This is a genomic window from Stappia sp. P2PMeth1 (genome assembly GCF_900185735.1).
Classification (GTDB): domain Bacteria; phylum Pseudomonadota; class Alphaproteobacteria; order Rhizobiales; family Stappiaceae; genus Stappia.
This window is the reverse complement of sequence record NZ_FYAW01000015.1, coordinates 115,344-229,098: the sequence shown is the minus strand read 5'-3', so window position 1 is coordinate 229,098 and position 113,755 is coordinate 115,344. Positions and strand designations below refer to the sequence as shown.

Genomic DNA, 113,755 nt, shown 5'->3' with positions numbered 1-113,755 from the left:
ATCAACGGCTTGTCCAGAACGGAAAGAAGCCAATCGTCGCCATCGCCGCTCTCATGAGAAAGATCGTCGTCATCCTCAATGCAAGGCTCAGAGATCAGATCCAACAACAGAGTTGATGACGGCCGAGGGGATGTGAGGTCATGCCTTCCTCTCAGGACGTCATCCCGGCCGCAGGCGAAGCCGGAGAGCCGGGAACCATTGGCACCCTCAGCGGAGGTTGGTTGCACAGACCTTTCCCCGCGTCTTCCCGGACGAGGCTGAAGGCCGAAGATCCGGGACCGGAGAGCCACCGCGGTCGTGGGGGCGTTCGGGAGTGCCTTCGTGAGGCCCTCGGCTCTCCGGTCCCGGGTCGCGGCTTCGCCTTGCCCGGGATGACGAAAGGAGGGGCGGAACGGGGAGGAAAGGCGGCGCGCCCTCAGGCGGCGAGGCGGACCCAGACGGGGACGTGGTCGGAGGGCTTTTCCCAGGCGCGGACATGGGCATCGATGCCGGCGCCCTCGAAACTGTCGGTCGCCTCCGGCGACATCAGCACATGGTCGATGCGGATGCCGTTGTTCTTCTGCCAGGCGCCGGCCTGATAATCCCAGAAAGTGTAGACATCCGCGTCGGTGTTGACCGCGCGCACCGCCTCGGTGAAGCCGAGCGCGACAAGCGCGCGGAAGGCCGAGCGGCTTTCCGGCTGGAACAGCGCATCGTCCACCCAGTTCTGCGGATTGCGCGCGTCGATCGGCTGCGGGATGACGTTGTAGTCGCCGAGCAGCAGGAAACGCTCCTCGTCGGCGAGGCGCGCGCGGGCATGGGCGATCAGCCGCTGCATCCAGGCGAGCTTGTAGGGAAACTTTTCCGTGCCGAGCGGATTGCCGTTCGGCAGGTAGAGACAGCCGACGCGCAAGGGGCGGGCGGTGCTGCCCTCCGTCCCGATCCGCGCCTCGATGTAGCGGGCCTGCTCGTCGCCGTCGTCGCCGGGAAGGCCGCGCAGGACCTCGCTCACCGGCGTTCGCGAGAGAATGGCGACGCCGTTGAAGCCCTTCTGGCCGTGGGTCTCGACATGATAGCCGAGCGCCTCGAAGGCCTCGCGCGGGAAGCCCTCGTCGACCGACTTGATCTCCTGCAGGCAGGCGACATCGGGCGCCGCCTCGCGCAGCCAGGCAAGCGCCGCGTCGAGGCGCGCCTTGACGCCGTTGATGTTCCAGGTGGCGATTTTCAACGGCGTTGTCCCGTAATGCGCGGCGAAAAGGATCGCCGTCAGATGGCGAAGCTGGTGCCGCAGCCGCAGCCGGCGGTGGCGAGCGGATTGCGGATCTGGAAGGACTGGCCCATCAGGTCGTCGACGAAATCGATGACCGCGCCTTCCATGTATTGCAGCGAGACGGGATCGATGAGGACGCTGGCCCCGTCGCGGGCAAGGACGATGTCGCCCTCTTCCTGCCCGGTGACCAGGTCATACCTGTACTGGAAGCCGGAGCAGCCGCCGCCCTCGACCGAGATGCGCAGGCTGGTGCCCGCCGGCTCGGAAGCGAGGATGCGGGCGATGCGGCGCACGGCGGCGTCGCTCAGCTCCACGCCCTGGGCTGTAGGGGCCTGTGTCGTCGCGTCCTGATGCGCTGAAGCAATGTGATCGGCCATGGTCGTCACTCTCTTTCTGCCGCCGCGACGGATCGCTTGCTGCGCCGTCGCCGCGGTGCCGCCGGGCGGCGGCTGGCGGGCCTGAGGCGAAATTTCCGCCGCTCGCTCGCATGCCGCCCTGTGCAAGGGGTTACCGAATAGGTATGAACAGCGCGAGCATGCGTCAACAGTCTCGCATGGATGGCGCGGCAGCGCGAGCCCGCGCCGGACACCGGCCAGACCGCGGGCGGCACGCGCGAGCGCAACGACCAGGGAGCCCCCATGACCGCACCGCTTGGCTATGGAGCCCAGCCGCGCGCGCCCTACGCCACGGACCCGGAGCACAGCGTCGGCCGGCTCGTGCCCGAGCCGGAAAGCCCGACGCGCACGCCGTTCCAGCGCGACCGCGACCGGATCATCCATTCGACCGCGTTCCGGCGGCTGAAGCACAAGACGCAGGTCTTCGTCTATCACGAGGGCGACCACTTCCGCACCCGGCTGACGCATACGATCGAGGTGTCGCAGATCGCCCGCTCGCTGGCGCGCGCGCTCAGGCTCGACGAGGATCTCGCCGAATGCCTGGCGCTGGCGCATGACCTCGGCCACACGCCCTTCGGCCATGAGGGCGAGGACGTGATGGACGCCTGCATGGCGCCCTATGGCGGCTTCGACCACAATGCCCAGTCCCTGCGGATCGTGACGCTGCTGGAGCGGCGCTACGCGGAGTTCGACGGGCTGAACCTGTCGTGGGAGACGCTGGAAGGCCTCGTCAAGCACAACGGCCCGCTGACGGGCGCCGACGGCACGCCGCTCGGCAAGTTCGCCAAGACCGGGCTGCCCTTCGCGATCGCTCAGCACGCGCTGAAGCAGGATCTGCGGCTCGACACCTGGCCGAGCGCGGAGGCGCAGGCCGCGGCGATCGCCGACGACATCGCCTATGACGCGCATGATCTCGACGACGGATTGCGCGCCGGGCTGCTGTCGCTGGACCAACTCGGCGAGGTGCCGTTCTTCGCCGACATCCTGGCCGAGGTCGACGCGCGCTATCCGGGACTGGAGGAGGCGCGGCGCATCCACGAGATCGTCCGCCGCTCGATCACCCGGATGGTGGAGGATGTGATCGGCGAGGCGGTGCGGCGGCTGGAGCGGCTCGCCCCGCACAGCGTCGAGGACATCCGCGCGGCGGGCGCACCGGTGGTGACCTTCTCGGACGCGATGGCGGCGCGGGAGAGCGAGGTGAAGGCGTTCCTCTTCGCGAATCTCTACCGGCACGAATCCGTGCTGGCCGTGCGCCGGGAGGTGGCGGCGGTGGTGCGCGAGCTCTTCGCCGGCTATATGGCGGACCCTCAGCGGATGCCGGAGGAGTGGCGCCGCGGCCTCGATGCGGCCGACGAGGCGCGGCGGGCGCGCAGGGTCTGCGACTTCATCGCCGGCATGACCGACCGTTTCGCCATCGAGGAACATCTGCGGCTGTTTGACCGCACACCCGATTTGCGATAGGTCGCCGCCGTCCGTTCCGCGCCACTTGCCAGACGTTCAACCGAAAGACCGACATGAACATCTTCAGCCATTATGCCGACCTGGTCCGGGCGGCGATCCGCGAGCTGCATCCGGGAGACGAGGTGAGCGCCGAACTGCTGCAGCGCTGCGTCGTCGAGCCGCCGCGCGACAGCGCCCACGGGGATCTTGCCACCAACGCCGCGATGGTGCTGGCCAAGCCGCTGAAGGTCAATCCGCGCGCGCTCGCCGAGCAACTGGCCGCGCGGCTGGCGGAGAACGACGACATCGCCAGCGCCGAGGTGGCGGGGCCGGGCTTCATCAACCTGCGGCTCACCGAGGGCGTGTGGGCGAAGGTGGTGGCGGCGATCCTGGCGGCGGGCACCGACTACGGCCGCTCGCAGATGGGCGGCGGGCTGAAGGTCAATGTCGAATACGTCTCGGCCAACCCGACCGGGCCGATGCATGTGGGCCATTGCCGCGGCGCGGTGGTGGGCGATGCGCTGGCCTCGCTGCTCGATTTCGCCGGTTATGACGTCACCCGCGAATATTACATCAACGATGCCGGCTCGCAGGTCGACACGCTGGCGAATTCCGCCTTCCTGCGCTACCGCGAGGCGCTCGGCGAGGACATCGGCGCGATCCCCGAAGGGCTCTATCCGGGCGACTATCTGGTGCCGGTCGGGCGCAGGCTCGCCGAACAGTATGGCGACGCCCTGCTGGCGATGGCGGAGGACGCGCGGCTGGCGCTGGTCAAGGAAGCCACCATCGCCGCGATGATGGAGCTGATCCGCGAGGATCTGGCGCTGCTCAACGTGCATCACGAGGAGTTCTTCTCCGAGCGCTCGCTGCATGCGCGCGAGGGCGGCAATGGCTCGCAGATCGACCGGATGCTGGACGAATTGCGCGCGCGCGACCTCGTCTACGAGGGCACGCTGCCGCCGCCGAAGGGGCAATTGCCGGAGGACTGGGAGGACCGCGAGCAGACGCTGTTCCGCGCCACCGCCTATGGCGACGACATCGACCGGCCGCTGAAGAAGTCGGACGGGTCCTACACGTATTTCGCGGCGGACGTGGCGTATTTCCTGTCGAAATACCAGCGCGGCTTCAAGGAGATGATCTTCATCCTGGGTGCCGACCACGGCGGCTATGTCAAGCGGCTGGAGGCGGTCGGCCGGGCGATCTCGCAGGGCGAGGCGAAGGTGATCGTGCGGCTGTGCCAGCTCGTGAAGCTCTATCGCGGCGGCGAGCAGGTGACCATGTCGAAGCGCTCCGGCGAGTTCGTGACGCTGCGCGACGTGGTGGAAGAGGTGGGCCGCGACCCGGTGCGCTTCATGATGCTCTACCGCAAGAACGACGCGCCGCTCGACTTCGACTTCCAGAAGGTGACCGAACAGTCGAAGGACAATCCCGTCTTCTACGTGCAGTATGGGCACGCCCGCTGCCGCTCGGTGCTGCGCCAGGCCGGCGAGGAGTTCGGCGCAGACGCGGTTTCGCCGCAAGCCCTTGGAAAGGCGGACTTCTCGCGGCTGACCGATTCGGGCGAGCGGGACATCGCCGCCAAGCTGGCCGCCTGGCCGCGGCTGGTGGAAAGCGCAGCGGAAGCACACGAGCCGCACAGGGTGTCGTTCTACCTGCACGAACTGGCGAGCGCCCTGCATTCGCAATGGAATAAAGGCAAGGATTCGCCGCAATTACGTTTTATTAACGCTGAAGATCGACAAACAACACTGGCCCGCCTGGGTCTCGTACATGCGATCTCCCTCGTTCTTGCCTCCGGCCTTGGCATTCTCGGCGTGGCGGCTCCGGAGGAGATGCGATAGGGCGGGATGGATCGCCGGTGCGCGAGGCGCGCCGCAGTCAGCGGAGAAGTCCCTAGCACCATGTCCAGTCGCTCGAACTATCCGGTCCAGGGCCAGCGCGGCGATCGCTACACGTCCGATCAAGGCCAGTCCGGGCAGGGCGCCGGGTTCGAGGAGGATCCGCTCGTCGAACTCGCCCGCATCGTCAGCGAGGGCAATGCCCGCTATCGCCCGGTCGCCCTCGGCACCGAAGGGGACGCGCCGCAGGGCAACTATGACGCCTCCCGCGACCTGGTCGACCACGAGGCGTGGGCGCGCGAGCTCGAGGCCGGGCTGTCCAGCGATTTCGGCACCTACGCACCCGAGCCCCAGGCTTTCGAGACCCCTGTTTCCGAAAGCCATGCTCTGGAGAGCCATGCGCGGGGCGGCGCGGCGGACCATGCCGACGACAGCTATCCGCAGGACCAGCGCGATCTCGACGCGCTGGAGCCGCAGCCCTTGGTGGACGAGGTCTATGCGGACCGGGCCCTGGAGGACGAGGGCCTCGCCTATGGGCACCGGCCGGCCGATCATGGCGATGCTGCCTATGCGGACGACGCCTATGCCGAAGACGCCTATGCCGAGGAGGCCTACGCGGAAGAGGCCTATGCCGAGGCGGCCGTCGAGGCGGCCGACCCTTACGCGCCGCGCCAGGCCGGCGGCTACGACGCACAGGACTCTTATGACGACGAGGACGTGCTGGCGGACGAGGCGGCCTATGATGCAGCCTATTATGCCGAGCCGGCCGTGCCCGCCCGCGCCTCTGGCTCCCTCACCGACGATCTGACCGCCTCGCTGGAAGACGAATTGCTCGGCGCCTTGGGCGCGCCGCGCGCCGCCGAGCCCGGCTGGGACGGGGAAGTGGTCGAGGACGAGGCACAGCAGGACGCCTACGATCTGGGTGAGGACGACCTGCTCGCCGAGGAGTTCATTGCCGAGGACGAGGATCTGGCGGCGGACGGCCGTTACGACGACGCCGGCGGCTATGGCGCGTCGGCTCGCTACCGCGATGCCTTCGATGAGGCTGTCGACGATATTTTCGCGGCCGAGGCGGAAGCCCCGCCGCCGCCGGGCGGCTACGATCTCGACGAGGTCGCGCAGGCGATGCGCGAGGGCAACCCTCATCTTGGCGGCCATGGCGTGCTGCCGCCGCATTCGCAGCTCGAGATGGAGGCGGCCGAGCCGGCGCCGAAGTCGAAGCGCGGGCTCTATGTCGCGGCCGCCGTGCTCGGCGTCGTGGTGCTGGGCGGCGGCGTCTTCGCGCTGACCAATATCGGCGGCGGCGAGAGTTCCGGTCCGCCGCCGGTGATCACCGCCGAGGGCGAGGACCTGAAGGTTTATCCCGACAATCAGGCGCCGGCCGCCAACGGCCAGAGCAAGCTGATCTACGACCGCGTCGGCTCGGACGGCGAGGAACGGCTGGTCCTGCAGGAGGAGGAGGCTCCGGTCGCCACCCTGCCGCCGGCGCCGCTTCCCGAGGCGAACGAGAGCGAACGCGCCGCCGGCACGCCGGCCGGGCCGCGCCGGGTCCGCACCGTGGTGGTGCGCCCTGACGGGACGATCATTTCCACCGACGAGCCGGCCGGCGCGCCGGCCCAGCAGGCCCCCGCCGCGACCGCCGATGCCGACGGCGTGCGCCAGGTGGCGACGACGCCGATCACCGGCGGCGGCGTCGGGGATCTGGATGCGGCGGATGCCAGCCAGTTGGCGCCGCCTTCCGATCCGGCCGGGCAGCCGGCGACGGAGACGGCCACCGGACCCGCCGAGGCACAGCCGCTGGGCACGCCGGCTGCAGCCGGCACCGATCCGGCCGGCCCCAACGTGCCGCGCACCAAGCCGGGCGATATCGACACGCTGGCCGCCAATGCGGCGCCCGCACGCCAGGCCGAGCCCGCCCGCAGCCCGCAGGCGCCGCTGGACCTGACGGCGCAGGCCCCGCGCGTGCCGACCACGCCGGCGCCCGCCCAGCCGCAGCCGGCGGCAACGCAGGCCCCCGCGACGCAGGCCCCCGCGACACAGGCCTCCGCGCCGGCGGCGAGCGGCGGCACGATCCCGGCCGGCACCTATATCGTCCAGGTCTCGTCGCAGCGGACCCGGGAACAGGCGCAGACCGCCTTCAACGACCTGCAGCGGCGCTACGGCTCCGTGCTCGGCGGCGTCTCGCCGGTGATCGAGCAGGCCGATCTCGGCGACCGCGGCACCTTCTACCGGGTGCGCATCCCGACCTCGTCGCGCGACGACGCCATCTCGCTGTGCGAGCGGCTGAAATCGGCCGGCGGCGACTGTTTCGTGCGCCGCAACTGACGGAACGCGCCCCGTAGCGAGGCCAGACATGCAAGCGGGCGGACCGGGGAACGGCCCGCCCGTTTTCGCGAGCCCAAGCCTTCCACCCCATGACCGGCGCCTTGAGGCGGCCGGACGACAACGGGATTTCCAGCCGATGACCAAGGCCTTCATCACCGGATGCGCCGGCCAGGGCTTAAGCGAGGAGGAGCGGGCGTTCCTGGCCCGCGAGCAGCCCTGGGGCCTGATCCTGTTCGGCCGCAACTGTCACTCGGCCGAGCAGATCGCCGCGCTGTGCGCGGATTTCCGCAAGTGCGTCGGGCGGGCCGACGCGCCGGTGCTGATCGACCAGGAAGGCGGGCGTGTGCGCCGGCTGCGCCCGCCGCTGGTCGGTGACTATCCGGCCGGCGCGGTCTATGGGCAACTGCTCGCCCGCGACCGCGAGGCGGGCCTCAGGGCCGCGTTCCTGGGCGGCCGGCTGATCGGCGACGACCTGATCGGCATGGGCATCACCGTCGACTGCGCGCCGATCCTCGACGTGCCGGTTGCGGAAACCAGCCAGGCGATCGGCGACCGCGCCTATGCCGCCCACCCGGACGACGTCGCGGCGCTCGGCCGCGCCTTTGCCGACGGGCTGCTCGCCGCCGGCGTGCTGCCGGTGATCAAGCACATGCCCGGTCACGGCCGGGCGAGCGTCGACAGCCATTACGAATTGCCGGTGGTGGAGGCGGGGCTGGCTGAACTGGAGGCCGCGGACTTCGCGCCGTTCCGGGCGCTGGCCGACCTGCCGCTCGGCATGACCGCGCATGTGATCTTCACCGCCGTCGATCCCGAGCGCCCGGCGACCCAGTCGGCGCCGGTGATCGAGCGGATCATTCGCGGGACCATCGGCTTCGACGGGCTCCTGATGAGCGACGATCTGTCGATGAAGGCGCTCGGCGGCGAGGTGGGCGAGCGGGTGCGGCGGCTGTTCGCCGCCGGCTGCGACATGGCGCTCCACTGCAATGGCGAGATGGCCGAGATGACGGCGGTGGCCGATGCCAGCCCGGAATTGACCGGCGAGCCCCTGCGGCGGGCGCAGGCGGCGCTGCGGGCAAGGCCGCAGCCGGCGCCGCTCGACCGGCGGGCAGCGCGCGCCGAATTCGACGCCTTGCTGGCGGAGGCGCGCGCTGTGTCCTAAAAGGTTGGAAACCGATTGGGGGCAGGGGTGCAGGACACCTTTTTCGAGGATCCGGATCCGGCAAGCGTCGCGGCAGACCGCGCGTTGAGCGATCCGGCGCTGGTGGTGGATGTCGACGGCTTCGAAGGGCCGCTCGACCTGCTGCTGACGCTCGCCCGCAAGCAGAAGGTCGATCTCGCCCGCATCTCGATCCTGGCCTTGGTCGAGCAATATCTGGACTTCGTCGCCGAGGCGCGGCGGCTGCGGCTGGAACTGGCGGCCGACTATCTGGTGATGGCGGCCTGGCTCGCCTATCTCAAGTCGCGCCTGCTGATCCCCGAGCAGAAGCACGAGGACCAGCTTTCGGGCGAGGAGATGGCGGCCGCGCTCGCCTTCCGCCTGCGCCGGCTGGAGGCGATGCGCCAGGCGGCGGCAAAGCTGATGAACCGCAACCGGCTGGGGCGGGACATCTTCGCCCGCGGCCTGCCCGAGGCGGTGTCGATTTCCCGGCGCGGCGCCTGGTCGGCGACGCTCTACGACCTGCTGACCGCCTATGCGGCGCAGCGCCAGCGCACCTCGGTCACCTCCGTTCAGGTGCTCCGCCGCACCGTCTGGTCGCTGCAGGAGGCCCGCGACCTGCTGACACGGATTGTCGGATTGCATATGGACTGGGTGCCGCTGGACGCCTATCTGTCAAGATACATGGGTGACGGCAGCCAGGCGAGCACGGTGCTGGCCAGCACCTTTTCGGCAAGTCTCGAACTCGTGCGCGAGGGCGAGCTGGAATTGCGCCAGGCAGAGCCCTTCGCCCCGCTCTACCTGCGGCGCCGGCCCGATCCGGGCGACCGCGAGCCAGGCTACCGGGAACCGGGAGACGGCGGGGCGGCGGCCGGCGAGGGCGGAGAGAACGAGGCGTGACGTGACGAGCGGCCGGGAGCAGGCAGCACAGGGCGAGAGCGCATTGCTGGCGGGGGAGGGCGGCGCGCTGCCGCTCGGCGACCTGCAGGCGATGCCGGATCCCTCGCCCGACAGCGGACTGCGCATGGTGGAGGCCCTGCTCTTCGCCTCGCGCGACCTGCTCAGCGTCGAGGAGATCGCGGCAAGGTTGCCGCTAGGTGCCAATGTTCCCGCGCTGATAGAGGTGCTGCGCCGCGCCTATGCCACGCGCGGCGTGAATGTTGTGGAAATCGGCGGCAAGTTCGGCTTTCGCACGGCGGAGGATCTCGCCTATCTGCTGTCGCGCGAGCAGGTGGAAGAGCGCAAGCTCTCCCGCGCGGCGCTGGAGACGCTCGCCATCATCGCCTATCACCAGCCGGTGACGCGGGCGGAGATCGAGGAGATCCGGGGCGTTTCGACCTCCAAGGGCACGCTCGACGTGCTGCTGGAAACCGGCTGGATCCGCATGCGCGGGCGGCGCCGGACGCCGGGACGGCCCGTGACCTATGGCACCACGGAGGCCTTCCTGGAGCATTTCATGCTGACATCGGTCGGCGATCTGCCGGGGCTGGAGGAGCTGAAGGGATCCGGCCTGCTCGACAGCGCCGTGCCGGCCAGTTTCCTCGTGCCGGTGCCCGACGATTCCTCCGACCTGCGCGAGGAGGAAGACCCGATCGACGAGAACGAACTGTTCGACCTGATCCGACAGGAGGATGACCCGACAGATGACCGCAACGGCTAAAGCCCTTCCCGCCGAGACCCCGGCACCGCGCTGGGGCACCCGTGGCACCGCCGGCGCGACGATCGCCGCGCGGCTCGCCTTCGAGGCGGTGAGCCACGCCTATGGCCATCTGGCCGCGGTGCGCTCGGTGTCGCTGACGGTGGAGCCGGGCGAGGTGCTGTGCCTGCTCGGCCATTCCGGCTGCGGCAAGACCACCTTGCTGCGGATCGCCGCCGGAGTGGAGCGGCAGTCGGCAGGGCGGGTGCTGATCAACGAGCGGGAAGTGGCGGGGCCGCAGGCGTTCCTGCCGCCGGAGCGGCGCGGCGTCGGCCTGATGTTCCAGGACTATGCGCTGTTTCCGCATCTGACGATCGCCGAGAACGTCGCCTTCGGCCTGACCCATCTGGCACGGGCGGAGGCGCGGCAAACCGCGCTGACGGCGCTGACCAGGGTCGGCCTTGCCGCGCATGCCAACGATTATCCGCATGCGCTGTCGGGCGGCGAGCAGCAGCGCGTGGCGCTGGCGCGGGCGATTGCCCCGCGGCCCGGCGTGCTGCTGATGGACGAGCCGTTCTCCGGCCTCGACCGGCGCCTGCGCGACACGGTGCGCGACGAGACGCTGGCGGTGCTGCGCGAGACGCGGGCGACCTGCGTGATGGTCACCCACGATCCGGAGGAGGCGATGCGCATGGGCGACCGGATCGCCCTGATGCGCAAGGGCCGCCTGGTGCAGGTCGGCAGCGCCGACGACATCTACAACCGGCCGGTCGACATGTTCGCCGCGCGCTTCTTCTCCGAGCTGAACGAGCTGGAGGCAGTCGCCGGCGACAACGAGGTGGAGACCGCCTTCGGCCGCTTCGCCGCGCCCGGCCTTGCCAAGGGCATGGCGGCCGATGTCTGCGTGCGTCCGCAAGGCATTCTGCTGGGCGAGCCGGGCGAGGGCCTGCGCGGGCGCATCACGCGCCGGCGCTTCATCGGCGAGGTGGACCTGGTGGAAGTGGCGGTGGAAGGGCTCGACCTGCCGCTCCACGCCAGGATCCGCGACGGCGGACGCTTCGCCGTCGGCATGGATGTCGGGGTGCGCCTCGATGCGCGCGACGTGATCGCCTTCCCGCGCGAGCGCGCGGAATAGGGCCGAGGGTTCGGTTGCGGTGGCGACCGCTTTGTTGCAATAGTGCCGCGCCGGGGCGCGTGCACCGGAAGACCAGGGAGTTGGGCGTATGGGTATCAGCATTTGGCAGATCCTGATCATCGCGGTGATCGTTGTTCTGCTGTTCGGCCGCGGCAAGATCTCCGAGCTCATGGGCGACGTCGCCAAGGGCATCAAGAGCTTCAAGAAGGGGCTCAACGAGGACGACGAGGCGGAGACCGCCAGCCGCAAGACGATCGATCACAAGGCCGACGAGACCGTGGTCACCAGCAAGTCCGAGGACAAGTCCCAGGCCGGCTGAGCACCAGCGGCACCCGGGGACCGGCCCGCAGTCCGCCCGCAACGGGCGGCGCGCGGACGCGGACACTGACCTTTCGAGCGCGGAAAACGGACCGAGATGTTCGACATCGGCTGGACGGAACTGATTGTTGTCGCGGTCGTCATGATCCTTGTCGTGGGGCCGAAGGACCTGCCGCGCATGCTGCGCACGTTCGGCCAGACGATCGGCAAGGTGCGGCGGATGGCCGGCGAGTTCCAGTCGACCTTCAACGAGGCCTTGCGCGAGGCCGAGCAGCAGGCCGACATCGCCGACATGAAGAAGCAGGTCGAGAAGGCGGCGAATTTCGACCCGCTCGGCGACATCAAGAAGTCCATCGAGGCGGACTTCAAGACGCCGAAACCGGCGCCGAAGAAGCCGGCGGAGACCGCCGCGCCAGCGGTGCCGGCTGCGGAAACCGCCAAGCCGGGAAACGCGGCTTCGGGCGAGGCAGCCTCGGAGAGCGCGCCGGACGCCGCGATGCCGTCCGACAGCGACACGGCCAACACGACGACAGCCAATACGGCGGCGGCCAACACGGCGAGTGACAGGACGGCATGAGCCAGGAAGACATCGACGCCTCCAAGGCGCCGCTCATCGAGCACTTGATCGAACTGCGCAGCCGGCTGCTGAAGTCGGTGGTGGCGACGCTGATCGCGTTCCTCGTGTGCTTCTATTTCGCCAAGGACATCTACAACATCCTCATCATCCCGTATGAGAATGCCGCCGGCCATCCGGTGGAGATGATCTATACCGCGCCGCAGGAGCTGTTCTTCACCCAGTTGAAGCTCGCCTTCTTCGGCGCGCTGTTCGTCGCCTTCCCGGTGATCGCCGGCCAGCTCTACATGTTCGTCGCCCCCGGCCTCTACAAGCACGAGCGCGGCGCCTTCCTGCCCTTCCTGGTGGCGACGCCGATCCTGTTCGCCATCGGCGCCTCGCTGGTGTTCTTCCTGGTGATGCCGCTCGCCATGGGCTTCTTCCTGTCGATGGAGCAGGACGGCTCGGGCGGCACCGCCAAGATCCAGCTCATGGCGCGGGTGAGCGAGTATCTCGGCCTGATCATGACGCTGATCTTCGCCTTCGGCCTGGTGTTCCAGTTGCCGGTGCTGCTGACCCTGCTCGGCCGTGTCGGCCTGGTCAGCGCCGACGGGCTGCGGACCAAGCGCAAGTATGCCATCGTCGTCGCCTTCGTCGCGGCGGCGGTGCTGACCCCGCCGGACCCGATCAGCCAGATCGGCCTTGCACTTCCCACCCTGCTTCTCTACGAAGTGTCCATCATCTGCGTCAGGCTGGTCGAGAAGAAGCGGGCCGAGCGGGAGGCCGCCGCCGAGGCGGAGGCCTGACCCGGGGCCGCGACGGACGATCCGCCATCACGGCGCGCCGGCAGCTATCCCGGGGTTTCTCATGTTCGACATCAAGTGGATCCGCGACAATGCGGCGGCTTTCGACCGCGCCATGGACCGGCGCGGGCTGGAGCCGCAGGCGGCGCGGCTGATCGCCATCGACGACCGGCGGCGGGCGCTCGTCGCCGAGCTGCAGCAGGCGCAGGAGCGGCGCAACGCCGCCTCGCGCGAGATCGGCAAGGCGAAGGCCTCCGGCGACGAGGCCGCCGCCCAGGCGGTGATCGACGAGGTGGCGAGCCTCAAGGCGAAGATCCAGCAGGGCGAGGAGCAGGAGCGGCAGATCGATGCCGAACTGCAGGATGCCCTGTCGGTGCTGCCCAACATGCCGCATGACGACGTGCCGGACGGCAAGGACGAGAGCGACAACGTGGAAGTGCGCCGCGTCGGCACGCCGCGGGCCTTCGACTTCCAGCCGAAAGAGCATTTCGAGATCGCCGGCGCGCTGCCGGGCCTTGCCTTCGAGCGGGCCGCGCGCATCGCCGGCGCGCGCTTCGTGCTGCTGCAGGGCCGGCTTGCCCGGCTGGAGCGGGCGCTCGGCCAGTTCATGATGGACCTGCAGACCGGCGAGCACGGCTATATGGAAGTGTCGCCGCCGCTGCTGGTGCGCGACGAGGCGCTCTACGGCACCTCGCAGCTTCCGAAATTCGCCGAGGACCTGTTCAAGACCACCGACGGGCGCTGGCTGATCCCGACCGCCGAGGTGCCGCTGACCAACATGGTGGCCGGCGAGACGCTGGACGAGGCGGAACTGCCCTTGCGCGTCACCGCGCTGACCCCGTGCTTCCGCTCGGAAGCCGGCTCGGCCGGGCGCGACGTGCGCGGCATGCTGCGCCAGCACCAGTTCTGGAAATGCGAGCTGGTGTCGGTGACCCGCGCGGAAGACTCGCTCGATGAACTGGAGCGGATGACCGGCTGCGCCGAAGAGGTGCTGAAGCGGCTCGGGCTGCCCTACCGGGTGATGGCGCTGTCGGCCGGCGACATGGGCTTCGGCGCGCGCAAGACCTATGACATCGAGGTCTGGCTGCCGGGGCAGGACGCCTATCGCGAGATTTCGAGCTGCTCGGTCTGCGGCGACTTCCAGGCCCGGCGGATGAACGCGCGCTACCGCCCGCAGGGCGAGAAGGGCCTCAAGTTCGTCCACACGCTGAACGGCTCGGGCCTTGCCGTCGGCCGCGCGCTGATCGCCGTGCTCGAAAACTACCAGAACGCCGACGGCAGCATCACGGTGCCCGAGGCGCTACGGCCGTATATGGGCGGCATCGACATGATCGAGGGGCTGTGATGCGTATCCTGCTGACCAATGACGACGGTATCCACGCGGCCGGCTTCGCCGCGCTGGAACAGATCGCCCGGGAGCTGACCGACGACGTGTGGGTGGTGGCGCCGGAGACCGACCAGTCGGGCGTCGCCCATTCGCTGACCCTGCATGATCCGCTGCGCCTGCGGGAAATGGGCGATCGCCGCTACTCCGTGCGCGGCACGCCGACCGACTGCGTCATCATGGGCGTGCGCGAGATCCTGACCGACAAGCGGCCGGACCTGATCCTGTCCGGCGTCAACCGCGGGCAGAACGCGGCCGACGACGTGACCTATTCCGGCACCATTGCCGGCGCCATGGAAGGCACGCTGATGGGCGTGCGCTCCATCGCCCTGTCGCAGGGCGTCGCCTGGGCGAAGGGCGCGCCGGCCGACTATTCCTGCGCTCTTGCTCACGGGCCGGCGCTGATCGACCGGCTGCTGGGCTTCAGCTTCCCGCCAGACACGCTGCTCAACGTCAACTTCCCGGCCTGTCGCGCGGAGGAGGTCGAGGGCATCGAGGTGACCCGCCAGGGCAAGCGCAAGGTCAGCGAACTCGGGGTCGATGCGCGCACCGACGCGCGCGGCGTGCCCTATTACTGGCTCGGCTTCCGCAGCGCCCAGGAGGATCCGCCGCGCGACACCGACCTTTCGGCGATGGCGCACAACCGGATTTCGGTGACGCCGCTGAAGCTGGACTTGACGGCGCACGACCTGCTCGGCGAACTGAAGGACCTGCTCGGCTGACGGCGCATCTCGCGCCCCCCGGCCGGCGATGGCCGAGGGAGGAGAGGCTGGTGAGCGATACGGGAGACGGCCGGGAGAACGGCTGGTCCGCCGATGGCGAGGACCCGCGCAGCGCCGCCGAGCGGCAGGCGGAGGCCGACCGCGAGGCGACCGCCGCGCTGATCCTGCGCCTGCGCTCGCAGGGCATCCGCAACACGCGGCTGCTCTCGGCGATGGAGCGGGTGCCGCGCCGGCTGTTCCTGTCGGCCGAGCTGCAGCGCCACGCGGGCGAGGACACCGCGCTTCCCATCGAATGCGGCCAGACCATCTCGCAGCCGAGCCTCGTCGCGCGGATGACCGATGCGCTGGACGTCCAGCCCGGCCACAAGGTGCTGGAGATCGGCACCGGCTCCGGCTTCCAGGCGGCGATCCTCGGCCTGATGGCGGGCGAGGTGCACAGTATCGAACGCTACCGCACCCTGGTGGACCTCGCGCGCGAGCGGCTGGCCTCGCTGCGCATCGACACGGTGCGGGTGCATCACGGCGACGGCATGGAGGGCCTTGCGGAGCAGGCGCCGTTCGACCGCATCATCGTCACCGCCGCCGGCCCCGAAATCCCCGCCGCGCTGGTCGAGCAACTGGCCGAGGGCGGCAAGCTGATCATGCCGCGCGGACCGAGCGGCAGCATCCAGCGGCTGGTGCTGGCGGAGAAGCAGGGCGGCCGGCTGTCGGAAAAGGTGCTGGCGGACGTGCGCTTCGTGCCGCTGGTCGAAGGGGTCGCCAGCCGGCTGTAATCGCGCTTGGGCGCTGCGAGGGGCGGCAGGGCGCGTGCGAGAGTTCCGGCACAAAACGCAAATTGGTTTACGGCGAAGCTGCGACTTTAAGTCTTTATCAACGTTACCGGCATTTAATCGACATCATGAACTCAGGTGTCTTCAGTCCGAGTAGCGCCATGACAATGCAGGTTCTTCGCCCCAGATCCCGACTGCTTGCGCAGACTGCCGTGGTGCTCGTGCTTGCCGCGCTCGCGGGAGCCTGCAGCGGCGGCGTCGAGCGGTTCGCGGAGCCGATCTTCACCGGCAATACCGACAATCAGCGCGCGATGCTGGGCAGCAAATCCCAGCCGAGCTACGACAGCGTGGTGGCCGGTCCCAGCCAGAGCGCCAGCGCGGTGCAGCGGTCGACGCTGCCGCCGCCGCCAGGCGCCAACCAGCAGGTCTCGACCGGCTCGATCACTCCGATGCGCAGCACGGCCCCGGCGCCCGCGCAGGCCTCGTTGCCGGCCAGCGCCACGGCGGCGCCGGACGGCGCGCCGGTGCGCACGGTGCGCGGCTGGACGACGGCGGGCGCCACCCAGGTGACGGCCCGCCAGGGCGATACGGTCTCCGGCCTGTCGCGGCGCTACGGCATTCCCCAGAACGTGCTGGCCGACATCAACGGCGTCGGGCCGAACGACGGTTTCGCCGCCGGCCAGCGGGTGACCATCCCGACCTATGTGCACGGCGCCCCGAATGTCGCGGCCGCCGCCCCGGCGCAGCCGACGCGCCTGCCGGCGGCCGGCGGCTCGCCGGGCGTCACCGGATCGATTTCCGGCAACGGCACGCTTGCCAGTGCGCCGCGGCCGCAGGCAAAGCCCGGCGCACGGGTCGCCGCCGCGACCTCGGTGCAGCCTGGCAAGGCCAGTGGCAGCCAGCCCAAGAGCAAGCCCTCCGCCCTGTCCAGCCGGCCGACCCAGCCGGTCGCCGCCGCGCCGACGACGCCGGTCACCCCGGCGGTCGCCCGCAGCGAACCGGCTCCGGTGGCGCCGGTCGCGGTCACCCAGGACAGCGAGCCGGCGCCGGCCGCCAATGGCGAGCGGCGGTTCCGCTGGCCGGCGCGGGGGCGGATCATCTCCGAGTTCGGCCCGAAGCCGGGCGGGGCGCATAATGACGGCATCAACCTGGCCCTGCCGGAGGGCACCGAGATCAAATCGGTGGAAAACGGCACGGTGATCTACTCGGGCAACGAGCTGAAAGGCTTCGGCAACCTGGTGCTGATCCGTCACGACGACGGCTGGGTCTCCGCCTATGCCCATAACAGCGCGCTGCTGGTGAAGCGGGGCGACAGCGTCCAGCGCGGCCAGACCATCGCCCGGGCCGGGTCCACCGGATCGGTCAGCCAGCCGCAGCTCCACTTCGAGCTGCGCCGGGGCAACAAGCCGGTCGACCCGATGAAGTATCTCGCGAGCCTGTAACGGTTTTCGCCCGCCGGTCACGCGCGGAGCGCGACGGAACGCTGCAACGGACGCGCCTTGCCGGGCGCGTCCGTTTCGTTTTCCACAAGCGGGGAGGGCGCGGGCCAAGCCACTTCGCACAATCGTCACATGCGGGGCCGCTTGCGCTTGACTTGGCGCGCGGGGCGCCGTACATCACCGCCACTCCCGGCGGCCAAGCGTCGCCAAGAGGTGAGCGGGTGTAGCTCAGTTGGTTAGAGTGCCGGCCTGTCACGCCGGAGGTCGCGGGTTCGAGCCCCGTCACTCGCGCCACTCACCTTTTACGGGAGCCTTTCGCAGCACTGCGAAGCGGGCGAGCGGGTGTAGCTCAGTTGGTTAGAGTGCCGGCCTGTCACGCCGGAGGTCGCGGGTTCGAGCCCCGTCACTCGCGCCACTCGCCCCTTTTTCTTCCAGACCCTGTTGTGTGCGGCATGCCGGCGCATCCCTGCGCGGCGCTGGCGGCTGCCGCCGCCGGGCGGCCGGCCCGCCGATCCGCCGCCGGGATGTCGGCCGGGCACCGCCCGTCGACGCAGGAGCCTTTCGCGCCCGAAAAAAACCGCTTTCGATTACACCGTCGTCGGACTTGCGTTGCGATTGAGCGTGGGCTAAGCGTGCCCCATGGGCACAGGCGGGAGCGTGCCTCCACGCGCATCCGCCGCAATCGCCGGGAGAGGGACCGGCTGCGCGTCGCGCGGCCGGGAATGTCGCAGGCAGCGCAGGCTGTCGCGGCGCAAAAGGCCCGGCGGAAGGACATTAGGACATGGAAGAGCTCCTGAGAGATTACGTTCCGATCCTCGTCTTCATCGGGGTTGCGCTCGTCATCGGCCTCGCGCTTTTGATTTCGCCGTTCCTGCTCGCCTACAAGAATCCCGATTCGGAAAAGCTGTCGGCCTACGAGTGCGGCTTCAACGCCTTCGACGACGCGCGCATGAAGTTCGACATCCGCTTCTATCTGGTCGCGCTGCTGTTCATCATCTTCGATCTCGAAGTGGCGTTCCTGTTCCCCTGGGCGGTCGCGTTCGGCGATCTCGGCTGGTACGGCTTCTGGTCGATGATGGCCTTCCTCGGCGTGCTGACCGTCGGCTTCATCTACGAATGGAAGAAGGGGGCCCTGGAATGGGACTGACCTCGCAGCAGCCGCTCATCGCCCAGGCCCCGAAGGGCGTCCTGGACCCGGCCACCGGCAAGCCTGTCGGGGCGAGCGATCCGTTCTTCATGGAGATCAACGACGAACTGGCCGACAAGGGCTTCGTCGTCACCGCCACCGACAATCTGATCCAGTGGGCGCGCACCGGCTCGCTGATGTGGATGACCTTCGGTCTCGCCTGCTGCGCGGTCGAGATGATGCAGATGTCGATGCCGCGCTATGACGCCGAGCGCTTCGGCTTCGCGCCGCGCGCCTCGCCGCGCCAGTCGGACGTGATGATCGTCGCCGGCACGCTGACCAACAAGATGGCTCCGGCCCTGCGCAAGGTCTATGACCAGATGCCGGAGCCGCGCTATGTCATTTCCATGGGCTCCTGCGCCAATGGCGGCGGCTATTACCACTACTCCTATTCGGTGGTGCGCGGCTGCGACCGGGTGGTGCCGGTCGACATCTATGTTCCCGGCTGTCCCCCGACCGCCGAGGCGCTGCTCTACGGCGTTCTTCTGCTGCAGAAGAAGATCCGCCGCACCGGAACGATCGAACGCTGAACGCCGCCAGCGGAGCGCCGGCCCGGCCGGCGCGCCTCCCGCAAGCGACTAGACGGGTCAGGATCATGGACGAGACGCTCGCCGAGCTTGGCGAACACATTCAGGCGCATCTGGGCGATGCCCTCGACGGCTACAAGGTCGCGTATGGGGAGCTGACGCTCGTCGCGCGGGCTTCCGAGATCGTCCAGGTGGTGCGGTTCCTGCGCGACGATTCCAGTTGCCAGTTCGTCAACCTGACGGACCTGTGCGGCGTCGATTGGCCGAAGCGGGACAACCGCTTCGACGTGGTCTACCACTTCCTGTCGCCGAAGCAGAACCTGCGCATCCGCGTCAAGGTGATGGCCGACGAGGAGACGCCGGTGCCCTCCATCGTCGACGTGTTCCCCGGCGCGGAATGGTTCGAGCGCGAGGCCTATGACATGTATGGCGTGCTGTTCTCCGGCCATCCGGACCTGCGCCGCATCCTGACCGACTACGGCTTCGACGGCCATCCGCTGCGCAAGGATTTCCCGCTGACGGGCTATGTCGAGGTTCGCTACGACGACGAGAAGAAGCGGGTGGTGTACGAGCCGGTGCGGCTCACCCAGGAATTCCGCGACTTCGACTTCATGTCGCCTTGGGAGGGTGCGGACTACATCCTGCCCGGCGACGAAAAAGCCAAGACCAATTGAGGCAGCCGATGGCAGAGGCTCAGGTCCGCAACTTCAACATCAATTTCGGTCCGCAGCATCCGGCGGCGCACGGCGTGCTGCGCCTGGTGCTGGAGCTGGACGGCGAGGTGGTGACGCGCGTCGATCCGCATATCGGTCTGCTGCATCGCGGCACCGAGAAGCTGATCGAGCACAAGACCTACCTGCAGGCGGTGCCCTATTTCGACCGGCTCGACTATGTCGCGCCGATGAACCAGGAGCATGCCTTCGCGCTGGCGGTCGAGAAGATGCTCGGCATCACCGTGCCCAAGCGCGGCCAGCTCATCCGCGTGCTCTATTCGGAGATCGGCCGGATCCTGTCGCACCTGCTGAACGTGACGACGCAGGCGCTCGACGTCGGCGCGCTGACCCCGCCGCTGTGGGGCTTCGAGCCGCGCGAGGAGCTGATGGTGTTCTACGAGCGGGCCTGCGGCGCGCGCATGCATGCCGCCTATGTGCGGCCGGGCGGCGTGCACCAGGACCTGCCGAAGGAGCTGCTCGACGACATCTGGGACTTCTGCGATCCGTTCCTGCAGTCGCTGGACGATATCGAGGGCCTGTTGACCGACAACCGCATCTTCAAGCAGCGCAACGTCGATATCGGCGTGGTGTCGCTGGAGGACGCCTGGGCGCGGGGCTTCTCCGGCGTCATGGTGCGCGGCTCGGGCGCGGCCTGGGACCTGCGCAAGGCGCAGCCCTATGAGTGCTATGCCGAACTCGATTTCGACATCCCGATCGGCAAGAACGGCGACTGCTACGACCGCTATCTGATCCGCATGGAAGAGATGCGCCAGTCGGTGCGGCTGATGAAGCAGTGCCTGGAGAAGCTGACGGTGGAAAAGGGGCCGGTGTCGTCGGTCGACGGCAAGGTGGTTCCGCCCAAGCGCGGCGAGATGAAGCGCTCGATGGAAGCGCTGATCCACCACTTCAAGCTCTACACGGAAGGTTACCGCGTGCCGGAAGGCGAAGTCTATGCGGCCGTCGAGGCGCCGAAGGGCGAGTTCGGCGTCTATCTCGTCGCCGACGGCAGCAACAAGCCCTATCGCTGCAAGATCAAGGCCCCCGGCTTTGCCCATCTGCAGGCGATGGATTTCATGTGCCGTGGACACCAGTTGGCCGACGTGTCGGCGGTGCTCGGCTCCCTCGACATCGTGTTCGGAGAGGTTGACCGGTAATGGCCGTTCGTCGCCTTCACCCTGAGCAGCCCGCGAGCTTCGCCTTCACGGCGGCCAATCTGGAATGGGCCAGGAAGATCATCGCGCGCTATCCCGACGGCCGGCAGGCCTCGGCGGTGATCCCGCTGCTGTGGCGGGCGCAGGAACAGCATGACGGCTGGCTGCCCGAGCCGGCGATCCGCTATGTCGCCGAAATGCTCGGCATGCCGGACATCCGCGTGCTGGAGGTCGCGACCTTCTACACGATGTTCCAGCTCGCCCCGGTCGGCAAGAAGGCGCATATCCAGGTCTGCGGCACGACGCCGTGCCAGTTGCGCGGCGCCGAAGACCTGATCCGCGTGTGCAAGTCGAAGATCGCCGCCCATGCGCATGAACTGTCGGCGGATGGCGATTTCTCCTGGGAAGAGGTCGAGTGCCTTGGCGCCTGCGTCAACGCGCCGATGGTGCAGATCTTCAAGGACACCTACGAGGACCTGACGCCGGAGAGCCTGGAACAGCTCATCGACGACATTTCCGCCGGGCGCGAGGTGACGCCGGGCCCGCAGAACGGCCGCCGCTTCGGCGCGCCGGAGGGCGGCGCGACGACGCTGACCGGCCTTGCCGACACGACCCGCGGCGGCGATCCGCTGCCGCATGTGGTCAAGGGCGCCGAGGTGGCCTCGCATGCCTTTGCCGGCGCCTCGATCAATGCCGGCGGCAGCGACTATAACGGCGTTCCGGGCGCGGCCGAGGCGACCAGCCCCAGCACCAAGGCGCCGGCGCCCCGGCCCGGCAAGCCCGCCGATCTCGCCAAGCCCGAGGCCAAGCCCGAGACCAAGACCAAGCTGCCGGACGTGCCGGCCGATGATCCGGGACCCAAGCCGATGGAGGCGGGACGGCCCGTCTCCGCCGTCAAGGACCACGAGAGCCCGCAGACCAGCCTCGACCTTGCCGGCGGCACCGCCGGCGAGACGCGGCCTGAGCTGCTGGAAGGCGCGCGCGGCGGCGCGGCCGACAATCTGAAGCGGATCAAGGGCGTCGGCCCGAAGATCGAGGGCATCCTCAACGAGCTCGGCGTCTATCATTTCGACCAGATCGCCGCCTGGACCGAGGAGAACAAGGCCTGGGTCGACACACGGCTGAGGTTCAAGGGGCGTATCGACCGCGAGGACTGGATCGCCCAGGCCCAGATCCTGGCGGCCGGCGGCGAAACCGAGTTCTCCAGGCGCGCCGGCAGCGGCGATGCGCCGACCAACGAGTCGTAAGGGAAGGGGATCGCGATGCTGAAGGATCAGGACCGGATCTTCACCAATATCTACGGCCTGCACGACTGGGGCCTCGACGGCGCGCGCCAGCGCGGCCACTGGGACGGCACCAAGGGCCTCATCGACAAGGGCCGCGACTGGATCATCAACGAGATGAAGACGTCGGGCCTGCGCGGGCGCGGCGGCGCCGGCTTCCCGACCGGGCTCAAGTGGTCGTTCATGCCGAAGGAGTCGGACGGGCGTCCGGCCTATCTCGTCGTCAATGCGGACGAGTCGGAGCCGGGCACCTGCAAGGACCGCGAGATCCTGCGCCATGACCCGCACACCCTGGTCGAGGGCTGTCTGATCGCCGGCTACGCGATGGGCGCCATCGCCGCCTATATCTATGTGCGCGGCGAGTTCATCCGCGAGCGCGAGCGGCTGCAGGCGGCGATCGACCAGGCCTATGACGCCGGGCTGATCGGCAAGAACAACAAGAACGGCTACGACTTCGACATCTATGTCCATCACGGCGCCGGCGCCTATATCTGCGGCGAGGAAACCGCGCTGCTGGAGAGCCTGGAGGGCAAGAAGGGCCAGCCGCGGCTGAAGCCGCCGTTCCCGGCCAATGTCGGCCTCTACGGTTGCCCGACGACGGTGAACAATGTCGAGTCGATCGCCGTTGCCCCGACGATCCTGCGCCGGGGTGCCGCCTGGTTCGCCGGCCTCGGCAAGCCGAACAATGCCGGCACCAAGCTGTTCTGCGTCTCCGGCCACGTCAACCGTCCCTGCACGGTCGAGGAGGAGATGGGCATTCCCTTCCGCGAGCTGATCGAGCGCCATTGCGGCGGCATTCGCGGCGGCTGGGACAATCTGCTCGCGGTGATCCCCGGCGGCTCGTCGGTGCCTTGCGTGACGGCCGAGAACATCATCGACTGTCCGATGGACTTCGACAGCCTGCGCGGGCTGGGATCGGGCCTCGGCACGGCGGCCGTGATCGTGATGGACCGCTCCACCGACATCATCAAGGCGATTGCCCGGCTCTCGTATTTCTACAAGCACGAGAGCTGCGGCCAGTGCACCCCGTGCCGCGAGGGCACGGGCTGGATGTGGCGGGTGATGGAGCGGATGGTGGCGGGCAACGCCTCCAAGGAAGAGATCGACATGCTCTTCGACGTCACCAAGCAGGTGGAAGGCCATACGATCTGCGCCCTCGGCGATGCGGCCGCCTGGCCGATCCAGGGACTGATCAAGAACTTCCGCCCGGTGATCGAAGAGCGCATCGACCAGTATGTGGCCAAGAGCCGCAAGCCGGCGCAGTCGCTGGCGGCGGCACAGTAAGGCGGCCGTAGAGATGGCCGCGGAAAACAGAACGACACGTTCGCGCGCATCAAGGGCGCTGCGGGCAAGCCGCGAGGGCAGCAAGGCATGAACAAGACGATCTTTGTCGACGGCAAGGAGATCGAGGTTCCGCAGGACTACACGCTGCTGCAGGCTTGCGAGGCGGCGGGTGCCGAGGTGCCGCGCTTCTGTTTCCACGACCGGCTGTCGATCGCCGGCAACTGTCGCATGTGCCTGGTCGAGGTGAAGGGCGGGCCGCCGAAGCCGGTCGCCTCCTGCGCCATGAACGTGCGCGACCTGCGCCCGGGCCCGAACGGCGAGCCGCCGGAGGTCTTCACCAAGACCCCGATGGTCAAGAAGGCCCGCGAGGGCGTGATGGAGTTCCTGCTGATCAACCATCCGCTCGACTGCCCGATCTGCGACCAGGGCGGCGAGTGCGACCTGCAGGACCAGGCGATGGCCTATGGCGTCGATTCCTCGCGCTATGCGGAGAACAAGCGCGCCGTCGAGGACAAGTATATCGGCCCGCTGGTGAAGACGATCATGACGCGCTGCATCCATTGCACGCGTTGCGTCCGTTTCACCACGGAGGTCTGCGGCGTCGCCGATCTCGGCCTGATCGGCCGGGGCGAGGACGCGGAGATCACCTCCTATCTGGAACAGGCGCTGTCCTCGGAGATGCAGGGCAACGTCGTTGACCTGTGCCCGGTCGGCGCGCTGACCCACAAGCCCTATGCGTTCCAGGCCCGGCCCTGGGAGCTGAAGAAGACCGAGAGCATCGACGTGATGGATGCGGTCGGCTCGGCGATCCGCGTCGACACCCGCGGCCGCGAGGTCATGCGCGTGCTGCCGCGTCTCAACGAGGCGGTCAACGAGGAGTGGATCTCCGACAAGACCCGCTACATCTGGGACGGGCTGAAGACCCAGCGCCTCGACCGCCCCTATGTGCGCGTCGACGGCCGGCTGCGGCCGGCAAGCTGGGGCGAGGCCTTCGCGGCCATCTCCGCCAAGGTCAAGGCGTCGAGCCCGGAGAAGCTTGCGGCGATCGCCGGGGATCTCGCCAGCGTCGAGGAAATGTTCGCGCTGAAGAGCCTGATGAGCGCGCTCGGCTCGGCCAATCTCGACTGCCGCCAGGACGGCGCGGCGCTGGATCCGGCGCTCGGCCGCTCCTCCTACCTGTTCAACGCGACGATCGAGGGCATCGAGGACGCGGACGCGGTGCTGATCATCGGCTCCAACCCGCGGCTCGAGGCGCCGGTGCTGAATTCGCGCATCCGCAAGCGCATGCGCATGGGCCCGCTCCCCGTCGGCGTCATCGGCCAGCCGGCCGACCTGACCTATCCGGCGACCTATCTGGGCGCCGGCGCCGAGACGCTGGTGGATCTGGCGGCCGGCAAGCACGGCTTTGCCAAGGTGCTCAAGGACGCCGAGCGTCCGCTGATCATCGTCGGCCAGGGCGCGCTGTCGCGCAGCGATGGCGCTGCCGTGCTGTCGGCGGCGGCCGCGCTGGCGCAGTCGGTCGGCGCGGTCGGGCCCGACTGGAACGGCTTCTCGGTTCTGCACACGGCGGCGGCGCGCGTCGGCGGCCTCGACATCGGCTTCGTGCCGGGCGAGGGCGGCAAGGGCACGGCGGCGATCCAGCAGGCGGCCGGCGAGGGCGCGATGGACGTCGTAGTCCTGCTCGGCGCCGACGAGATGGACATGGGCGCCTTTGGCGGGGCCTTCGTCGTCTATATCGGCACCCATGGCGACCGCGGCGCGCATCGCGCCGACGTGATCCTGCCGGGGGCGGCCTATACCGAGAAGTCGGGCACCTTCGTCAACACGGAAGGGCGCGTGCAGCTCGGCGAGCGTGCCGCCTTCCCGCCGGGCGAGGCGCGCGAGGACTGGGCGATCCTGCGGGCGCTGTCGGCCCAGCTCGGCGCGGCGCTGCCGTTCGATTCGCTCGAGGAACTGCGCAAGGCGCTCTATGCGGCGCATCCGCTGATGGCCGGCATCGACGCCATCGACAGCGATGGCGGCGAGGGCACCGCGAAGGCGGCCGCGCTCGGCGGCAAGATGACCGGCGAGGCGTTCCAGCCGGCGGTCACCGACTTCTACCTTACCAATCCGATCGCGCGGGCCTCCGCGACGATGGCCGAGTGTTCGGCCCTCGCCAAGGCACGCGCGGCAGAGGCCGCGGAGTAAACGGGGGCAATGATGGCGGACTTCTGGGCGGATTACCTCTTCCCGCTGATCATCATGGTGGCACAGAGCCTGCTGCTGTTGGTCGCGCTGCTGCTGATCGTGGCCTATATCCTGTATGCCGACCGCAAGATCTGGGCGGCGGTGCAGATCCGGCGCGGCCCGAACGTGGTCGGCCCCTGGGGCCTGCTGCAGTCCTTCGCCGACCTTTTGAAATTCGTGCTGAAGGAGCCGGTGATCCCGGCCGGCGCCAACAAGGGCCTGTTCCTGCTGGCGCCGCTGGTCACGGTGACGCTGGCGCTGACCGCCTGGGCGGTGGTGCCGGTCGCTGAAGGCTGGGTGATCGCCGACATCAATGTCGGCATCCTGTTCATCCTCGCGATTTCCTCGCTCGGCGTCTACGGCATCATCATCGGCGGCTGGGCCTCGAACTCGAAATATCCGTTCCTGTCGGCGCTGCGCTCGGCGGCGCAGATGGTCTCCTACGAGGTGTCGATCGGCTTCGTCATCGTGACGGTGCTCCTGTGCGTCGGCTCGCTGAACCTTTCGGACATCGTCCGGGCGCAGGAAACCGGCCTTGCCAGCGCGCTCGGCGTGCCGTGGCTGGCCTTCCTGAACTGGTACTGGCTGCCGCTGTTCCCGATGTTCGTGATCTTCTTCATCTCGGCGCTGGCGGAAACCAACCGGCCGCCGTTCGACCTTGCCGAGGCCGAGTCCGAGCTGGTCGCCGGCTTCATGGTCGAGTACGGCTCCACGCCCTACATGATGTTCATGCTCGGCGAGTATGTGTCGATCGCGCTGATGTGCGCGCTGACGACCATCCTGTTCATGGGCGGCTGGCTGCCGCCGCTGGACTTCGCGCCGTTCACCTGGGTGCCGGGCTTCGTCTGGTTCCTGCTGAAGTCGCTGCTGGTGTTCTTCATGTTCGCGATGGTCAAGGCGATGGTCCCGCGCTACCGCTACGACCAGTTGATGCGCCTCGGCTGGAAGGTGTTCCTGCCGCTGTCGCTGGCCATGGTGTTCATCGTCGCGGCGGTGCTGATGGCGATGGGCTGGGCGCCGACCGGCGCGTAACGGCCGGCCACGGCCTAGGTAGGGGGAGGGCGGCATGTCGGTCTCGATTGCCGGACTGATCGGTGCCGCCATCGGCCTCTATGTGGGCTGGATCGACTACAAGATCGTCGTCGGCGTGTTGCGGGCGGCGGCGGAGCGACAGAAGCGGCAGCAGGGCGGGCGCGACAGCCTGCTCGGCCGCTACATGGGCCAGATCCAGATCCTGGTGATGGCCTTCTCGCTGGTCGGGTTTCCGGTGGTCGGATACCTCGCCGGCAGCGCGCTCGCCGGATAGGCGGACGAAAGTTTCGAGCCGGCGGCCGGGGACGGCATGCCGGCACAGTTCAAGGATTTGGCCGCTCGCGGTCCGCGCCTTTGCGAAAGGCTCGCGGGACCGATGCGGGGCCAGAGGAAAACGTAACCACGGGGCTCGACGCCATGGCACTGCAACAGGCGGCAAAATCGCTTCTGCTGAAGGAGTTCGTCTCGGCCTTCTTCCTGGCGATGCGCTACTTCTTCAAGCCGAAGCCGACGATCAACTACCCGTTCGAGAAGGGGCCGGTGAGCCCGCGCTTCCGCGGCGAGCACGCGCTGCGCCGCTATCCGAACGGCGAGGAGCGCTGCATCGCCTGCAAGCTGTGCGAGGCGATCTGCCCGGCCCAGGCGATCACCATCGAGGCCGGCCCGCGCCGCAACGACGGCACGCGGCGCACGACCCGTTACGATATCGACATGGTCAAGTGCATCTATTGCGGCTTCTGTCAGGAGGCCTGTCCGGTGGATGCCATCGTCGAGGGACCGAACTTCGAGTTCGCCACCGAGACGCGCGAGGAACTCTACTACGACAAGGACAAGCTGCTGGCGAACGGCGACCGTTGGGAGCGGGAGATCGCCAGCAACATCGCGATGGACGCGCCTTATCGCTGAGGCGCGGGGAGTGGACGGCGCGCGGCCCGTGGTCTAAGACGAGGCCGACCCGCGCCGGACACGCCATTCAACTGGAGCCGCGAAGCGGCTGCGACTTAAACGGGGACGACGGGGGCACACCGCGACATGGTCCTGCAAGCCATCTTCTTCTATCTCTTCGCCACGGTTGCCGTGGCGTCGGCCTTCATGGTCATCGCCTCGCGCAATCCGGTCCACTCCGTCCTGTTCCTGATTCTCGCCTTCTTCAACGCCGCCGGCCTGTTCATCCTGCTCGGCGCCGAGTTCCTGGCGATGCTGCTGATCGTCGTCTATGTCGGCGCGGTGATGGTGCTGTTCCTGTTCGTGGTGATGATGCTCGACGTCGATTTCGTCGAGATGCGCCAGGGCTTCCTGCAATACATGCCGGTGGGCGGGCTGATCGGGCTGATCCTGCTGGCCGAGCTGCTGTTCGTGCTCGGCGCCTGGGTGATCTCGCCGGAGATCGCCGGCACCGCGGCAGCGCCCGCGCCGCTGCCCGCCGACATGTCGAACATCCGCGCCCTCGGCGAGCTGATCTACACCCGCTACATCCTGTTCTTCCAGACGGCCGGCCTGATCCTGCTGGTGGCGATGATCGGCGCCATCGTGCTGACGCTGCACCACAGGAAGGGCGTCAAGCGGCAGGACATCTCGGCGCAGGTCGGCCGCACGCGCGAGGCGTCGGTCGAGGTGCGCAAGGTCGAAACCGGCAAGGGGATCTGAGGATCCCGCCACTCGCATTCACGGTGCGCGCCCGCCCGGGCCGCGCGCCGAAGGTCTCACTCGGGGGAGCATCACGAGGCGCCCATGGAAATCGGTCTGTCACACTATCTGGCGGTCGCCGCGATTCTGTTCACCATCGGAATCTTCGGCATCTTCCTGAACCGCAAGAACGTGATCGTCATCCTGATGTCGGTGGAGCTCCTGCTGCTCTCCGTCAACATCAACCTGGTCGCCTTCTCGGCGTTCCTCGGCGATCTGGTCGGGCAGGTCTTCGCGCTGCTGGTGCTGACCGTCGCCGCCGCCGAGGCGGCCATCGGCCTTGCGATCCTGGTGGTGTTCTACCGCAACCGCGGCTCGATCGCGGTTGAAGACGTCAACATGATGAAGGGGTAAGGGCAGGATGTACCAGCTTATCGTCTTTCTGCCCCTGATCGGCTTCCTGATCGCCGGCCTGTTCGGCCGGATGATCGGCGCCAAGGCGAGCGAATACATCACCTCCGGCCTGCTGATCGTCGCGGCGATCCTGTCGTGGATCGGCTTCATTTCCATCGGCTACGGCGACACCGCAGTGGTCAAGGAACCGGTGATGCGCTGGATGACCTCCGGCGCGCTGGACGTGGAGTGGACGATCCGCGTCGACACCCTGACCGCCGTCATGCTGGTGGTGGTCAACACGGTGTCGGCGCTCGTGCATGTCTACTCCATCGGTTACATGCACCACGATCCGCACCGGCCGCGCTTCTTCGCCTATCTGTCGCTGTTCACCTTCGCGATGCTGACGCTGGTGACCTCCGACAACCTGCTGCAGATGTTCTTCGGCTGGGAGGGCGTCGGCCTTGCCTCCTATCTGCTGATCGGCTTCTGGTACCAGAAGCCCTCGGCGAACGCGGCGGCGATGAAGGCCTTCATCGTCAACCGCGTCGGCGACTTCGGCTTCATCCTCGGCATCTTCGGCATCTTCGTCCTGTTCAATTCCACCGATTACGACGCGATCTTCGCCAATGCCCAGGGCTTCGCCGCCGGCGAGCCGCAGGTGGTGCTGAGCTTCCTCGGCTATCAGCTCACCCAGGACACGGCGCTGACCGTCACCTGCCTGCTGCTGTTCATGGGCGCCATGGGCAAGTCGGCGCAGTTCCTGCTGCACACCTGGCTGCCGGACGCGATGGAGGGCCCGACGCCGGTCTCCGCGCTGATCCACGCCGCCACCATGGTGACGGCGGGCGTGTTCATGGTGGCGCGCCTGTCGCCGGTGTTCGAACTGTCGCACACCGCGCTGACCGTCGTGACCTTCTTCGGCGCGACGACGGCGTTCTTCGCGGCGACCGTCGGCCTCGTCCAGAACGACATCAAGCGGGTGATCGCCTATTCGACCTGCTCGCAGCTCGGCTACATGTTCGTCGCGCTCGGCGTCGGGGCCTATTCTATCGCGATCTTCCACCTGTTCACGCATGCCTTCTTCAAGGCGCTGCTGTTCCTCGGCGCCGGCTCGGTGATCCATGCCGTGTCGAACGAGCAGGACATGCGCAAGATGGGCGGCCTCGCCAAGCACATCCCGCTGACCTACTGGATGATGGTGATCGGCACGCTGGCGCTGACCGGCTTCCCGCTGACCGCCGGCTTCTTCTCCAAGGACGGCGTCATCGAGGCGGCCTATGTCGGCCACAATGCCTTCGCCCAGTACGGCTTCTGGCTGACGGTCGCGGCGGCGGGCCTGACCTCGTTCTACTCCTGGCGCCTGGCCTTCATGACCTTCCACGGCAAGCCGCGCGCCTCCGTCGACGTGATGAAGCATGTGCACGAGAGCCCGCTGGTGATGACCGTGCCCCTGATGATCCTCGCGGTCGGTGCGGTGTTCGCGGGCCTTGTCTTCGCCGGCGTGTTCATGGGCCAAGGCTACGAGAGCTTCTGGAAGGGGGCGCTGTTCACCTCCGAGGAGAACCACATCCTGCACGACATCCACGAGGTGCCGCTGTGGGTGAAGGCCTCGCCCTTCGTGATGATGGTCGGCGGGTTCGCCGTCGCCTGGCTGTTCTACATCCGCTCGCCGGAGATTCCGCGGCGGCTCGCCGAGCGTCACGACGGCCTGTACCGCTTCCTCTTGAACAAGTGGTACTTCGACGAGCTCTATGACGTGATCTTCGTCCGGCCCGCCATGTGGCTCGGCCGCCAGCTCTGGAAGAAGGGCGACGAGGCGACGATCGACCGGCTCGGGCCGGACGGCATCGCCGCCCGGGTCCAGGATGTCAGTTCCTGGGCCGTGCGCCTGCAGACCGGGTATCTCTATCACTACGCATTCGCCATGCTGATCGGCGTCGCCGCGCTGATCACCTGGTCCATGTTCTCCGTCGGGGGCGCTCACTGATGAGCAACTGGCCGCTTCTTTCGATCACGACCTTCCTTCCGCTGGTCGGCGTCTTCTTCATCCTGCTGGTCCGCGGCGAGGACGAGGGGGCGAAGGAGAACATGCGCCGCGTGGCGCTGATCACCACCGTGTTCACCTTCATCGTGTCGCTGTTCATCTGGGGCGGCTTCGACAAGGGCAATCCGGGCTTCCAGTTCCAGGAGAGCGGCGAGTGGCTCGGCGGCAGCATCGGCTACCGCATGGGCGTCGACGGCATTTCCATGCTGTTCGTCATCCTCACCACCTTCCTGATGCCCTTCTGCATCCTGGCGAGCTGGCAGAGCGTGCAGTTGCGCGTGAAGGAATACATGGTCGCCTTCCTGGTGCTGGAAACGCTGATGATCGGCGTGTTCTGCGCGCTGGACCTGGTGATGTTCTATGTGTTCTTCGAGGCCAGCCTGATCCCGATGTTCCTGATCATCGGCGTGTGGGGCGGCAAGCGGCGCGTCTATGCCAGCTACAAGTTCTTCCTCTACACGCTGCTCGGCTCGGTGCTGATGCTGATCGCGCTGATGGCGATGTACTGGGATGCGGGCACCTCCGATATCCCGACGCTGATGGCGCATGGCTTCCCCGGAAGCATGCAGACCTGGCTGTGGCTGGCCTTCTTCGCCTCCTTCGCGGTGAAGATGCCGATGTGGCCGGTGCACACCTGGCTGCCGGATGCGCACGTGGAGGCGCCGACGGCCGGCTCGGTGATCCTGGCGGCGATCCTGCTGAAGATGGGCGGCTACGGCTTCCTGCGGTTTTCGCTGCCGATGTTCCCGCTGGCGAGCGAGATGTTCGCGCCGCTGGTGTTCACGCTGTCCGTCGTGGCGATCGTCTACACCTCGCTGGTGGCGCTCGCCCAGGAGGACATCAAGAAGCTGATCGCCTATTCCTCGGTGGCGCACATGGGCTATGTCACCATGGGCATCTTCACCATGACCGAGCAGGGCGTGCAGGGCGCGCTGTTCCAGATGCTGTCGCACGGCATCGTCTCCGGCGCGCTGTTCCTGTGCGTCGGCGTCATCTACGACCGCATGCACACCCGCGACATCTCCGCCTATGGCGGCCTGGTCAACCGGATGCCGTTCTACGCGGTGGCCTTCCTGATCTTCACCATGGCCAATGTCGGCCTGCCGGGCACCAGCGGCTTCGTCGGCGAGTTCCTGACGCTGATGGGCGCGTTCCAGGTCAACACCTGGGTGGCGCTGCTGGCGACGTCGGGCGTCATCCTGTCGGCCGCCTATGCGCTCTACCTCTACCGGCGCGTGGTGTTCGGCGCGCTCGACAAGGAGAGCCTGAAGTCGATCACCGACCTGACGTTGCGCGAAAAGGTGATCCTGGTTCCGATGATCATCCTGACCATCCTGTTCGGCTTCTATCCCTCGCCGATCCTGGATGCCACGGCCGCCTCGGTGGGGGCGCTCGTGACGAAATACCACGCCGCGATCGAGGCGGCCCACTCGACCGCCATGCTGGTGCAGTAAGGTCCCGAGGACGAAAGACGCCATGACCGCCTATTCCCAACTCCCGGATCTGTCGCCCGCGCTGCCGGAGCTGTTCCTCGCCGCAGGTGCGCTGGCGCTCTTGATGATCGGCGTGTTCGGTGGCCGCAGGATCACGCCTTACGTGACCGCGCTGTCGGTGGCGCTGCTGGCGGTGGCGGCGCTGCCGCTGCTGCTGCCCGCGCAGTTCGGCATCACCGCGACGACGACCTTCCACGGCGCCTTCGTGCTGGACGGCTTCGCCCGCTATCTCAAGCTGCTGACGCTGGTCGGCTCGGGCTTCGCCATCGCCATGTCGGTGGCCTTCGCCCGCAACGAGAATTTCGAGCGCTTCGAGTATCCGGTGCTGATCGTGCTGTCGACGCTCGGCATGCTCTTGATGCTGTCGGCCAACGACCTGATCACGCTCTATCTCGGCCTCGAACTGTCGTCGCTGGCGCTCTATGTGATCGCCGCCTTCAACCGCGACAGCGTCCGCTCCACCGAGGCGGGCCTGAAATATTTCGTCCTCGGCTCGGTCTCCTCCGGCATGCTGCTCTACGGCATGTCGCTGGTCTACGGCTTCACCGGCCAGACCGGCTTTGCCGCCATCGCCGCCGCCATCGCGGCGCAGGGCGGCTCCTCGCTCGGCCTGATCTTCGGCCTCGTCTTCATCCTGGCCGGCCTTGCCTTCAAGATCTCGGCGGTGCCGTTCCACATGTGGACGCCGGACGTCTACGAGGGCGCGCCGACGCCGGTCACCGCCTTCTTCGCGGCGGCGCCGAAGATCGCCGCCATGGGCCTCCTGACCCGCGTCGTCATCGAGGCGTTCGAGCCGGTGACCCGCGACTGGCAGCAGATCGTCGTCTTCATCTCCATCGCCTCGATGGCGCTCGGCGCCTTCGCCGCGATCGGCCAGAAGAATATCAAGCGGCTGATGGCCTATTCCTCGATCAGCCATATGGGCTTCGCGCTGGTCGGCCTTGCCGCCGGATCGCGGGCCGGCGTCGAGGGTGTCATGATCTACATGACCGCCTATCTGGTGATGACGCTCGGCGCCTTCGCCTGCATCCTGTCGATGCGGCGCAAGGAGGGCATGGTCGAGGAGATTTCCGACCTTGCCGGCCTGTCGCGCACCAACCTGCCGATGGCGGTGCTGCTCGGCATCCTGATGTTCTCGCTGGCCGGCATTCCGCCGTTCATCGGCTTCTTCGCCAAGTTCTACGTGTTCCTGGCGGCGGTCGAGGCGGGGCTCTATCCGCTGGCGGTGATCGGCGTTCTCGCCTCGGTGGTGGGTGCCTATTACTACCTGCGCATCTTCAAGGTGATGTTCTTCGACGAGCCGGCGCGCCAGTTCCTGCCGATGCCGGTGGAGCTGAAGTTCACCCTCGGCCTGTCGACCGCCTTCGTGGTGCTGTTCATCGTCTTTGCCGGGCCGGTGGTGGAGATGGTCGGCGCGGCGGCGGGGACGCTGTTCTGAGCATGCTCGCCTTCGACGGCCGGGTTCGCGAGGTTGCCGGCGTCGCGGGATACCGCGTTGCCGCCCATGCGGAGCTTGGGTCGACCAACAGCGCGGCCCTGGCCGCGGCAGGCGAGGGCGATCCGGGAAACCTGTGGGTCCTTGCCGGCCGCCAGACCTCGGGCCGGGGCCGGCGGGCGCGGCCCTGGGTGTCCGAGCCGGGCAATCTCTATGCCTCGCTGCTGACCATCGATCCGATGCCGGCGGAGCGCATCGGCCAGTTTCCGCTGGTCGCGGCGCTGGCGCTTGCCGACGCGGTCGACGCGATGACCGGCTCCTATGGGCTGGTCCGGCTGAAGTGGCCGAACGACCTTTTGGTGGACGGCGCCAAGATCTCCGGCATCCTGCTTGAGGCGACACTGCTTGCGGACGGGCGGCGTGCGGTGGTATGCGGCTTCGGGCTCAACCTTGCGCATCATCCGGAGCTGCCGGACTACAAGGCGGCGAACCTTGCCGGGCTCGGCTTTCCGGTCCGCCTCGAGCGGGCCTTCGCCGCGCTCGCGGCGAGCGTCGAGCGCTACATGATGCGCTGGCGCGAGGAGCCGTTCTCGCTGTGCCTCGACGACTGGCGCCGCCGGGCTGTCGGCATCGGCGCACCGATCCGGGTGCGGCTGGAGGACCGGGAGCTCAACGGGATTTTTGCCGGGCTCGACCCGGACGGGCGGCTGGTGCTGGAAGCCGGCGACACGAGGCAGACGATCGCCGCCGGCGACGTCTTCTTCGATGGCGCGGCTCTTCGCACCTCCGCCGCCGGCAGAACGGCCGGCTGACGACGAGATTGCAGGCGGGCCTGTCGCGGAAGCCCTGCCGGTGAACTGTCCCGCGAGACCAGGCTGTCCGCATCCGGCGGATGGTCCATATCGGTATTTTGGAAGACCGGCGGCAGGGCGCGGATCCGCAAGGACGGCCGCTGTCCGATCCGGACAGGAGTATGGAATGGCCACCAGAAAGAAGGCGGGCGGCAAGGGCTCGGGCGAGAGCGAACTCGTTTTTGTCGCGCTCGGCGGTCTCGGCGAGATCGGCATGAACATGGCGCTTTACGGCTTCGGGCCGGCCCATGATCGCCGCTGGCTGATGGTCGACTGCGGCGTCACCTTTGCCGGGCCGGACCTTCCCGGCGTCGACATCGTCGTGCCGGACATCCGCTTCATCGAGGAAGAGCTCGACCGGCTCGACGGCATCGTCATCACCCACGCGCATGAGGACCATTACGGCGCCATCGTGCATCTGTGGCCGCGGCTGAAGGCGCCGCTCTACATGACCGCCTTCACGGCGGCTCTGCTGGAGGCGAAGGCGGCAAGCGAGCCGGGCGCCGGCAAGATCCCGGTGACGGTGGTGGAGCAGGGCGCGCGGGTGGAGATCGGCCCGTTCGAGGTCGAGTTCGTCGCCATGTCGCACTCGATTCCCGAGCCCTGCGCGCTGGCGATCCGCAGCCCGGCCGGCACGGTGCTGCATTCGGGCGACTGGAAGATCGACCCGACGCCGGGCATCGGCAAGCCGATCGATACCGAGCGGCTCGCCGAGATCGGCCGCGAGGGCGTCGTCGCACTGATCTGCGACAGCACCAATGCGCCGCGCGAGGGATCGAGCCCGAGCGAGGCGGATGTCGCCAAGGACCTCGCCAGGGTGATCCGCAAGGCCAAGCGCCGCGTCGCGGTGACCACCTTCGCCTCGAACGTCGCGCGCATCCGCTCGGTGGCGCTGGCGGCGAAGGCGGCCGAGCGGGACGTCGTCGTGATGGGCCGCTCGATGCATAGAACCATCGAGGTCTCGCGCGAACTCGGCTATCTCGACGACCTGCCAGCCTTTCTCTCGGAAGATGCCTATGGCTACCTGCCGCCGGAGCGGGTGGTGCTGCTGCTGACCGGCAGCCAGGGCGAGGAGCGGGCAGCGCTCGCCCGTATCGCCGCCGGCGACCATCGCAACGTGGCGCTGTCGAAGGGCGACACGGTGATCTTCTCCTCGCGCACGATCCCCGGCAACGAGAAGGCGGTCGGGGCGATCGCCAACCGGCTGGCCGAGGCGGAGGTGGAGATCGTCACCGACCGCGACGCGCTCGTCCATGTGTCCGGCCATCCGCGCCAGGACGAGCTGGTCCAGCTCTACGACCTGGTCAAGCCGAAGGCGCTCATTCCCGCCCATGGCGAGGCGGTGCACCTGAAGGCGCACCGGGACCTGGCGTTGCGCCACGGCATCAAGAACACGCTGATCGCCCGCAACGGCGACATTGTCCGGCTGGCGCCGGGCAAGCTGACGGTGGTGGACGAGGTGCCGACCGGCATCACGGTCAAGGACGGGCTGCTCTATGGCGACCCGGAGGAGATGGGCGTCAACGAGCGGCGCAAGCTGTCCTTCGCCGGCGCCGTCACCGTCTGCGTCGTGATCGATGCCAAGGGCACGCTGATCGGCGAGCCGATGGTGTCGCTGTTCGGCCTGCCGGAGACCGACCGCGACGGCGACGACCTTGAGGACATCGTCATCGACGAGGTGATGTCGGCGCTGGACAGCATTCCGAAGAACCGGCGCAAGGACGACGATCTCGTCGCCGAGGCGGCGCGGCGGGCGGCGCGCGCGGCGGTGCGCGACTGCTGGGGCAAGAAGCCGCTGACCGAGGCGCTGGTTCAGCGCGTGTGACCAATTGACGGGTGGCGGGCGCGCCCGCCATGCGTCATGAGTGACGCAGCCGGCCGGTTAGCCGGCGCTCGTCTGTCGTGGAGGGAAGCTGATGATCGGACGCCTGAACCATGTGGCCATCGCCGTGCCGGACCTTGCGGCGGCGACCGCCACCTATCGCGACACGCTGGGCGCTCGGGTGTCGCAGCCGCAGGCCGAGCCGGACCATGGCGTGACGGTGGTGTTCATCGAACTGCCCAACACCAAGATCGAGCTGCTGGAAGCGCTCGGCGACAACTCGCCGATCAATGCCTTCCTGGAGCGCAACCCCTCCGGCGGCATCCACCATGTCTGCTACGAGGTGGAGGACATTCTCGCCGCCCGCGACCGGCTGGTGGAAAAGGGGGCACGGGTGCTGGGCACGGGCGAGCCGAAGATCGGCGCCCATGGCAAGCCGGTGCTGTTCCTGCATCCGAAGGATTTCAATGGTACGCTGGTGGAGCTGGAGCAGGTCTGACGACCGGCCGGCGCCGCGACGGCAACAGATCTTCGAAAAGGCAAGACGGTGTCTCTGGTATCCTCGCTCGCGATCTATTTCGTCATCTGGTGGATCATCCTCTTCGCGATCCTGCCGATCGGCGTGGTGACGCAGGAGGAGGGCGGAGAGGTGTCGCCGGGCACCGTGTCCAGCGCTCCGATGCGGCCGCAGCTTCTCCGCAAGGCCTTGATCACCACCGCCGTGGCGGCGGTGGTCTTCGCCGCCTTCTACTGGCTGAAGGTCTATTCCGGCATGACGCTGGACGATCTTCCGTTCAAGCCGCCAAGCAGCCGGTGACGGCGGCGCGGGCGCTGGCGCGGCAGGCGGCCATCCCGGCCATAGGGCCGGCGGCTCTTCAGCGCGATGGCGACGACGAGCTCGCGTTCGCAGTCCGGAATCAGCAGGGCCTTCTGCTCGCGGGTCAGGCGGGAAAGGTCGCGGTTGCCGAATCTGCGCGCGGCCAGCCCCTTGGCGAGCCGGATCTGGTCGTGGCGCCCCAGCTTCAGCAGCAACTGGTCGAAACGCCAGTCGATCGACCAGCCCGACTGCGCGGGCGTCTTGTCGTGCGGATCCCCAAACAGCATTGACGCGCTCCCTCGGGGCGGCGACTCCAGGGGTAAGGCGAAACCGGTCCGCGAACCGGCTGCCTTTCCGCGCCCTGACTGCCTGCGCCCTGACTGTCGGCGCCCTGACTGTCGGGGCTCTCAGTTCGAGCCCTGTTCTTGCCCTCGAATATCGATGTTCGACGGCCGATACCGCGGGGGTGTTGCGGAGATCGGTGCGCCGGCTTGTCTGTTTTCTATCTTCGGTTGCAGGGCGTGATCGCATCGTTATGACGCGGGGGACGAGGAAGGCGGACTGCGGCGCGCGTGCGGCTTGTCAGGCGCGCCGGACCCCGGTAAGGAACCGCATGAGGAGTTCCGGGCTCGGCGATACGGGCGTTGAGGCCGCTGGCGTGCCGCAAGCGGGCCGGCCCGACAATGCGAAGAGGCGTGCAATGGGCGATTACGAGCAGGTCCGCACCCATATGGTGGACAACCAGCTACGGACCAACGACGTCACCGACCTGCGGGTTCTTGACGCCATGGAGAGCGTGCCGCGCGAACGCTTCGTGCCGGCCTCCCGGCGCTGCATCGCCTATAGCGACCAGGACGTCCTCGTTGCCGGCGAGGGGAGCGCAAGCCGCTACCTGATGAAGCCGCATGTCTTCGGCAAGCTGGTGCAGCTCGCCGCCGTCCAGCCTGGCGAAGTCGTGTTGTGCGTCGGCTGCGGCACCGGCTACAGCGTCGCGGTCTTCGCGCAACTGGCGGGCTCCGTGGTCGGCCTCGAATCGGACAGCGCGGTCGCGGCGGCCGCGTCCGAACTGCTGGTCGAACTCGGGATCGAGAACGCCGCGGTGATCGAGGGCGACCTCGTCAAGGGCGGCGCTTCCGAGGGGCCCTATGACGTGATCTTCGTCGACGGCGCCATCGAGGTGCTGCCGGAGGCGCTGACGGCGCAGCTCAAGGATGGCGGCCGGCTGGTGGCGGTGCGCGGCCTTGGCGGCGCGGGCCAGGCCGAGCTCCATGTCCGCTCCGGCGATGCGGTTTCGGGGCGCTTCGCCTTCAATGCCTCGGCCCGGCTGCTGCCCGGCTTCGCGCGGGAGAAGACTTTCGTGTTCTGACGGGGTTCTACCGACCTTCGCGAGCAGTCTGAGGCCGCGCCGGACGGATGTCCGCGCGGCCTTTTCGTTTGCCGCTTTCCCTTGCCCCCCCTTTTCCCTTGCCCCTGCGTGATTTTCCGGCACATGTGTTGCCAAGAGGTCGCATTCGGCCGCGAATGCGCCTTTCGTTACTTTTCGGCGGTTGTGTCGCGCCGGACTGGAGATAACAGTACACATCCGACTGACGACTGGCGCGAAAGGTCAGATGATCGGTCTGCCTTGGCTCGCCTGCTGCGGGAGGGGCTGACGGGTGCAGGACCGGAAGCGACGGCGGCACGACGGCCGACGACAGAAACGGCAATAAAAACAAGAACAACAACAGTAGATGACTGAGGCCGGAACACCAGCGGCCGCAACGAACGGGGATCGATAAGCGACGCAGGCCCATGGGGCCGGAACGTCGCGGATCCCGACAGGCAGAGGCATATGGGCCGCGAGCAGGGATCGCGGAACCGGCGTCAAACAGAAGTCGGCCGTCGGCACTGGTGCCGGTGCGGCCGCTCCGGAGTTGTACAGGGGTGTTCAAGGTGAAGCGGACGGGTTCATGGCTCTTCGCGGCCGCGCTTGCGGCGGCAGTCGCTGGCGTTCCCGCGACGGCGCAGGCGCAGTCGATCGACCAGGCGCTGGCGCAGGCTTATTCCGACAATCCGACACTGAACGCGGCGCGGGCGGCGCTGCGTTCGGTCAATGAGTCGGTGCCGCAGGCACTGTCCGGTTGGCGGCCGCAGATCTTCGGCCGGATCGACGTCGGCTCGCAATATTCCCACACCGATCCGGGCGGCTCGCGCTACAGGAACACCGCATCGGCCGGCATATCGCTGTCGCAGGCGCTGTTTCGCGGCTTCCGCACGGTGAATTCGGTTCGCCAGGCCGAGGCCGTGGTGCGGGCCGAGCGCGAGAGCCTGCGGGCGACCGAGCAGGCGGTGCTGCTGGATGCGGCCACCGCCTATATGGATGTGATCAGCACCACCGCCATCGTGTCGCTGCGGCGCAGCAGCCTTGCCTTCCTGTCCGAACAGGTGCGCGCGGCGCAGGATCGCTTCGAAGTGGGCGAGGGCACCCGCACCGACGTGTCGCAGGCCCGCGCCCGCTATTCGGAGGCGCAGTCCGACCTCAACCTGGCGCTGGCCAATGTCAACAGCGCCCGCGCCATCTATCGCCAGGTGGTCGGCTCCGACCCCAAGTCGCTGTCCGCCCGCACCTCGATCTATGGCCGCCTGCCGCGCACGCTCGACGAGGGGCTGAAACTCAGCGACAGCAATCACCCTTCGATTCTCGCGGCGCAGCATCTGGTCGATGCCGGCACCTTCGGCGTCAAGACCATCGAGGGCGAGTTGCTGCCGACGGTGACGGTCGAGGCCGACCTGCAGCGGCAGTGGCGTCCGCCGTCCTCGCCGACGACCGATACGGTCGACAGCGCCAGCATCTTCGGCCGGGTGTCGATCCCGCTCTATCAGGGCGGCGCCGTCTCCTCCCGCGTGCGGCAGGCGAAGGAGGATCTCGGCCAGACCCAGATCCAGCTCGATGTCGCCCGCGACCGGATCCGCGCCAATGTGGTCTCGGCCTGGGGCCAGTATCAGGCGGCCCAGGCCTCGATCCAGGCGGGCGAGGACGCGGTGGCGGCCAACCAGCTCGCGCTGGAAGGCGTGATCGAGGAACAGCGCGTCGGCCAGCGTACGACGCTCGACGTGCTGAACGCGCAGTTCGATCTGGTCAACAGCCGGGTCAGCCTGATCAGCGCGCAGCGCAACCGCACGGTCGCCGCCTATGCGCTGATCTCGGCGATCGGCCGGCTGACCTCCGACCAGATCGGCCTTGGCGTTGCCCGCTATGACGAGACTGCGCATTACAAGAAAGTGCGCAATAGCTGGTACGGGCTGACGACCCCGGACGGCCGCTGACCGGCGTCGGCCGGTCGACCGGATGAGGCGAAACGGGACGCCGCCCTCGCATCGCGGGGGCGGTTTTTCGTGCAAAGCCGGCCGAATCGGGGAATTGTTGGCCCGCACAGGTTCGCAGCGGGGGCCGCGCGGCAAGCTCGTCCGTTTCCCCTCGCGGTTTAACAGGTTATAGTTTTTCGTGATCGACTCGGCAGTTCCGTCAAGGGCTGCGAGCCGATCAGGAGTTGCTTGGTCCCGGGGGCCGGGCTCAGCGTTGTCGAGTGCGGGGATCGATATGGCCAACGCCAGTCAAGCTCAAGAACCTTCAATGGAGGAAATCCTGGCGTCCATTCGCCGGATCATTTCCGATGAAGACACACCCGCAGGGGGGAAGGCGGGGGCCGAACCGGAGAACGATATGCCCGCTGCCGGCGAGGAGATGTCCCAGGACGACCTCGACAAACTGTTTGATTCCGCCGGCGACGACGAGGTCGAGGTGGAGATCGAGGCACCTGCCGCCGCCGAGGCCGAGGACGAGGACGAGGATACGGCCGACGATGTCCTGCAACTGACCGAGGACCAGGCGGTCGAGGAGACGGACGCCGACGGCTTCGATCTGGTCGAGGGGCTGGCCACCGGCGACGATATCGCCGGCGATGTTGCCTTTGTCGATCAGGCGCCCGAGCCCGAGCCGGCCCCGAGGCCCGCGCCGCGCGCTTCGGCCGAGCCCTCCGGCGAGGATCTTCTGTCGCCGTCCGCCAACCAGGCGGTTCAGGCGGCGTTCCACAATCTCGCCGGCACGATCCTGTCCAACAATGCCCGCACGCTGGAGGATCTGGTCAAGGAGATGCTCCGCCCGATGCTGAAGGGCTGGCTGGACGAGAACCTGCCGCCGCTGGTCGAGCGGCTCGTACGCCAGGAAATCGAGCGGGTCTCGCGCGGGCGCTGACGCCTCGCGCTTCTTCCGCTCGATGCGCCGCCCACCGGGCGGCGTTTTCGTTTGCGCCGCCGGCCCGCCGCCGCGCGAGTGTTGACTTGGCGGCGCGCCAGCGAGTAACCACGCGATCAGTTCACAAATCCCCGGGAAAACCGATGCTCGACAAGACCTATGACGCTGCCACAGTCGAACCCAGGATCGCCAGGACCTGGGACGAGGCGGAGGCCTTCAAGGCGGGGGCCGGCGCCGAGCCGGGCGCGGCGTCCTATTCGATCGTCATCCCGCCGCCCAACGTCACCGGCTCCCTGCATATGGGCCACGCGCTCAACAACACGCTGCAGGACATTCTCATCCGCTTCGAGCGCATGCGCGGGCGCGACGTGCTGTGGCAGCCGGGCATGGACCATGCCGGCATCGCCACGCAGATGGTGGTCGAGCGGCAACTGGCCGAGCGGCAGCAGCCGGGCCGCCGCGACATGGGCCGCGAGGCCTTCGTCGAGCGGGTGTGGGAGTGGAAGGCCGAATCCGGCGGCATGATCATCAACCAGCTCAAGCGGCTGGGCGCCTCCTGCGACTGGTCGCGCGAGCGCTTCACCATGGACGAGGGCCTGTCCCGCGCCGTGCTGGAGGTCTTTGTCGGCCTCTACCGGGAAGGGCTGATCTACAAGGACAAGCGGCTGGTCAACTGGGACCCGAAGCTGCTCACCGCGATCTCCGACCTTGAGGTCGAGCAGATCGAGATCAAGGGCAATCTCTGGCACTTCCGCTATTCCCTGGACGGCGGCGAGACGTTCCAGGCGCCAGTCGCATGGGACGAGGACGGCAACGCGACCGAGTTCGAGACGCGCGACTACATCACCGTCGCCACCACCCGGCCCGAGACGATGCTCGGCGACACGGCGGTCGCGGTGAACCCGGAGGATCCGCGCTACAAGGGCCTGATCGGCAAGCATGTGGTGCTGCCGCTGGTCGGCCGGCGCATTCCCATCGTCGCCGACGACTATGCCGATCCGGATGCAGGCTCGGGCGCGGTCAAGGTCACCCCGGCGCATGATTTCAACGACTTCGAGGTCGGCCGCCGGCACGACCTGCCGATGATCTCCGTGCTCGACCGCGAGGCGAAGGTGCGTCTCGCCGAGAATCCGGAGTTCCTGGCGGGCGTTGCCGAGAGCGCGGAGCTCTCCGAGACGATCTCGGCCTATGAGGGCTGCGACCGCTTCGACGTGCGCAAGCGTCTCGTCGCGCGGATGGAGGAGCTCGGCCTGCTCGACCGGATCGAGCCGCACACCCATATGGTGCCGCATGGCGACCGCGGCGGCGTGCCGATCGAGCCGCTCCTGACCGACCAGTGGTATGTCGATGCCAAGACGCTGGCCCAGCCGGCGATCGCCAGCGTGCGCGAGGGGCGGACCAATTTCGTCCCGCGCAACTGGGACAAGACCTATTACGAGTGGATGGAGAACATCCAGCCCTGGTGCATCTCGCGCCAGCTCTGGTGGGGCCACCGCATCCCGGCCTGGTACGGGCCGGACGGCAGGATCTTCGTCGAGCGCAGCGAGGACGAGGCGCTGGCGGCCGCGCGTGCCCATTATGCCCGCGACGTCGAGATCCTCGAGATGGAGGCCGCGCTCGCCCGCTGGGAGGCCGGCGGGGAGGGCACCGTCGCGCTCTACCGCGACGAGGACGTGCTCGACACCTGGTTCTCCTCGGCGCTGTGGCCGTTCTCGACGCTCGGCTGGCCGGACAAGACGCCGGAGCTCGCCAACTATTATCCGACGAGCGTCCTGATCACCGGCTTCGACATCATCTTTTTCTGGGTCGCCCGGATGATGATGCTCGGCGACCACTACATGAAGACCGAGCCCTTCCACACGGTCTATATCCACGCCCTGGTCCGCGACGAGAAGGGCCAGAAGATGTCGAAGTCGAAGGGCAACGTCATCGACCCGCTGGCGCTGATCGACGAGTACGGCGCCGATGCGCTGCGCTTCACGCTGGCGGCGATGGCGGCGCAGGGGCGCGACATCAAGCTCGCCACCGGGCGCGTCGCCGGCTATCGCAACTTCGTCACCAAGCTGTGGAACGCCGCCCGCTTCGTCGAGATGAACGGCGGCACGCGGCCCGCCGGCTTCGATCCGGCCGGGGTGCGCGAGACCGTCAACCGCTGGATCGTCACCGAGACCGGGCGCTGCATCACCGAGGTCACCGAGGCGCTGGAGGGCTTCCGCTTCAACGAGGCGGCGGGCGCGGCCTATCGCTTCGTCTGGAACACCTATTGCGACTGGTATCTGGAGCTGGCCAAGCCGATCTTCGGCGAGGGCAGCGCGGAGGCGCGGGACGAGGCGCGGGCGACCGCCGCCTGGGTTCTCGACGAGATCCTCAAGGTGCTGCATCCGTTCATGCCGTTCATGACCGAGGAGCTGTGGGCGCGCGCCGTCGAAGGCGAGGGCGAGGGCGAGGCCGGGGCCGCGCGGGCGCGGCTGCTGGTCCACACCCGCTGGCCGGTGTCGCCCGGCGGCGACCAGACCTCGGCTTCCGAGATCAACTGGCTGGTGGATCTCATCACCTCGATCCGCTCGGTGCGGGCGGAGATGAACGTGCCGGCCGGCGCCCGCGTGCCGCTGGTCGTCACCGGCGCCAGCGAGGTGACGCGGCAGCGGCTTGCCACCCACGAGGCGGCGATCCTGCGGCTCGCGCGGGCCGAGAGCGTCACGCTCGCCGATGCGCCGCCGCGCGGCTCCGTGCAGATTGTCAGTGGAGAGGCGGTGTTCTGCCTTCCTCTCGCCGATTTCATCGATCTTGGTGCCGAGGCGGCCCGGCTTGCCAAGGAGGAAGCCAGGCTGGACGGCGAGGTCGCCCGGATCGACAAGAAGCTCGGCAATCCGGCTTTCGTCGCCAAGGCGCCGGAAGAGATCGTCGTCGCGGAACAGGAAAAGCGGGCGGAACTCGTGGAGTTGCGCGACAAGGTGGTCGAGGCGCGCAAGCGGCTGGCCGACCTGTCGCACGCGTGATCGGGCAAGCTGAGCGGGGAACGTGCGGATGAAGCTGGCTGCGGAGTTGCGGAGCCTTCTGCCCGGTATGGCGGGCGCGGCGATGGTGCTGGTGGCGGGCCTGTCGCCGGCTGCTGCCGACAAGATCGAGAATCCGGTGGCGGTGTTCTCCGGCCTCGACAAGATCACCGGCCGCATCATCAGCTTCGACGTCTATATCGGCGAGACGGTGCAGTTCGGCGCGCTGCAGGTGACGCCGCGCCAGTGCAACACCCGGCCCGAGACCGAGGCGCCGCAGACCACCGCCTTCGTCGAGGTCGACGAGATCACGCTCAACAACGAGGTGCGGCGGATCTTTACGGGGTGGATGTTCGCGGCGAGCCCCGGCCTGCATGCGGTCGAGCACGCGGTCTATGACGTGTGGCTGACCGACTGCAAGCAGTCCTCCACCGTTGCCCCGCCGGCCAATTACAGCGGCCCGCCGATCTCGGCGGAAGCGGCGGCCGGCGAGGATCCGCTGGCCGGCACCAAGCCGGAGCTCGGCCCCGGCGAGGTGCTTCCCCGGCTCAAGCCGCCGATGTGAGGGCGGGCCGGATCTCCGTCAGGCGAGGCTGCGGCCCAGCCGGCCGGCGAGGTCCTGGATGAACTGGAAGGCGACGCGGCCCGAGCGGCTGCCGCGGGTCGTCGACCATTCCAGCGCCTCGGCGCGCAAGCTCGCGGGGTCGTAGTCGAGGCCATAGTGCCGGACATAGCCCTCGATCATCGCCAGGAACTCGTCCTGGCTGCATTTGTGGAAGCCGAGCCACAGGCCGAAGCGATCCGACAGCGACACTTTCTCCTCCACCGCCTCGCTCGGATTGATTGCGGTCGAGCGCTCGTTCTCGATCATGTCGCGCGGCAGCAGGTGGCGTCGGTTGGAGGTGGCGTAGAACAGCACCGTCTCGGGCCGGCCCTCGATGCCGCCGTCGAGCGCGGCCTTCAGCGACTTGTAGGAGGCATCGCCGCTGTCGAAGCTGAGATCGTCGCAAAAGACGATGGTGCGGTGGCCGCCGGCCTTCACCAGCTTCATCAGGGCCGGCAGGCTCTCGATGTCCTCGCGGTGGATCTCGATCAGCTTCAGCCGTTGGGCCGCGCCCCGGCCGGCGAGGGCGGCGTTGACATGGGCGTGGCTCGCCTTGACCAGCGACGACTTGCCCATGCCGCGCGCGCCCCACAGCAGCACGTTGTTGGCGGCAAAGCCGCTGGCGAAGCGCATCGTGTTGTCGACGAGCTGGTCGCGGGCCCGGTCGACACCCTGCAGCAGGTCGATATCGACCCGGTTGACCTTCTCCACCGGCTCCAGGGAGCTCGTGTCGGCCTGCCAGACGAAGGCGTCGGCGGCGGCGAAGTCGGGAGCGGGGCGGGCCGGCGGCACCGCGCGCGAGATCAGCTCGATGAGCGTGTCGAGGCGGCTGGCGAGTTCGTCGACCTGGGTCTTGTACTGCTGAGCGGGATCCATATCTGTGCCATTGGTGTTTGTGATGGGGCCTGCCGGGTCGAGACGGCCGGCAGCGCAGGTGCGGGGGAGTTTCCTAGCACGGGGCAGGGCCGCGCCAAAGCCGGGAAACACCGGCGGAAGCAGGCCGCGAACCGCGCGGTTCGTCTTGCAAAGACCGGCGCGACTTGTATAGTCCGCGCGACTTTCGTTCAGTCGCCAGCCTAGGGGATTGTCCGCGAATGCGCGCGGCCTCCGGGGCGGCAAGGGAGATGTACATGCTGATTTCACCCGCCTATGCCCAGGGAGCCGGCGGCTCCGGCACGCCCGATCTGCTGATGTCGCTGCTGCCCTTCGTGCTGATCTTCGTGATCATGTACTTCCTGATCATCCGGCCGCAGCGCCAGCGGATGAAGCAGCACCAGGAGCTGGTCGCGAACCTGCGCCGCGGCGACACGGTCGTCACCGCCGGCGGGCTGATCGGCAAGGTCTCCAAGGTGGTGGACGAGGGCGAGGTGCAGCTCGAACTCGCCGAGGGGCTGAAGGTGCGCGCGGTGCGCAGCATGATCACGGAAGTCCGCTCGAAGTCCGAGCCCGTCAAGGACAACGGCTGACCCGAGGGTCGAACTCTTTCCCAGTCCGGCGGGGCGCCAGCAGGCGGCCTGCCGGAACACCAGAAGCGGCACCGTCATGCTCTATTTCGCACGCTGGAAGATCGCGCTGATCGTCCTCGTCATTCTCGCCGGGGCGATCACCACCCTGCCGAACTTCCTGTCGCCTGCGGCCTTGCGCGCGTTGCCGGACTGGTTGCCCTCCCGCCAGATCGTGCTGGGTCTCGACCTGCAGGGCGGCGCCTATCTGCTCTATGAGGTCGACCGCACCGACTATGTGCAGAAGCGGCTGAAGACGCTGGAAGGCGACATCCGCCAGAAGCTGCGGGAAGAGCCGCGCATCGGCTATACCGGCCTTGGCGTGCAGGGCGAGGGCGTGCAGGTGCGCATCCGCGATCTGGAGCGGCTTCAGGACGCGCGCACGCGGCTGAACGAGCTGACCAACCCGCTGGTCACCAATCTCTTCGGCGGCCAGACCGTCAACGAATTCTCGATGACCGTCGCCGATGACGGGCTGGTCCGCTTCGCCTATACCGAGCAGGGCCTGGCGCAGCGCATCGGCACCATCGTCCAGCAGTCGATCGAGGTGATTCGACTGCGCCTCGACGAATTCGGCACGACCGAGCCCAGCATCCAGCGCCAGGGCGAGGACCGCATCCTGGTGGAGGCGCCGGGCGAGGGCGATCCGCAGCGCCTGAAGGAGCTGATCGGCCAGACGGCGCAGCTCACCTTCCACATGGTCGACCAGTCGATGGCGCCGGAGCAGGCACTGCAGAGCCGGCCGCCGGCCGGGACGATCGTGCTCTATTCGATGGACGATCCGCCCTATCCCTATCTGCTGGAGGAGGCGCCGCTGCTGTCGGGCGAGGATCTCGTCGACGCGCAGGTCTCCTTCGATTCGCGCAGCAACGAGCCGGTGGTCAACTTCCGCTTCAACACCTCGGGCGCGCGCACTTTCTCGGTCGTCACCCAGCGCAATGTCGGGCGGCCCTTCGCCATCGTCCTCGACAACGAGGTGATCTCGGCGCCGGTCATCCGCGAGCCGATCACCGGCGGCTCGGGCCAGATCTCCGGCAGCTTCACGGTGGAAAGCGCCAACGACCTCGCGGTGCTGCTGCGCGCCGGCGCGCTGCCGGCCAAGCTCTCCGTCGTCGAGGAGCGCTCCATCGGTCCGGGCCTCGGCCAGGATTCGGTCGATGCCGGCCGTATCGCCGCGGTGATCGCCGCAGCGCTGGTGGTGATCTTCATGGTGCTGGCCTATGGCCGCTTCGGCGTCATCGCCGATCTGGCGCTGGCGACCAATATCCTGCTGATCTTCGGGGCGCTGACGACGCTGCAGGCGACGCTGACCTTGCCCGGCATCGCCGGCATCGTGCTCACCGTCGGCATGGCGGTCGATGCCAACGTGCTGATCTTCGAGCGCATCCGCGAGGAATTGCGGGCCGGGCGCTCGGCGATCAGTGCCATCGACGCAGGCTATTCGCGGGCGCTCGGGACCATCCTCGACGCCAACATCACGACGCTCATCGCGGCGCTCATCCTGTTCCAGCTCGGCTCCGGCCCGATCCGCGGCTTCGCGGTGACGCTGGCCATCGGCATCTTCACGACGGTGTTCTCGGCCTTCACGGTGTCGCGCCTGCTCGTGTCGCTGTGGGTGCGCTGGAAGCGCCCGAGCAAACTGACGCTCTGAGCGCCGGGAGATAAGACCATGCTCTTGAAACTGATCCCGGAAGGCACCCGCATCCAGTTCATGCGGTACAGGACCATTTCCTATCCGCTGTCGGCGGTGATGTTCCTTGCCTCTATCGCGCTGTTCTTCTCGGTCGGGCTGAATTTCGGCATCGACTTCCGTGGCGGCACCGTGTTCGAGATGAAGACGATGGAATCGCCGGCGGACGTCGCCTCGATCCGCGCCCAACTCGGCACGCTCAACCTCGGCGACGTCCAGGTGCAGCAGTTCGGCGGCCCGGACGAGGTGCTGGTGCGCGTGCAGCAGCCGGAAGGCGGCGAGCTTGCCCAGCAGGCGGTGGTGTCGCTGGTGCGCGAGAGCTTCGCCGAAAGCGTCGAGTTCCGCCGCGTCGAGGTGGTGGGGCCGCGCGTCTCGGGCGAGCTTGCCCAGGCCGGCCTGATCGCCGTCGTCGCCTCGCTGGTCGTCATCCTGTTCTACATCTGGTTCCGCTTCGAGTGGCATTTCGCCGTCGGCGCGATCCTGACGACGATCAACGACATCGTCGTCACCATAGGCCTTTTCGTGGTGCTGCAGCTCGACTTCTCGCTGTCGAGCATCGCCGCGATCCTGACCATCATCGGCTATTCGCTGAACGACACGGTCGTCGTCTATGACCGGGTGCGCGAGAACCTGCGCAAATACAAGAAGCAGCCGCTGCCGGACCTGCTCGACCGCTCGATCAACGAGATGCTGTCGCGCACGGTGATGACCTCGCTGACGACGCTGCTGGCGCTCGGCGCGCTCTACTTCTTCGGCGGCGAGGTGATCCGGTCCTTCACCCTGGCGATGATCTTCGGCGTGGTGATCGGCACCTATTCGTCGATCTTCCTGGCCGCGCCCTTCCTGATCCTGCTCAACCTGCGTCCGTCCAACATCGTCGGCGAGGACGGGGATACGCCGGACGGGGGCGAGGGCAAGGCGTCCGCCGGCGGTTCCGCCGCCGCCGCCTGAGCGGTTCGGGGCGCGCAGCAATGGCCGGCCGTGGTCAGGGGATCGTGATCCGCAACGCGCATTTTCCCGGCCGCGCGCCGATCGAGGCCTATGGCGAGGGGGGCTTCCGCTTTGCCGGCATGTCGCATCGCGGCTCGATCCTGTGCGTGCCGAGCGGCATCTACGGCTTTGCCGATCTGACGCCGAAGCAGCTCGACCGCCAGGCATTGGAGCGGGTGTTCGAGGAGGCGGCGGAGATCGAGGTGCTGCTGGTCGGCACCGGAGCGGAGCTCGTGCCGCTGACCGCCGACCTGCGGGCGGCGGCGCGCGAGGCCGGCATCATGGCCGACCCGATGTCCACCGGCGCGGCAGTCAGGACCTACAATGTGCTTCTTTCGGAGGGCCGCGCCATTGCGGCCGTCCTGCTCGCGGTCGGCTGAGATGCCGGTTTCTGCCCGCATCGGCGGGCGCCCGGCCTCCCCATTTGCGCGTGCCGCGCTAGGTGTCTCGGGATGATGACCAGGGACGGCACGGGAGCGGATCACTGCCTCTCGCTCGTGCGCAAGCTCGACTTCGACCGCTACCTGTCGCTGCTCTACACCGGTGGAGCGGCGCGAGACGGGCTTGCCGCGCTCTATGCCTTCAACATGGAGATCGCGCGGGCGCGCGAGATCGTCTCCGACCCGATGCCCGGCGAGATCCGCTTCCAGTGGTGGCGCGACACGCTGGAGGCGCCGGCGGGCGCCGATGTCGACCAGCACCCGGTTGCCGGCGCGATCCGGCGGACCATTGCCGCCAATGCCCTGCCGCTCGCGCCCTTCGTCAACCTGATCGATGCCCGCGTCTTCGACCTTTACGACGACCCGATGCCGACGCTCGGCGATCTGGAAGGCTATGCCGGCGAGACCTCCTCGGTGCTGATCCAGCTTGCCGCGATGGTCCTGTGCCGGGGGCGCGATCCGGGCACGGCGGAGGCGGCCGGCCATGCGGGCGTCGCCTATGCCATCACCGGGCTGCTGCGCGCGCTGCCCTGGCATGCGCGCCGGCGCCAGCTCTATCTGCCGGGCGATCTGCTGGACGCCCATGGCGTCGACCGGGAGGCGCTGTTCGCGGGGCAGGCGGGCCCGGAACTCAACGGCGCCATCGCCGATCTCGTCGCCATCGCCCGCCGCCATCTCGACGCCTTGCGCCGGCGCATCGGCGACGTGCCGCGCGAGGCGATCCCGGCCTTCCTGCCGGTCTGCCTGAGCGGGCCGCTGCTGGCGCGCATCGAGCGGCGGAGCGAGGATCCGCTCAACTCCGTCGTCGACCTGTCGCCGCTCGCCAAGCACTGGATCACCTGGCGCTCCTGGCGGCGCGCCTGCAAGGGCTGCCGCAACAGTCTCGGCTGAGCCGGTGCGCGCCGCACCCGCCTATTCGGCGGCGTCGCGGATGGGCACGGCGGCGGCGATCCAGCGAGCGAAATCCTCGCGCGCCCGGCCGGTCATGGCGAGCTTCTTCGCGCGCGTCTTGTCCTTGCCCTTGAGGCGACGACCATCCGCGTCGGTCTTCGGCGCCTCGATCGGCGGGAACAGGCCGAAATTCACGTTCATCGGCTGGAACGAGCGCGGGCCCGGCTCGTCGCGCAGGATATGGCCGCCGGTGATGTGGCCGAGCAGCGCGCCCATCGCCGTCGTTTCCGGCGGTGGCGGGCAGGCTTCGCCCCGCCGCTCGGCCGCCGCGAACAGGCCCGCCATGCAGCCGACGCTCGCCGATTCGACATAGCCCTCGCAGCCGGTGACCTGGCCGGCGAAGCGCAGCTCGGGGCGCGCCTTCAGCCGCAGCGTGCCGTCGAGCAGCTTCGGCGAGTTGAGGAACGTGTTGCGGTGGAGGCCGCCGAGCCGGGCGAAGACGGCCTCTTCCAGCCCCGGAATCATCCGGAACACCTCGAGCTGCGCCCCGTGCTTCAGCTTGGTCTGGAAGCCGACCATGTTGTAGAGCGTGCCGAGTGCATTGTCCTGGCGCAGTTGCACCACCGCATAGGGCTTCTCGTCCGGCTTGTGCGCGTTGGTCAGGCCCATCGGCTTCATCGGCCCGTGGCGCAGGGTCTCGCGGCCGCGCTCGGCCATCACCTCGATCGGCAGGCAGCCGTCGAAATAGGGCGTCGTCTCCTCCCACTCCTTGAACTCCGCCTTGGGGGCGGCGATCAGGGCGTCGATGAAGGCCTCGTATTGCGCCTTGTCCATCGGGCAGTTGATGTAATCCTTGCCCGAGCCGCCGGGGCCGGGCTTGTCGTAGCGCGACTGGAACCAGCAGGTGTCGAGGTCGACGCTGTCGAAATGCAGGATCGGCGCGATGGCGTCGAAGAAGGCGAGGGCGTCCTCGCCTGTCGCCTCGAGAATCGCCTGCGACAGGGCGGGCGAGGTCAGCGGCCCGGTGGCGATGATGACGCTGTCCCAGTCCGCCGGCGGCAGGCCGGCGATCTCCTCGCGCAGGATCGTCACCAGCGGATGCGCCTCCAGCGCCGCGGTGACGGCGGCGGCAAAGCCGTCTCGGTCGACGGCGAGCGCCCCGCCGGCCGGCACCTGATGCGCATCGGCGCTGGCCATGATCAGCGAGCCGGCGTCGCGCAGTTCCGCATGCAGCAGGCCGACAGCGTTCTGTTCGGCATCGTCCGAGCGGAAGGAGTTGGAGCAGACCAGTTCGGCAAGGTCCTGCGTCTTGTGCGCGTCGGTGCCGCGCACCGGGCGCATCTCGTGCAGCACCACTGGCACGCCGCGCCGGGCAAGCTGCCAGGCGGCCTCCGAGCCGGCAAGGCCGCCGCCGATCACATGTACTGGCTGCATCTCGCTTCACTCTCCGCGCTTGTGGTTCCCGGCGGCAGATGCCGTCCGGGCGTATCCGTTTCAAGGCGCTGACTTAGCGCGTCCCCTTCCATCAGGCAAACGCGGGGAGGATAACAGAGGGGACAACGGCCGGGAGAACGCATGATTCGCGATGCAAGGGCGGGAGAGCGGCGCAGGACGCCGCGCGGCAAGGTCTGGCTGGCCCTCGGCGGCCTGCTGCTGGCCGGCTGCGCCGGACAGGCCGCCGGCCCGGCGGCAAGCTGGTATGCCGAGCACAACGGCGTCGCGCCGTCTGGCACCCGCATCTATGTCTGCCATGCCTTCGGCTGCGCGCTGAAGACGCCGTTCGATTTCACGCCCGCCCAGATGCGCCGGCTCAAGGCGATCCTGGCGAAGGGGCGCGCCTCGCCGGAGGCCGAACGCGCGGCGATCGCCGAGGCCATCGCCTGGTCGGAGCGGACCATCGGCCCGGTGGTCGGCTCGGACAAGGATGTCGGCGGCCTCGACCTGCACAATGCCGGCGTGCCGGGGCAGATGGACTGCATCGACGAGGCGACCAACACCACCAGCGTGCTGAGCGTCGCGGCCCGCGCCGGCTATCTCGCCCATCACAAGGTCGCAAGCCCCGTGGCGCGCGGCTTCTTCCTCGACGGGCGCTATCCGCATGCCACCGCCGTGGTGCGCGAGACCAAGAGCGGTGCGGCCTTCGCGGTCGATTCCTGGCCGCATGCGAACGGGGTGAAGCCGGAGATCATGCCGCTGGAGGCCTGGTTCGCCGCGCGCGGGTGAGGCGGGGGGACTCCCATCCTTTAGCAAGCGGCTTTTGAGAGGTGGTTGGCATCGAAGGCGGTCCTCGTCGCCGCTCTGGCAGCCAATGGGCACCGGGTCTCGCTTACGCTTGCCCGGTGTGACGGCTGAGGGGATGCGAGGTCGGGCCTTCTCCTCGGAGGTCGTCCCGGCCGCAGGCGAAGCCGGAGAGCCGGGAACCATTGGCATCCTCGGCGGGCGTGAGGCGTGAGGCGTCGCGGGCCGTGCCGGAGGCCTGTTCGGAGGGGCCTCGCCGCCGCTCTGGCAACGAATAGCCCCCGGCTCTCCGGCTTCGCCTGCGGCCGGGGTGACCTCGGAGTGTGGGACGGCGGCAGCGGGGCGACGCGGCAGCCGGGGGGGCGGGCTGTCGCCGGCAAAGCACCGTCAAAGCAGCCGGCATGTCCGGCTTTCGATTTTTCGAAAGCGAAACCGGATATTGTTCGGCCAAGCCTGCGTTGTCGGCAAGCTTCCGCGAGCAAACGTGGCCGCAGAAAAGAAAAAAGCAAGGCACAAGGCCTTGCTTACTAGGTTTCGCGTATCACACCTTCGTTCGCCAAAGGCAAAAAAGATCTGTTTCGGCGGGCAGCAGTCAGTTACGACGCGCCAGAAGGCTCTTCCTCCCAAGACTCAGACCGCGATGTCTGTTTTTTGACAAAGTAAGCCTTGCAGCTTCTTGCCTTGTTATGAGAACGGACCATAGCGCATCGTTATCCCCTTGTCACCATTTTGTGCAAGCGCAGCCCAAAATTTTTGCGGGCAGGGGGTTGAAGTCGGACGCTCACCGACATCCGGCGCGAAATTCGCGGTTTCGCGCCATCCCGCTCGCCGGCGGGACTTGTGTTTTTCCGGCGCATGCGCTTTCACTGCGCAAACTTCAGGCGTCGCAATCCGCGCGCCGTTCCCGCCAGCCATGCAAGTCCGAGAAGCCAGCCGATGCGTCTGTCCCGCACCTTTCTCCCCATTCTCAAGGAAACGCCGAAGGAGGCGGAAATCGTCTCGCACCGGCTGATGCTGCGTGCGGGGCTGATCCGTCAGGAGGCGGCCGGCATCTATGCCTGGCTGCCGATGGGCCTGCGGGTGCTGCGCAAGATCGAGCAGATCGTGCGCGAGGAGCAGAACCGGGCCGGCGCCCAGGAACTCCTGATGCCGACGATCCAGCCGGCCGACCTGTGGCGCGAAAGCGGGCGCTACGATGCCTATGGCAAGGAGATGCTGCGCATCGCCGACCGGCACGAGCGCGAGATGCTGTACGGGCCGACCAACGAGGAGATGATCACCGACATCTTCCGTGCCTCGGTGCGGTCCTACAAGGACCTGCCGCTCAACCTCTACCACATCCAGTGGAAGTTCCGCGACGAGGTGCGCCCGCGCTTCGGCATCATGCGCGGCCGCGAGTTCCTGATGAAGGACGCCTATTCCTTCGATCTGGACAAGGAAGGCGCGCGCCATGCCTACAACCGCATGTTCGTCGCCTATCTGCGCACCTTCGCCCGCATGGGCCTGCAGGCGATCCCGATGCGTGCCGACACCGGCCCGATCGGCGGCGACATGAGCCACGAATTCATCATCCTCGCTTCCACCGGCGAGAGCGAGGTGTTCTGCGACAAGGCGATTCTCGACCTGCCGATCCCGGGCGAGGACACCGATTTCGACGCCGACCTGACCCCGGTCATCGACGCCTGGACGACGCCTTACGCGGCGACCGACGAGATGCATGACGCCAGCGCCTACGAGGCGGTCGCGGAGGAGGCGCGCATGTCGGCGCGCGGCATCGAGGTCGGCCACATCTTCTATTTCGGCACCAAGTATTCCGAGCCGATGGGGGCGAAGGTCGCCGGCCCGGATGGTGTCGAGGTGCCGGTGCATATGGGCTCCTACGGCGTCGGCGTGTCGCGTCTTTTGGGCGCGATCATCGAGGCGCATCACGACGAGGCGGGAATCAAGTGGCCGGCCTCGGTCGCCCCCTATCATGTCGGCCTTATCAACCTGAAGCCGGGCGATGCGGACGCGGATGCGGCCTGCGCCGACCTGGAGCGCCAGCTCGCGGCCGCCGGGGTCGAGGTGCTTGTGGATGACGTCGACACGCGGGCGGGCGCCAAGTTCGCGACAATGGACCTGATCGGCCTGCCGTGGCAGCTTATCGTCGGTCCGCGCGGTCTCAAGGAGGGGGTCGTGGAGCTCAAGCACCGGGCGAGCGGCGAGCGCAGCACGGTTTCGCCACAAGAGGCTGTCACGCGTCTGATCGGCGAACTGGCATCCTGAGGCGGTCCGGCTGACCGGGAACGGAGCGGCGGAGGGACGAGTGGCGCAGGGGCGAGTGGCGCAGGGAAACGGTCGGCACGGGGTATTGGAATGAGCGCAGCCGCAAAGCCAGGGACAAGACCGGCGAAGTCGTCCGACACGCCGGCCTTCGCCCGGTTCGAGTGGATGCTGGCCGGGCGCTATCTGCGCTCGCGCCGCCGCGAGGCGTTCATCTCCGTCATCGCCGGCTTCTCCTTCCTCGGCATCATGCTGGGCGTCGCCACGCTGATCATCGTCATGGCGGTGATGAACGGCTTTCGCGGCGAGCTGCTGACCAAGATCCTCGGCATCAACGGCCATCTGCTGGTCCAGCCCATCGGCAGCGAGCTCGACGACTACGACGCCGTCGCCGCGCGCATCGAGAACCTGACCGGGGTCACCTTCACGCTGCCCTTCGTCGAGGGGCAGGCGCTGATTTCCGGCCCCTCGGGGGCGTTCGGTGCCCTGGTGCGCGGCGTGCGCGAGAGCGATCTGGTGCGCCTGCCGCTGGTCGCCAGCACGGTCAGCGTCGGCACGCTGGACGGCTTCGACGAGAGCGAGGGACTGGCCATCGGCACGCGCATGGCCCGCCAGCTCGGCGTCACCGTCGGCGACATGGTCACTCTCGTCGTGCCGCGCGGCAATGTCACCGCGCTCGGCGTCACGCCCCGGGTCAAGGGCTATCCGGTACGGGCGATCTTCGAGATCGGCATGTCGGAATATGACGGCACCATCGCCTTCATGCCGCTGGACGAGGCGCAGCTCTTCTTCAACCAGGAGGGCATCGTCACCGGCATCGAGGTCTTCACCACCGATCCGGACAAGGTCGGCCCCATGCGCGCCGCCATCGAGGAGGGGGCCGGGCGGCCCGCCTTCGTCAGCGACTGGCGGGCGCGCAACATGACCTTCTTCTCCGCGCTCGAGGTCGAGCGCAACGTGATGTTCCTGATTCTCACGCTGATCGTGCTGGTGGCGGCGCTCAACATCATTTCCGGCATGACCATGCTGGTGAAGGACAAGGGCCGCGACATCGCCATCCTGCGGACGATGGGGGCGACGCGCGGCACCATCCTGCGCGTGTTCCTGATCACCGGCGCCAGCATCGGCATCGTCGGCACGCTGGCCGGCTTTGCCCTCGGCTTCGTCGTCTGCCTCAATGTCGAGAGCATCCGCCAGGGCATTTCCTGGCTGACCAGCACCGAGCTGTTCTCGCCGGAGCTCTATTTCCTCAGCCGCCTGCCGGCCGACATGGACACCGGCGAGACCATCACCGTCGTGGCGATGGCGATGGTTCTGTCGCTGCTGGCAACGGTCTATCCCGCCTGGCGGGCGGCCAGGCTCGATCCGGTCGAGGCGCTCAGATACGAATGACCATGGCCCGGAAACAACAACAGCAGCAGCCGCCGCATCTCGAAGGGCTGGAGGGCCTGCCCTTGGTGCTTGCCGGCATCAATCGCGGCTTTCGCGAGGGCGAGGGTCGTCTCGACATCCTGGTCGATGCCAATCTGGCGCTGCATCCGGGCGAACTCGTGGCGCTGGTCGCCCCCTCTGGTGCCGGCAAGTCGACCCTGCTGCACATTGCCGGGCTGCTGGAGCGCCCCGACAGCGGCGAGGTCTATGTCGGCGGGCTCGCCTGCGGCAGCATGGACGATGCCGACCGCACGCGCATCCGCCGCACCGAACTCGGCTTCGTCTATCAGTTCCACCACCTGCTGCCCGAGTTCACCGCCCTTGAGAACCTGGTGATCCCGCAGCTCATTCGCGGCCTCGACAAGCGCGAGGCGGAGGAGCGGGCGAGCCAGTTGCTCGACTATATGCGCCTCGGCAACCGGGCGAGCCACCGCCCCTCGGAACTGTCGGGCGGCGAGCAGCAGCGCGTGGCGATTGCCCGCGCCGTCGCCAATGCGCCGCGCATCCTGCTGGCCGACGAGCCGACCGGCAATCTCGATCCCGGCACTTCCAGCTATGTGTTCGACGCGCTGGTGGCGCTGGTGCGCGCCTCCGGTCTCGCCGCGCTGATCGCCACCCACAACATGGAGCTGGCGGGCCGCATGGACCGCCGCATCACCCTGCGCGACCAGCAGATCATCGAGCTCTGACGCCGTCGCGGGGGATCGGCAGGGGCGGGCGTCTTCGCGCGTCCTCCCGGACATATCCTCTCCTTTCGTCCTCCCGGACGAGGCCGAAGGCCGATGATCCGGGATCGGAGAGCCGAGAGCCTGTCGACGGCACTCCCGAACAACTCCGCCGTGCCTCCCCGGTCCCGGCTCGGCGCTCACGCGCCGTCCGGGAAGACGCCGAGGAGAGGGCGGAGCGACGAAACGCCCACTGAGGGCGCCAATGGTTCCCGGATCTTCGGCCTTCGGCCTCGTCCGGGACGACCCTTGAGAGGGTGGCACGGCCCCGCCCCACCCTCCGAGGTCATCCCGGCCGCGCGTCAGCGCAGAGCCGGGGGCTATTGGTTTCCAGAGCGGCGGCGAGGACGCGCTGGCCGAGCCTCTCGCGCGCCTACCTCGGTTGCATCCCGCGGTCACCTCTTCCCGCGTCCTCCCGCGCTCCGCCCTCTCTTTCGTCCCCCCGGACGCAGCCTCTCCTTCGTCCTCCCGGACGAAGGCCGAAGGCCGCAGATCCGGGATCGGCGAGCCGAGAGCCTGTCGGAAACGCTCCCGAACAACACCGCCGTGGCTCCCCGGTCCCGGCTCGGCGCTCACGCGCCGTCCGGGAAGACGCCGAGGAGAGGCCGAAGCGACAAACATCCGCTGAGGGCACCTCTGGTTCCCGGATCTTCGGCCTTCGGCCTCGTCCGGGACGACCCTTGAGAGGGTGGCACGGCCTCGCATCCTCTCTGCCGTCACACCGGGCAAGGCGCAGCCGCGACCCGGTGTCCATTGGTTTCCAGAGCGGCGGCGAGGACGCGCCGGCCGAGCCTCTCCCGCGCCTACCCCGGTTGCATCCCGCTTGTGATCGCTCCCCGCCTTGCTAGGATGGCGGGCAGGGGACGAGAGGCTAGGGGCTCGGCATGCGGTCGTTCGACAGACAGGGGCAACGCGTCGTTCCGCCGCCCGGCGGGCGCTCTCCCCAGAGACCGCCGCCACGCTGGCCCCTGCGCATCGCCCTGCGGCTGATGCCGGAGGCCGCGCTGGCGCGTCTGGCCGAGGCCCGGCTCACGGGCTGGGGCATATTGCTGTTGTGCCTTGGCATCGCCTCCGACCTCACCCAGCTTTTCGGAAACGTCGCGTTCTGGGCCGCCGGTGCCTCCTTCGCACTGGCGCTGGTTTTCCTTGCCGCGCTTGTGCTGCGCACCCGCTTTTGCCAGCTCTGCGCGGTGCCCTTTGTCGTCGCATTGGTCTCGACCCTGGTGTTCGCGGCCGTTTTCGGAGCGCAGTCCCTGATGGCGGCGCAGGCGCGCGGTGTCATCGCGGACACGGTTCCGGGCGTTGCGGCCGGGCAGGACTGGCTCAAGGAGATCCTCGACCGTCTGGACAAGATCGGAGAGGACACGGCCGCGACGCGCCAGGACGCGGCCGAGATCCGCGACAGCATGGCAACGCGGGAGGACATCACCGGTCTTGAGGCTCGCCTGCTTGCGGCGATGGAGGATCGATTGGCCGCCGCCCGCGCCAGCGGCATCACCGACGCAGCCTTGATCGAGCTGGCCCGCCGGATCTCCGCCGACGTTGCCGACCCGCAACAGGCCTTCCGCGAGCTGGAAAACGCCGTCGAGATCGCCATTCGCGTCCAGCAGGAAGGGCGGCAGGGCTCCAATCTCGGTGCCTTTGTCGACGAGGTTCTGGCCCGCGTCGCCTCGCTCGCCGCCACCGGCGCCTATGACGAGGCGACGGTCGAAATCGACGCGGCGCTCGCCAGGGAGGCGGAGGAGGCCCGCCTTCTGGATGAGCGCCGGGAGGAGTCCCGCGCCCGCAGTCTGCGCCTGCTCGACGCCGGGCTTGAGCAGGACCTGCTGCGCCGCGATGCCGAAAGTGCCGCCGCCCGCCTCGCCCGAATGGTGGAGATCGAGCGTCCCGAGGGCGCGAGCCTGTTCGATCATCTGCGCGCCGTCCAGGACGACTGGTACGAACGTGGCCGCGACAGGGGCGTGAACCTCGATCTTGAGGTCGCGATCGCCCTTGCCCGCCGCATGGTCGACCTTGCCACAGATGCCGATCAGCGCGGGGCCGCGCTGAACGTTCTCGGCAACGCGCTGCAAACGTTGGGCATGCGCGAGACCGACCCGGCACGGCTGGAGGACGCCGTCACCGCCTACCGGCTGGCGCTGGAGGAGTGGACGCGGGGGCGCGTGCCGCTCGACTGGGCGATGACGCAGACCAATCTCGGCTTAGCGCTTGCCGGGTTGGGCGCGCGCGAGGGTGACCCGGCGCGGCTGGAGCAGGCGGTCGCGGCCTACCGGCTGGCGCTGGAGGAGAGGACGCGCAAGCGCGTGCCGCTCGACTGGGCCGCGACGCAGAACAATCTCGGCAACGCGCTGCAAGTCTTGGGCACGCGCGAGGCCGGCACCGCGCGGCTGAAGGAAGCGATTGAGACCTACCGGCTGGCGCTGGAGGAGTGGACGCGCGAGCGCGTGCCGCTCCAATGGGCGATGACGCAGACCAATCTCGGCAGCGCGCTTGCCGAGTTGGGCGAGCGCGAGGCCGGCACGGCGCGGCTGGAGCAGGCGGTCGAGGCCTTTCGGCTGGCGCTGGAGGAGCGGGTGCGGGAGCGCGTGCCGCTCGATTGGGCGGCAACGCAGAACAATCTTGGACTCGCGCTGCAAACGTTGGGCACGCGCGAAGCCGACACGGAGCATCTGGAGCAGGCGGTCGCGGCCTACCGGTTGGCGCTTGAGGAATTCACGCGCGAGACAGCGCCATATTATCACGAAGTCGCGTCCCAAAACCTCGCCCGTGCGCAAGCGCTGCTGGACGAGCGGCGAAAGGCGCCTTGAGGCCGGCGACGACACGCGGGCCGAGGGTGCCAATGGTTCCCGGATCTTCGGCCTTCGGCCTCGTCCGGGACGACCCTCGAGAGAGTGGCACGGCCTTGCCCAACCCTCCGAGGTCACCCCGGACGAGCATCGCGAGATCCGGGGGCTATTGGTTTCCAGAGCGGTTGCGAGGACGCGCTGGCCGAGCCTCTCGCGCGCCTACCTCGGTTGCATCTCGCGCTCACCTCTCCCCGCGTCCTCCCTCGCTCCGCCCTCTCTTTCGTCCTCCCGGACGCAACCTCTCCTTCGTCCTCCCGGACGGAGGCGAAGCCGGAGATCCGGGATCGGCGAGCCGAGGGCCTGTCGGAAACGCTCCAGAACAACACCGCCGTGGCTCCCCGGTCCCGGCTCGGCGCTCACGCGCCGTCCGGGAAGACGCAAAGGGAGGCTGGAGAAAAAACACCTGCCGGGGGCGCCAATGGTTCCCGGATCTTCGGCCTTCGGCCTCGTCCGGGACGACCCTCGAGAGGGTGGCACGGCCTCGCATCCTCTCTGCCGTCACACCGGGCAAGGCGCAGCCGCGACCCGGTGTCCATTGGTTTCCAGAGCGGCGGCGAGGACGCGCTGGCCGAGCCTCTCCCGCGCCTACCTCGATTGCATCCCGCGGTCACCTCTCCTTCGTCCTCCCGGACGCTGCCCTCTCCTTGCGTCCTCCCGGACGGCGCGCGAGCGCCGAGCCGGGACCGGGGAGCCGGGGGCGTATGAGGCGCGCTCCGGAACCATGCCACGACCGCCGTGGCTCACCGGTCCCGGCTCTTCGGCCTTGCGGCCTCGTCCGGGAAGACGCCAGGCAAAGGCATCCCGCCTCATGCCCGCCGGGGGCGCCTCTGGGCTCCGCCCCCCGATCCTGCGCCCGGTTTAACCCTGCGCTAACCATGGGTCGTGCCGTCAGAGTGAAGGGGTTGCAAAAAGAACAAAACATGAACATACTCGGATTATCGAGAGGATCTGAGCAAGGGAGGGACCCATGTTCGACGAATTTCACGATCACTTTCAGGATCTGGCCGCGCTGGCGGCGCTGACCCTGTTCGGCACCACCATGCTGCTGTGGAGCAGCGCCATCGCCGAGCTGCTGACCTCCTGACGCGCGGCGTCTCCCGCCGGTCCGGCGGCCCGCCGGGGCGGCGAGCGCCACTCTTCGGTGCGGGATGCGCCCATATCTGGGGATCGGCGGGCAGGGCGGGTCGACATTGACCGGCGGACGCGAAACACTGCCGGCTCACCGGCGGCCCGACCCGATCCTGCGCGAGGCTTGAGCCTTCCGCGCGGGCGGCCCGGCCCCCAACACCGGCAGGAGCGACAGGGCAGACGATGAGCGATCCGGGCTTCGTCCATCTCAGGGTGCATTCGGCCTATTCGCTGCTGGAGGGCGCGCTGCCGATCGGCAAGCTTGTCGGGCTCGCCAGCGCCGACGGCCAGCCGGCGCTCGCCATCACCGACACGGCCAATCTCTTCGGCGCGCTGGAATTCTCCGACAAGGCCTGGGGCGCCGGCATCCAGCCGATCACCGGCGTGCAGCTTGCCGTCGATTTCGGCGATGGCGGCGTGCGCAAGGGGCGGGGCAGCGAGCATCTCGGCGACGTGGTGCTGCTCGCGGCGACCGACGAGGGCTATGGCAACCTGATGGACGTGGTCAGCCGCGCCTATCTCGACACCGACCCCTCGATGCGCGCGCATGTGCCGATCACCCGGCTGGAGGAGCGCTCGGCCGGCGTCATCCTGCTGACCGGCGGTGTGCTCGGGCCCATCGGCCAGGCGCTGGTCGCGGGCGAGCCGGACAAGGCGCGGGCGCGGCTGACGCGGCTGGCGGCGGCTTTCGGCGACCGTCTCTATGTCGAGCTGCAGCGCCACGACATGGCCGAGGAGATCGCCAGCGAGGCTGAGACCCTCGCGCTCGCCTATGATCTCGGCCTGCCGCTGGTTGCCACCAACGAGCCGTTCTTCGCGTCCGCCGACGATTACGAGGCGCATGACGCGCTGATCGCGATTGCCGAGGGGCGGGTGATCGCCGAGGACGACCGCCGCCGGCTGACGCCCGAGCACCGCTTCAAGACCCGCGCGGAAATGCTTGATCTCTTTGCGGATCTGCCGGAGGCGACCGCCAATACCGTCGAGATCGCCCGGCGCTGTCACGCCCGGCCGATGAAGCGCTCGCCGATCCTGCCGCAATTCGCCGCCGCCTCGGTCGATCCGGAGGCAGCCTTCGTCGCCGAGGTCGAGGAGCTGCGCCGGCAGGCGCGCGAGGGCCTTGCCAGCCGGCTGGAGGCGCATGGGCTTGCCGACGGCGTCAGCGAGCAGGACTACTGGGACCGGCTCGACTACGAGCTCGGCGTCATCGAGCGCATGCGCTTTCCCGGCTACTTCCTGATCGTTGCCGATTTCATCAAGTGGGCGAAGGCGCAGGACATTCCGGTCGGGCCGGGCCGTGGCTCGGGCGCCGGTTCGCTGGTCGCGTGGTCTTTGACCATTACCGACCTTGATCCAATGCGTTATGCGCTTCTGTTCGAGCGGTTTCTGAACCCCGAGCGCGTGTCGATGCCGGACTTCGACATCGACTTCTGCCAGAACCGGCGCGAAGAGGTGATCCGCTACGTGCAGCGCAAATACGGGCGCGAGCAGGTGGCGCAGATCATCACCTTCGGCACGCTGCAGGCCCGCGCCGTGCTGCGCGATGTCGGCCGCGTGCTGCAGATGCCCTATGGCCAGGTCGACCGGCTGTCGAAGATGGTGCCGGCGGTGCCCGGCCAGCCGGTGACGCTGGAGCAGGCGATCCGCGACGAGCCGCGCCTGCAGGAGGCGCAGCGCGAGGAGGAGACGGTGGCGCGGCTGCTCGCCATGGCGCAGAAGCTGGAGGGGCTCTACCGCCACGCCTCGACCCATGCCGCCGGCGTCGTCATCGGCGACCGGCCGCTGGAGCAGCTCGTGCCGCTCTACCGCGATCCGCGCTCCGACATGCCGGTCGCCCAGTTCAACATGAAGTGGGTCGAGCAGGCGGGCCTTGTGAAGTTCGACTTCCTCGGCCTCAAGACGCTGACGGTGATCGACACGGCGGTGAAGCTCATCGCCGACAAGGGCATCACCGTCGACATGGCGGGCCTGCCGATGGACGATCCGGCGACCTACCGCTTGCTGGCGGCCGGCGAGACGGTCGGCGTGTTCCAGTTGGAAAGCCAGGGCATGCGCCGGGCCATCGCCGGCATGAAGCCGGACCGGTTCGAGGACATCATCGCGCTGGTGGCGCTGTACCGTCCCGGCCCGATGGACAACATCCCGGTCTACAACGCCGTCAAGCATGGCGAGCAGGAGCCCGACTACCTGCATCCGCTGCTCGAGCCGATCCTGAAGGAGACGAACGGCATCATCGTCTACCAGGAGCAGGTGATGCAGATCGCCCAGGTGCTCTCGGGCTACTCGCTCGGCGAAGCCGATCTGTTGCGCCGCGCCATGGGCAAGAAGATCGCCGCGGAGATGGAGGTGCAGCGGGCCCGCTTCGTCGAGGGCGCGGTCGAGCGCGGCGTCGACAAGGGCCAGGCCGGCACGATCTTCGACCTGGTCGCCAAGTTCGCCAATTACGGCTTCAACAAGTCGCATGCCGCCGCCTATGCGCTGGTCTCCTACCAGACCGCCTGGCTGAAGGCGAACCATCCGGTCGAGTTCATGGCCGCGTCGATGACGCTCGATCTCGGCAACACCGACAAGCTCAGCGATTTCTGCGTCGAGGCCAGGCGCATGGGGATCAAGGTGCTGCCGCCCTCGATCAACCGCTCGGGCGTGCATTTCACCGTCGAGGGCGGGCAGATCCGCTATGCCATGGGCGCGATCAAGGGCGTCGGCGAAGGCGTGATGGAGCACATCATCACCGTGCGCGAGGAGCGTCCCTTCACCAGCCTCGGCAATTTCTCCTCGCGGGTGAATGCCCGCCAGCTCAACAAGCGGACGCTGGAAAGCCTCGTCAATGCCGGGGCCTTCGACGAGCTGGAGCCCAGCCGGGCGCGGCTGATCGCCGGCCTCGACCGCATCATCGGCGTCGCCCAGCGGACCGACGAGGAAAAGACCAGCGGCCAGAACGACATGTTCGGCGGCGGCGAGGAGGGCGAGGAGGTCTATCTGCCCGACGCGCAAGCCTGGCTGCCGGAGGAGCAGTTGCAGCGCGAGCAGGCGGCCATCGGCTTCTATCTCTCCGCCCATCCGCTCGATGCCTACCGGCCGCTGCTGGAGCGCATGCGGGTGCAGATGTGGAGCGAGTTCTCGCAGGCGGTGAAGCAGGGCGCCTCCGCCGGCCGGCTTGCCGGCACGGTGCTGTCGCGCCAGGAGCGCAAGACCCGCTCGGGCAACCGCATGGGCATCGTCCGCCTGTCCGATCCCACCGGCCAGTTCGAGGCGCTGCTGTTTTCCGAGGCGCTGGCCCAGTTTCGCGACGCGCTGGAGCCGGGCACCTCGGTGGTGCTTCTGGTCGGGGCGGACATGCGCGACGACGAGCCGAGCCTGCGCATCCAGTCGGTGCGGCCGCTGGAGGAGGAGGCCTCGCGGGTGCAGAAGAGCCTCACCGTGTTCCTGCGCAGCGAGCAGGCGGTTCACCGCCTGTCGCGGCATCTGGGCGAGCGCGGCGACGGCGAGGTCAGTGTCGTGGTGCTGTGCGGCGACGGCAACCGCGAGGTCGAGGTGAAGCTGCCCGGCGGCTACCGCCTGACGCCGCAGATGGCCGGCGCGGTCAAGACGCTTCCCGGCGTCGTCGAGGTGCAACTGGCGTGATCCGGCCGGGCAGGGGGCGGGCCGACCTCCGAGAGGGAGGCAAGGCCTTGCCCAACCCTCCGCCGTCACCCCGGACGAGCATCGCGAGAGCCGGGGCCCATTGGCTTCCAGAGCGGCGGCGGGATCCGTCAACTCCTCCCCGCGTCATCCCGCACGCAAGCCCCTCCTTCGTCATCCCGCACGCAGCGCAGCGAAGATGCGGGATCGGCGAGCCGAGAGCCTGTCGGGGGCGCTCCCGAACAACACCACGACCGTCGTGGCTCGCCGGTCCCGGCTCGGCGCTCACGCGCCGTCCGGGAAGACGCCGAGGAGGGGAGGGAGCGAGGGGGCGGAACGATGGCAGCGCCATTCTTCTCATGCCGACCGAGGGTGCCAATGGATCCCGGCGCTCCGGCTTCGCCTGCGGCCGGGATGACGCCTGAGAAAGGGTCACGCCCACCCATCCTCTCCCGACCCCACCCGGCGCGACTCACCCGCCTCCGGAACAGGGCAACAGCCTCCCGCAACCGCATCTTCCCGCCGCACGCAAGGCAAAAGGCCGGCCGGCGGGGCTTGTGTTGCGGCGCGCGGGCCAGTATAAGGCGCGCATTCCACACGCAGGGTCGGTTTTCGTCACGGACGGGGTCCATCCGGTGTCGGTGCGTGAGCACTGTCACACCCTGCGGAGGTACAACCGGAAAATCAAGGAGTTGCAAGGCCATGGCCCTGCCCGATTTCACGATGCGCCAGCTTTTGGAAGCCGGTGTCCACTTCGGCCACCAGAAGCACCGCTGGAACCCCAAGATGGGGAACTACATTTTCGGCGTGCGCAACAACATCCACATCCTGGATCTCGCCCAGACCGTGCCCTTGCTGCACCAGGCGCTGAAGACCGTGTCCGACACGGTTGCCGCCGGTGGCCGCGTGTTGCTGGTCGGCACCAAGCGCCAGGCGCAGGAGTCGGTCGCCGACGCTGCCCGCCGCTCGGCCCAGTACCATGTCAACGCCCGCTGGCTCGGCGGCATGCTGACCAACTGGAAGACCATCTCCCAGTCGATCCAGCGCCTGCGCAAGCTTGAAGAGACCCTCGGCAATCCGAGCGGCCTGACCAAGAAGGAGCGGCTGTTCATGGACCGCGAGCGCGAGAAGCTCGAGCGGAACCTGGGCGGCATCAAGGATATGGGCGGCCTGCCGGACCTCCTGTTCGTCATCGACACCAACCGCGAGGCCATTGCCATCCAGGAGGCCAAGCGCCTCGGCATTCCGGTCGCCGCGATCATCGACAGCAACTGCGATCCGGACGGCATCGACTTCCCGGTTCCGGGCAATGACGACGCCGGCCGCGCCATCACCCTCTATTGCGACCTGATCGCGCGCGCTGCCATCGACGGCATCTCCCGCGCCCAGGGTGGCATGGGCATCGATGTCGGCGCCGCCGAGGAAGCTCCGGTCGAGCCGGTCCTCGAGGCTGTCGAGGCCGCCGCGCCCGCCGAGGCGGTCGAGGAAGCCCAGGCCTGACAGAGGTTGCGCGCCGGCGGCGATTGACCGCCGGCCGTCACGGTGTCCGGCGGGGCCGTCCCGCCGGCTGCCGCCCTTTCGGCGGCATCTGTCATCATTCTTAAGCATGGCCTCGGCTACAGGTGCCGGGGTGACAACCCGTCAACGAGGCAATCTATGAGCATTTCCGCTGCGATGGTGAAGGAGCTCCGCGAAAAGACCGGCGCGGGCATGATGGACTGCAAGGCAGCCCTCACCGAGACCAACGGCGACATGGAAGCGGCCATCGACTGGCTGCGGACCAAGGGCCTGGCCAAGGCCGCCAAGAAGGCCGGGCGTGTTGCCGCCGAAGGCCTGGTCGGCGTCGCCGCCGAGGGCAGCAAGGCCGCCGTCGTCGAGCTGAATTCCGAGACCGATTTCGTCGCCCGCAACGATGCGTTCCAGGCGCTGGTTTCCGGCACCGCCAAGGCGGCGCTGGCGGTCGGCGGCGATGTCGAGGCGCTCGGCAACGCGGCCTTCCCGGGCTCGTCCAAGTCCGTGTCCGATTCGATCAAGGACGCCATCGCGACCATCGGCGAGAACATGTCGCTGCGCCGCGTCGCCGTGCTGTCGGTGCCGGCCGGCGTCGTCGCCACCTATGTCCACAGCGCGATCGCCGACAGCCTCGGCAAGATCGGCGTGCTGGTGGCGCTTGAGTCCGAGGCCGATGCCGCCGAGCTCAACGCCTTCGGCCGCAAGATCGCGATGCATGTGGCGGCGACCAATCCGCTGTCGCTGAGCGTCGAGGATCTCGATCCGGAGGTCGTGGAGCGCGAGCGCCAGATCTTCGCCGAGCAGGCGCGCGAATCGGGCAAGCCGGAGAACATCATCGAGAAGATGGTCGAGGGCCGTCTGCGCAAGTTCTACGAGGAAGTCACCCTCGTGAAGCAGGCCTTCGTGATCGATCCGGACAAGACCGTCGAGCAGGCCGTCGAGGCCTGCGCCAAGGAGCTGGGCAAGCCGGTGAAGCTGGTCGGCTTCGTGCGCTATGCGCTCGGCGAGGGCATCGAGAAAGAAGAGACCGATTTCGCCGCGGAAGTCGCGGCGGCCGTCGGCAGCTAAGTTCAAGGGGCGCCGGTCATTCCGGCGCCCTTCCTCTATGCGCGCAAGCCGGTCCGTCCGATCGGCTTGCGTTTTCGTGTGCAGTCAAGACACACTGCCCAGATCACAGCGAGACGAACAATGACGGGAAAACTCCGCTGGCGGCGCGTGCTGGTCAAGCTTTCGGGCGAGGCGCTGATGGGCTCGCAGGACTTCGGCATCGATCCTGAGACGGTCGGCCGGGTGGCGAAGGAAATCGCCGAGGCGGTGTCGCTCGGCGCCCAGGTCGGCGTCGTCGTCGGCGGCGGCAACATCTTCCGCGGCGTCGCCATCGCCGCCAAGGGCGGCAACCGGGTCACCGGCGACCACATGGGCATGCTGGCGACGGTGATGAACTCGCTGACGCTGGCCGACGCGCTCAGGCGCCTCGGCGTTCCCGCGCGCGTCCTGTCCGCCGTGCCGGTGCCCTCGATCTGCGAGACCTTCACCCAGCGCGGCGCCGAGCGCTACATGGAGGACGGCGACGTCATCGTCTTTGCCGGCGGCACGGGCAATCCGTTCTTCACCACCGACAGCGGCGCGGCCTTGCGCGCGGCGGAGATGCGCTGCGATGCCTTCCTGAAGGGCACCAGCGTCGACGGCGTCTATTCCGACGACCCGAAGAAGGTGCCGGATGCCGAGCGCTACGACACGCTCACCCCCGGCGAGGTGCTGGGCCGCGACCTCAAGGTGATGGACGCGACCGCCATCGCGCTGGCGCGCGACAATGCCATTCCGGTCATCGTCTTCTCGATTCGCACCCCCGGCGCCCTGGTCGAGGTGATGAACGGCTCCGGCCGCTATACGGTGATCTCCGACTAGGAGAGCCGCCGGACGGCGCGGCGTCCCTGCAAAAGCGGCTGTAAGGCCTTGCCTTTGCGGCCACCGTCATGGAAATAAGACGCGACGGTTTCGCGCCCTGAGGATCCTTCCGGGGCGTCGCTTCAATAAGTGAGGACAAGATGGCGGACCAGGGTATCGATTTTGGCGACCTCGAGCGGCGGATGAGCGGCGCGCTTGGCGTGCTGAAGACGGATCTCGCCGGCCTTCGCACCGGCCGCGCCTCGTCCAGCATGATGGATCCGATCACGGTGAACGCCTACGGCTCCGAAATGCCGATCAACCAGGTGGCGACGGTGAGCGTGCCGGAGCCGCGCATGATCTCCGTGCAGGTGTGGGACAAGTCGATGGTCGGCGCCGTGGAGCGCGCCATCCGCGAATCCAATCTCGGCCTCAATCCGGTGGTCGACGGCACGACGCTGCGCCTGCCGATCCCGGAGCTCAACGAGGAGCGCCGCAAGGATCTCATCAAGATCGCCCACAAATACGCCGAACAGTCGAAGGTCGCCGTGCGCCATGTGCGCCGCGACGGCATGGACACGCTGAAGAAGCTGGAGAAGGACGGCGCGATCAGCGAGGACGACAGCCGCGTCCACGCCGACAAGGTGCAGAAGATGACCGACGAGATGATCGCCGAGATCGACTCGATGCTGGCCAAGAAGGAACAAGAAATCTCCCAGATCTGATCCGAAGATCGCGGCCCGATCGAAGAGGCGGGGAGCAGGACATGACGGTGACGGCGGGCCTTGACATGGCCGCCCCGGCCGAGCCCGGGGACGGCAGCGCTGTGCCTCGGCATGTCGCCGTGATCATGGACGGCAACGGCCGCTGGGCGGTGGCGCGCGGCCTGCCGCGCACCGAGGGGCACCGGGCCGGGGTCTCCGCCCTGCGGCGGATCGTCCGCCATGCCGCCGCGCGCGGCGTCGAGGTGCTGACGATCTTTTCCTTTTCTTCGGAGAACTGGAGCCGTCCGGCGGCCGAGGTCGGCTTCCTGATGTCGCTGCTGGAGCGTTTCGTGCGGCGCGACCTTGCCGAGATCCACCGCCAGAACGTGCGGGTGCGGATGATCGGCGAGCGCAGCGGTCTGGAGCCCTCGATCCTGTCGCTGATCGAGGAGGGCGAGGCGCTGACCCGCGACAACACCGGCATGGTCCTCGTCGTCGCCTTCAATTACGGCGCCCGCAACGAGATGGTGCGCGCCATGCGCGCCCTTGCCGAGGACGTCGCTGCCGGCCGTATCGCGCCGCAGGCCATCGACGAGGCGGCGATCGCCGCGCGGCTCGACACGGCGGATCTGCCGGACCCGGACCTTCTCATCCGCACCAGCGGCGAGCAGCGGCTCTCCAACTTCCTGCTGTGGCAGTCCGCCTATAGCGAGTTCTACTTTCCCGACCTGCACTGGCCGGACTTCGACGAGGCGGCCTTCGACCGCGCGATCGAGGCCTATTCCGCCCGCGACCGCCGGTTCGGCGGCCTCTCGGCGAAAGTCGCCAGATGAGCGAGGGGGCCGCGGGGGGAGGCAGGCCCAGGCCGACGGAATTGAAGCTGCGGGTCGTCTCGGCCCTGCTGCTGGCCCCGGCGGTGCTGGCCGTCACCTGGTTCGGCGGCTGGGCCTTTGCCGCCGGCGCGGCGCTGTGTTCGGCGATCCTCTTGCAGGAATGGACGGTGATCGTCGGCGCCACCCGGCGGCGCGTGGCCGTTGCGCTGGCAGCGCTCGGCACAGGCGCCATGCTGCTGGCGGCGGCGCTCGGCCTGGTGCCGCTTGCCATCGGCCTTGCCTTTGCGGTCGCCGCGCTGCTCTGGGTCTGGGGGCAGGTGTCGGGGATCGCTGCGATCGGCTGGATGGGGACCGGCGTTCTCTATGCCGGGCTGACCGGCGTCGTGCTGATCGCCTTCCGGCTCGGCACGGACGGGGTGATCATGATCCTCTTCCTGTTCGCCGTCGTATGGTCGACCGATATCGCCGCCTATTTCGCCGGACGGCGGATCGGCGGGCCGAAACTGTGGGTGCGGGTGTCGCCGAAGAAGACCTGGAGCGGCGCGCTTGGCGGGCTTGCTGCCGCCCTCGTGGTCGGGGCGCTGACGGCGGCGCTGGTCGGGCGGGCGCCGGCGGCGCTGTGGATCGTCTCGGCCGGCATCCTTTCGGTGTTCTCGCAGGCCGGCGACCTCTTGGAATCCGCCCTGAAGCGGCATTTCGGCGTGAAGGATTCCGGCCATATCATTCCCGGCCACGGCGGGGTGATGGACCGGGTCGACGGCCTGACCGGGGCCGGGGTGCTCGGCTATCTGGTGGCGGCGGCGGTTGCCGGCTCGCTGGCCGATCCGGTCGGCGCGGTGATCGCGCTGCAGGGGTATTGATGTCTTGAAGACACGCGCGGACAGCATCGCGACGACCGGGGCCGGGCCGCAGGCGGGTTTGCCGCCCCTGCGCCTCACCGTGCTCGGCGCGACCGGCTCCATCGGCGGCTCGACGCTCGACCTCGTCTCGCGCAATCGCGAGCGCTTCCATGTCGTCGCGCTCACCGCCAACGACCGGGCCGAGGACCTGGCGCGCGCCGCCATCGCGGTCGGCGCCGAGCATGCGGTGGTCGCCGATCCCGCCGCCTATCAGCGGCTGAAGGACGCACTCGCCGGCACCGGCATCACCGCGGCGGCCGGGCCTTTGGCGGTGCGCGAGGCGGCGGCGCGGCCGGCCGACATGGTGATCGCGGCCATTGTCGGGGCGGCCGGGCTGGAGCCGACGATCGCGGCGGCGGCGCGCGGCACCACCATCGGCCTTGCCAACAAGGAATGCCTCGTCTGCGCCGGCGATCTGTTCATGGCGGTCGCGCGCGGGGCGTCCGCCACCATCCTGCCGGTCGATTCCGAGCACAACGCCGTGTTCCAGGTGTTGGAGCGCGGCAATCTCGACCAGGTCGAGAAGCTGACGCTGACCGCCTCCGGCGGGCCGTTCCGCACCCTGTCGCTGGAGGCGATGCGCGGCGTCACGCCGGAGGCGGCGCTGCGCCATCCCAACTGGAGCATGGGCACGCGCATTTCCATCGACAGCGCCACGATGATGAACAAGGGCTTCGAGATCATCGAGGCGTCGCACCTGTTTCCGCTCGGGCCGGAGCAGCTCGAGGTCCTGGTGCATCCGCAATCCGTGGTGCATGGCATGGTGCAGTATCGCGACGGCTCGCTGCTCGCCCAGCTCGGCGCGCCGGACATGCGCACGCCGATCGCCCATTGTCTCGCCTGGCCGCGCCGCATGGCGACGCCGGCGCTGCGCCTTGATCTTGCCGCATTGGCAACGCTCAGCTTCGAGGCGCCGGATCCGCTGCGGTTTCCGGCCCTGCGGATCGCCCGCGAGGCGATGGTCGCGGGGACGGCCGCGACGGCCGCTCTCAACGCCGCCGATGAAATCGCCGTCAGGGCCTTCCTGGATCGCGGGATCGGGTTCCTCGATATCGCGGCGACGGCCGAGACCGTGCTGGAGCGCATGGCGGCCGCCGGCGATCTGGCCGAGCCGGGCTGCGTCGACGACGTACTTGGGATCGACGGAATCGCCCGCGGCCGGGCGCTCGAGGCGATTGCGGCAAGGGTCGGCTAGCCGTCATGGATGGCGGCCGGGAACGGGTTGTTAATACGCAGGGACGACACTGCCGACCCGGCAAGGAGATGACATGGAACTGATCGGATCGCTGTTCGGGTCTTTCGCGGGCTACGCGCTGCCGTTCCTGTTCGTGCTGACCGTGGTGGTGTTCTTCCACGAGCTCGGCCACTTTCTGGTGGCGCGCTGGTGCGGGGTGCGGGTGCAGGCGTTCTCGGTCGGCTTCGGCCCGGAACTGTTCGGCCGCACCGACCGGCACGGCACCCGCTGGAAGCTCTCGGTCATCCCGCTCGGCGGCTATGTCAAGTTCGCGGGCGACGAGAACGAGGCGAGCGTGCCCGACCGGGAGGCGCTTGGCCGCATGAGCGCGGAAGAGCGCGCCGGCGCCTTCCAGACCAAGCCGGTGTCGCGCCGCGCGGCCATCGTCGCCGCCGGTCCGATCGCCAATTTCCTTCTCGCCATCGCCATTTTCGCCCTGCTGTTCGGCCTGTTCGGCCGGCCGGAGATCTCGCCGCGCGTCGATGCCGTCCAGCCGGACAGCGCCGCGCAGGAGGCCGGCCTTGCCGAGGGCGACCTGGTCCTGGCCATCGACGGGCAGCCGATCCAGACCTTCGCCGAGATGCAGCGGATCGTCAGCGTCAGCGCCGGCGAGCAGCTCACCATGCTGGTGGATCGCGGCGGCCAGCAGGTCACCGTCGAGGTGACGCCGCAGCGGCGCGAGATCACCGACCGTTTCGGCAATGTCCAGTCGATCGGCCTGCTCGGCGTCAGCCGCAGCGCCAGCCAGGAGGATGTGGTGGTGCGCCGCTTCGGCCCGGTGGAGGCCGTCGTCGAGGGCAGCCGCGAGACCTGGTTCGTGGTGACGCGCACCGCCGGCTATCTCGCCGGCATCGTCACGGGGCGCGAATCCGCCGATCAGCTCGGCGGGCCGATCCGCGTCGCGCAGATTTCCGGGCAGGTGGCGACGCTCGGCTTCGCCGCGCTGCTCAATCTGACGGCGGTGCTGTCGGTCAGCATCGGCCTGCTCAATCTCCTGCCGATCCCCATGCTCGACGGCGGCCATCTGCTGTTCTACGCGGCCGAGGCGCTGCGCGGAAAGCCGCTCAGCGAGCGGGCGCAGGAATACGGTTTCCGCATCGGCATCGCGATCGTGCTGTTCCTGATGGTGTTCGCGACATGGAACGACGTGCTCCATCTCAGTTCCCTCTAGGCGGGGACAGATACGGGAGCGTGTCGCAGGTGCAACGATCCGGCGGGAAACGGGATTTGCGGACTCTGGGCGGTTGCGTCCGGTCCAAAAGCCTGTAAAACGACTGACGGATATAGAGAATCTCGACCGCCTTGCCTGTCGCCTCCGGCGACATATCAAGGGCTTGGCGGAAAAGCGAAGGCGAAGCGTCCTTATGCAGCGTGTGCAGAACCTGACCAGAACGATCCTGGTGGCGGCCGTGATGAGCGGTGTGGCCCCGATCCTGCCATGGAACTTTGCCGGCCTCGGGGTCGATGAAGCTGCCGCGGCGGTGGTCAACCGGATCGTCGTTCGCGGCAACACCCGTATCGAGGCCTCGACCGTCGAGAGCTACCTGACGATCCGGCCCGGCCGCGCCTTCGGGCCGGCGGAGGTGGACGAGTCGCTGAAGACGCTCTACGCGACCGGCCTGTTCGAGGATGTGTCGATCAACCAGCAGGGCGGCTCGCTGGTGGTGACGGTGACCGAGAACCCGATGGTCAACCGCATCTCCTTCGAGGGCAATCGCCGTCTCGACGACAAGACGCTGAGCGGCGTGGTGCGGACCGAGGAGCGGTCGATGCTGACCCGCGCCAAGGTGCAGTCCGACGTCCAGAACGTGCTGGAGGCCTATCGGCGCTCCGGTCGCTACCGCGCGACCGTCGAGCCCAAGATCATCAGCCGCTCCAACAACCGCGTCGACCTCGTCTTCGAGATCAACGAGGGCGACCGCACCGGCATCGAGCGCATCACCTTCATCGGCAACAGCAAGTTCAGCGACGGCCGCCTGCGCGACGTGATCCGCACCCGCGAAAGCGGGCTGCTGAGCTTCCTGCGCACCACCGACTCCTTCGATCCCGACCGTCTGGACGCGGATCAGGAGATGCTGCGTCAGTTCTACTATCGCCATGGCTATGCGGACTTCCGCATCATCTCGGCGGTCGCCGACCTCGACCGCGAGGAGAACGTCTTCTACGTCACCTTCACGGTGGAAGAGGGCGAGCAGTATACCTATGGCGAGATCGACCTGCAGACCACGCTGAGCGATGTCGATCCGGACGGCCTGCGCCGCAAGATCCGCACCTCGGAAGGGCGCACCTATTCCTCGCTCGAGGTCGAGAAGACGCTCGAGGACATGACCCTCGACGTGTCGCGCCAGGGCTACGCCTTCGCGCAGATCCGTCCGCGCGCCACCCGCGACTACGAGAACCGCAAGATCTCGCTGACCTATTTCGTCGAGGAAGGGCCGCGCGTCTATATCGAGCGGATCAACATCCGCGGCAACGACCGGACCCGCGAATATGTCATCCGCCGCGAGTTCGACCTCGCCGAGGGCGATGCCTTCAACCGCGTGCTGCTCGACAAGGCCGAGCGCCGGCTGAAGGACCTGCAGTTCTTCAAGGACGTGCGCATTTCCACCTCGCGCGGCAGCTCGCCGGATCGCATCGTCGTCAATGTCGATGTCGAGGAGCAGGCGACCGGCGAGATCGGCTTCGGCGTCGGCTATTCCACCTCGGACGGCGTCATCGGCGACATCACGCTGCAGGAGCGCAATTTCCTCGGCCGCGGCCAGTTCGTGCGCGCCAAGGTCGGCGCCGGCTCGTCCACCCGCGCCTATGAGTTCGCCTTCACCGAGCCGTATTTCCTCGGCCGGCGCATCTCGCTGTCGCTCGACGTCTATCGCCGCGACTACAAGCGCAACGACTATCGCGCCTATGACAGCAAGACCACCGGCGGCTCGGTCGCCTTCGGCCTGCCGCTGCGCGACGACGAGCTGCGGCTGAACCTGATCTACCGCGTCTTCGACGAGAAGCTGACCTGGAAGACCCCGACCTCGCTGTCCGGCGGTCTGCAGTCCTCGCTCGGCCGCAACCTGACCTCGTCGATCGGCTACTCGCTGGTCTATGACACCCGCGACAGCAAGCGCGATCCGCGCGACGGCTTCTACGTCGCCTTCGCGCAGGACTTCGCCGGCGTCGGCGGCAATTCGCGCTATCTGTCGACCACCGTCGACGCCCGCGCCTACAAGGAGATCCTGCCCGAGTGGGGCGTGATCGGCATCCTGCGCACCGGCGGTGGCTATCTCAACGGCCTCGGCAAGGACCTGCGCTCGTCCGAGCAGTTCCAGCACAACGATAGCTGGCTGCGCGGCTTCGAGATGCAGGGCATCGGCCCGCGCGACTCGCATACCGGCAACTCGCTGGGCGGCCGCTGGTATGTCCATGCCAACGCGGAAGCCGAGTTCCCGATCCTCGGCCTGCCGCGCGAGCTCGGCCTGTCGGGCGCCGTGTTCACCGATTTCGGCGCCCTGTGGGATGCCGACCGGGCGATCACCAATTGCGTCGTCGCCGGGTGCGGCGGGGCGACCCCGGCCACGGTTCAGTCCAACGGCTTCGCGCCGCGCGTGTCGGCCGGTTTCGGCATCAAGTGGGCCTCGCCCTTCGGTCCGATCCGGGCGGATTTCGCCTGGCCGATCATCAAGGAAACGGGCGACCGGACGCAGTTCTTCCGCATCGGCGGCGGCACGCGCTTCTGATCGCGCCGACGGTCTCGTGTTGAAAGCCGGCCGCCGACATTCGGCGGCCGGATTCATTGTGGGACCCAAGCATTGGAAAGACGATGAGCGATCCCAGTTTCTTTGCCCCCTTCGATCCGGTCGATCTCGCGACGGTGGCCGAATGGGTGAGGGGAGACCTGCCGCGCGGCGGCGGGGAGGTGCGGGTGTCCGGCGTCGCGCCGCTTGAGGATGCCTCGGCCGGCGACATCGTCTTCTTCGACAATCCCAAATATCTGCCGATGCTGGCGCAGACCGTGGCTGCCGCCTGCATCGTCGCGCGTAAACATGCGGACAAGGTGCCGGACGGCGTCGTGCCGCTGGTTGCCGACCAGCCCTACAAGGCCTGGGGCCTGCTGCTCGCGCGCCTCTATCCCGCTGCCATGCGCCCCCTCGCGCTCGACGGCACGGGGGCGGGCGTCTCGCCGCATGCGCGCATCGACCCTTCTGCGCGGCTCGAGGACGGCGTCACCGTCGAGGCCGGCGCGGTGGTGGGGCCGGGGGCCGAGATCGGCTCGGGCACCCGCGTGCAGGCGAATGCGGTGATCGGCGCCGGCGTGCGCATCGGCCGCGACTGCAGCATCGGCGCCAACGCGGTGCTGCAGCACACGCTGCTCGGCGACCGGGTGATCCTGCATCCGGGCGTGTGCACCGGGCAGGACGGCTTCGGCTTCGCGATGGGGCCGGGCGGCCACCTCAAGGTGCCGCAGATCGGCCGCGTCATCATCCAGAACGACGTCGAGATCGGCGCCAACACCACGGTCGATCGCGGCGCCAATCGCGACACCATCGTCGGCGAGGGAACGAAGATCGACAATCAGGTCCAGATCGGCCACAACGTGGTGATCGGCCGCCATTGCGTCATCGTCTCGCAGGTCGGCATTTCCGGCAGCGCGACGCTGGAGGACTATGTGGCGATCGGCGGGCAGACCGGCGTGCGCGGCCATGTCACCATCGGCATGGGCGCGCAGATCGCCGCCGTCAGCGTGGTCGAGGACGATGTGCCGGCCGGGGCGCGCTATGGCGGCGTGCCGGCCAAGCCGGTAAAGGTCTGGTTCCGCGAGATGATGACACTGGCGCGGCTTGCCGAGCGTGGCGGCGCGCCGGCGCGGGACAAGGGCTGAAGACTTTGGACAGAAAGAATTGCCTGGGGACGGACGAATGAGCGAAGGCGAAACAAAAGAACTGGCAAGCGCCGATATCATGCGGATCCTGGAGCTGCTGCCCCACCGCTATCCCTTCCTGATGGTCGATCGGATCGTCGAGATGGACGGGGACAATTCCGCCGTCGGCATCAAGAACGTGACCGCCAACGAGCCGCATTTCCTCGGGCATTTCCCGAACCAGCCGGTGATGCCGGGCGTGCTGATCATCGAGGGCATGGCGCAGACCGCCGGCGCGCTCTGCGTGCATTCGCGCGGGCCCTCGAACACGCCGAAGCTGGTCTATTTCATGACCATCGACAAGGTGAAGTTCCGCAAGCCGGTGCTGCCGGGCGACCAGCTTCGCTACCGGATGACGAAGATCCGCAACCGCACCAACATCTGGAAGTTCGAGGGCATTGCGACGGTCGACGGCGTCAAGGTCGCCGAGGCCGAGATCAGCGCCATGCTGGTCGACCACTGAGGTGGACATGATGGCAGCTCACTCCGCAATCCACCCTTCGGCGGTCGTCGAGGACGGCGCCCGGCTCGGCGAGGGCGTGTCCATCGGGCCGTTCTGCCATGTCGGGCCGCAGGTGGTGCTCGGCGACGGCGTGGTGCTGAAGTCGCATGTGGCGGTGGCCGGGCGGACCACGGTCGGGGCGCGGACGCAGGTCTTTCCCTTCGCCTCGGTCGGCCACCAGGCGCAGGACCTCAAGTATCGCGGCGAGACGGCGAGCCTGACGATCGGCACCGACTGCATCGTCCGCGAGGGCGTCACCCTCAATCCGGGGACCGAGGGCGGCGGGCTGGAGACGGTGATCGGCAACCGCTGCGCCTTTCTCGCCAATTCCCATGTCGGCCACGATTCCCGCCTCGGCGACGGGGTGATCCTGTCCAACAACGTGATGATCGCCGGCCATGTCACGGTCGGCAACCACGTCATTTTCGGCGGCGGCGCGGCGGTGATCCAGTTCACCCGCGTTGGCGACCATGCCTTTGTCGGCGGGCTTGCCGGCCTTGAGAACGACCTCATTCCCTTCGGCATGGTGATGGGCAACCGCGCCCGGCTCAACGGGCTCAACCTTGTCGGCCTGAAGCGGCACGGCTTTGCCCGCGAGGACATCCATGCCCTGCGCAATGCCTACAAGGACCTGTTCGAGAGCTCCGAAGGCACGCTGCGCCAGCGCGCCGAGGCCGTCGCCGCCGCCTATGAGGGCGTTGCCCTCGTGCGCCGGGTGACCGATTTCATCCTGGTCGAGACCGACCGCCGCTTCTGCACGCCGGCCCTGGAAGGGTAGCTCCAGCCGGACGGGACCGGACCATGTCAGAGCCGAGCCTGAGCGAGGAGGGGACCGTTGCCGTCATCTGCGGCGGCGGGCGGTTGCCGGTGGAGGTGATCCGCGCGGCGCGCGAGCGCGGCCGCCGGGTCGTTGCCATCGCCATTCGCGGCGAGGCGGATCCGGCCGTCGACGATTTCGCGCCGCTGCATCTCGGCTGGGGCCAGATTGGCAAGCTGGCGAACCATCTGCAGAGCGAGGGCGTGCGCGAGCTGGTGATGATCGGCAGCGTCACCCGCCGGCCGGAGCTGCGCGAGATCCTCGGCGATCTCGGCACCGTTCGCCGGCTGCCGAAGATCCTCGCCTCGCTCGCCGGCGGCGACGATTCCCTGCTGAAAAAGGTCATCCGCCTGTTCGAGGACGAGGGCTTCCGCGTCGTCGGGGCGCATGAGGTCGCCCCGCAGCTTCTGGCGACGCCGGGCTGCATGGCCGGGCCCGAGCCGCGCGGCGATCTGCTCGCCGACCTTCGCCTTGGCGCGGCCGCCGTCGCCGAGCTCGGCCGCCTCGACATCGGCCAGGCCGCCGTCTGCCTCAACGGGCGGATCATCGCCGTCGAGGGGGCGGAGGGCACCGACGCCATGCTGGAGCGCTGCCGCGACCTGCGGGCGCGCGGCCGGGTGCGCGGCAAGGGCGGGGTGCTGGTGAAATGCGCGAAGCCTGGCCAGGACCTGCGCGTCGATCTTCCCACCATCGGCCCCGGCACCGTGGAAAAGGTGGTGGAGGCGGGCCTTGCCGGCATCGCCGTCGAGGCCGGGCGGGTGCTGATCGCCGAGCGGGGCGAGGCGCTGGCCCTGGCGGCGCGCCAGGGCGTGTTCGTCTTCGGCATTTCCGGCCAGGTGACGGGATCTTCGGAGGATCGGGCATGAGCGAGGGCGCATCGCGGCCGCTGCGGATCTGCATCGTTGCGGGCGAGGAGTCCGGCGACCAGCTTGCCGCGCCGATGATGGCGGCGATCGCCGCGCGGGCCGGCGGGCCGGTGGAATTCTTCGGCGTCGGCGGCGAGCGGATGGAAGCGCAGGGGCTCAACAGCCTCTTTCCCATCGAGGACATCGCCGTCATGGGTCTTTCCGCCGTGCTGGCGCGGCTGCCCTCCATCGTCCGCCGGGTCTACCAGACCGTCGACGATGTGGTGGCGAAGGCCCCCGACGCGCTGGTCATCGTCGACAGTCCCGATTTCACCCACAATGTCGCCAAGCGGGTGCGCAAACGCGCGCCGGCCATTCCCATCGTCGGCTATGTCTCGCCCTCGGTCTGGGCCTGGCGGCCGGGCCGGGCGCGGCGGATGGCCGCCTATGTCGATCATCTGCTGGCGATCCTGCCCTTCGAGCCGGCGGTGCACGAAAAGCTCGGTGGGCCGCCGACCAGCTATGTCGGCCATTCCTTGATCGAGCGGGCCGCCGCTTTCCGACCCGCCGCCGGCGAGAGGCGGTCGCTGGAGGAGGCGCCGCCGGTGCTGTTGATGCTGCCGGGCAGCCGGCGCAGCGAGGTGACGCGGCTGTTGCGGGATTTTCGCGGCGCCGTCGACATCCTGCGCCAGGCGCATCCCGATCTTGAGGTGGTGCTGCCGGCGGTGGCGCGGCTGCGGCCGCTGATCGAGGAACAGCTCGCCGACTGGCCGAACCCGCCGCTGCTGGTCACCGGCGAGGCGGAGAAGCTTGCCGCCTTCCGCCGCGCCCATGCGGCGCTCGCCGCCTCCGGCACCGTGTCGCTGGAACTGGCGATCTCCGGCGTGCCGATGGTCATCGCCTACAAGCTCGACTGGTTCTTCCGCCGCATCAAGGATCTCAACCGGGTGCTGCCGATCGCCAGCGTCACCTCCATGGTGCTGCCCAACATCATCCTTGGCGACAATGTCGTGCCGGAGTTCCTCGACGACGACGCCAATCCCCGCGCGCTGGCCGGCGCGGTCGCCCCGCTGCTGATCGACAGCCCGGCCCGCCGGCGGCAGGTCGAGGTCTTCGCCCGGCTCGACACGGTCATGCGGCTTGCCGGCGACGAGAGCCAGGCGGGCGCCGCCGCGCGTATCGTTCTGGAGGCCGCCCGGCGCGCGTGACAGGTGCGTGATGGGCACATGGCGGGTGCGCCACCGGCTCGCGATGGGGCTGGTGACGGGTGCGCGACGGGCTGGTGACGGGCGCCGCCCCCGCGTCGTGGCCGATGGGCCGGATTTGGCGCGATTGAGACGGCCGTCGCAATTTTGCGCTGAAATTTTGCAAAATCCGTCTCAATAATTTTATATATATATCAATGGCTTGGCAAAATATTGAGTTTCGCCTCGCAATTTTTCCGAGCCCTTTTCGGCCACTTGTCCCCGCTGTGATGACAGGGATGGTGCTTTCTATCCCCGTTTGCCGCACCGGCGTTGAGAAGCCGCGTCCCAGCCCCGCGCCGGTCCTTCGTTCTCCTGGTCGTCGCTCACTCCCGCGCACGCGCCTCTCCCTCGGCCTCGTCCGGGACGACCTCCTGAGAACTGGCACGGCCGTCGCCGCACCCTCCGAGGTCACCCCGGCAAGCGCAGCGCGAGCCGGGGCCTATTCGTTCCCAGAGCGGCGGCGAGGACACGCCCGCGCGAACCCCACGTTCAGCCTGTCGTCCCCAACGCAAAAGGCCGCCCGGAGGCGGCCTTTCGAACCTGGACTTGTCGATCCGCTCAGCGGCGCTGGGAGACCGGCAGGTAGTCGCGCAGCGCCGCGCCCGTGTAGAGCTGGCGCGGGCGGCCGATCTTCTGGGACGGATCCTCGACCATTTCCTTCCACTGGGCGATCCAGCCGACGGTGCGGGCCAGCGCGAACAGCACGGTGAACATGGTGGTCGGGAAGCCGAGCGCCCGCAGGGTGATGCCCGAATAGAAGTCGATATTCGGGTAGAGCTTCTTCTCGATGAAGTAGTCGTCGTTGAGCGCGATCCGCTCCAGTTCCATGGCGACGTCGAGAAGCGGATCGTCCCGGATGCCGAGCTCGGCCAGAACTTCATGCGTGGTCTTCTGCATGATGCGGGCGCGCGGGTCGTAATTCTTGTAGACCCGGTGGCCGAAGCCCATCAGACGGAACGGATCGTTCTTGTCCTTGGCGCGGGCGATGTATTCCGGGATGCGGTCGACCGAGCCGATTTCCGACAGCATGTTGAGCGCCGCCTCATTGGCGCCGCCATGCGCCGGGCCCCACAGGCAGGCGATGCCGGCCGCGATGCAGGCGAAGGGGTTGGCGCCCGAAGACCCGGCAAGACGCACGGTCGAGGTCGAGGCGTTCTGCTCGTGATCGGCATGGAGGATGAAGATCCGGTCCATGGCACGGGCGAGAACCGGGTTGACCTTGTATTCCTCGCAAGGCACCGCGAAGCACATGTGCAGGAAGTTCGAGGCGTAGTCGAGGTCGTTGCGCGGATATACGAAGGGCTGGCCGACATGATACTTGTAGGCCATCGCCGCCAGCGTCGGCATCTTGGCGATCATCCGCAGGCTCGCCACCATGCGCTGGTGCGGGTCGGAGATGTCGGTCGAGTCGTGGTAGAAGGCCGAGAGCGCGCCGACGGTGCCGACCATGATCGCCATCGGGTGGGCGTCGCGGCGGAAGCCGGTGAAGAAGCGGCTCATCTGCTCGTGGATCATCGTGTGATAGGTCACGCGATGCACGAAGTCGTCCTTCTGGGCCTTGGTCGGAAGCTCGCCGTAGAGCAGCAGGTAGCAGCTCTCCAGGAAGTCGCCGTGCTCGGCCAGTTGCTCGATCGGATAGCCGCGATACAGCAGCGTGCCTTCGTCGCCGTCGATATAGGTGATGGCGGATTCGCACGAGGCCGTCGAGGTGAAGCCGGGATCGTAGGTGAAACAGCCGGTCTGTCCGTAGAGAGAGGCGATGTCGACCACGTCGGGGCCGATGGAGCCGGGCCGAACCTTCAGGTCCCAGGACCTGTCACCGATCGTCAGCTTGGCAGTGTTCTCGCTCATTCAGGCTACCCCCTTGTATGAAGCGCGCCGCGGGAAGGTCCGGACCGGCCTCCAGGAGAGGCTGGAGTGTGCCGGACGCACGGCGGGAGGAAAGGTCGAATGTTGCGTATCCCATTTGTCCGCTCCCCGCAAGCGCGCCTCCCTAACGCTTTCGTCACAGGGTGACGGGGGATTCATGTGAACCGCGGGCGGCGGCCGGGATCGGGCCGCCGCGTGGGTGCGGCCGGCGCAGGCGCCGTGCCGGATCGGGTCAGCCGGCGGCCTGGTCGGCGATGCGGGCGAGCGAGTCCTCGCGGCCGAGCACGGCCAGCACATCGAAGATGCCGGGCGAGGTGCCGCGGCCGGTCAGCGCCGCGCGCAGCGGCTGCGCCGCCTTGCCGAGCTTCAGGCCGGTCTCCTCGGCATAGGCGCGCACGGCCGCCTCGGTGGTCTCCGCGTCCCAGCTATCGAGCGCGGACAGGCGGGCGTGCAGGTCGGCGAGCACCTTGCGCGCCTCGTCCGCCTCCAGCAGCGCGGCCGCCTTCTCGTCCATGGCGAGCGGGCGCTGGACCCATAGGTATTCGGCGCTGTCGGCGAGCTCGACCAAGGTCTTGGCGCGCTCCTTCAACCCCGGCAGGGCCGCGCGGAACATCTCGACATGCGCCGGGTCCTGCAGCCAGTCGCGCAGGCCTTGCGCGTTTTCCGCATGCGGCAGGAAGCTGGTGAAGTCGGCGAGCAGTTCGTCCGTGCCGGCGGCGCGCATGTAGTGGCCGTTGAGGTTCTCCAGCTTCTTGAAGTCGAAGCGCGAGGGCGACTTGCCGATGGCGTCGAGATCGAACCAGCCGGTCATCTCGTCGGTCGAGAAGATCTCGGCATCGCCATGGCTCCAGCCGAGGCGGGCGAGATAGTTGCGCATGGCGGCCGGCAGATAGCCCATGGCGCGATAGGCCTCGACGCCGAGGGCGCCGTGGCGCTTGGAGAGCTTGGCCCCGTCCGGTCCGTGGATCAGCGGGATATGCGCCATCACCGGCACGTCCCAGCCGAGCGCCTGGTAGATCAGCGTCTGGCGGGCGGCATTGGTCAGGTGGTCGTCGCCGCGGATGATATGGGTGACGCCCATGTCGTGATCGTCGACGACGACGGCCAGCATGTAGGTCGGGGTGCCGTCGGAGCGCAGCAGCACCAGGTCGTCGAGATCCTTGTTCGGGAAGACGACACGGCCCTGCACCTTGTCCTCGATCACCGTCTCGCCGTCGACCGGCGCCTTGAGGCGGATCGCCGGCTTGACGCCGGCCGGCGCCTCCGAGGGATCGCGGTCGCGCCAGCGCCCGTCATAGCGCGGCGGCAGGCCGTTGGCGCGCTGCTCCTCGCGCATCGCCGTCAGCTCCTCCGGCGTTGCGTAGCAGCGATAGGCGAGGCCCTTCTCGACCAGGCTCTCGGCCGCCTCGCGGTGGCGGGCGGCGCGGGCGAACTGCGAGATCGCCTCGCCCTGCCAGTCGAGACCGAGCCAGGTCAGCCCGTCGAGGATCGCGGCAATCGCCGCATCGGTGCTGCGTTCCCGGTCGGTGTCCTCGATCCGCAGCAGCATCTGGCCGCCGAAGCGGCGGGCATAGAGCCAGTTGAACAGCGCCGTACGGGCGCCGCCGATATGCAGATAGCCGGTCGGGGAGGGCGCAAAGCGCGTGACGACGGGAGAGTTCATTCAACAAGGCCTCGTGATCGGTGGCGGAGCCGGCGCGGTGCGTCCGGACAGCCTTCGGAATTATCGGTGCCGTTTCGCGTCTTGCGCGAAGGTCGGTTGCAATGCAACGCTTCGGTCCTGGCACGGTCGGCGACCGTGTAGCACAGCGGCGGCGCGCCACCAATGCCCGAGAGATCGGCAGCGCGCGGCCAGGGCGGAGGGGCGGCTGGGGTGTCCCGGGCAAGCGAGGGCGACGAGGACAGGCAGGTGCCGCCGGGCGGGCTCCCGGAGGCACTGCCGGGCGCTTTGCCGGAGCGGCAGGGCAGCCGAGGCGGCGGCCGGGGAGACCCGCGCCGCTGGCCTGCGCTTGCCTCGCCGCCGCTCGCGGCCCTGCTCGCCCGTCGCCGGGCGGCTCGCGCAGGATGGCACGAGGAAGAGGGGGCGGGGACAAGATTTGCCGCCGCCTGCCGCGAAAGCCTGGCGCAGGGGCGGGGGCTTGCCTTCGCCGCGCTCGCCTTCAGCCTCGGCATTGCCGCCTATTTCCGACTGCCGGCGGAGCCGCAGGTGCTGGTCGTCGCGCCGGCGACGCTGCTGGCCTGGGCCGGCTGGCGGCTCGCCGGGCGGCGGGGGGCGGGGGCGCTGCCGCTCTTGGTGCTGGCCCTCGTGCTGTCGGGGCTGCTGGCGGGGACAGCGCGCACCGCGCTGGTCGCAGCCCCGGTGATCGACCGGGCGCGCAGCCTCACCGTCAGCGGTTTCGTCGAGGAGGTCGAGCGCACCGGGCGGGGCGTGCGGCTGGTGCTGCAAGTGGTGAGTGCCGAGCGGCTGGCGGCCGAGGCGACGCCCCGCCGCGTCCGGGTGTCGCTGCGCGGCGCCGCGCCGACCGACCTGCCGCGGGTGGGCGAGGCGGTGACGCTGCGCGCAAGGCTGGCGCCGCCGGCGCCCGCGGTGATGCCCGGCGGCTATGACTTCGCCTTCCGGGCGTTCTTCGACGGGATCGGCGCCAGCGGCTTTGCCTTCGGCGCGCCGCGCCGCATCGACCTCGGACCGGCGCCGCTCGCCTTGCGGGCGAAGGCCGAGGTCGCCGGCCTGCGCCAGGCGATTGCCGCGCGCATTCTCGCAGCGCTCGGCGAGACGCCGGCGGCGGCGCTCGCCATCGCGCTGATCACCGGCGACCGCTCGCTGATCCCCGAGCCGGTGACGGAGGCGCTGAGGACCGCCGGGCTCGCCCATATCCTGGCGATTTCCGGCCTGCACATGGCGCTGTTCGCCGGCTCCGTCTTCTTTGTCGTGCGCGCCGCGCTGGCGCTGTCGCCCCGCCTTGTCCACGGCGCCCGGATCGAGGCCGTCGCGGCCCTGGCCGCGCTGCTGGCGGCGGCCTTCTATCTGACGATTTCCGGCGGCTCGATCGCGACGCAGCGGGCGTTCCTGATGATCGCGCTGGTCCTGGCGGGGCGGATCTTCGCCCGGCGGGCCTTGACCCTCAGGAACGTGGCGATCGCCGTCTTCGTGATCCTTGCGGTCATGCCCGAGGCGCTGCTCGATCCCGGCTTCCAGATGTCCTTTGCCGCCGTCATCGCGCTGGTCGCGGCCTATGAGGAGCTGACCCGGCGGCGGCTGGCGCGGGAGCAGCGCGCCCTGCCGCGCCGGGGCCTGCTGCCGCGGGCGACGGCAGGCGCGATGGGGTGGATCTGGGGCCTGCTGCTGACCTCGCTGATCGCCGGCGTGGCGACCGGGGCGATCGGCGCCTATCACTTCCACCGGATCGCGCCGCTGGGGCCGCTCGGCAACCTGCTGGCGATGCCGGTGGTGACGCTGGTGGTGATGCCCTTCGCGGCGCTGTCGCTGCTGCTGCTGCCCTTCGGGCTCGAACTCCTGCCGCTGCTGGCGATGGGGGCGGGCGTCGACCAGGTCGTCGCCATGGCGCAATGGGTGAAGGAGCTGACGCCGGAGGACGGGGTGATCGGCGCGCCCTCGCTCGCCGGCACGCTGGCGGTGGTGGCGGCCGGGCTCACCGCCTGCCTTGCGCCGCGCGGCTATCGCCGCGCCGCGCTGGTCCCGCTCGCCGCTTCCGTGCTGTTCTATGCGGGGCACCGGCAGCCGGACATGCTGGTCTCGGCGAATGGCGGGACGCTCGCCCTGCGCGATGCCGCCGGCGTGCTGCGGGTGTCGGGACGGACGAGCGGCTTCCTGCCGGAGGTCTGGCTGCGGGCGGAAGGGGTCGGCGTGCGCCATCACCGCGAGCGGCGGATCGCGCGCGCGGACATGCGCTGCGACGACACGGCCTGCCTGCTGCGGGCGCATGGTCCGCCGGGACTGGGTCCACCCGCCGCCCATGCTCCGCCCGCCCAGGGACGGCCCATACAGGACCCGCCTGCACAGACCCCGCCCATACAGGACCCGCCCATACAGACCCCGCACGCACAGGGTCTGGCCAAACGGGACCGGCCAGGACAGGCTCCACCGCTGCAGGCTCCACCCTTGCAGGGCCCGCACGCACAGGGGCAGCCGGAGACGTCGCCCGCCGCGCAGGTGCCCGGCGCTCAGACGTCTGTCCCTCAGGTGCCCGCCGCACAGACGTCTGCCGCACAGACGTCTGTCGCTCAGGTGCCCGGCGCACGGCATGCACCCGCAGACGGGCCAACGGAGGCGGGTGGAAGGCCCGGTCCCGCGGCGCAGGGTCCGCCGGCGCTGCTGGTCTCGCTGGTGCGGGACAGCGCCGCCTTCGAGGAGGACTGCCGCAAGGTCGATATCATCGTCTCGGCGCTCAACGCCCCGCCCGGGTGCCGGGCGCGGCTGGTGATCGACGGGGCACGGCTTGCCCGGGAGGGCGCCGTCGCGCTCACTTTCGGTGCGCCGGATATCCCGGTCGCGTCCCGATCAACGCCCGCACAGGCACCGTCCGCTGCGCCGTCGCCCTCGAGCGCAGGTGGCGCTCTTGCCGTCGCGGTGCGCCCGAGCTACGGGCTTCGCCGGCCCTGGATGCCGAAATGACGCCGAAATGACGCCCAACTGCCGCCGGACTCACGCCCAACGGGCAATGCCTCATCCGAACCGGGCGCGCCGGCCCGGCGCCGAAGGGCTCTCTCAACGCGGGCCCCAGCCTCGGCCCGTTCAGCCGTGGCCCGCCCGCCCTGGGTCCGCCCTCAGTAGCGGCGGAACAGCGACACCAGCTTGCCCTGGATGCGCACCCGTCCGGGCCCGAAAATGCGGGTCTCATAGGCCGGATTGGCCGCCTCCAGCGCCACGGAGGCGCCCTTCTTGCGCAGGCGCTTCAAGGTCGCCTCCTCGTCGTCGATCAGGGCGACGACGATGTCGCCGCTGTCGGCGCTGTCGGAGCGGCGGATCACCACCGTGTCGCCGTCGAGAATGCCGGCCTCGATCATCGAATCGCCGCGCACTTCCAGCGCATAGTGATCGCCAGTGCCGAGCAGGTCGGCCGGCATGGCGATGGTGTGGCTGTGCGTCTGGATCGCCTCGATCGGCACGCCGGCGGCGATGCGGCCCATCACCGGGATCTCAACGCTGTCATTGGCCGGCATCGGCGGGGGGGGGGGGGCCTCGACCGGCGGCAGCTTGCCGCGCGAGCCCTCGATGACGGAGGGCGAGAAGCCCTGGCCGCGCGCCGAGGCAAGGCCGGGGGAGACGGATTCGGGCAGCTTGATGATCTCCAGCGCCCTGGCGCGGTTCGGCAGGCGGCGGATGAAGCCACGCTCCTCCAGCGCCGTGATCAGCCGGTGGATGCCCGACTTGGAGCGCAGGTCGAGCGCGTCCTTCATCTCATCGAAGGAGGGCGGAACGCCGGTCTCCTTCAGCCGCTCATGGATGAACAGGAGCAATTCGTGCTGCTTGCGCGTCAACATGCGCGTGGGTCCCCCCGTTCCGGTTCAGACGTCTCGGCGCAAGCGCCGCCAAATTCCAAAACCCATGACGTCCTACGTCGTGTGGTCGAGCACCTTCGGCTCGGGCCTTCGGATCATGCCGTCGGCGCGAGCGTTTCCGCCTCCGCCGCCATCGCCGCGCGCACCCCCCTTATTGGTGGCCGTGCAAGGGCATGGAGCACCACCAAGGGAGCCGCCCATCGCGACTCAAGCCCATGTACAAATCATGAACGCAGTCTAACCGTTCCCGCCTTGTTCCACAAGCGATTCCGCCCGCCAAGGCCGCGCCAGGTCGAGATGTCCTGCGTCCGGCGAGAGATGACCGGCGCGGACCTCACCCTCGATGCGGCGCAGGCGCGCAGGAAACCGTCCTCTTTTCAAGAGTTTGCGAGATCGGCTCGGGCAAGGTTCGGGCGCTGTATCGGAGGTTCTAGCCCTGCGGCAGGCGCAGAACCGGCACCGGCGTGCCGGCGGGCGCGGGGGCGGCGTGGGGCGGGCGCACCACCAGCGCGTCGGCGCGGGCGAGCGTTGCCAGCATCGAGGAATCCTGCCGTTCGAACGGCGCGACGCGCTCCGTGCCGTCGTTCTCGCGCAGGATGCGGGCCCTCAGATAGTCCTCGCGCTGGTCGTTGCCGCCGATATCGGCGGCCAGCGGCAGCAGGTCTGCGTCGCGCCGGTGCGGCGGGCGGCCGAGCAGGGCCTCGATCAGCGGCCGCAGGAAGAGAACGCCGCAGACGAGGCTGGAGACGGGATTGCCGGGCAGGCCGAGGACGCGCATGTCCTCGATCCGGCCGGCCATCAGCGGCTTGCCGGGCCGCATGGCGATGCGCCAGAAGCCGAGGTCCATGCCGGCGGCGGCGAGGACCTCCTGCACCAGGTCGTGGTCGCCGACGGAGGCACCGCCGAGGGTGACGAGAATGTCGGCCCGGGCCGCACGCGCCTCGGCGATCTTGCCGGCGATGTGCTCACGCCGGTCGGCGGCGATGCCGAGCTGCAGCGCCTCGCCGCCGCAATCCTCGACGAGCGCGGCAATGCCGGCATGGTTGGAGGCGATGATCTGGTCCGGTCCCGGCTGCTCGCCCGGCTCGACCAGTTCGTCGCCGGTGGCGAGGATCGCGACCTTCGGCCGGCGGCGCAGCTCCAGAGCGGGATGGTTCATGGCGGCGGCCAGCGCAAGCCGGCGATAGTCGAGCCGCGTGCCGGCGGCGAGCAGCACCTCGCCCTTGGTGAAATCGAGCCCGGCGGGGCGCACGAAACGGCCGAGCGGGGCGCTGTCCAGCGCGGTGACAGCGTCGCCGTCGCGACTCGTGTTTTCCTGGATCAGCACGGTGTCGCTGCCTTCGGGAAGCGGCGCGCCGGTGAAGATGCGGACGGTCTCGCCGGCGCGGATGGCACCCGCAAAGGCGCGGCCCGCCGGGGCCTCGCCGATCAGCTTCAGCGTTGCGGGGGTGGCGGCGATGTCGGCCGCGCGCACGGCATAGCCGTCCATGGCGGAGGCGGGAAAGGGCGGCTGGGTGCGGGTCGCGGCAAGGTCGGCGGCGAGCACGCGGCCATTGGCGCTGGCGAGCGGCACGGTCTCTGCTCCGAGCGGTTTGACGCCGGTGAGTAACCGCGCCAGGGCCTCGTCGACCGAGATCAGCGCCATGTCAGCCATGCCCCATTCTAGCCGGGCCTCATATCAGCCTGGTTGCGTCTCGCTCGCTGCCGTCCAGTCGCCGGACTTGCCGCCGGACTTTGCGACAACGCGGATGCCGCCGATGGTCATGCCCCGGTCGACGGCCTTGGCCATGTCGTAGATCGTGAGGCACGCGAGCGAACAGGCGGTCAGCGCCTCCATCTCGACGCCGGTCTGGCCCGAAACGCGGGCCATCGCGGTGACGCGCAGGCCCGGAAGCGCCTCGTCCGGCACGATGTCGACGGCGACCTTGGACAGCAGCAGCGGATGGCAGAGCGGCACCAGTTCGTGGGTGCGCTTGGCGGCCATGATGCCGGCGATGCGGGCGGTGGCGATGACATCGCCCTTCTTCGCCGAGCCGGAGAGGATCAGCGCCAGCGTTTCCGGCTTCATGCGCACATGGCCTTCGGCCCGCGCCTCGCGGGAGGTCACGTCCTTGGCCGAGACGTCGACCATGTTGGCCGCGCCGCTCTCGTCCAGATGGGTCAGGCGCGGGGAAGCGTCTCCGGAAGGGTCGCCAGAAGGGGTATCGGCCATGGCCTACTCCGCCGCAAGGTCAGTTCGCGCAAGGCCGGGCCGCGCCAGCAGCGCGCGGGTCGCGCCGGCGACATCGTCCTGGCGCATCAGGCTTTCGCCGATCAGGAAGGTGGTGATGCCGCAGCGCTCCATCCGGGCAAGGTCCTGCGGGGTGAAGAGGCCCGATTCGCCGACGACGAGACGGTCGTCCGGGATCATCCCGGCCAGTGCCTCGCTGGTTTCCAGCCGCGTCTCGAAGGTCTTCAGGTTGCGGTTGTTGATACCGATCATCGGCGAGGTAAGGCGCAGCGCGCGCTCCAGCTCGGCCGCGTCATGCACCTCGATGAGCACGTCCATGCCGAGGCCGAGGGCGGTGGCCTCAAGGTCGGCGGCGAGCGCGTCGTCGACGGCGGCCATGATGATCAGGATGCAGTCGGCGCCCCAGGCGCGGGCCTCGAACACCTGATAGGTGTCGTAGAGGAAATCCTTGCGCAGGGCCGGCAGCGCGGTGGCGGCGCGGGCCGCGACCAGGAACTCCGGCGCGCCCTGGAAGGACGGGGTGTCGGTCAGCACGGAAAGGCACGCCGCCCCGCCGGCCTCATAAGCGCGGGCGAGCGCCGGCGGGTCGAAATCGGCGCGGATCAGGCCCTTGGAGGGGCTCGCCTTCTTGATCTCGGCAATCAGGCCGAAGTCGCCGGCGGCCTCGCGGGCGCGCAGCGCCTTGAGAAAGCCGCGCGGGGCATCGGCTGCGGCAGCGCGCCGTTCGATCTCGGCCTGCGGCACGGCAGCCTTGGCAGCAGTGATCTCCTCGCGCTTGTAGGCGCCGATCTTTTCCAGGATGTCAGTCATCGGCGCCGGCCTCGTTCGACACGTCGACGAGGCGGGCAAGGCGCGCCCGCGCGCTGCCGCTGTCGATGGAGCTCGCGGCCATCGCGACGCCCTCGGCAAGGGAGGCGGCGCGCCCGGCGACCACCAGCGTCGCGCCGGCATTCATCAGCACGGTGTCGCGATAGGCGGATTTTTCGCCCTCCAGCACCGCCCGCAGGGCCACGGCGTTTTCCGGCGCCTCGCCGCCCTTCAGCTCGGCGGGATCATGGAACGCAAGGCCGACATCCCGCGGCGAGACCTCGAACAGCCGGATCTCGCCGTTTTCCAGCGCGGCGACGCTGGTCGGGCCGGTCGTGGTGATCTCGTCGAGACCGTCGGAACCGTGCACCACCCAGGCCGCTTCCGACCCGAGGGCGGCGAGCACGTGGGCGATCGGCTCGACCCATTGCCGGGCGAAGACGCCGACCATCTGCCGTTTGACGCTGGCCGGATTGGACAGCGGGCCGAGCAGATTGAAGATCGTGCGGGTGCCCAGTTCCGCGCGGGCCGGGCCGACATGCTTCATCGCCGAATGGTGGTTCGGCGCGAACATGAAGCCGAGACCGGCCTCGCGGATGCAGCGGGAGATCCGCCCGGGGGTGATGTCGATGTTGACGCCGAGCGCGGCGAGCACGTCGGCGGCACCCGACTTCGACGACAGCGAGCGGTTGCCGTGCTTGGCGACGGGAACGCCGCAGCCGGCGACCACGAAAGCCGAGCAGGTGGAGATGTTGTAGCTGCCCGAGGCGTCGCCCCCGGTGCCGACCACGTCCACCGCATCGGCGGGGGCGACGACCGGGGTCATCTTGGCGCGCATCGTCGCGACGGCGCCGGCGATCTCGTCGACGGTCTCGCCGCGCACCCGCAGGGCCATCAGGAAGCCGCCGATCTGCGAGGGGGTCGCGGCGCCCGACATGATGATGTCGAAGGCCGCCTCCGCCTCCTTGCGCGAGAGGCTGTGTCCGTCGGCGGCCTTGGCGATCAGGGTCTTGAGGTTGCTCACGGCGTCGTCCTTGCAAGCGATCCGGCGAAACGGTCCGGCGAAACGGTCGGGCCAAACTGTCCGGCCAAACGGGTCGGACCAATCGGGGCCGGCCAAACGGGGTAGGGAGGTGCTAGCTGCCGCCCTGGCCGATCACCCGGTTGATGTTGGTCTGGTTGATGCGGACGCCGAGCCTTGCCTCGCGCTCGCCGATATACTGGCCGACGATCGAGTTCTGCAGCGCGTCGGCGAGATGCTGGTCCAGGGCCGCGATCTCGCTCGCCTCGCGGAAGAAGGCGGGGGCGGTCGCCCCGGTGACGCGATAGACGACGCGCCGGTCGCCGTCGCCGGCGGCCGTGCCCGTCGTGCCGACGGGGCCGGCGAACACGCCGGTGACCGCCTGGGCGGGCAGCGGCAGATCGTTGCCGTTGCGCTTGATGCCGGAGGCGGAGGCGACCGTCAGGCCGCGCGCTTCGGCAATGTCGGCCAAGGACTTGCCGCCCTCGACCTCTTCGAGGATCTCGGCGGCGAGCGTGTCGAGACGCTCGCGGCGCTGGTGGGCCATCCAGGCGTCCGCGACCTGCTGGCGCACTTCCTCAAGCGTGCGGTCGCGAGCCGGAATGACCTCGCGCACCTCGAACCACAGGAAGCCGTTGCGGCCGAGCTGCAGCATGTCGGCCTCGATGCCGACATCGCTCTCAAAAACGTCGGAGACGAGGTCGTTGACGTCCGGCAGCGGCACTGCCTTGCCGGCCTCGTCCTTGCCGGCGCTGTCGAAGGCGGCCGGCGTGTCGAGAGACAGGGAGAATCGCTCCGCGATCTCCTGCAGAGTCGCGCCGCCGGCGCGGGCGTCCTCGATCTCGTCATGCAGGTCGAGCACCTCGCGCTCGGCAAGGCGCAGGGCGATCTCGCGGCGCAACTGCGGGGCGACGTCCTCCAGCGGCGACTGGTGCGCCTCGGTGACCTCGGCGACCTTGAGCAGGACCGAGGTGAACCGTCCCTCGACGACGTCGGAGGTCTCGCCCTGCGCCAGCGAGAAGGCCGCTTCCGCGATCGCCGGATCCAGCAGGTCGCCGCGCGCCATGTTGCCGAGTTCCACCTGCGCTTCCGTCAGGCCGCGCTCGGCGAGAATGTCCTCGAAGGTCCGGCCTTCGGCGAGAGCGGTGCGCGCCGCCTCGACCGCGGCCGCGTCGGGCAGCGGGATCTGCAGGATGCGGCGGCGCTCCGGCTCGCCGAAGCGGCCGCCGGAGGCCTGGTATTCGCGGCGCAGCTCGTCCTCGCCAACCGCGTCCGGGCGGGCGATGCGCTCCGGCGTCAGCGCCAGAAGCGCGACCTTGCGATATTCGGGGGCGCGGAACCGGGCGCGATTGTCCTCGAAATAGGCGGAGAGCTCGCTGTCGGTCGGGGCGGCGATCTCGCCGGCCTGACCCGCGCCGAACTCCAGATAGTCGATGCTGCGCTCCTCGTTGGCGTGCTGGTTGAACGCCTCGAGCATGGCCGCAGGCGTCGCAAGGCCGCCGCTGATCGCATCGGCGATCTGGCGGCGCTGCTCCAGCAGGCGGCGCTCGGCGACGAAGGCGTCCTCGGTCAGGCCGTTGGCCTGCAGCACCCGGGCGAGCAGGGCGCGGTCGAAGCCGCCGCCCGGCGCCTGGAAGGCGGGAGCCTCCTGGATCAGGCGGACGAGTTCCTGGTCGGAAACGCCGAGATTGTAGTCCTTCGCGGTCTCGTTCAGCGCGGCCTCGGCGATCAGACGGCCGAGAACCTGCGCGGGAATGCCGAAGGCGGCGCCTTCGACGGTCGACAGCGGACGGCCGATGTTGCGGCCGATCGAGTCGAGCTCGCGCCGGTAGGCATTGTCGAACTCGACGATGGAGATCTTGCGCTCGCCCACGGTCGCGACCTGATCGCCCCCGACATTGAGGAGATCGCCCGAAATGCCCCAGATCGCGAAGCTGATCACGAGAAGACCGATCAGGAGTTTGGAAATCCAGGACTTTGCGCCGGCGCGCAGAGTGTCGAGCATTGCAGGTTCCGTCGTTACTGGGGCGTTACCGGGGCGATACCGGGCAACAGGATATGGCCCGGACTTTGGGTAAAAGCCGAGCTAGAGCGGGCGGATCATAGAGATGCGGGCCCGCAGGGGCAAGGCGCTGGCAAAGGCTTCGTTCGTATCGTCTTGAACGAGGCGGAAATTCTGCTAGCACCGGCTTTGAACGGGCCGCCGCGCGCGGCCCATCGCCGCCTGCCATGCCAGCCGAGGATGCCGAAATGACCGACAGGAACACGCCGCTGATCGCCGGAAACTGGAAGATGAACGGCCTTGCCACGGCGCTCGGCGAGCTGCGGTCGATGGCCGAGGCGGCGGCCGGGGGCCTTGCCGGGTCCGTCGATCTCGCCATCTGCCCGCCGGCGACGCTGCTGGCGGCGGCCGCGGCGGCGGCCGGCGACAGCGGCCTCAGCATCGGCGGCCAGGACTGCCACACGGCGGCGAGCGGCGCCCATACCGGCGACCTCTCGGCGGAAATGCTGGCCGATGCCGGCGCGCGCTGGGTCATTGTCGGCCATTCCGAGCGCCGCGCCGATCACGGCGAGAGCGATGCCCTGGTGCGGGCCAAGGCGGAGGCCGCCTGGCGCGCCGGGCTCGTCGCCATCGTCTGCGTCGGCGAGACGGAGGCCGAGCGCAAGGCCGGCAAGGCGCTGGAGGTGGTCGGCGCGCAGCTTGCCGGCTCGGTGCCGGAGGGGGCGGACGGGGCGCGGCTGGTCGTCGCCTACGAGCCGGTCTGGGCTATCGGCACCGGCCTGACGCCGACGGTGGATGACGTCGCCGAGATGCATGCCTATATGAGGGGGGAACTGCAGGGACGGTTCGGGCCCTCGGCCGCGTCGATCCGGCTGCTTTACGGCGGGTCGGTGAAGCCGGCCAATGCCGCCGAGCTGCTGTCGGTCGACAATGTCGACGGCGCGCTGGTCGGCGGCGCCAGCCTGACGGCCTCGGACTTCCTTGCGATCGCGCGAGCCGCCGGCTGATCCGCGCCATGCGGGCAGCAGGTGGCAGCCATGAGCGCAGCCGGGATCGATCAAGGGTGGAAACCCCGTCGGCATTGGTGTAGAACCCGCTGCAAATCCGAACACTAAAGACTGGTTGTCGATGGAAACCGTTATCATCGTTATCCACCTGATGGTCGTGCTCGCGCTCGTCCTCGTGGTTCTCCTGCAGCGGTCCGAGGGCGGCGCGCTCGGTATCGGCGGCGGAGGCGGCGGCATGATGTCCAGCCGCGGAAGCGCCAATGTGCTGACCCGCACGACGGCGATCCTGGCTGCGGTCTTCTTCGCAACGTCGCTGGCCCTTGCCCTGGTTGCCAAGAGCGGCGACCGTCCGGCCTCGATCCTCGATGCCGTCCCCGGTACGCAGACCGCGCCGGTCGGCGAGGGAACCTCCGGCTCCGGCAGCGGCATTCTCGACCAGTTGCGTCCGCCCGAGACGCCCTCCGGACCGCAGGTTCCGGCGGCGCAGTAAGCCCAGGGCGGCAAGCGTCTTCATCCTTTGCCCCGCGATCCGCGTCGCGGGGCATTTTCTTGTGTGTTAACTCCGTGCCGGGCGTTCGAATCAGCGCCCGCGGCGATATGGTATTGGTCCATGGCGCGATACATCTTCATCACTGGCGGCGTGGTTTCCTCCCTTGGCAAGGGACTGGCCTCGGCGGCTCTCGGGGCTCTTCTGCAGGCGCGCGGATACAAGGTGCGGCTGCGCAAGCTCGACCCCTATCTCAACGTCGATCCGGGGACGATGAGCCCCTATCAGCACGGCGAGTGCTTCGTCACCGACGACGGTGCCGAGACCGATCTCGACCTCGGCCACTACGAACGCTTCACCGGCCGGCCGGCCAACAAGATGGACAACATCACCACCGGCCGGATCTACCAGGACATCATCGCCAAGGAGCGCCGGGGCGACTATCTCGGCGGCACGGTGCAGGTGATCCCGCACGTCACCGATGCGATCAAAGCCTTCGTGCTCGACGGCAATGACGACTACGATTTCGTGCTGTGCGAGATCGGCGGCACCGTCGGCGATATCGAGGGCCTGCCGTTCTTCGAGGCGATCCGCCAGCTCGGCAACGAGCTGCCGCGCGGCCATGCGGTCTATATCCACCTGACCCTGATGCCGTTCATCGCCTCGGCCGGCGAGCTGAAGACCAAGCCGACCCAGCACTCGGTCAAGGAGCTGCGCTCCATCGGCATCCAGCCGGACATCCTGATGGTGCGCTGCGACCGCAAGATCCCGGACAGCGAGCGGCGCAAGCTGTCGCTGTTCTGCAATGTGCGCGAGGGCGCCGTCATTCCGGCCTATGACGTCAAGTCGATCTACGACGTGCCGATCGCCTATCACAAGGAAGGGCTCGACGAGGAGGTGCTGGCCGCCTTCGGCATCACCGGTGCGCCGGCGCTCGACCTGTCCCGCTGGACCGGCATTTCCGAGACGCTCGCCAATCCGGAAGGCGAGGTGACCATCGCCATCATCGGCAAGTACACGGTCCTCAAGGACGCCTACAAGTCGTTGATCGAGGCGCTCGTGCATGGCGGCATCGCCAACAATGTGCGCGTCAACATCGAGTGGATCGAGTCGGAGATCTTCGAGAAGGAAGACCCGACCCCCTGGCTGGAAAGCGTGCACGGCATCCTCGTGCCGGGCGGCTTCGGCGAGCGCGGCGCGGAAGGCAAGATCGCCGCGGCCCGCTTCGCCCGGCTGCACAAGGTGCCGTATTTCGGCATCTGCTTCGGCATGCAGATGGCGGTGATCGAGGCGGCGCGCAATCTCGCCGACATCACTGACGCCAATTCCACGGAATTCGGCGAGGCGGCCGAGCCGGTCGTCGGCCTGATGACCGAATGGTCGAAGGGCAACCAGATCGAGGTGCGGCGCGCCGATGGCGAGCTCGGCGGCACGATGCGCCTCGGGGCCTATCCGGCGCGGCTGCAGAAGGGCTCGCGGATCGCCGACATCTACGGTTCGGAGATGATCTCCGAGCGTCATCGCCACCGCTACGAGGTGAACATCGCCTATCGCGAGCGGCTGGAGCAGGCGGGCCTGCGCTTTGCCGGCACCTCGCCGGACGGGCTGCTGCCGGAGACGGTGGAGATCGACGACCACCCCTGGTTCATCGGCGTGCAGTACCATCCGGAGCTGAAGTCGCGGCCGTTCGAACCGCATCCGCTCTTCGCCTCCTTCGTGGCCGCGGCGATCGAGCAGAGCCGCCTGGTCTGATCGGGACCGGGCCGGCCGGTCCGCTCGGGACAGGCCGGACGCAAAGGGGCAGGGGGAGAGGAAGATGACCGCACGCGGTTTCGATCACGTGGTCTGGACGGTGCGCGATCTGGCCGCCGCCGCCCGGTTCCTGGAGCGGGCGGGCTTTCGCGTGACGCCGCGCGCCCGCCATCCCTGGGGCACGGAAAACCATCTCGTCCAGCTCGACGGCTTCTTCATCGAATTGTTGGGGATCGGCGATGCGGCGCTGATTCCCGAAGCCGTGGGCAATACCTTCTCCTTCGGCGCGTTCAACCGCGATTTCCTGAAAGCGCGCGAAGGCGCGTCGATGGTGGTGATGGAAAGCCGCGACCCTGCGGCCGACCGTCACGACTTCGAGCGGGCGGGCCTGCATGTCTATGCGCCGTTCTCCTTCGGCCGCGAGGCGAGGCTGCCCGACGGCGAAATCCGCAAGGTCGGCTTCGACCTCACCTTCGTGCGCAACGACAGCGATCCGGCGCATGGATTCTTCACCTGCCGCAACCGCTATCCGGAGAACTTCTGGTCGGCGGAATACCAGACCCACCCCAATGGGGTGACGGGGCTCGAATCGGTGGTGATCGTCTGCGACGAGCCGGCCGAGCAGCACATCTTCTACGCGGCCCTGACGGGGCAGCGGGAGATGCGGGCGACCAGCCTCGGCATCACCATCGAGACGCCGCGCGGCCGGCTGCACCTGATGCCCCCGTCAGCCTTCGCCGCGCTCTACGGGAGCGAGGCGCCGGCGATCGCGCCCGGCGGCTCGGCGATTGCCGCGCTCGGCCTGCGGACCCGTGACCGCGCGCGGGTCGCCGGGGTGCTGGAGGAGGCTTCGCTCGATTTCGTCGAGGCGCCGGAAGGGTTGGTTATGCCTGCCGGAGATCATTTCGGATTGGCGCTTGTCTTTGTTTGAAGCCCCTGTGTAACCTTGCAAAAGTTGCGGGGCACTCAAGGGCCGGCGAGCGCGGACGGCGTTATCGCGGCTTCTCATTCACGCAATACACAAGCGCACACGACAGGTTGCGCTTTATATGAGTGCACGTTGCACGGACGTGGTTTGAACGGGGCCGATATCCGTGCCCCGCGGGAGGTGGGTTTCATGCCAGAGTTGCGTCTCATCCTGCGTCGGGGGCTGATTCCGGGGGTTGCCCTGTTGCTGGCCGGCTGCAATCCGTCCGATGACACGTCTTCCCAGTCGGCTCCTCCGCCCTCCGTCACGGTTGCCGCCGCCGTTTCCAAGGAAGTGCGCCAGTCGGCCCGCTTCGTCGGGCGCGTCCAGGCGGTCGACGATGTCAACCTGATCGCCCGGGTGTCCGGTTTCCTCGCCTCCAAGAATGTCGAGGACGGCGCGACGGTCGAGAGCGGCCAGCTCCTGTTCACCATCGAGCGCGCGCCTTACGAGGCGACCCTTGCCTCGGCCAAGGCGGATGCCGCCCGTGCCCAGGCGGATGCTGCCCTGAAGGCCGCCGATCTGGAGCGCGACAAGGACCTGTTCGACAAGGGGCATGTCTCGCAGGCGAAGTATCAGGCGACGCTGGCGGCCAGGGAACAGGCAGACGCCGTCGTCGCCGCCGCCAATGCCGCGATCACCCAGGCCGAACTCAATCTTGGCTATACCGATGTCGCCGCGCCTTTCGCCGGTCAGATCGGCAAGACCAATTTCAGCGTCGGCGATGTGGTGGGGCCGAGCGCCGGTCCGATCGCCCGGCTGGTGCGCACCGATCCGATGTATGTGAACTTCGCGATCAGCGAGAAGGACTATCTCGACGCGGTGCGCGGCGAGCGTCCGGCGGAAGCGGTCGGCGACAAGGCCGACCTGCCGGGCATCCACATCATCCTGCCGAACGGCAAGCGCTACGAGCAGGACGGCGAAATCGTCTTCATCGACAATGTGGTCGACCCGAAGACGGGCACGATCTCGGTGCGCGGGCGCTTCGCCAATCCCGATCGCCTGCTGGTCGCCGGCACCTTTGTCGAAGTGGTGGTCGAAGCCCCCGTGGCGATGAAGGAGATCGTCATTCCGCAGTCGGCGGTGCAGCGCGACCAGCGCGGCGCCTTCGTGCTGGTGGTGGGCAGCAACGAGACCGTCGAGCAGCGCTATGTCGAGCTCGGCCAGCAGGTCGAGACGGACTTCGCCGTGACGAGCGGGCTGCAGGAAGGCGAGCGGGTGATCACGCTCGGCCTGCAGAAGGTGAGGCCCGGCGTGCCGGTGAACGCCGCGCTCGCCGCCGGCGCGGCGGAGTAGGCCGATGTTCTCGCGGATCTTCATCAACCGGCCGAAATTCGCGCTGGTCATCTCGATCGTCATCACCATCGCCGGCGCGCTGGGATACCTGTCGCTGCCGGTCGAGCAGTTTCCCAACATCACCCCGCCGGTGGTGAACGTTTCCGCCAGCTACACAGGCGCCAGCGCGCAGGTGCTGGAGGAGACGGTGGCCGCGCCGATCGAGGCGGAGGTGAACGGCGTCGACAACATGATCTACATGTCGTCGAACAGTTCCGACAATGGCAGCTATTCGCTCAACATCGTCTTCGAGGTCGGGACCGATCCGGACATCGCCGCGGTCAACGTGCAGAACCGCGTCTCCCAGGCGACCAGCGTGCTGCCGGCCGAGGTAACGCGCAGCGGCGTCACCGTGCAGAAGGCCAGCACCAACATGCTGCTGGTGGTGACGCTGTTCTCGCCCAACCGCACCTATGACGAGCTGTTTCTCGCCAACTACGCATCGATCAACCTCAAGGACGCCCTGGCGCGGGTGAAGGGCGTCGGCAAGGCCGACGTGCTCACCGACTTCGCCTATGGCATGCGGGTCTGGCTCGATCCGGACCGGATGGCCAGCCTGTCGATGACGCCGGGCGATTTCATCGCGGCGATCCAGGACCAGAACCTGCAGGTGGCGGCGGGGCAGATCGGCGCGCCGCCGGCGCCCGAGGGCCAGCAGTTCCAGTATACGGTGCGGGCGCAGGGGCGGCTTTCGACGGCCGAGGAATTCCGCAACATCGTGCTGCGCACCGGCGAGGACGGGGCGCTGGTGCGCGTCGGCGACGTGGCGCGCGTCGAGCTCGGCTCCCAGTTCTACGGCGCCAACGGCCGTTTCGACGGCAAGCCGGCGACCGTCCTGGCGATCTATCAGGCGCCGGGCGCCAATGCGCTGGCGGTGGCCGACGGGGTCCGGGCGCGGCTCGAGGAGTTGTCGCGCTCCTTCCCGGAGGACGTGGTCTACGACATTCCCTTCGACACGACGGAGTTCGTCGAGCGCTCGCTCGACGACGTGGTCATGACGTTGATGATGACCTTTGGGCTGGTCATCGCGGTCGTCTTCGTGTTCCTGGGCAACTGGCGGGCGACGGTCATTCCGACCATCGCGATTCCCGTGTCGCTGATCGGCACCTTCGCCGTGCTGCTGCTGGCGGGCATGTCGCTGAACACGATCAGCCTGTTCGCCCTGGTTCTGGCCATCGGCATCGTCGTCGACGATGCCATCATCGTGGTTGAGAACGTCGAGCGCATCATGGCGGAGGAGGGGCTGTCCGCCAGGGAAGCGACCGAGAAGGCGATGGGGCAGATCACCACGCCGGTGATCGCGACGACCCTGGTGCTGCTGGCGGTCTTCGTGCCGACGATCTTCATGCCGGGCATCACCGGAAAGCTCTACTCGCAGTTCGCCGTCACCATCTCGGTGGCGGTGATCATCTCCTCGATCAACGCCCTGACGCTGTCGCCGGCCCTGTGCGGGCTGGTGTTGAAAGCCCGCTCCGGGCCGCCGCGCGGTGTCATGGCGATGTTCGAGCGGGGCATCGGCCATGCCCGCGACGGCTATGTCGGCATCGTCTCGCGCCTGCTGCCGCGCTCGTTCCTCGGCCTTGCCGGTATCGGCGCGGCGGTCGCGCTGATCGTGGTGATGAGCGGCCGCCTGCCGCAGGGCTTCCTGCCGCTGGAGGACCAGGGCTACCTGATGGTCGACGTGCAGTTGCCGGACGGCGCCGCCCTGCCGCGCACCAGCGAGGTGACCGACCGGATGGAGGAGATGCTGGAGGCGATGGACGGCATCCAGCATGTCATCATCGTCAACGGCTTCTCGATCCTCAACTCCGGCCTGTCGCCGAACGCGGGCATGGTCATCGTCAAGCTGACGCCCTGGGGCGAGCGCACGTCGCCGCAGCTCAGCGCCGACGGTATCCTCGCCCAGCTCTGGGCGACCTTCTCGACAATCCCCGGCGCCAACATCATCGCCTTCAACGCCCCCCCGATCCCCGGCCTCGGCACCACCGCCGGTGTCGAGATGAAGATTCAGCAGACCGGCGGCGGAACGCCTCAGGACCTCGCCTCCGCTGTCGGCTCGCTCGTCTATACGGCCAATCAGCAGCCTTCCATCGCCCAGGCCTATTCGACCTTCCGGGCAAATGTGCCGCAGCTTTTCGTCGATCTCGATCGCGAGCGCGCGCAATTGCTGGGCGTGCGGGTCAGCGACGTGTTCCAGACGCTGCAGGCCTTTCTCGGCGGCTACTATGTCAACGACTTCAACCTGTTCGGCCGCGTCTACCGGGTGATGATCCAGGCGGAGGGGGCGTTCCGCGACCGGGCCGACGACATTGCCCGGCTGCATGTGCGCAACAGCGATGGAGAGATGGTGCCGTTGCGCTCCATCGTCAATGTGGAGAATGTGCTCGGGCCGCAGCTTCTCAACCGCTACAACATGTTCCGTGCCGCTTCGGTCAACGCGGCGCCCAAGGTCGGAATGTCGACGGGCGACGCGATCGCGGAAATGGAGAAGGGGGCGGCCGAGGCCTTGCCGGCCGGATATGCCTTCGAGTGGACCGGCACCGCGCAGCAGCAGCAAGGCGCCGGCGCGATCGTCGTCATCGTCTTGATGCTGTCGATCCTCTTCGCCTATCTGTTCCTCGTCGCCCAGTACGAGAGCTGGTCGATGCCGCTGGCGATCCTGATGTCGGTGACGGTGGCGCTGCTCGGCGCCTTCGTGGCGGTGGCGGTGACGGGCAGCGACGTCAACCTCTACACGCAGATCGGCATGATCATGCTTGTCGGCCTCGGGGCGAAGAACGCGATCCTGATCGTCGAGTTCGCGATGGAGGAGCGGGACAAGGGCAAGTCGATCATCGCGGCGGCGCGCGAGGCGGCGCATCTGCGCTTCCGGGCGGTGATGATGACCGCGCTCGCCTTCCTGCTCGGCGTCGTGCCGCTGATGACCGCGAGCGGGGCGGGTGCTGCGAGCCAGCAGGCCATCGGCTTCGCCGTGTTCGGGGGCATGCTGTTCGCCACCTCGCTCGGCGTTATCCTCGTGCCGGTGCTCTATGTGGTCATGCAGATCATCCGCGAGCGCCTCAAAGGCATCTATGCCGGCGCGGATGTCCCCAGCGCACGCACGGAGAGCGCGTAAGAGGCAGCCGGCGGGCGCGGGCAGGGCATCGGTCCGGGGGCGGTTTTCCACCCCCGGCCAATTCGCCTCTTGTCACGCCGCGCCCACATTGTTACAGGAACCCGCGTGAGCCTGTAGCTCAGTTGGTAGAGCAACTGACTTTTAATCAGTAGGTCCAGGGTTCGAGCCCCTGCGGGCTCACCATCAAGATCGCAGCGCTGTCGCAGTGTCCTGCGGTCGGTGAGCGAAGCGCACTCCACCGTGTCGCCTCGGCCTGCTGCGCCGGCTATCGCTCCAAGACACCGCTCCATTCGTCCAGAGCAATGATGGATCATGGTTTTTTCGCCCGCCGAGAGGCTGCGCCTATCGTTTGATCGTCAGGCCAAGTGGAAAACGCTCTGTTCATGATATAGAGTCATGATCACAACCGGTCGGCGCGATCGGCGGGAAGGGACTGCAACGGCGCAGTTCTTGACGAGCGGATCGTGTCTCGACCAGTTCACCAATGCTGTGTACAACTACCGGCAGAGACAGGTGAACCCCACAACGACGGGACGGGCGCACGAGAAGATGTCTGACACCTCCGGCGGCAACACGACAGGAACGGCAGAATACGAGTTCCTCAGGGGGCATATCGCTGCGACGATGGCGCTGATCCACGGCCTGATCGCGCAAGGGGCCCTCGACCGCCAGGCTCTCGACGACTATTTCACCGACTATCTCAGCCGGCTGCCGCATACCCGCGAGACGCTGGCCCTGCGCCTCGTCATCGATCAGTGGCGTCAGGGCCTGCGCGACGGACAGGACGAGGCGCAATTGCGCCGAAATTTCCTGGAAGTCATCTATGGCGGCAAGGGGCGGGACTGACCTCTCGCCCGCCCGGTGGTCCGTTCCGTTGGAACAGATTGATTTCCGTCATGTTTTTCGTTCGCCGCCCTGCGGAAAGCTGCGACCCGTCCTGAGCGAAGACATCGCGGACCGCCTCCTGCGCCGCTCGCACCCTCCGTCTTCCCGCTCGCCAAAAGGTGAGGCGACTTCTCCGCCTCCGGGGCCTATATCGGGACGGGCCGACCACACGCAAAAGCCGAATACGTAGTTGAGGCAAGGGGTCACATTGCCCTGCAGCGTGTATCCGCTAAGCCGAACGGTATCAGGTTCGGCGGCGCAAGAGGCGGCCGGCCGGTCTTCCGCCTGCAAGCAGGAATGCTCATGTTTCAGGACGTCACACTCATCGGTGCCTTCTTCGCGGGGCTGCTCTCCTTCGTTTCTCCCTGCGTGCTGCCGCTGGTCCCGCCCTATCTGGGGTTCCTCGCCGGCGTCTCCCTCGACGAGTTGACGGGAGAGGGGGAGGAAAAGGCCGACCCTTACCGGGTCTTCTTTGCCTCCCTTGCCTTTGTCCTGGGCTTTTCGACGGTCTTTGTCGCCCTCGGCGCCAGCGCCTCCTTGATCGGGCAGGTGGTCACCCAGCATATCCAGGTGCTCGGCTACATTGCCGGGGCGGCCATCATCGTCATGGGACTGCATTTCCTCGGCGTGTTCCGGATCGGCTTGCTCTACCGCGAGGCTCGGGTGCATGTGGAGCGCAAGCCGGCCGGCCTCGTCGGGGCCTATGTGATCGGCCTTGCCTTCGCCTTCGGCTGGACGCCGTGCGTCGGACCGATCCTTGCCGCGATCCTCTTCGTCGCCGGCAGCGAGGAGTCCGTGTCCCAGGGCGCGATCCTGCTCGGCGCCTATGCGCTGGGGATCGGCGTGCCGTTCCTGGTCGCGGGCCTGTTCGCCGGCCCGTTCATGCGGTTCATGAGCCGTTTCCGCAGGCACATGGTCACGGTCGAGAGGGCGATGGGTGTCTTTCTCATCGTGACCGGCGTTGCGTTCATGACCGGCCAGATGGCGCGCCTGTCCTTCTGGCTGCTCGAGACGTTTCCCGCGCTGGCCGTCATCGGCTGACGGTCCAAAGGGGCGGCGCCGAACTTCGGATCGCTGCCGCCCGGCAGGTCCACCGTCACTCGGCGCCCTGCGCCGGAGCGCGCAAGGGCAGCTTGAGGAGGCCGAGCGGGAGCAGGTCCGCCGCCTTGCGCCAGAGCGACACCGGCGCTGTCGCCATCACCAGGCCGGACATGATCAGCAGGAATCCGGCAAAGTGATAGGCGTGCAGCTCCTCGCCGAGAAACACCACGGCCATGATCACCCCGTAGGGCGGCAACAGATACATGAACAGGCCGGCGGTTGACGGCCCGACCACCGCGATGCCGTGCTGGAAGCAGTAGAAGGCGAGGACCGAGGCGATCAGCGCCAGCCCGAAGATCGACAGCCAGGCATCCAGCGACGCGGGGAAGTGCCCGGTTTCGACGATTTCAACGAGGGTGAAGGGGGCGAGCGTGACGACGCCGGCAAAAGCCAGCGCGGCGAACAGCGAGATGGTCGGCACCGCGGCGAGGGTCTTGCGCTTCAACAGCACAGAATAGACCGCCCAACTGAGGGCGGCGATCGCGAAGATCACATCGCCGGCGTTGAAACGCAGGGCGAGGAGCTGTCCAAGCGATCCCTTCACAACGATCGCCACGACACCCAGGATCGCCAGAACGATCCCGATGGCTTCGCGGCGGCCGATGGCGCGGCCGCGGAACAGCCATTCCAGCATCAGGATCAGCACCGGAGAGGAGGTGTAGATCAGGGTGCCATTGGTCGCGGAGGTGTATCTGAGGGCAAAATAGACGCCCGCGCCGCAGAACCACATTCCGAGCAGGCCCATGATGGTGATCAGGCGCCAGTTTCTCAGGATCTCGTCACGGTGCTGCTTCAGACCGGGCAGGGCGAAGGGCAGCAGGATCAGGAAGGCGACGAGCCACCGCAGAAAGGCGAGCGTCCACGGCTCCACCGTCGCGGCAGCGGCACGGCCGATGACGATGTTGGACGCGAAAAACAGCGGCATGACGAGAAGCAGGGCATAGGCCCGCTGCCGGACATTGGTTGGATCGAACATATAAGGCCTGACTTGGGGGCGAAGGCTGTTGCGTCGGCCAGTCGCTCTGATCTCTAGCCTACGGTTCTAAGGCACGGACCTGAGGAAAGGGAACGGGTCGGCACCTGATACCTTCGTCGGAGATGTGGACGCAAGTCATCGCAGCATCCGCGGCATTCGGATAGGGGCCGGCATAGAGGGTCACGCCGTCGCCTGTCTCTGCTGCCAGAATGTGGCTTTGCAGTTGTTCGGGCAGGTCCTTGCGCGCGCTCCGCAGCTTCGACCATGCGGCCTCGGCATCGGCTTGGGAGGCGTAGCTGCCGAGATCGACGGCGAAATCGGTTCTCTGGATCCGCTCCGCGCTGCCCGGAGCGATATGGCCTGCCGCCTGCGTCACGGCGAGGGAGGGCAGTGCGGGCGTCGGGTGGGCGTCCTGTCCGGCCGGCGCGGGAATCGATGCCGTGCTGCCGGGCGGTTCGCTTCCCGGCAGTGCGACGATCCGCACCGGCTGACGGAGATTGTCCGGCAAGGCCGCACCGATCAGGTCGGCGACCTCCTTGTCGGGCGCAGCGGCGGTCGAGGCCGGAACGGTCTTGTCAGGCGCCTTACGGACGTTCGGAGCGGGCAATGTCTCGACGGCGGTCGCACTTCCGGCACGGGCATCGACGGCGGCATCCACATCCTGCTGAAACCCGCTGGCGGCCTGCGCGGCCTGAACGGAGTTTGCATTCTCGGGGCCGACGGTGCGCTCGGCGAGCATCCTGTTGCGCTCGTTCAAAACGCTGGTGATGCGGCGCAATTCCGCGACTTCGCGGCGGAGCGTATCCAGTTCGGCCTGCATCATGCGTCGGGCCTGAGCCCCTTCGGTGCCGCCCTCGGACGGGTAGACCTCGATTCCACCGGCCGTGCGGGAGGTCACCGACGCCGTGGTGCGGACTTCTCCCGGCGGAGGAAGCGGGCCGCTGTCGATCTGCCGGCTGTGAAGGGGGAACTGGGGCGCAAGGAAGACGGACGCCGATCCGACGATGGCGAACAGCATCGCCCCGCCGCCCCAAAGTGCGACGGACCGGGTGTCGCCGGAAACCCGTACCGGCTGCTTCCTCTTGCTCGATTCCAGCGGTTTCACGCCGCGTATCCCGCGCTTGTCTCGTCTGCGTCCAGAAAACGCCCGACATGGTTAACAAGGCTTGAAGTTTCTGTCGATACAAGGGGTTTTAGTCACTTTTGCCGAGACTGGCCGATTGGCGTTTCGGCTTTGTTTGCAAATCCATGTCACGAACTGAAACAGGTTTTGATTGTGCGCGGACGGGGCGCGTTCGCTAAGGGTGTGGCCACACACGAGGCAAGACGTCGGCGCGTCGGCTGCCTCCGCCGAGCTTTGGAGACACTCACATATGTGCGGAATTGTCGGGATCTTGGGGAAGCAGCCGGTTGCCGGCCTGCTCGTCGATGCGCTGAAGCGCCTGGAATACCGAGGCTACGATTCGGCCGGGGTGGCAACGCTCGACGGTGGCAGGCTGCTCCGCTGCCGGGCGCCCGGCAAGCTCCGCAACCTTCAGGAGAAGCTGGAGCGGGCGCCGATCGCCGGCCTTGCCGGGATCGGTCACACCCGATGGGCGACCCATGGCGCGGCGACGGAAGCCAATGCGCATCCGCACTCCGCGCCGGGCGTGGCGGTCGTCCACAACGGCATCATCGAGAACTATCTCGAGCTGCGCGGCGAGTTGCAGGCGGAGGGTGCGAAACTCTCCAGCGATACCGACACGGAAGTCGTCGCGCATATGGTCTCGCGGGAGCTTGCCCGCGGCGCCAGCCCGCGCGAGGCGGTGGCCGCGACGCTGCCGAAGCTCAAGGGCGCCTTTGCGCTGGCCTTCCTCTTCGAGGGTGAGGACGACCTGCTGATCGGCGCAAGACGGGGTTCGCCGCTCGCCGTCGGCTATGGCGAGGGCGAGATGTTTCTCGGCTCCGATGCCATCGCGCTGTCGCCGTTCACCGACCGCATCTCCTATCTGGAGGAGGGCGACTGGGTGGTGCTCAACCGCGCGGGCTGCGAGATCATGGATGCGTCCAACGCGCCGGTCGAGCGGCCGGTGATCGCCTCGCAGGCCGTCTCGCTGACCATCGACAAGGGAAATTACCGGCACTTCATGGCCAAGGAGATCCATGAACAGCCCGAAGTGATCGGCCATACCCTGTCGCGCTATCTCGATCTCTCCAAGATGCAGACGGTCTTCGCCAATGGCACGTCGATCGACTTCGCGCCGCTCGACCGGCTGATCATCTCGGCCTGCGGCACGGCCTACTACGCGGGTCTCGTCGCAAAATACTGGTTCGAGCGCTATGCGCGGCTGCCGGTCGACATCGATGTCGCCTCCGAGTTCCGCTACCGCGAAATGCCGATCCGCAAGGGTGACATGGCGCTGTTCATCTCCCAGTCCGGCGAGACGGCCGACACGCTGGCGGGCCTGCGCTACTGCAAGGCGCAGGGCATCACGGTCGCGGCCGTGGTCAACGTGCCGGAATCGACCATCGCCCGGGAGGCCGATCTCGTGTTCCCGACGATTGCCGGTCGCGAAATCGGCGTCGCCTCGACCAAGGCCTTCACCTGTCAGCTTGCCGTGCTTGCCTCGCTGGCGGTCCATGCCGGCGTGCAGCGCGGGCATCTGTCGGCCGAGGAGGCGGCCGCCCTGGTGCGGGCGCTGGCGGAGGTGCCGGGCACGGTCAACCGCGCGCTCTCGCTGGAAGCGGAGGTCGAGGCGCTGGCCCAGCCGCTGTCGCGGGCGCGCGACGTGCTCTATCTCGGCCGTGGCACCAGCTTTCCGCTGGCCATGGAGGGGGCGCTGAAGCTGAAGGAAATCTCCTATATCCACGCGGAAGGCTACCCGGCGGGCGAACTCAAGCACGGCCCGATCGCCCTGATCGACGAGGATGTCCCCGTCATCGTCATCGCGCCGTTCGACCCGGTCTTCGAGAAGACGGTGTCGAACATGGAGGAAGTGGCCGCGCGCGGGGGCAAGGTGGTGCTGATCACCGACGAGAAGGGGGCCGCTGCCTGCGGCGCCCCGACCTGGCGCACCGTCGTCGTGCCGGATGTGCCGGAGTTTATCGCCCCGATCGTCTTCGCGCTGCCGGTGCAACTGCTCGCCTATCACACGGCCGTCTTCATGGGCACGGACGTGGACCAGCCGCGCAACCTGGCGAAGTCGGTGACGGTGGAATAGTCCCGCGCACCGCGACAGACAACGGATCGAACACGATGCGGCCGCCCGGAGAGTTCCGGGCGGCCGCATGCGTTTTTGTTGGTCGCCATCGGCTCAGTTGGCGCTGTCCTGTTCGGCGGCCTCCGCGTCCTCGACCAGCGCCGGGCACAGCATGCCGAGCGATCCGACCGCGACGCAGGACCGGCACCAGGTGATGCCCTGGCGTTCCTGCTGCTGCAGCAGGTCTTCCTCGCTCATGCCTTCCGGCGCGGGGATGCAACTGCGGCCGCAAGGCTCCAGCTCCTCCTGTTCGCCGCGCAGCAGGCTGTAGAGCCGGCCGGTGGCGCACAGGGCCGGGGCCGCCGTGAAAGCTCCGGCAAGCGGCGGCGCCGCGTCCGTCGGCGGGATCTGCGACCCGGCGTCTGCCGTTGCCGCGTCCCCGTCATCGGAGGCGGAAGCGCCACTTTCGCTCTCTTCCGCCGGATTGCAGGCGGTAAACAGCTTGGCGAGCGTCTCCGGATCGGTATACGGCGCCTCGCCGCCGCCCAGCCCGCTGTCCTGACGGAAGCCGGTCCAGGCGTCCCGCGTCCGCCGTCCGCTCAGGCCGTCGACCGGCCCGGCATCGTAACCGGCGGCATTCAGACAGGCCTGGATCCAGGAGATGTTCTCCTGCGGGGTCGGGGTGGGGCGTTCCGGCGCACAGCCTGCTCCGAACGGCCGGTATCCTTGCGCGCAGACACAGCGGTTCTGGCTGGAGGAATAGACGAACGGGAAGGTGCAGGCCTGGGTGTCGCGCCGCACGCATTCGCCCCGATCGACCACATAGCCGCTGGGGCAGATGCAGCCGCCCGCAGCCCGCGAATACTGCCAGGGGGCGATGCAGGCCGGCGGGGTGACGATCGGCGGCACCGGTACCGGCAGGATGCAGCGGCGCTCGCGGGCGGAATAGATGTAGGGCAGGTGGCAGACCGGAGGACGGTCCGGCAGCACGCAGCGGTCGCCGCGACGCACTTCCGGCGGGCGGCACACAATCGGGCGCTCGGGCATGACGCAGCGGTCACCGCGACGTACCTGCGGCGGCGGGCAGACGATCGGAGCCGGCATGACGCAGCGGCCGCCCTCCATGACGCGCGGCGGCAGGCACACGACCGGTAGTTCGGGCATGACGCAGCGGTCACCGCGGCGTACCTGCGGCGGCGGGCAGACGATCGGAGCCGGCATGACGCAGCGGCCGCCCTGCATGACTCGCGGCGGCAGGCACACGACCGGTAGCTCGGGCATGACGCAGCGGTCGCCGCGGCGCACCTGCGGCGGCGGGCAGACGATCGGAGCCGGCATGACGCAACGGCCCTCCCGCATGACGCGCGGCGGCAGGCAGACCGCCGGACGCTCCGGCATCTCGCAGCGTCCGTTTCGCATGACGCGCGGCGGTGCGCAGAGAACCGGAATGTCGGGCATCACGCAGCGGCCGTTGCGCATCACTCTTGGAGGAGAGCAGAGAATGGGCCGATCCGGCAGGATGATCGGCCGGTCGCGATTGAGCTCTATCGGCTGGGCACTGGCCGGCGTCAGCAGGAAGGTCATGGCGGCAAGCGCCATGAGCAAGGGCAGCATGATGGCTGTCCAGAACCGGGCTGGTGCGGCGGGCGGGTCGGCGCAGGCAGCGCCGTTGGCGGCATATGCTCTGTTGGTCATTGCCAAATCCTCGCATTCACTGGTTTGACCGCCGGCCTGTCCTTGCGGGATCGGATGACGGGAGGAGGCCAGTTTGAGCCTGCCCGGGGTCGGGTGCCGTGACCGGCGTCACACGCCGCGACCCGGTGTCGCACCATGGTAAACCAGCCGTGAGCAAACGGCATCCTGCGAGTGGCGACTGCGAGGAGGCCGCCTCCGCCGCATTCAGGCGTCGGGTTCTGTCCCCGAGGGGCGGGAGGCGACATAGGTCGCGCAGGCCATGAGGACGACTGACACGACGACGGCCAGTCGCAGCGAGGGGCTGGCAGAAATCAGAAAGACCGCATACCCGAACGCCATTCCGCTCAGCGCGGCGATCTTGGCGCGGGGGCGGATGGCCTTTTCGTCACGCCAGGCCCGGATGCCGGGGCCGAAGCGCGGATGTTCGAGCAGCCAGGCTTCCAGGCTGGGCGAGGAGCGGGCGAAACAGGCTGTCGCACCGATGAAGAAGATGGTCGAGGGGAGCAGCGGCAGAAACGCTCCGATCACGCCGATGGCGACGAGAAGCCCGCCCAGCACACGGTAGCCCAGACGCACGGCCCATGCCGCCCTGGGTTCAGATCCCTTCTGGTCCATGAAACCGTTTTGTCTCCATGGCAGCTTGCTCATTCGCACAGGCTGACTATCAAATGTTCGGGCAGGGGGCTAGTTCGGCGCCGCAGCAATGCGGCGGATGCAGCACACCGAAGGCCGGTTGGCCCATCAGATGGCAGGATATGACGCGACGATGAGCGGAAACACGAACCCGGACGATCTTGAACATATCGCGGCGATCGCGCGGCCCAGCGCGATGACGCGGTTGCGGAACTATTTCCTGACCGGACTGATCATCGCCGGCCCGCTCGGGATCACGGCCTATCTGACCTGGTCGATCATCCAGTGGGTCGACGGCTGGATGAAGCCGCTGATCCCGCGCGTCTACAATCCGGACACCTACCTGCCGTTTCCGGTGCCGGGCGTGGGTCTGATCGTCGCGTTTCTCGCGCTCGTCCTGATCGGCTTCCTAACTGCCAATATCGCCGGCAAGACGCTCGTCTCCTATGGCGAACTCCTGCTCGGGCGCATGCCCGTGGTGCGCAACCTCTATAGCGGGCTGAAGCAGATCTTCGAGACTGTGCTGGCGGAGCGCTCCAACAGCTTCAAGAAGGCGGCCATCATCCCCTATCCACGACCGGGACTGTGGGCCATCGTCTTCATCGCCACGGATGCGCGCGGCGAGGTGGCACATCACCTGGCCAGCAGTGGCAACGACGTCACCGCGGTGTTCCTGCCGACGACGCCGAACCCGACATCCGGCTTCCTGCTCTTTGTCCCGAAGAACGAGATCATCGAACTCGACATGTCGGTGGAGGATGCCGCCAAGCTGGTCATCTCGGCCGGGCTCGTCAGTCCCGAATACGACAAGCTGGCGCGACTGGAGGAAGAGGGCCAAAAGGGGAAGCAAGGGGAGGCGAAGGCGTCCCGCGCGTAGCCCTTTTTCGTCCGTTCCCGTCAACCGGCCCGCAGCAATCGCACGGCCTCATCCCGGCCGAACAGATAGAGCAGCAGGCGCAGCGCAGGGCCGCGCCTGCCGTCGAGGACGGGTTCGGTCTCCAGCACCAGACGGGCATCGTCGCGCGCGGTCTCCAGCAGGTCTCCTTGCGTCCCGGCGTCGGCGATGCGGAAGCCGGGCGTGCCCGACTGGCGTGTTCCCAGGATCTCGCCTTCGCCGCGCAGGCGCAGGTCTTCCTCGGCGATGAGGAACCCGTCATTGGTCTCGCGCATGATCGATAGACGCGCACGGGCGGTTTCGCCGATCGGGGTCTTGTAGAGCAGCAGGCAGGTCGAGGCCTCGCTGCCGCGCCCGACGCGCCCGCGCAACTGATGCAGTTGCGACAGGCCGAACCGCTCCGCATGCTCGATGACGATGATCGAGGCCTCCGGTACGTCGACGCCGACCTCGATCACCGTCGTTGCGACGAGAAGCTGGACGGGGCCGTCCTTGAAGGCGCGCATGGCGGCCTCCTTCTCCTCGCTGCCCTGGCGTCCATGCACCAGGGCGACCCGGGGCCCGAGAAGCTGGGTCAGGACCGCATGGCGCTCTTCCGCAGCCGCCAGATCGGTTTTCTCCGACTCCTCCACCAGCGGGCACACCCAATAGGCCTTCTTTCCCTCGCTCAGCGCGGCCCGCAGGCGTCCAACCACATCGTCGATCCGGTCGAGCGGCACGGCAACCGTGGTGATCGGCTGGCGGCCCGCCGGCTTCTCCGTCAGGCGGGAGACCTCCATGTCGCCGAAATAGGTCAGCACCAGCGTGCGTGGGATGGGCGTGGCCGTCATCACCAGCATGTCGACGCCCTGGCCCTTCGAGGCGAGCATCAGGCGCTGGTGAACGCCGAACCGGTGCTGCTCGTCGACGATGGCAAGGCCGAGATTGTGAAAGACGATGTCAGACTGGAACAGGGCATGGGTGCCGACCAGGAGGTCGATCTCGCCAGCTTCGAGTGCGGCACGGGTCTCGCGCTTGTGCTTGGCTCCGTCCCGCCCGGTCAGGATGGCAAGACGGAGTCCGGCCGCCTCGCAGAGCGGGGCGAGGGAGGCATGGTGCTGGCGGGCCAGGATCTCGGTCGGGGCCATCAGCACGGCCTGGGCGCCCGACTCGATGGCAGCGGCTGCCGCAAGCAATCCGACAACCGTCTTGCCGGCGCCGACATCGCCCTGCAGCAGCCGCAGCATGCGGACCGGCGAGGCGAGGTCCTCCTCGATCTCCCGGACCGCCTGCGCCTGGCCCTCCGTGAGGGAATAGGGCAGGGCAGCGAGGATCTTCGCCTTCAGCGTGCCGGCGAAGGTCCGGGCGATGCCGCGGGTCTGGCGCAGTGAGCGGCGCACCAGGGCAAGGGCGAGCTGGTTGGCGAGAAACTCGTCATAGCTCAGTCTGGCCAGCGCGGCACTGTCGTCTCCGTGTTCGGCCAGCCGCGTTTCGTCCGGTTGGTGGAGCGCGACCAACGCGTCGCGGAAGGAGGGCCAGTTTCGGCTCTTGCCGTAGGCCGGATCAAGCCAGTCGGGCAGATCGGGTATCCGTTCGAGCCCGGCGGCGATGGCCTTTTGCAGCACCTTGCCGGACAGGCCCTGGGTCAGCGGATAGACGGGTTCGACCAGCGGCAGGCTGTCCGCCTCCTCGGCCGGGACCACGTGATCCGGATGCACCATCTGCGGCCGGCCATTGAACCACTCCACGCGGCCCGAGACGACAAGGTCGGCGCCGACGGGCATCAGCTTCTCCAGCCAGCCGGCATTGGCATGGAAGAAGACGAAGGCGATTTCTCCGGTCTCGTCATGACCGAAGACGCGATAGGGGGCACGGCTGGCGCGGGGCGGCGCCTGGTGCCGGTCGACGCGCACCTCCAGTGTGACGATGGCGCCCTCCGGCGAGCGCGCGATACCGGGCCGAAGCCGGCGGTCGATCACTCCGCTCGGCATGTGCATCAGGAGATCGACGACATGGGGCTCGCGGTCCGGGTCCGTCCCGAGCAGGCCGGCAAGCCGCATCGCCAGCCTGGAGCCGACGCCGGGCAGGGAGGAAACGGGGGCAAACAGCGGATTGAGGAGCGAGGGACGCATGGACAGACGGCAGACCGATTGTTCTGGCTGGTTGACATGCTGCCGCGGGCGCGGTTGCTGGAACCGGTGGCAGCCCCGCGCATTGAGTTTCACGCAAGGACCGCTATAACCCGCGCACGATCAGGGTTCTGTCAA

92 protein-coding genes, 3 tRNA genes and 1 pseudogene are annotated in these 113,755 nt (G+C 68.3%); 78 read left to right on the top strand and 18 right to left on the bottom strand.

The features are described from left to right. A pseudogene (locus tag P2PM1_RS25405) lies at window positions 1–116 on the top strand (IS110 family transposase); the annotation flags it as partial. A 299-nt stretch (window positions 117–415) separates the two neighbouring features. On the opposite strand, the gene xth reads toward P2PM1_RS25405, so the two are convergent. Both xth and P2PM1_RS08430 read right to left on the bottom strand, forming a co-directional pair. Further along, window positions 416–1,207 carry an exodeoxyribonuclease III gene (gene xth / locus P2PM1_RS08435; protein WP_186398790.1) on the bottom strand — a complete coding sequence of 264 codons (792 nt, stop codon included), beginning with the start codon at window positions 1,205–1,207 and terminating at the stop codon, window positions 416–418. 38 nt (window positions 1,208–1,245) lie between these two features. After that, a complete protein-coding gene (locus P2PM1_RS08430) occupies window positions 1,246–1,626 on the bottom strand; it encodes an iron-sulfur cluster assembly accessory protein (protein ID WP_186398789.1) in 381 nt (126 codons plus the stop codon). Window positions 1,627–1,887: 261 nt separating this feature from the next. Between P2PM1_RS08430 and P2PM1_RS08425 the strand changes: the two genes are divergently transcribed. The 35 genes from P2PM1_RS08425 to P2PM1_RS08255 all read left to right on the top strand — a co-directional run bounded on the left by P2PM1_RS08425 (window position 1,888) and on the right by P2PM1_RS08255 (window position 37,049). Beyond that, window positions 1,888–3,105 (top strand): deoxyguanosinetriphosphate triphosphohydrolase, encoded by a 1,218-nt coding sequence (locus P2PM1_RS08425; RefSeq protein WP_186398788.1) that lies wholly within the window; start codon window positions 1,888–1,890, stop codon window positions 3,103–3,105. Between the two features lie 53 nt (window positions 3,106–3,158). Further along, window positions 3,159–4,925 carry an arginine--tRNA ligase gene (argS, locus tag P2PM1_RS08420; protein ID WP_186389442.1) on the top strand — a complete coding sequence of 589 codons (1,767 nt, stop codon included), beginning with the start codon at window positions 3,159–3,161 and terminating at the stop codon, window positions 4,923–4,925. 60 nt (window positions 4,926–4,985) lie between these two features. Beyond that, the gene (locus P2PM1_RS08415; protein ID WP_186398787.1) at window positions 4,986–7,247 is read left to right on the top strand and encodes an SPOR domain-containing protein; all 2,262 of its coding nucleotides are present in this window, start codon (window positions 4,986–4,988) and stop codon (window positions 7,245–7,247) included. 136 nt (window positions 7,248–7,383) lie between these two features. After that, entirely contained in the window at window positions 7,384–8,406 is a 1,023-nt protein-coding gene (gene nagZ, locus P2PM1_RS08410; RefSeq protein ID WP_186398786.1) for a beta-N-acetylhexosaminidase, read from the top strand. Between the two features lie 27 nt (window positions 8,407–8,433). Next, window positions 8,434–9,303 (top strand): ScpA family protein, encoded by an 870-nt coding sequence (locus P2PM1_RS08405; protein WP_186387928.1) that lies wholly within the window; start codon window positions 8,434–8,436, stop codon window positions 9,301–9,303. 91 nt (window positions 9,304–9,394) lie between these two features. Then, window positions 9,395–10,063 (top strand): SMC-Scp complex subunit ScpB, encoded by a 669-nt coding sequence (scpB, locus tag P2PM1_RS08400; protein WP_186388033.1) that lies wholly within the window; start codon window positions 9,395–9,397, stop codon window positions 10,061–10,063. After that, entirely contained in the window at window positions 10,047–11,174 is a 1,128-nt protein-coding gene (locus tag P2PM1_RS08395; protein ID WP_186398785.1) for an ABC transporter ATP-binding protein, read from the top strand. Before scpB ends, P2PM1_RS08395 begins: the two co-directional genes overlap by 17 nt. Before the next feature lie 88 nt (window positions 11,175–11,262). Beyond that, window positions 11,263–11,493 carry a twin-arginine translocase TatA/TatE family subunit gene (locus P2PM1_RS08390; protein WP_186387930.1) on the top strand — a complete coding sequence of 77 codons (231 nt, stop codon included), beginning with the start codon at window positions 11,263–11,265 and terminating at the stop codon, window positions 11,491–11,493. A 96-nt stretch (window positions 11,494–11,589) separates the two neighbouring features. Continuing rightward, the gene (gene tatB, locus P2PM1_RS08385; RefSeq protein WP_186398784.1) at window positions 11,590–12,069 is read left to right on the top strand and encodes a Sec-independent protein translocase protein TatB; all 480 of its coding nucleotides are present in this window, start codon (window positions 11,590–11,592) and stop codon (window positions 12,067–12,069) included. Beyond that, window positions 12,066–12,851, top strand: a complete 786-nt coding sequence (tatC, locus tag P2PM1_RS08380) for a twin-arginine translocase subunit TatC (protein WP_186397347.1) — start codon at window positions 12,066–12,068, stop codon at window positions 12,849–12,851. Before tatB ends, tatC begins: the two co-directional genes overlap by 4 nt. Before the next feature lie 61 nt (window positions 12,852–12,912). After that, the gene (serS, locus tag P2PM1_RS08375) at window positions 12,913–14,193 is read left to right on the top strand and encodes a serine--tRNA ligase (protein ID WP_186398783.1); all 1,281 of its coding nucleotides are present in this window, start codon (window positions 12,913–12,915) and stop codon (window positions 14,191–14,193) included. Next, the gene (gene surE, locus P2PM1_RS08370) at window positions 14,193–14,954 is read left to right on the top strand and encodes a 5'/3'-nucleotidase SurE (RefSeq protein WP_186387934.1); all 762 of its coding nucleotides are present in this window, start codon (window positions 14,193–14,195) and stop codon (window positions 14,952–14,954) included. Before serS ends, surE begins: the two co-directional genes overlap by 1 nt. 50 nt (window positions 14,955–15,004) lie before the next feature. Beyond that, window positions 15,005–15,727, top strand: coding sequence for a protein-L-isoaspartate(D-aspartate) O-methyltransferase (locus P2PM1_RS08365; RefSeq protein ID WP_186397344.1), 723 nt, complete (start codon window positions 15,005–15,007; stop codon window positions 15,725–15,727). 209 nt (window positions 15,728–15,936) lie between these two features. Further along, on the top strand, window positions 15,937–17,166 hold the full coding sequence (locus P2PM1_RS08360; protein WP_208985220.1) for a M23 family metallopeptidase: 1,230 nt from the start codon (window positions 15,937–15,939) through the stop codon (window positions 17,164–17,166). A gap of 214 nt (window positions 17,167–17,380) precedes the next feature. Continuing rightward, window positions 17,381–17,457, top strand: a tRNA-Asp gene (locus tag P2PM1_RS08355). 44 nt (window positions 17,458–17,501) lie between these two features. Then, window positions 17,502–17,578, top strand: a tRNA-Asp gene (locus P2PM1_RS08350). A 366-nt stretch (window positions 17,579–17,944) separates the two neighbouring features. Beyond that, window positions 17,945–18,310, top strand: a complete 366-nt coding sequence (locus tag P2PM1_RS08345; RefSeq protein WP_186397342.1) for an NADH-quinone oxidoreductase subunit A — start codon at window positions 17,945–17,947, stop codon at window positions 18,308–18,310. Beyond that, on the top strand, window positions 18,301–18,879 hold the full coding sequence (locus P2PM1_RS08340) for an NADH-quinone oxidoreductase subunit B family protein (RefSeq protein ID WP_186398782.1): 579 nt from the start codon (window positions 18,301–18,303) through the stop codon (window positions 18,877–18,879). The genes P2PM1_RS08345 and P2PM1_RS08340 overlap by 10 nt, the downstream gene beginning before the upstream one ends. A gap of 65 nt (window positions 18,880–18,944) precedes the next feature. Further along, window positions 18,945–19,550, top strand: coding sequence for an NADH-quinone oxidoreductase subunit C (locus P2PM1_RS08335; RefSeq protein ID WP_371515088.1), 606 nt, complete (start codon window positions 18,945–18,947; stop codon window positions 19,548–19,550). A gap of 8 nt (window positions 19,551–19,558) precedes the next feature. Continuing rightward, a complete protein-coding gene (locus P2PM1_RS08330) occupies window positions 19,559–20,743 on the top strand; it encodes an NADH-quinone oxidoreductase subunit D (protein WP_186387939.1) in 1,185 nt (394 codons plus the stop codon). Continuing rightward, entirely contained in the window at window positions 20,743–21,987 is a 1,245-nt protein-coding gene (nuoE, locus tag P2PM1_RS08325) for an NADH-quinone oxidoreductase subunit NuoE (protein WP_186398781.1), read from the top strand. Before P2PM1_RS08330 ends, nuoE begins: the two co-directional genes overlap by 1 nt. Window positions 21,988–22,002: 15 nt before the next feature. Next, window positions 22,003–23,307 carry an NADH-quinone oxidoreductase subunit NuoF gene (nuoF, locus tag P2PM1_RS08320; RefSeq protein WP_186398780.1) on the top strand — a complete coding sequence of 435 codons (1,305 nt, stop codon included), beginning with the start codon at window positions 22,003–22,005 and terminating at the stop codon, window positions 23,305–23,307. A gap of 87 nt (window positions 23,308–23,394) precedes the next feature. Next, entirely contained in the window at window positions 23,395–25,494 is a 2,100-nt protein-coding gene (gene nuoG, locus P2PM1_RS08315) for an NADH-quinone oxidoreductase subunit NuoG (protein ID WP_186398779.1), read from the top strand. Between the two features lie 12 nt (window positions 25,495–25,506). Next, window positions 25,507–26,565, top strand: a complete 1,059-nt coding sequence (gene nuoH / locus P2PM1_RS08310; protein ID WP_186388036.1) for an NADH-quinone oxidoreductase subunit NuoH — start codon at window positions 25,507–25,509, stop codon at window positions 26,563–26,565. A 34-nt stretch (window positions 26,566–26,599) separates the two neighbouring features. Then, window positions 26,600–26,839, top strand: coding sequence for a hypothetical protein (locus P2PM1_RS08305; RefSeq protein WP_186387943.1), 240 nt, complete (start codon window positions 26,600–26,602; stop codon window positions 26,837–26,839). Window positions 26,840–26,982: 143 nt separating this feature from the next. Then, on the top strand, window positions 26,983–27,471 hold the full coding sequence (gene nuoI, locus P2PM1_RS08300) for an NADH-quinone oxidoreductase subunit NuoI (RefSeq protein WP_158192388.1): 489 nt from the start codon (window positions 26,983–26,985) through the stop codon (window positions 27,469–27,471). A gap of 126 nt (window positions 27,472–27,597) precedes the next feature. Continuing rightward, window positions 27,598–28,212, top strand: coding sequence for an NADH-quinone oxidoreductase subunit J (locus P2PM1_RS08295; protein WP_186387944.1), 615 nt, complete (start codon window positions 27,598–27,600; stop codon window positions 28,210–28,212). Window positions 28,213–28,296: 84 nt separating this feature from the next. Further along, entirely contained in the window at window positions 28,297–28,605 is a 309-nt protein-coding gene (gene nuoK, locus P2PM1_RS08290; protein WP_067215325.1) for an NADH-quinone oxidoreductase subunit NuoK, read from the top strand. Window positions 28,606–28,612: 7 nt separating this feature from the next. Beyond that, window positions 28,613–30,574 carry an NADH-quinone oxidoreductase subunit L gene (gene nuoL / locus P2PM1_RS08285; RefSeq protein WP_186398778.1) on the top strand — a complete coding sequence of 654 codons (1,962 nt, stop codon included), beginning with the start codon at window positions 28,613–28,615 and terminating at the stop codon, window positions 30,572–30,574. Further along, a complete protein-coding gene (locus P2PM1_RS08280) occupies window positions 30,574–32,085 on the top strand; it encodes an NADH-quinone oxidoreductase subunit M (RefSeq protein ID WP_186398777.1) in 1,512 nt (503 codons plus the stop codon). The genes nuoL and P2PM1_RS08280 overlap by 1 nt, the downstream gene beginning before the upstream one ends. 22 nt (window positions 32,086–32,107) lie before the next feature. Continuing rightward, a complete protein-coding gene (nuoN, locus tag P2PM1_RS08275; protein WP_186398776.1) occupies window positions 32,108–33,562 on the top strand; it encodes an NADH-quinone oxidoreductase subunit NuoN in 1,455 nt (484 codons plus the stop codon). Window positions 33,563–33,564: 2 nt separating this feature from the next. After that, on the top strand, window positions 33,565–34,371 hold the full coding sequence (locus tag P2PM1_RS08270; RefSeq protein ID WP_186387948.1) for a biotin--[acetyl-CoA-carboxylase] ligase: 807 nt from the start codon (window positions 33,565–33,567) through the stop codon (window positions 34,369–34,371). Window positions 34,372–34,537: 166 nt separating this feature from the next. Further along, on the top strand, window positions 34,538–36,235 hold the full coding sequence (locus tag P2PM1_RS08265; RefSeq protein ID WP_186398775.1) for a ribonuclease J: 1,698 nt from the start codon (window positions 34,538–34,540) through the stop codon (window positions 36,233–36,235). 91 nt (window positions 36,236–36,326) lie between these two features. Further along, the gene (gene mce, locus P2PM1_RS08260) at window positions 36,327–36,731 is read left to right on the top strand and encodes a methylmalonyl-CoA epimerase (RefSeq protein ID WP_186397334.1); all 405 of its coding nucleotides are present in this window, start codon (window positions 36,327–36,329) and stop codon (window positions 36,729–36,731) included. A 48-nt stretch (window positions 36,732–36,779) separates the two neighbouring features. Continuing rightward, window positions 36,780–37,049, top strand: a complete 270-nt coding sequence (locus P2PM1_RS08255) for a DUF1467 family protein (RefSeq protein ID WP_186397333.1) — start codon at window positions 36,780–36,782, stop codon at window positions 37,047–37,049. On the opposite strand, the gene P2PM1_RS08250 is transcribed toward P2PM1_RS08255, so the two are convergent. Then, the gene (locus P2PM1_RS08250) at window positions 36,995–37,336 is read right to left on the bottom strand and encodes a hypothetical protein (RefSeq protein ID WP_186398774.1); all 342 of its coding nucleotides are present in this window, start codon (window positions 37,334–37,336) and stop codon (window positions 36,995–36,997) included. The genes P2PM1_RS08255 and P2PM1_RS08250 overlap by 55 nt on opposite strands. Before the next feature lie 413 nt (window positions 37,337–37,749). Between P2PM1_RS08250 and P2PM1_RS08245 the strand changes: the two genes are divergently transcribed. The 5 genes from P2PM1_RS08245 (at window position 37,750) to P2PM1_RS08225 (ending at window position 44,844) form a co-directional block, all read left to right on the top strand. Next, window positions 37,750–38,415, top strand: a complete 666-nt coding sequence (locus P2PM1_RS08245; protein WP_186397331.1) for a protein-L-isoaspartate O-methyltransferase — start codon at window positions 37,750–37,752, stop codon at window positions 38,413–38,415. A 557-nt stretch (window positions 38,416–38,972) separates the two neighbouring features. Next, the gene (locus tag P2PM1_RS08240; RefSeq protein ID WP_371636526.1) at window positions 38,973–40,355 is read left to right on the top strand and encodes a TolC family outer membrane protein; all 1,383 of its coding nucleotides are present in this window, start codon (window positions 38,973–38,975) and stop codon (window positions 40,353–40,355) included. Between the two features lie 397 nt (window positions 40,356–40,752). Then, a complete protein-coding gene (locus P2PM1_RS08235; protein WP_371636525.1) occupies window positions 40,753–41,283 on the top strand; it encodes a PopZ family protein in 531 nt (176 codons plus the stop codon). Window positions 41,284–41,426: 143 nt separating this feature from the next. Further along, a complete protein-coding gene (locus P2PM1_RS08230) occupies window positions 41,427–44,282 on the top strand; it encodes a valine--tRNA ligase (protein ID WP_186398771.1) in 2,856 nt (951 codons plus the stop codon). Between the two features lie 28 nt (window positions 44,283–44,310). Beyond that, window positions 44,311–44,844 carry a DUF2155 domain-containing protein gene (locus P2PM1_RS08225; RefSeq protein WP_186387956.1) on the top strand — a complete coding sequence of 178 codons (534 nt, stop codon included), beginning with the start codon at window positions 44,311–44,313 and terminating at the stop codon, window positions 44,842–44,844. A gap of 18 nt (window positions 44,845–44,862) precedes the next feature. Here P2PM1_RS08225 and P2PM1_RS08220 read toward each other — a convergent pair whose 3' ends face one another. Continuing rightward, window positions 44,863–45,759 carry an ATP-binding protein gene (locus P2PM1_RS08220; protein WP_186398770.1) on the bottom strand — a complete coding sequence of 299 codons (897 nt, stop codon included), beginning with the start codon at window positions 45,757–45,759 and terminating at the stop codon, window positions 44,863–44,865. A 254-nt stretch (window positions 45,760–46,013) separates the two neighbouring features. Between P2PM1_RS08220 and yajC the strand changes: the two genes are divergently transcribed. The 5 genes from yajC to P2PM1_RS08195 all read left to right on the top strand — a co-directional run bounded on the left by yajC (window position 46,014) and on the right by P2PM1_RS08195 (window position 50,396). Continuing rightward, a complete protein-coding gene (gene yajC, locus P2PM1_RS08215) occupies window positions 46,014–46,349 on the top strand; it encodes a preprotein translocase subunit YajC (RefSeq protein ID WP_186387958.1) in 336 nt (111 codons plus the stop codon). A gap of 76 nt (window positions 46,350–46,425) precedes the next feature. Further along, on the top strand, window positions 46,426–48,036 hold the full coding sequence (gene secD / locus P2PM1_RS25400) for a protein translocase subunit SecD (protein WP_186398769.1): 1,611 nt from the start codon (window positions 46,426–46,428) through the stop codon (window positions 48,034–48,036). Between the two features lie 18 nt (window positions 48,037–48,054). Further along, window positions 48,055–49,026, top strand: a complete 972-nt coding sequence (gene secF, locus P2PM1_RS25395) for a protein translocase subunit SecF (protein ID WP_186387960.1) — start codon at window positions 48,055–48,057, stop codon at window positions 49,024–49,026. Window positions 49,027–49,046: 20 nt separating this feature from the next. After that, window positions 49,047–49,445: an Mth938-like domain-containing protein gene (locus P2PM1_RS08200; RefSeq protein ID WP_186387961.1), complete on the top strand. Its 399-nt coding sequence runs from the start codon at window positions 49,047–49,049 to the stop codon at window positions 49,443–49,445. A gap of 72 nt (window positions 49,446–49,517) precedes the next feature. Then, window positions 49,518–50,396, top strand: coding sequence for a phytoene/squalene synthase family protein (locus tag P2PM1_RS08195; protein WP_371636522.1), 879 nt, complete (start codon window positions 49,518–49,520; stop codon window positions 50,394–50,396). 21 nt (window positions 50,397–50,417) lie between these two features. Here the strand turns inward: P2PM1_RS08195 and trmFO are convergent, their stop codons facing one another. Then, window positions 50,418–51,830 (bottom strand): methylenetetrahydrofolate--tRNA-(uracil(54)-C(5))-methyltransferase (FADH(2)-oxidizing) TrmFO, encoded by a 1,413-nt coding sequence (gene trmFO, locus P2PM1_RS08190; RefSeq protein ID WP_186398768.1) that lies wholly within the window; start codon window positions 51,828–51,830, stop codon window positions 50,418–50,420. A 141-nt stretch (window positions 51,831–51,971) separates the two neighbouring features. On the opposite strand from trmFO, the gene P2PM1_RS08185 reads away from it, so the two are divergent. From P2PM1_RS08185 to lpxB, 20 genes are all read left to right on the top strand, one after another. Next, window positions 51,972–52,619: a hypothetical protein gene (locus P2PM1_RS08185; RefSeq protein ID WP_244301448.1), complete on the top strand. Its 648-nt coding sequence runs from the start codon at window positions 51,972–51,974 to the stop codon at window positions 52,617–52,619. 951 nt (window positions 52,620–53,570) lie between these two features. Then, window positions 53,571–54,899 carry a proline--tRNA ligase gene (proS, locus tag P2PM1_RS08180; RefSeq protein ID WP_186398767.1) on the top strand — a complete coding sequence of 443 codons (1,329 nt, stop codon included), beginning with the start codon at window positions 53,571–53,573 and terminating at the stop codon, window positions 54,897–54,899. Window positions 54,900–54,989: 90 nt separating this feature from the next. Then, window positions 54,990–56,288, top strand: coding sequence for a lipoprotein-releasing ABC transporter permease subunit (locus P2PM1_RS08175; RefSeq protein ID WP_208985219.1), 1,299 nt, complete (start codon window positions 54,990–54,992; stop codon window positions 56,286–56,288). Between the two features lie 2 nt (window positions 56,289–56,290). After that, window positions 56,291–57,016 (top strand): ABC transporter ATP-binding protein, encoded by a 726-nt coding sequence (locus P2PM1_RS08170; RefSeq protein ID WP_186398766.1) that lies wholly within the window; start codon window positions 56,291–56,293, stop codon window positions 57,014–57,016. Window positions 57,017–57,936: 920 nt separating this feature from the next. Beyond that, entirely contained in the window at window positions 57,937–59,859 is a 1,923-nt protein-coding gene (locus tag P2PM1_RS08165; protein WP_244301447.1) for a tetratricopeptide repeat protein, read from the top strand. A gap of 1,350 nt (window positions 59,860–61,209) precedes the next feature. Further along, window positions 61,210–64,650, top strand: a complete 3,441-nt coding sequence (dnaE, locus tag P2PM1_RS08160) for a DNA polymerase III subunit alpha (RefSeq protein WP_186398765.1) — start codon at window positions 61,210–61,212, stop codon at window positions 64,648–64,650. Window positions 64,651–65,349: 699 nt separating this feature from the next. Then, complete coding sequence (gene rpsB, locus P2PM1_RS08155) at window positions 65,350–66,147, top strand: 30S ribosomal protein S2 (protein ID WP_186387966.1); 798 nt, start codon at window positions 65,350–65,352, stop codon at window positions 66,145–66,147. A 156-nt stretch (window positions 66,148–66,303) separates the two neighbouring features. Next, window positions 66,304–67,227, top strand: coding sequence for a translation elongation factor Ts (gene tsf, locus P2PM1_RS08150; protein WP_186398764.1), 924 nt, complete (start codon window positions 66,304–66,306; stop codon window positions 67,225–67,227). A 120-nt stretch (window positions 67,228–67,347) separates the two neighbouring features. After that, on the top strand, window positions 67,348–68,067 hold the full coding sequence (gene pyrH, locus P2PM1_RS08145; RefSeq protein WP_186395146.1) for a UMP kinase: 720 nt from the start codon (window positions 67,348–67,350) through the stop codon (window positions 68,065–68,067). 140 nt (window positions 68,068–68,207) lie between these two features. After that, window positions 68,208–68,771 (top strand): ribosome recycling factor, encoded by a 564-nt coding sequence (gene frr / locus P2PM1_RS08140; RefSeq protein ID WP_186387969.1) that lies wholly within the window; start codon window positions 68,208–68,210, stop codon window positions 68,769–68,771. Between the two features lie 41 nt (window positions 68,772–68,812). Beyond that, on the top strand, window positions 68,813–69,583 hold the full coding sequence (locus tag P2PM1_RS08135) for an isoprenyl transferase (protein ID WP_186398763.1): 771 nt from the start codon (window positions 68,813–68,815) through the stop codon (window positions 69,581–69,583). Next, entirely contained in the window at window positions 69,580–70,443 is an 864-nt protein-coding gene (locus P2PM1_RS08130; protein ID WP_186398762.1) for a phosphatidate cytidylyltransferase, read from the top strand. The genes P2PM1_RS08135 and P2PM1_RS08130 overlap by 4 nt, the downstream gene beginning before the upstream one ends. A gap of 25 nt (window positions 70,444–70,468) precedes the next feature. After that, entirely contained in the window at window positions 70,469–71,677 is a 1,209-nt protein-coding gene (dxr, locus tag P2PM1_RS08125) for a 1-deoxy-D-xylulose-5-phosphate reductoisomerase (RefSeq protein WP_208985223.1), read from the top strand. A 73-nt stretch (window positions 71,678–71,750) separates the two neighbouring features. Then, window positions 71,751–72,887 (top strand): RIP metalloprotease RseP, encoded by a 1,137-nt coding sequence (gene rseP / locus P2PM1_RS08120; protein WP_186387972.1) that lies wholly within the window; start codon window positions 71,751–71,753, stop codon window positions 72,885–72,887. 193 nt (window positions 72,888–73,080) lie between these two features. Then, on the top strand, window positions 73,081–75,441 hold the full coding sequence (gene bamA, locus P2PM1_RS08115; RefSeq protein WP_186395150.1) for an outer membrane protein assembly factor BamA: 2,361 nt from the start codon (window positions 73,081–73,083) through the stop codon (window positions 75,439–75,441). Between the two features lie 83 nt (window positions 75,442–75,524). Next, window positions 75,525–76,583 (top strand): UDP-3-O-(3-hydroxymyristoyl)glucosamine N-acyltransferase, encoded by a 1,059-nt coding sequence (gene lpxD, locus P2PM1_RS08110; protein WP_186398761.1) that lies wholly within the window; start codon window positions 75,525–75,527, stop codon window positions 76,581–76,583. A 37-nt stretch (window positions 76,584–76,620) separates the two neighbouring features. Continuing rightward, a complete protein-coding gene (gene fabZ, locus P2PM1_RS08105; protein ID WP_186387975.1) occupies window positions 76,621–77,085 on the top strand; it encodes a 3-hydroxyacyl-ACP dehydratase FabZ in 465 nt (154 codons plus the stop codon). A gap of 7 nt (window positions 77,086–77,092) precedes the next feature. Next, a complete protein-coding gene (gene lpxA / locus P2PM1_RS08100) occupies window positions 77,093–77,902 on the top strand; it encodes an acyl-ACP--UDP-N-acetylglucosamine O-acyltransferase (protein ID WP_186398760.1) in 810 nt (269 codons plus the stop codon). A 23-nt stretch (window positions 77,903–77,925) separates the two neighbouring features. Continuing rightward, window positions 77,926–78,807 carry an LpxI family protein gene (locus tag P2PM1_RS08095; protein WP_186387977.1) on the top strand — a complete coding sequence of 294 codons (882 nt, stop codon included), beginning with the start codon at window positions 77,926–77,928 and terminating at the stop codon, window positions 78,805–78,807. After that, window positions 78,804–79,994 (top strand): lipid-A-disaccharide synthase, encoded by a 1,191-nt coding sequence (gene lpxB, locus P2PM1_RS08090; RefSeq protein WP_186398759.1) that lies wholly within the window; start codon window positions 78,804–78,806, stop codon window positions 79,992–79,994. The genes P2PM1_RS08095 and lpxB overlap by 4 nt, the downstream gene beginning before the upstream one ends. 597 nt (window positions 79,995–80,591) lie before the next feature. On the opposite strand, the gene gltA is transcribed toward lpxB, so the two are convergent. Next, window positions 80,592–81,884, bottom strand: a complete 1,293-nt coding sequence (gltA, locus tag P2PM1_RS08085; protein ID WP_186387979.1) for a citrate synthase — start codon at window positions 81,882–81,884, stop codon at window positions 80,592–80,594. 250 nt (window positions 81,885–82,134) lie between these two features. After that, the gene (gene gltX, locus P2PM1_RS08080) at window positions 82,135–83,565 is read right to left on the bottom strand and encodes a glutamate--tRNA ligase (protein ID WP_186398758.1); all 1,431 of its coding nucleotides are present in this window, start codon (window positions 83,563–83,565) and stop codon (window positions 82,135–82,137) included. Window positions 83,566–83,775: 210 nt separating this feature from the next. On the opposite strand from gltX, the gene P2PM1_RS08075 reads away from it, so the two are divergent. Continuing rightward, window positions 83,776–86,535, top strand: a complete 2,760-nt coding sequence (locus tag P2PM1_RS08075; RefSeq protein WP_186398757.1) for a ComEC/Rec2 family competence protein — start codon at window positions 83,776–83,778, stop codon at window positions 86,533–86,535. 152 nt (window positions 86,536–86,687) lie between these two features. Here the strand turns inward: P2PM1_RS08075 and lexA are convergent, their stop codons facing one another. The 6 genes from lexA to P2PM1_RS08045 form a co-directional block, all read right to left on the bottom strand. Further along, window positions 86,688–87,404 (bottom strand): transcriptional repressor LexA, encoded by a 717-nt coding sequence (lexA, locus tag P2PM1_RS08070; RefSeq protein WP_186398756.1) that lies wholly within the window; start codon window positions 87,402–87,404, stop codon window positions 86,688–86,690. 448 nt (window positions 87,405–87,852) lie between these two features. Beyond that, window positions 87,853–89,067 (bottom strand): gephyrin-like molybdotransferase Glp, encoded by a 1,215-nt coding sequence (gene glp / locus P2PM1_RS08065; RefSeq protein WP_186398801.1) that lies wholly within the window; start codon window positions 89,065–89,067, stop codon window positions 87,853–87,855. A 33-nt stretch (window positions 89,068–89,100) separates the two neighbouring features. After that, the gene (gene moaC / locus P2PM1_RS08060) at window positions 89,101–89,634 is read right to left on the bottom strand and encodes a cyclic pyranopterin monophosphate synthase MoaC (protein ID WP_186398755.1); all 534 of its coding nucleotides are present in this window, start codon (window positions 89,632–89,634) and stop codon (window positions 89,101–89,103) included. A gap of 3 nt (window positions 89,635–89,637) precedes the next feature. Beyond that, window positions 89,638–90,462, bottom strand: a complete 825-nt coding sequence (trpC, locus tag P2PM1_RS08055) for an indole-3-glycerol phosphate synthase TrpC (RefSeq protein ID WP_186398754.1) — start codon at window positions 90,460–90,462, stop codon at window positions 89,638–89,640. Continuing rightward, complete coding sequence (gene trpD, locus P2PM1_RS08050; protein WP_186398753.1) at window positions 90,455–91,483, bottom strand: anthranilate phosphoribosyltransferase; 1,029 nt, start codon at window positions 91,481–91,483, stop codon at window positions 90,455–90,457. The genes trpC and trpD overlap by 8 nt, the downstream gene beginning before the upstream one ends. Window positions 91,484–91,595: 112 nt before the next feature. Further along, window positions 91,596–93,485: a peptidylprolyl isomerase gene (locus tag P2PM1_RS08045; RefSeq protein ID WP_186398752.1), complete on the bottom strand. Its 1,890-nt coding sequence runs from the start codon at window positions 93,483–93,485 to the stop codon at window positions 91,596–91,598. Window positions 93,486–93,730: 245 nt separating this feature from the next. Here P2PM1_RS08045 and tpiA point away from each other — a divergent pair, with 245 nt between their 5' ends. The 9 genes from tpiA (at window position 93,731) to P2PM1_RS08000 (ending at window position 104,071) form a co-directional block, all read left to right on the top strand. Continuing rightward, complete coding sequence (gene tpiA / locus P2PM1_RS08040; protein ID WP_186398751.1) at window positions 93,731–94,489, top strand: triose-phosphate isomerase; 759 nt, start codon at window positions 93,731–93,733, stop codon at window positions 94,487–94,489. A 121-nt stretch (window positions 94,490–94,610) separates the two neighbouring features. Then, on the top strand, window positions 94,611–94,979 hold the full coding sequence (secG, locus tag P2PM1_RS08035) for a preprotein translocase subunit SecG (protein ID WP_186387988.1): 369 nt from the start codon (window positions 94,611–94,613) through the stop codon (window positions 94,977–94,979). Between the two features lie 120 nt (window positions 94,980–95,099). Further along, window positions 95,100–96,728, top strand: a complete 1,629-nt coding sequence (locus P2PM1_RS08030; RefSeq protein WP_186387989.1) for a CTP synthase — start codon at window positions 95,100–95,102, stop codon at window positions 96,726–96,728. A 64-nt stretch (window positions 96,729–96,792) separates the two neighbouring features. Further along, entirely contained in the window at window positions 96,793–97,659 is an 867-nt protein-coding gene (locus P2PM1_RS08025; protein WP_186398750.1) for a VOC family protein, read from the top strand. A gap of 186 nt (window positions 97,660–97,845) precedes the next feature. Further along, window positions 97,846–98,991 carry an efflux RND transporter periplasmic adaptor subunit gene (locus P2PM1_RS08020; protein WP_186387991.1) on the top strand — a complete coding sequence of 382 codons (1,146 nt, stop codon included), beginning with the start codon at window positions 97,846–97,848 and terminating at the stop codon, window positions 98,989–98,991. 4 nt (window positions 98,992–98,995) lie between these two features. Continuing rightward, window positions 98,996–102,145 (top strand): efflux RND transporter permease subunit, encoded by a 3,150-nt coding sequence (locus P2PM1_RS08015; protein WP_186398749.1) that lies wholly within the window; start codon window positions 98,996–98,998, stop codon window positions 102,143–102,145. Window positions 102,146–102,252: 107 nt separating this feature from the next. Then, a tRNA-Lys gene (locus tag P2PM1_RS08010) sits at window positions 102,253–102,328 on the top strand. A 366-nt stretch (window positions 102,329–102,694) separates the two neighbouring features. After that, on the top strand, window positions 102,695–102,991 hold the full coding sequence (locus P2PM1_RS08005; protein WP_186387993.1) for a hypothetical protein: 297 nt from the start codon (window positions 102,695–102,697) through the stop codon (window positions 102,989–102,991). A gap of 342 nt (window positions 102,992–103,333) precedes the next feature. Further along, window positions 103,334–104,071 carry a cytochrome c biogenesis CcdA family protein gene (locus tag P2PM1_RS08000; protein WP_186398748.1) on the top strand — a complete coding sequence of 246 codons (738 nt, stop codon included), beginning with the start codon at window positions 103,334–103,336 and terminating at the stop codon, window positions 104,069–104,071. A gap of 55 nt (window positions 104,072–104,126) precedes the next feature. Here P2PM1_RS08000 and P2PM1_RS07995 read toward each other — a convergent pair whose 3' ends face one another. Together P2PM1_RS07995 and P2PM1_RS07990 are read right to left on the bottom strand one after the other, a co-directional pair. Continuing rightward, the gene (locus P2PM1_RS07995) at window positions 104,127–105,107 is read right to left on the bottom strand and encodes a DMT family transporter (protein WP_186395168.1); all 981 of its coding nucleotides are present in this window, start codon (window positions 105,105–105,107) and stop codon (window positions 104,127–104,129) included. Between the two features lie 58 nt (window positions 105,108–105,165). Then, complete coding sequence (locus P2PM1_RS07990; protein ID WP_186387996.1) at window positions 105,166–106,212, bottom strand: SPOR domain-containing protein; 1,047 nt, start codon at window positions 106,210–106,212, stop codon at window positions 105,166–105,168. Window positions 106,213–106,480: 268 nt separating this feature from the next. Between P2PM1_RS07990 and glmS the strand changes: the two genes are divergently transcribed. Then, window positions 106,481–108,307, top strand: coding sequence for a glutamine--fructose-6-phosphate transaminase (isomerizing) (gene glmS, locus P2PM1_RS07985; RefSeq protein ID WP_186398747.1), 1,827 nt, complete (start codon window positions 106,481–106,483; stop codon window positions 108,305–108,307). A 93-nt stretch (window positions 108,308–108,400) separates the two neighbouring features. Here glmS and P2PM1_RS07980 read toward each other — a convergent pair whose 3' ends face one another. Together P2PM1_RS07980 and P2PM1_RS07975 are read right to left on the bottom strand one after the other, a co-directional pair. Then, window positions 108,401–109,981 (bottom strand): peptidoglycan-binding protein, encoded by a 1,581-nt coding sequence (locus P2PM1_RS07980; RefSeq protein WP_186398746.1) that lies wholly within the window; start codon window positions 109,979–109,981, stop codon window positions 108,401–108,403. A 204-nt stretch (window positions 109,982–110,185) separates the two neighbouring features. Continuing rightward, window positions 110,186–110,596 carry a YbaN family protein gene (locus P2PM1_RS07975; RefSeq protein ID WP_186388044.1) on the bottom strand — a complete coding sequence of 137 codons (411 nt, stop codon included), beginning with the start codon at window positions 110,594–110,596 and terminating at the stop codon, window positions 110,186–110,188. A gap of 151 nt (window positions 110,597–110,747) precedes the next feature. On the opposite strand from P2PM1_RS07975, the gene P2PM1_RS07970 reads away from it, so the two are divergent. Beyond that, window positions 110,748–111,491, top strand: a complete 744-nt coding sequence (locus P2PM1_RS07970; RefSeq protein ID WP_371328870.1) for a DUF502 domain-containing protein — start codon at window positions 110,748–110,750, stop codon at window positions 111,489–111,491. A gap of 20 nt (window positions 111,492–111,511) precedes the next feature. On the opposite strand, the gene recG is transcribed toward P2PM1_RS07970, so the two are convergent. Further along, complete coding sequence (gene recG, locus P2PM1_RS07965) at window positions 111,512–113,620, bottom strand: ATP-dependent DNA helicase RecG (protein WP_186398745.1); 2,109 nt, start codon at window positions 113,618–113,620, stop codon at window positions 111,512–111,514. Window positions 113,621–113,755: the final 135 nt, after the last annotated feature.

Coding starts and splice junctions, on each gene's coding strand:
- P2PM1_RS08430 (WP_186398789.1), bottom strand. CDS start 1,626: ATGGCCGATCACATTGCTTCAGCGCATCAGGACGCGACGACACAGGCC.
- P2PM1_RS08425 (WP_186398788.1), top strand. CDS start 1,888: ATGACCGCACCGCTTGGCTATGGAGCCCAGCCGCGCGCGCCCTACGCC.
- argS (WP_186389442.1), top strand. CDS start 3,159: ATGAACATCTTCAGCCATTATGCCGACCTGGTCCGGGCGGCGATCCGC.
- P2PM1_RS08415 (WP_186398787.1), top strand. CDS start 4,986: ATGTCCAGTCGCTCGAACTATCCGGTCCAGGGCCAGCGCGGCGATCGC.
- nagZ (WP_186398786.1), top strand. CDS start 7,384: ATGACCAAGGCCTTCATCACCGGATGCGCCGGCCAGGGCTTAAGCGAG.
- scpB (WP_186388033.1), top strand. CDS start 9,395: ATGCCGGATCCCTCGCCCGACAGCGGACTGCGCATGGTGGAGGCCCTG.
- P2PM1_RS08395 (WP_186398785.1), top strand. CDS start 10,047: ATGACCGCAACGGCTAAAGCCCTTCCCGCCGAGACCCCGGCACCGCGC.
- P2PM1_RS08390 (WP_186387930.1), top strand. CDS start 11,263: ATGGGTATCAGCATTTGGCAGATCCTGATCATCGCGGTGATCGTTGTT.
- tatB (WP_186398784.1), top strand. CDS start 11,590: ATGTTCGACATCGGCTGGACGGAACTGATTGTTGTCGCGGTCGTCATG.
- tatC (WP_186397347.1), top strand. CDS start 12,066: ATGAGCCAGGAAGACATCGACGCCTCCAAGGCGCCGCTCATCGAGCAC.
- serS (WP_186398783.1), top strand. CDS start 12,913: ATGTTCGACATCAAGTGGATCCGCGACAATGCGGCGGCTTTCGACCGC.
- surE (WP_186387934.1), top strand. CDS start 14,193: ATGCGTATCCTGCTGACCAATGACGACGGTATCCACGCGGCCGGCTTC.
- P2PM1_RS08345 (WP_186397342.1), top strand. CDS start 17,945: ATGGAAGAGCTCCTGAGAGATTACGTTCCGATCCTCGTCTTCATCGGG.
- P2PM1_RS08340 (WP_186398782.1), top strand. CDS start 18,301: ATGGGACTGACCTCGCAGCAGCCGCTCATCGCCCAGGCCCCGAAGGGC.
- P2PM1_RS08335 (WP_371515088.1), top strand. CDS start 18,945: ATGGACGAGACGCTCGCCGAGCTTGGCGAACACATTCAGGCGCATCTG.
- P2PM1_RS08330 (WP_186387939.1), top strand. CDS start 19,559: ATGGCAGAGGCTCAGGTCCGCAACTTCAACATCAATTTCGGTCCGCAG.
- nuoE (WP_186398781.1), top strand. CDS start 20,743: ATGGCCGTTCGTCGCCTTCACCCTGAGCAGCCCGCGAGCTTCGCCTTC.
- nuoF (WP_186398780.1), top strand. CDS start 22,003: ATGCTGAAGGATCAGGACCGGATCTTCACCAATATCTACGGCCTGCAC.
- nuoG (WP_186398779.1), top strand. CDS start 23,395: ATGAACAAGACGATCTTTGTCGACGGCAAGGAGATCGAGGTTCCGCAG.
- nuoH (WP_186388036.1), top strand. CDS start 25,507: ATGGCGGACTTCTGGGCGGATTACCTCTTCCCGCTGATCATCATGGTG.
- P2PM1_RS08305 (WP_186387943.1), top strand. CDS start 26,600: ATGTCGGTCTCGATTGCCGGACTGATCGGTGCCGCCATCGGCCTCTAT.
- nuoI (WP_158192388.1), top strand. CDS start 26,983: ATGGCACTGCAACAGGCGGCAAAATCGCTTCTGCTGAAGGAGTTCGTC.
- P2PM1_RS08295 (WP_186387944.1), top strand. CDS start 27,598: ATGGTCCTGCAAGCCATCTTCTTCTATCTCTTCGCCACGGTTGCCGTG.
- nuoK (WP_067215325.1), top strand. CDS start 28,297: ATGGAAATCGGTCTGTCACACTATCTGGCGGTCGCCGCGATTCTGTTC.
- nuoL (WP_186398778.1), top strand. CDS start 28,613: ATGTACCAGCTTATCGTCTTTCTGCCCCTGATCGGCTTCCTGATCGCC.
- P2PM1_RS08280 (WP_186398777.1), top strand. CDS start 30,574: ATGAGCAACTGGCCGCTTCTTTCGATCACGACCTTCCTTCCGCTGGTC.
- nuoN (WP_186398776.1), top strand. CDS start 32,108: ATGACCGCCTATTCCCAACTCCCGGATCTGTCGCCCGCGCTGCCGGAG.
- P2PM1_RS08270 (WP_186387948.1), top strand. CDS start 33,565: ATGCTCGCCTTCGACGGCCGGGTTCGCGAGGTTGCCGGCGTCGCGGGA.
- P2PM1_RS08265 (WP_186398775.1), top strand. CDS start 34,538: ATGGCCACCAGAAAGAAGGCGGGCGGCAAGGGCTCGGGCGAGAGCGAA.
- mce (WP_186397334.1), top strand. CDS start 36,327: ATGATCGGACGCCTGAACCATGTGGCCATCGCCGTGCCGGACCTTGCG.
- P2PM1_RS08250 (WP_186398774.1), bottom strand. CDS start 37,336: ATGCTGTTTGGGGATCCGCACGACAAGACGCCCGCGCAGTCGGGCTGG.
- P2PM1_RS08245 (WP_186397331.1), top strand. CDS start 37,750: ATGGGCGATTACGAGCAGGTCCGCACCCATATGGTGGACAACCAGCTA.
- P2PM1_RS08235 (WP_371636525.1), top strand. CDS start 40,753: ATGCCCGCTGCCGGCGAGGAGATGTCCCAGGACGACCTCGACAAACTG.
- P2PM1_RS08230 (WP_186398771.1), top strand. CDS start 41,427: ATGCTCGACAAGACCTATGACGCTGCCACAGTCGAACCCAGGATCGCC.
- P2PM1_RS08225 (WP_186387956.1), top strand. CDS start 44,311: ATGAAGCTGGCTGCGGAGTTGCGGAGCCTTCTGCCCGGTATGGCGGGC.
- P2PM1_RS08220 (WP_186398770.1), bottom strand. CDS start 45,759: ATGGATCCCGCTCAGCAGTACAAGACCCAGGTCGACGAACTCGCCAGC.
- yajC (WP_186387958.1), top strand. CDS start 46,014: ATGCTGATTTCACCCGCCTATGCCCAGGGAGCCGGCGGCTCCGGCACG.
- secD (WP_186398769.1), top strand. CDS start 46,426: ATGCTCTATTTCGCACGCTGGAAGATCGCGCTGATCGTCCTCGTCATT.
- secF (WP_186387960.1), top strand. CDS start 48,055: ATGCTCTTGAAACTGATCCCGGAAGGCACCCGCATCCAGTTCATGCGG.
- P2PM1_RS08200 (WP_186387961.1), top strand. CDS start 49,047: ATGGCCGGCCGTGGTCAGGGGATCGTGATCCGCAACGCGCATTTTCCC.
- P2PM1_RS08195 (WP_371636522.1), top strand. CDS start 49,518: ATGATGACCAGGGACGGCACGGGAGCGGATCACTGCCTCTCGCTCGTG.
- trmFO (WP_186398768.1), bottom strand. CDS start 51,830: ATGCAGCCAGTACATGTGATCGGCGGCGGCCTTGCCGGCTCGGAGGCC.
- P2PM1_RS08185 (WP_244301448.1), top strand. CDS start 51,972: ATGATTCGCGATGCAAGGGCGGGAGAGCGGCGCAGGACGCCGCGCGGC.
- proS (WP_186398767.1), top strand. CDS start 53,571: ATGCGTCTGTCCCGCACCTTTCTCCCCATTCTCAAGGAAACGCCGAAG.
- P2PM1_RS08175 (WP_208985219.1), top strand. CDS start 54,990: ATGAGCGCAGCCGCAAAGCCAGGGACAAGACCGGCGAAGTCGTCCGAC.
- P2PM1_RS08170 (WP_186398766.1), top strand. CDS start 56,291: ATGGCCCGGAAACAACAACAGCAGCAGCCGCCGCATCTCGAAGGGCTG.
- P2PM1_RS08165 (WP_244301447.1), top strand. CDS start 57,937: ATGCGGTCGTTCGACAGACAGGGGCAACGCGTCGTTCCGCCGCCCGGC.
- dnaE (WP_186398765.1), top strand. CDS start 61,210: ATGAGCGATCCGGGCTTCGTCCATCTCAGGGTGCATTCGGCCTATTCG.
- rpsB (WP_186387966.1), top strand. CDS start 65,350: ATGGCCCTGCCCGATTTCACGATGCGCCAGCTTTTGGAAGCCGGTGTC.
- tsf (WP_186398764.1), top strand. CDS start 66,304: ATGAGCATTTCCGCTGCGATGGTGAAGGAGCTCCGCGAAAAGACCGGC.
- pyrH (WP_186395146.1), top strand. CDS start 67,348: ATGACGGGAAAACTCCGCTGGCGGCGCGTGCTGGTCAAGCTTTCGGGC.
- frr (WP_186387969.1), top strand. CDS start 68,208: ATGGCGGACCAGGGTATCGATTTTGGCGACCTCGAGCGGCGGATGAGC.
- P2PM1_RS08135 (WP_186398763.1), top strand. CDS start 68,813: ATGACGGTGACGGCGGGCCTTGACATGGCCGCCCCGGCCGAGCCCGGG.
- P2PM1_RS08130 (WP_186398762.1), top strand. CDS start 69,580: ATGAGCGAGGGGGCCGCGGGGGGAGGCAGGCCCAGGCCGACGGAATTG.
- rseP (WP_186387972.1), top strand. CDS start 71,751: ATGGAACTGATCGGATCGCTGTTCGGGTCTTTCGCGGGCTACGCGCTG.
- bamA (WP_186395150.1), top strand. CDS start 73,081: ATGCAGCGTGTGCAGAACCTGACCAGAACGATCCTGGTGGCGGCCGTG.
- lpxD (WP_186398761.1), top strand. CDS start 75,525: ATGAGCGATCCCAGTTTCTTTGCCCCCTTCGATCCGGTCGATCTCGCG.
- fabZ (WP_186387975.1), top strand. CDS start 76,621: ATGAGCGAAGGCGAAACAAAAGAACTGGCAAGCGCCGATATCATGCGG.
- lpxA (WP_186398760.1), top strand. CDS start 77,093: ATGATGGCAGCTCACTCCGCAATCCACCCTTCGGCGGTCGTCGAGGAC.
- P2PM1_RS08095 (WP_186387977.1), top strand. CDS start 77,926: ATGTCAGAGCCGAGCCTGAGCGAGGAGGGGACCGTTGCCGTCATCTGC.
- lpxB (WP_186398759.1), top strand. CDS start 78,804: ATGAGCGAGGGCGCATCGCGGCCGCTGCGGATCTGCATCGTTGCGGGC.
- gltA (WP_186387979.1), bottom strand. CDS start 81,884: ATGAGCGAGAACACTGCCAAGCTGACGATCGGTGACAGGTCCTGGGAC.
- gltX (WP_186398758.1), bottom strand. CDS start 83,565: ATGAACTCTCCCGTCGTCACGCGCTTTGCGCCCTCCCCGACCGGCTAT.
- lexA (WP_186398756.1), bottom strand. CDS start 87,404: ATGTTGACGCGCAAGCAGCACGAATTGCTCCTGTTCATCCATGAGCGG.
- glp (WP_186398801.1), bottom strand. CDS start 89,067: ATGGCGCTGATCTCGGTCGACGAGGCCCTGGCGCGGTTACTCACCGGC.
- moaC (WP_186398755.1), bottom strand. CDS start 89,634: ATGGCCGATACCCCTTCTGGCGACCCTTCCGGAGACGCTTCCCCGCGC.
- trpC (WP_186398754.1), bottom strand. CDS start 90,462: ATGACTGACATCCTGGAAAAGATCGGCGCCTACAAGCGCGAGGAGATC.
- P2PM1_RS08045 (WP_186398752.1), bottom strand. CDS start 93,485: ATGCTCGACACTCTGCGCGCCGGCGCAAAGTCCTGGATTTCCAAACTC.
- tpiA (WP_186398751.1), top strand. CDS start 93,731: ATGACCGACAGGAACACGCCGCTGATCGCCGGAAACTGGAAGATGAAC.
- secG (WP_186387988.1), top strand. CDS start 94,611: ATGGAAACCGTTATCATCGTTATCCACCTGATGGTCGTGCTCGCGCTC.
- P2PM1_RS08030 (WP_186387989.1), top strand. CDS start 95,100: ATGGCGCGATACATCTTCATCACTGGCGGCGTGGTTTCCTCCCTTGGC.
- P2PM1_RS08025 (WP_186398750.1), top strand. CDS start 96,793: ATGACCGCACGCGGTTTCGATCACGTGGTCTGGACGGTGCGCGATCTG.
- P2PM1_RS08020 (WP_186387991.1), top strand. CDS start 97,846: ATGCCAGAGTTGCGTCTCATCCTGCGTCGGGGGCTGATTCCGGGGGTT.
- P2PM1_RS08015 (WP_186398749.1), top strand. CDS start 98,996: ATGTTCTCGCGGATCTTCATCAACCGGCCGAAATTCGCGCTGGTCATC.
- P2PM1_RS08005 (WP_186387993.1), top strand. CDS start 102,695: ATGTCTGACACCTCCGGCGGCAACACGACAGGAACGGCAGAATACGAG.
- P2PM1_RS08000 (WP_186398748.1), top strand. CDS start 103,334: ATGTTTCAGGACGTCACACTCATCGGTGCCTTCTTCGCGGGGCTGCTC.
- P2PM1_RS07995 (WP_186395168.1), bottom strand. CDS start 105,107: ATGTTCGATCCAACCAATGTCCGGCAGCGGGCCTATGCCCTGCTTCTC.
- glmS (WP_186398747.1), top strand. CDS start 106,481: ATGTGCGGAATTGTCGGGATCTTGGGGAAGCAGCCGGTTGCCGGCCTG.
- P2PM1_RS07980 (WP_186398746.1), bottom strand. CDS start 109,981: ATGACCAACAGAGCATATGCCGCCAACGGCGCTGCCTGCGCCGACCCG.
- P2PM1_RS07975 (WP_186388044.1), bottom strand. CDS start 110,596: ATGGACCAGAAGGGATCTGAACCCAGGGCGGCATGGGCCGTGCGTCTG.
- P2PM1_RS07970 (WP_371328870.1), top strand. CDS start 110,748: ATGAGCGGAAACACGAACCCGGACGATCTTGAACATATCGCGGCGATC.
- recG (WP_186398745.1), bottom strand. CDS start 113,620: ATGCGTCCCTCGCTCCTCAATCCGCTGTTTGCCCCCGTTTCCTCCCTG.